The organism is Acetobacteraceae bacterium, from assembly GCA_004843345.1.
Classification (GTDB): domain Bacteria; phylum Pseudomonadota; class Alphaproteobacteria; order Acetobacterales; family Acetobacteraceae.
Genome location: CP039460.1, coordinates 1,385,001 through 1,500,343 on the forward strand (window position 1 = coordinate 1,385,001; position 115,343 = coordinate 1,500,343).

At 43.2% G+C, this 115,343-nt stretch carries 99 protein-coding genes, 2 tRNA genes and 2 rRNA genes (2 of these 103 cut by a window edge); 58 read left to right on the plus strand and 45 right to left on the minus strand.

The annotated features are described in order from the left end of the window. Both FAI40_06825 and rrf read left to right on the plus strand, forming a co-directional pair. Positions 1 to 763: ribosomal RNA gene (locus FAI40_06825) — 23S ribosomal RNA — on the plus strand; it begins 1,966 nt to the left of the window's first position. Positions 764 to 866: 103 nt separating this feature from the next. Beyond that, positions 867 to 981, plus strand: a 5S ribosomal RNA gene (gene rrf, locus FAI40_06830). A 372-nt stretch (positions 982 to 1,353) separates the two neighbouring features. Here rrf and FAI40_06835 read toward each other — a convergent pair. Further along, positions 1,354 to 1,587: a DUF3944 domain-containing protein gene (locus FAI40_06835; GenBank protein ID QCE35068.1), complete on the minus strand. Its 234-nt coding sequence runs from the start codon at positions 1,585 to 1,587 to the stop codon at positions 1,354 to 1,356. Between the two features lie 222 nt (positions 1,588 to 1,809). On the opposite strand from FAI40_06835, the gene FAI40_06840 reads away from it, so the two are divergent. The 10 genes from FAI40_06840 to FAI40_06885 all read left to right on the plus strand — a co-directional run bounded on the left by FAI40_06840 (position 1,810) and on the right by FAI40_06885 (position 8,366). Beyond that, positions 1,810 to 2,112, plus strand: coding sequence for an urease subunit gamma (locus FAI40_06840; protein ID QCE35069.1), 303 nt, complete (start codon positions 1,810 to 1,812; stop codon positions 2,110 to 2,112). A gap of 50 nt (positions 2,113 to 2,162) precedes the next feature. Further along, positions 2,163 to 2,576, plus strand: coding sequence for an urease subunit beta (locus tag FAI40_06845; protein QCE35070.1), 414 nt, complete (start codon positions 2,163 to 2,165; stop codon positions 2,574 to 2,576). A 13-nt stretch (positions 2,577 to 2,589) separates the two neighbouring features. After that, a complete protein-coding gene (locus FAI40_06850) occupies positions 2,590 to 4,305 on the plus strand; it encodes an urease subunit alpha (protein ID QCE35071.1) in 1,716 nt (571 codons plus the stop codon). 18 nt (positions 4,306 to 4,323) lie between these two features. Continuing rightward, the gene (gene ureE, locus FAI40_06855; protein ID QCE35072.1) at positions 4,324 to 4,908 is read left to right on the plus strand and encodes an urease accessory protein UreE; all 585 of its coding nucleotides are present in this window, start codon (positions 4,324 to 4,326) and stop codon (positions 4,906 to 4,908) included. A gap of 14 nt (positions 4,909 to 4,922) precedes the next feature. After that, positions 4,923 to 5,612: an urease accessory protein UreF gene (locus FAI40_06860; GenBank protein ID QCE35073.1), complete on the plus strand. Its 690-nt coding sequence runs from the start codon at positions 4,923 to 4,925 to the stop codon at positions 5,610 to 5,612. A gap of 23 nt (positions 5,613 to 5,635) precedes the next feature. Beyond that, complete coding sequence (gene ureG / locus FAI40_06865) at positions 5,636 to 6,271, plus strand: urease accessory protein UreG (GenBank protein QCE35074.1); 636 nt, start codon at positions 5,636 to 5,638, stop codon at positions 6,269 to 6,271. Then, positions 6,268 to 7,212: an urease accessory protein gene (locus FAI40_06870; protein QCE35075.1), complete on the plus strand. Its 945-nt coding sequence runs from the start codon at positions 6,268 to 6,270 to the stop codon at positions 7,210 to 7,212. The genes ureG and FAI40_06870 overlap by 4 nt, the downstream gene beginning before the upstream one ends. Positions 7,213 to 7,230: 18 nt before the next feature. Further along, positions 7,231 to 7,854, plus strand: coding sequence for an urea transporter (locus FAI40_06875; protein QCE35076.1), 624 nt, complete (start codon positions 7,231 to 7,233; stop codon positions 7,852 to 7,854). Further along, positions 7,845 to 8,192: an urea transporter gene (locus tag FAI40_06880; GenBank protein QCE35077.1), complete on the plus strand. Its 348-nt coding sequence runs from the start codon at positions 7,845 to 7,847 to the stop codon at positions 8,190 to 8,192. The genes FAI40_06875 and FAI40_06880 overlap by 10 nt, the downstream gene beginning before the upstream one ends. 97 nt (positions 8,193 to 8,289) lie before the next feature. Further along, positions 8,290 to 8,366 (plus strand) — tRNA-Met (locus FAI40_06885). Between the two features lie 63 nt (positions 8,367 to 8,429). Here the strand turns inward: FAI40_06885 and FAI40_06890 are convergent. Both FAI40_06890 and FAI40_06895 read right to left on the minus strand, forming a co-directional pair. After that, a complete protein-coding gene (locus tag FAI40_06890) occupies positions 8,430 to 9,077 on the minus strand; it encodes a LysE family translocator (protein QCE35078.1) in 648 nt (215 codons plus the stop codon). 15 nt (positions 9,078 to 9,092) lie between these two features. After that, positions 9,093 to 9,839, minus strand: coding sequence for a hypothetical protein (locus FAI40_06895; protein QCE35079.1), 747 nt, complete (start codon positions 9,837 to 9,839; stop codon positions 9,093 to 9,095). A 296-nt stretch (positions 9,840 to 10,135) separates the two neighbouring features. Here FAI40_06895 and FAI40_06900 point away from each other — a divergent pair, with 296 nt between their 5' ends. The 3 genes from FAI40_06900 (at position 10,136) to FAI40_06910 (ending at position 13,112) form a co-directional block, all read left to right on the plus strand. Beyond that, positions 10,136 to 11,494, plus strand: coding sequence for a carbohydrate porin (locus FAI40_06900; protein ID QCE35080.1), 1,359 nt, complete (start codon positions 10,136 to 10,138; stop codon positions 11,492 to 11,494). A gap of 138 nt (positions 11,495 to 11,632) precedes the next feature. Continuing rightward, positions 11,633 to 12,166: a cytochrome b gene (locus FAI40_06905; GenBank protein ID QCE35081.1), complete on the plus strand. Its 534-nt coding sequence runs from the start codon at positions 11,633 to 11,635 to the stop codon at positions 12,164 to 12,166. Positions 12,167 to 12,629: 463 nt separating this feature from the next. After that, the gene (locus FAI40_06910; protein ID QCE35082.1) at positions 12,630 to 13,112 is read left to right on the plus strand and encodes a hypothetical protein; all 483 of its coding nucleotides are present in this window, start codon (positions 12,630 to 12,632) and stop codon (positions 13,110 to 13,112) included. Here the strand turns inward: FAI40_06910 and bioD are convergent. The 5 genes from bioD to FAI40_06935 are packed head-to-tail and all read right to left on the minus strand — an operon-like array spanning position 13,107 to position 17,572. After that, positions 13,107 to 13,724, minus strand: coding sequence for a dethiobiotin synthase (bioD, locus tag FAI40_06915; GenBank protein ID QCE35083.1), 618 nt, complete (start codon positions 13,722 to 13,724; stop codon positions 13,107 to 13,109). The genes FAI40_06910 and bioD overlap by 6 nt on opposite strands. Then, positions 13,721 to 14,500: a methyltransferase domain-containing protein gene (locus tag FAI40_06920; GenBank protein QCE35084.1), complete on the minus strand. Its 780-nt coding sequence runs from the start codon at positions 14,498 to 14,500 to the stop codon at positions 13,721 to 13,723. The genes bioD and FAI40_06920 overlap by 4 nt, the downstream gene beginning before the upstream one ends. 9 nt (positions 14,501 to 14,509) lie before the next feature. After that, positions 14,510 to 15,157 carry a hypothetical protein gene (locus tag FAI40_06925; protein QCE35085.1) on the minus strand — a complete coding sequence of 216 codons (648 nt, stop codon included), beginning with the start codon at positions 15,155 to 15,157 and terminating at the stop codon, positions 14,510 to 14,512. After that, positions 15,154 to 16,332 (minus strand): 8-amino-7-oxononanoate synthase, encoded by a 1,179-nt coding sequence (locus FAI40_06930; protein QCE35086.1) that lies wholly within the window; start codon positions 16,330 to 16,332, stop codon positions 15,154 to 15,156. The genes FAI40_06925 and FAI40_06930 overlap by 4 nt, the downstream gene beginning before the upstream one ends. Beyond that, entirely contained in the window at positions 16,295 to 17,572 is a 1,278-nt protein-coding gene (locus FAI40_06935) for an adenosylmethionine--8-amino-7-oxononanoate transaminase (GenBank protein ID QCE35087.1), read from the minus strand. Before FAI40_06935 ends, FAI40_06930 begins: the two co-directional genes overlap by 38 nt. Positions 17,573 to 17,725: 153 nt before the next feature. Between FAI40_06935 and FAI40_06940 the strand changes: the two genes are divergently transcribed. The 8 genes from FAI40_06940 to FAI40_06975 all read left to right on the plus strand — a co-directional run bounded on the left by FAI40_06940 (position 17,726) and on the right by FAI40_06975 (position 30,242). Beyond that, complete coding sequence (locus FAI40_06940) at positions 17,726 to 18,070, plus strand: hypothetical protein (GenBank protein ID QCE35088.1); 345 nt, start codon at positions 17,726 to 17,728, stop codon at positions 18,068 to 18,070. A 278-nt stretch (positions 18,071 to 18,348) separates the two neighbouring features. Then, positions 18,349 to 20,637, plus strand: a complete 2,289-nt coding sequence (locus FAI40_06945) for a peptidase domain-containing ABC transporter (GenBank protein QCE35775.1) — start codon at positions 18,349 to 18,351, stop codon at positions 20,635 to 20,637. Beyond that, positions 20,621 to 22,744, plus strand: a complete 2,124-nt coding sequence (locus tag FAI40_06950; GenBank protein QCE35089.1) for an HlyD family type I secretion periplasmic adaptor subunit — start codon at positions 20,621 to 20,623, stop codon at positions 22,742 to 22,744. The genes FAI40_06945 and FAI40_06950 overlap by 17 nt, the downstream gene beginning before the upstream one ends. A gap of 32 nt (positions 22,745 to 22,776) precedes the next feature. Continuing rightward, positions 22,777 to 24,621 (plus strand): sel1 repeat family protein, encoded by a 1,845-nt coding sequence (locus tag FAI40_06955; protein ID QCE35090.1) that lies wholly within the window; start codon positions 22,777 to 22,779, stop codon positions 24,619 to 24,621. Then, positions 24,618 to 27,575: a glycosyltransferase gene (locus FAI40_06960; protein QCE35091.1), complete on the plus strand. Its 2,958-nt coding sequence runs from the start codon at positions 24,618 to 24,620 to the stop codon at positions 27,573 to 27,575. Before FAI40_06955 ends, FAI40_06960 begins: the two co-directional genes overlap by 4 nt. A gap of 101 nt (positions 27,576 to 27,676) precedes the next feature. Beyond that, on the plus strand, positions 27,677 to 28,534 hold the full coding sequence (locus FAI40_06965) for a hypothetical protein (protein ID QCE35092.1): 858 nt from the start codon (positions 27,677 to 27,679) through the stop codon (positions 28,532 to 28,534). Between the two features lie 42 nt (positions 28,535 to 28,576). Further along, positions 28,577 to 29,803, plus strand: coding sequence for a glycosyltransferase (locus FAI40_06970; protein QCE35093.1), 1,227 nt, complete (start codon positions 28,577 to 28,579; stop codon positions 29,801 to 29,803). Position 29,804: 1 nt separating this feature from the next. Then, entirely contained in the window at positions 29,805 to 30,242 is a 438-nt protein-coding gene (locus FAI40_06975) for a hypothetical protein (protein QCE35094.1), read from the plus strand. On the opposite strand, the gene FAI40_06980 is transcribed toward FAI40_06975, so the two are convergent. Both FAI40_06980 and FAI40_06985 read right to left on the minus strand, forming a co-directional pair. Next, positions 30,239 to 31,444 carry a class I SAM-dependent methyltransferase gene (locus FAI40_06980; GenBank protein QCE35095.1) on the minus strand — a complete coding sequence of 402 codons (1,206 nt, stop codon included), beginning with the start codon at positions 31,442 to 31,444 and terminating at the stop codon, positions 30,239 to 30,241. The two genes, FAI40_06975 and FAI40_06980, sit on opposite strands and share 4 nt — an antisense overlap. An 18-nt stretch (positions 31,445 to 31,462) precedes the next feature. After that, on the minus strand, positions 31,463 to 34,036 hold the full coding sequence (locus FAI40_06985) for a glycosyltransferase family 2 protein (protein ID QCE35096.1): 2,574 nt from the start codon (positions 34,034 to 34,036) through the stop codon (positions 31,463 to 31,465). Between the two features lie 231 nt (positions 34,037 to 34,267). Between FAI40_06985 and pstC the strand changes: the two genes are divergently transcribed. The 4 genes from pstC to phoU are packed head-to-tail and all read left to right on the plus strand — an operon-like array spanning position 34,268 to position 37,700. Then, positions 34,268 to 35,212 carry a phosphate ABC transporter permease subunit PstC gene (gene pstC, locus FAI40_06990; GenBank protein ID QCE35097.1) on the plus strand — a complete coding sequence of 315 codons (945 nt, stop codon included), beginning with the start codon at positions 34,268 to 34,270 and terminating at the stop codon, positions 35,210 to 35,212. A 3-nt stretch (positions 35,213 to 35,215) separates the two neighbouring features. Further along, positions 35,216 to 36,103: a phosphate ABC transporter permease PstA gene (pstA, locus tag FAI40_06995; protein QCE35098.1), complete on the plus strand. Its 888-nt coding sequence runs from the start codon at positions 35,216 to 35,218 to the stop codon at positions 36,101 to 36,103. Between the two features lie 3 nt (positions 36,104 to 36,106). After that, positions 36,107 to 36,865 carry a phosphate ABC transporter ATP-binding protein PstB gene (gene pstB, locus FAI40_07000; protein ID QCE35099.1) on the plus strand — a complete coding sequence of 253 codons (759 nt, stop codon included), beginning with the start codon at positions 36,107 to 36,109 and terminating at the stop codon, positions 36,863 to 36,865. A gap of 55 nt (positions 36,866 to 36,920) precedes the next feature. Beyond that, a complete protein-coding gene (gene phoU, locus FAI40_07005) occupies positions 36,921 to 37,700 on the plus strand; it encodes a phosphate signaling complex protein PhoU (protein QCE35100.1) in 780 nt (259 codons plus the stop codon). A gap of 40 nt (positions 37,701 to 37,740) precedes the next feature. On the opposite strand, the gene FAI40_07010 is transcribed toward phoU, so the two are convergent. Together FAI40_07010 and FAI40_07015 are read right to left on the minus strand one after the other, a co-directional pair. Then, on the minus strand, positions 37,741 to 39,129 hold the full coding sequence (locus FAI40_07010) for an amino acid permease (GenBank protein QCE35101.1): 1,389 nt from the start codon (positions 39,127 to 39,129) through the stop codon (positions 37,741 to 37,743). Positions 39,130 to 39,175: 46 nt separating this feature from the next. Next, positions 39,176 to 40,678: an amino acid permease gene (locus FAI40_07015; protein QCE35102.1), complete on the minus strand. Its 1,503-nt coding sequence runs from the start codon at positions 40,676 to 40,678 to the stop codon at positions 39,176 to 39,178. A gap of 521 nt (positions 40,679 to 41,199) precedes the next feature. Here FAI40_07015 and FAI40_07020 point away from each other — a divergent pair. The 4 genes from FAI40_07020 to FAI40_07035 are packed head-to-tail and all read left to right on the plus strand — an operon-like array spanning position 41,200 to position 47,660. Continuing rightward, positions 41,200 to 42,504, plus strand: a complete 1,305-nt coding sequence (locus FAI40_07020) for an efflux RND transporter periplasmic adaptor subunit (GenBank protein QCE35103.1) — start codon at positions 41,200 to 41,202, stop codon at positions 42,502 to 42,504. Further along, positions 42,504 to 45,668, plus strand: a complete 3,165-nt coding sequence (locus FAI40_07025) for an efflux RND transporter permease subunit (protein QCE35104.1) — start codon at positions 42,504 to 42,506, stop codon at positions 45,666 to 45,668. Before FAI40_07020 ends, FAI40_07025 begins: the two co-directional genes overlap by 1 nt. After that, complete coding sequence (locus tag FAI40_07030; GenBank protein ID QCE35105.1) at positions 45,665 to 47,218, plus strand: TolC family protein; 1,554 nt, start codon at positions 45,665 to 45,667, stop codon at positions 47,216 to 47,218. The genes FAI40_07025 and FAI40_07030 overlap by 4 nt, the downstream gene beginning before the upstream one ends. After that, positions 47,202 to 47,660, plus strand: a complete 459-nt coding sequence (locus tag FAI40_07035; GenBank protein QCE35106.1) for a hypothetical protein — start codon at positions 47,202 to 47,204, stop codon at positions 47,658 to 47,660. Before FAI40_07030 ends, FAI40_07035 begins: the two co-directional genes overlap by 17 nt. An 18-nt stretch (positions 47,661 to 47,678) precedes the next feature. Here FAI40_07035 and FAI40_07040 read toward each other — a convergent pair whose 3' ends face one another. Both FAI40_07040 and FAI40_07045 read right to left on the minus strand, forming a co-directional pair. Beyond that, the gene (locus FAI40_07040; GenBank protein ID QCE35107.1) at positions 47,679 to 48,260 is read right to left on the minus strand and encodes a nicotinamide mononucleotide transporter; all 582 of its coding nucleotides are present in this window, start codon (positions 48,258 to 48,260) and stop codon (positions 47,679 to 47,681) included. A 151-nt stretch (positions 48,261 to 48,411) separates the two neighbouring features. Further along, a complete protein-coding gene (locus tag FAI40_07045) occupies positions 48,412 to 48,597 on the minus strand; it encodes a hypothetical protein (protein QCE35108.1) in 186 nt (61 codons plus the stop codon). 248 nt (positions 48,598 to 48,845) lie between these two features. On the opposite strand from FAI40_07045, the gene FAI40_07050 reads away from it, so the two are divergent. From FAI40_07050 to FAI40_07060, 3 genes are read left to right on the plus strand one after another with little or no spacing between them, the layout of a single operon-like run. Further along, the gene (locus FAI40_07050; GenBank protein ID QCE35109.1) at positions 48,846 to 50,480 is read left to right on the plus strand and encodes a hypothetical protein; all 1,635 of its coding nucleotides are present in this window, start codon (positions 48,846 to 48,848) and stop codon (positions 50,478 to 50,480) included. A 20-nt stretch (positions 50,481 to 50,500) separates the two neighbouring features. Next, entirely contained in the window at positions 50,501 to 51,127 is a 627-nt protein-coding gene (locus tag FAI40_07055) for an FMN-binding negative transcriptional regulator (protein QCE35110.1), read from the plus strand. A 39-nt stretch (positions 51,128 to 51,166) separates the two neighbouring features. Then, a complete protein-coding gene (locus FAI40_07060) occupies positions 51,167 to 51,847 on the plus strand; it encodes an HAD family hydrolase (GenBank protein ID QCE35111.1) in 681 nt (226 codons plus the stop codon). On the opposite strand, the gene FAI40_07065 is transcribed toward FAI40_07060, so the two are convergent. From FAI40_07065 to FAI40_07080, 4 genes are read right to left on the minus strand one after another with little or no spacing between them, the layout of a single operon-like run. Next, positions 51,848 to 52,573 carry a hypothetical protein gene (locus tag FAI40_07065; protein ID QCE35112.1) on the minus strand — a complete coding sequence of 242 codons (726 nt, stop codon included), beginning with the start codon at positions 52,571 to 52,573 and terminating at the stop codon, positions 51,848 to 51,850. It abuts the gene before it with no gap. A gap of 23 nt (positions 52,574 to 52,596) precedes the next feature. Then, positions 52,597 to 53,442 carry a glycosyltransferase family 2 protein gene (locus tag FAI40_07070; GenBank protein QCE35113.1) on the minus strand — a complete coding sequence of 282 codons (846 nt, stop codon included), beginning with the start codon at positions 53,440 to 53,442 and terminating at the stop codon, positions 52,597 to 52,599. Beyond that, positions 53,443 to 54,759 carry a tyrosine--tRNA ligase gene (locus FAI40_07075; GenBank protein QCE35114.1) on the minus strand — a complete coding sequence of 439 codons (1,317 nt, stop codon included), beginning with the start codon at positions 54,757 to 54,759 and terminating at the stop codon, positions 53,443 to 53,445. A 25-nt stretch (positions 54,760 to 54,784) separates the two neighbouring features. Then, positions 54,785 to 55,441, minus strand: a complete 657-nt coding sequence (locus FAI40_07080) for an alpha/beta hydrolase (GenBank protein ID QCE35115.1) — start codon at positions 55,439 to 55,441, stop codon at positions 54,785 to 54,787. Between the two features lie 223 nt (positions 55,442 to 55,664). On the opposite strand from FAI40_07080, the gene FAI40_07085 reads away from it, so the two are divergent. The 10 genes from FAI40_07085 to FAI40_07130 all read left to right on the plus strand — a co-directional run bounded on the left by FAI40_07085 (position 55,665) and on the right by FAI40_07130 (position 64,361). Next, a complete protein-coding gene (locus FAI40_07085; protein ID QCE35116.1) occupies positions 55,665 to 56,795 on the plus strand; it encodes an aminotransferase class V-fold PLP-dependent enzyme in 1,131 nt (376 codons plus the stop codon). Beyond that, complete coding sequence (locus FAI40_07090; GenBank protein ID QCE35117.1) at positions 56,796 to 57,932, plus strand: cysteine desulfurase; 1,137 nt, start codon at positions 56,796 to 56,798, stop codon at positions 57,930 to 57,932. Between the two features lie 48 nt (positions 57,933 to 57,980). Then, on the plus strand, positions 57,981 to 58,295 hold the full coding sequence (locus FAI40_07095; protein ID QCE35118.1) for a 2Fe-2S iron-sulfur cluster binding domain-containing protein: 315 nt from the start codon (positions 57,981 to 57,983) through the stop codon (positions 58,293 to 58,295). A 15-nt stretch (positions 58,296 to 58,310) separates the two neighbouring features. Then, entirely contained in the window at positions 58,311 to 59,426 is a 1,116-nt protein-coding gene (gene mnmA, locus FAI40_07100; protein QCE35119.1) for a tRNA 2-thiouridine(34) synthase MnmA, read from the plus strand. A 142-nt stretch (positions 59,427 to 59,568) separates the two neighbouring features. Continuing rightward, positions 59,569 to 60,141, plus strand: a complete 573-nt coding sequence (gene ahpC / locus FAI40_07105) for a peroxiredoxin (GenBank protein ID QCE35120.1) — start codon at positions 59,569 to 59,571, stop codon at positions 60,139 to 60,141. A 138-nt stretch (positions 60,142 to 60,279) separates the two neighbouring features. After that, entirely contained in the window at positions 60,280 to 61,857 is a 1,578-nt protein-coding gene (ahpF, locus tag FAI40_07110; protein ID QCE35121.1) for an alkyl hydroperoxide reductase subunit F, read from the plus strand. An 86-nt stretch (positions 61,858 to 61,943) separates the two neighbouring features. Then, a complete protein-coding gene (locus FAI40_07115) occupies positions 61,944 to 62,129 on the plus strand; it encodes a hypothetical protein (GenBank protein ID QCE35122.1) in 186 nt (61 codons plus the stop codon). A gap of 288 nt (positions 62,130 to 62,417) precedes the next feature. Then, positions 62,418 to 63,149, plus strand: a complete 732-nt coding sequence (locus FAI40_07120) for a hypothetical protein (GenBank protein ID QCE35123.1) — start codon at positions 62,418 to 62,420, stop codon at positions 63,147 to 63,149. A gap of 137 nt (positions 63,150 to 63,286) precedes the next feature. Beyond that, entirely contained in the window at positions 63,287 to 64,036 is a 750-nt protein-coding gene (locus tag FAI40_07125; protein ID QCE35124.1) for a DUF333 domain-containing protein, read from the plus strand. 58 nt (positions 64,037 to 64,094) lie between these two features. Continuing rightward, a complete protein-coding gene (locus FAI40_07130; GenBank protein QCE35125.1) occupies positions 64,095 to 64,361 on the plus strand; it encodes a DUF333 domain-containing protein in 267 nt (88 codons plus the stop codon). Positions 64,362 to 64,388: 27 nt separating this feature from the next. Here the strand turns inward: FAI40_07130 and FAI40_07135 are convergent, their stop codons facing one another. Then, positions 64,389 to 64,598 (minus strand): hypothetical protein, encoded by a 210-nt coding sequence (locus FAI40_07135; GenBank protein QCE35126.1) that lies wholly within the window; start codon positions 64,596 to 64,598, stop codon positions 64,389 to 64,391. Positions 64,599 to 64,808: 210 nt separating this feature from the next. Here FAI40_07135 and FAI40_07140 point away from each other — a divergent pair, with 210 nt between their 5' ends. From FAI40_07140 to FAI40_07150, 3 genes are all read left to right on the plus strand, one after another. After that, positions 64,809 to 66,008, plus strand: coding sequence for an alpha/beta hydrolase (locus FAI40_07140; protein QCE35127.1), 1,200 nt, complete (start codon positions 64,809 to 64,811; stop codon positions 66,006 to 66,008). Between the two features lie 65 nt (positions 66,009 to 66,073). Continuing rightward, a complete protein-coding gene (locus FAI40_07145; protein QCE35128.1) occupies positions 66,074 to 66,700 on the plus strand; it encodes a hypothetical protein in 627 nt (208 codons plus the stop codon). Positions 66,701 to 66,702: 2 nt separating this feature from the next. Continuing rightward, positions 66,703 to 67,974 (plus strand): cystathionine gamma-synthase family protein, encoded by a 1,272-nt coding sequence (locus FAI40_07150; GenBank protein ID QCE35129.1) that lies wholly within the window; start codon positions 66,703 to 66,705, stop codon positions 67,972 to 67,974. A gap of 88 nt (positions 67,975 to 68,062) precedes the next feature. Here the strand turns inward: FAI40_07150 and FAI40_07155 are convergent, their stop codons facing one another. Further along, a complete protein-coding gene (locus FAI40_07155) occupies positions 68,063 to 68,347 on the minus strand; it encodes a hypothetical protein (GenBank protein ID QCE35130.1) in 285 nt (94 codons plus the stop codon). Between the two features lie 140 nt (positions 68,348 to 68,487). Between FAI40_07155 and FAI40_07160 the strand changes: the two genes are divergently transcribed. Continuing rightward, entirely contained in the window at positions 68,488 to 69,234 is a 747-nt protein-coding gene (locus FAI40_07160; protein ID QCE35131.1) for a GNAT family N-acetyltransferase, read from the plus strand. Here FAI40_07160 and FAI40_07165 read toward each other — a convergent pair. The 5 genes from FAI40_07165 to FAI40_07185 all read right to left on the minus strand — a co-directional run bounded on the left by FAI40_07165 (position 69,169) and on the right by FAI40_07185 (position 73,804). Further along, a complete protein-coding gene (locus tag FAI40_07165; protein ID QCE35132.1) occupies positions 69,169 to 70,458 on the minus strand; it encodes a hypothetical protein in 1,290 nt (429 codons plus the stop codon). The two genes, FAI40_07160 and FAI40_07165, sit on opposite strands and share 66 nt — an antisense overlap. 135 nt (positions 70,459 to 70,593) lie before the next feature. Further along, positions 70,594 to 71,886 carry an adenosylhomocysteinase gene (locus tag FAI40_07170; protein ID QCE35133.1) on the minus strand — a complete coding sequence of 431 codons (1,293 nt, stop codon included), beginning with the start codon at positions 71,884 to 71,886 and terminating at the stop codon, positions 70,594 to 70,596. Between the two features lie 59 nt (positions 71,887 to 71,945). After that, the gene (locus FAI40_07175) at positions 71,946 to 72,416 is read right to left on the minus strand and encodes a RidA family protein (protein ID QCE35134.1); all 471 of its coding nucleotides are present in this window, start codon (positions 72,414 to 72,416) and stop codon (positions 71,946 to 71,948) included. 21 nt (positions 72,417 to 72,437) lie between these two features. Continuing rightward, complete coding sequence (locus FAI40_07180) at positions 72,438 to 73,298, minus strand: PhzF family phenazine biosynthesis protein (GenBank protein ID QCE35135.1); 861 nt, start codon at positions 73,296 to 73,298, stop codon at positions 72,438 to 72,440. A 35-nt stretch (positions 73,299 to 73,333) separates the two neighbouring features. Continuing rightward, positions 73,334 to 73,804, minus strand: coding sequence for a nuclear transport factor 2 family protein (locus tag FAI40_07185; GenBank protein ID QCE35136.1), 471 nt, complete (start codon positions 73,802 to 73,804; stop codon positions 73,334 to 73,336). Between the two features lie 235 nt (positions 73,805 to 74,039). Here FAI40_07185 and FAI40_07190 point away from each other — a divergent pair, with 235 nt between their 5' ends. After that, entirely contained in the window at positions 74,040 to 75,164 is a 1,125-nt protein-coding gene (locus FAI40_07190) for an agmatine deiminase family protein (protein ID QCE35137.1), read from the plus strand. 14 nt (positions 75,165 to 75,178) lie between these two features. On the opposite strand, the gene FAI40_07195 is transcribed toward FAI40_07190, so the two are convergent. Together FAI40_07195 and FAI40_07200 are read right to left on the minus strand one after the other, a co-directional pair. Continuing rightward, a complete protein-coding gene (locus tag FAI40_07195; protein QCE35138.1) occupies positions 75,179 to 75,880 on the minus strand; it encodes a pirin family protein in 702 nt (233 codons plus the stop codon). A 95-nt stretch (positions 75,881 to 75,975) separates the two neighbouring features. Continuing rightward, complete coding sequence (locus FAI40_07200) at positions 75,976 to 76,500, minus strand: hypothetical protein (GenBank protein QCE35139.1); 525 nt, start codon at positions 76,498 to 76,500, stop codon at positions 75,976 to 75,978. A gap of 160 nt (positions 76,501 to 76,660) precedes the next feature. On the opposite strand from FAI40_07200, the gene FAI40_07205 reads away from it, so the two are divergent. Further along, positions 76,661 to 77,983 carry a DUF2130 domain-containing protein gene (locus FAI40_07205; protein ID QCE35776.1) on the plus strand — a complete coding sequence of 441 codons (1,323 nt, stop codon included), beginning with the start codon at positions 76,661 to 76,663 and terminating at the stop codon, positions 77,981 to 77,983. 16 nt (positions 77,984 to 77,999) lie between these two features. Here the strand turns inward: FAI40_07205 and FAI40_07210 are convergent, their stop codons facing one another. Then, complete coding sequence (locus FAI40_07210; GenBank protein QCE35140.1) at positions 78,000 to 80,081, minus strand: DUF4357 domain-containing protein; 2,082 nt, start codon at positions 80,079 to 80,081, stop codon at positions 78,000 to 78,002. Between the two features lie 184 nt (positions 80,082 to 80,265). Between FAI40_07210 and FAI40_07215 the strand changes: the two genes are divergently transcribed. Further along, complete coding sequence (locus FAI40_07215) at positions 80,266 to 81,774, plus strand: NAD(P)H-hydrate dehydratase (protein QCE35141.1); 1,509 nt, start codon at positions 80,266 to 80,268, stop codon at positions 81,772 to 81,774. A 2-nt stretch (positions 81,775 to 81,776) separates the two neighbouring features. On the opposite strand, the gene FAI40_07220 is transcribed toward FAI40_07215, so the two are convergent. Continuing rightward, positions 81,777 to 82,892, minus strand: a complete 1,116-nt coding sequence (locus FAI40_07220) for a TIR domain-containing protein (GenBank protein QCE35142.1) — start codon at positions 82,890 to 82,892, stop codon at positions 81,777 to 81,779. A gap of 185 nt (positions 82,893 to 83,077) precedes the next feature. Between FAI40_07220 and FAI40_07225 the strand changes: the two genes are divergently transcribed. The 3 genes from FAI40_07225 (at position 83,078) to FAI40_07235 (ending at position 84,660) form a co-directional block, all read left to right on the plus strand. After that, positions 83,078 to 83,398, plus strand: coding sequence for a hypothetical protein (locus FAI40_07225; protein QCE35143.1), 321 nt, complete (start codon positions 83,078 to 83,080; stop codon positions 83,396 to 83,398). A 332-nt stretch (positions 83,399 to 83,730) separates the two neighbouring features. Beyond that, entirely contained in the window at positions 83,731 to 83,925 is a 195-nt protein-coding gene (locus tag FAI40_07230; GenBank protein ID QCE35777.1) for a superinfection immunity protein, read from the plus strand. A 54-nt stretch (positions 83,926 to 83,979) separates the two neighbouring features. Beyond that, positions 83,980 to 84,660 (plus strand): DNA/RNA non-specific endonuclease, encoded by a 681-nt coding sequence (locus FAI40_07235; GenBank protein QCE35144.1) that lies wholly within the window; start codon positions 83,980 to 83,982, stop codon positions 84,658 to 84,660. A gap of 208 nt (positions 84,661 to 84,868) precedes the next feature. Here FAI40_07235 and FAI40_07240 read toward each other — a convergent pair. Next, a tRNA-Ala gene (locus FAI40_07240) sits at positions 84,869 to 84,944 on the minus strand. 175 nt (positions 84,945 to 85,119) lie between these two features. Here FAI40_07240 and FAI40_07245 point away from each other — a divergent pair. Next, a complete protein-coding gene (locus tag FAI40_07245; protein ID QCE35145.1) occupies positions 85,120 to 85,443 on the plus strand; it encodes a YggT family protein in 324 nt (107 codons plus the stop codon). Between the two features lie 225 nt (positions 85,444 to 85,668). Then, positions 85,669 to 87,051 carry a type I glutamate--ammonia ligase gene (gene glnA, locus FAI40_07250; protein ID QCE35778.1) on the plus strand — a complete coding sequence of 461 codons (1,383 nt, stop codon included), beginning with the start codon at positions 85,669 to 85,671 and terminating at the stop codon, positions 87,049 to 87,051. Between the two features lie 49 nt (positions 87,052 to 87,100). Here the strand turns inward: glnA and FAI40_07255 are convergent, their stop codons facing one another. The 4 genes from FAI40_07255 to FAI40_07270 all read right to left on the minus strand — a co-directional run bounded on the left by FAI40_07255 (position 87,101) and on the right by FAI40_07270 (position 91,025). Further along, positions 87,101 to 88,282: a Na+/H+ antiporter NhaA gene (locus FAI40_07255; protein QCE35146.1), complete on the minus strand. Its 1,182-nt coding sequence runs from the start codon at positions 88,280 to 88,282 to the stop codon at positions 87,101 to 87,103. Continuing rightward, the gene (locus FAI40_07260) at positions 88,233 to 88,895 is read right to left on the minus strand and encodes a histidine phosphatase family protein (protein ID QCE35147.1); all 663 of its coding nucleotides are present in this window, start codon (positions 88,893 to 88,895) and stop codon (positions 88,233 to 88,235) included. The genes FAI40_07255 and FAI40_07260 overlap by 50 nt, the downstream gene beginning before the upstream one ends. A 44-nt stretch (positions 88,896 to 88,939) precedes the next feature. Then, complete coding sequence (locus tag FAI40_07265) at positions 88,940 to 89,896, minus strand: ribose-phosphate pyrophosphokinase (protein QCE35148.1); 957 nt, start codon at positions 89,894 to 89,896, stop codon at positions 88,940 to 88,942. A 139-nt stretch (positions 89,897 to 90,035) separates the two neighbouring features. Then, positions 90,036 to 91,025 (minus strand): hypothetical protein, encoded by a 990-nt coding sequence (locus tag FAI40_07270; protein ID QCE35149.1) that lies wholly within the window; start codon positions 91,023 to 91,025, stop codon positions 90,036 to 90,038. Between the two features lie 37 nt (positions 91,026 to 91,062). Here FAI40_07270 and FAI40_07275 point away from each other — a divergent pair, with 37 nt between their 5' ends. Beyond that, positions 91,063 to 91,368, plus strand: coding sequence for a hypothetical protein (locus FAI40_07275; GenBank protein QCE35150.1), 306 nt, complete (start codon positions 91,063 to 91,065; stop codon positions 91,366 to 91,368). A gap of 202 nt (positions 91,369 to 91,570) precedes the next feature. On the opposite strand, the gene rfbD is transcribed toward FAI40_07275, so the two are convergent. The 4 genes from rfbD to FAI40_07295 all read right to left on the minus strand — a co-directional run bounded on the left by rfbD (position 91,571) and on the right by FAI40_07295 (position 95,492). After that, positions 91,571 to 92,473, minus strand: a complete 903-nt coding sequence (rfbD, locus tag FAI40_07280) for a dTDP-4-dehydrorhamnose reductase (protein ID QCE35151.1) — start codon at positions 92,471 to 92,473, stop codon at positions 91,571 to 91,573. Then, positions 92,473 to 93,081 carry a dTDP-4-dehydrorhamnose 3,5-epimerase gene (gene rfbC / locus FAI40_07285; GenBank protein QCE35152.1) on the minus strand — a complete coding sequence of 203 codons (609 nt, stop codon included), beginning with the start codon at positions 93,079 to 93,081 and terminating at the stop codon, positions 92,473 to 92,475. Before rfbC ends, rfbD begins: the two co-directional genes overlap by 1 nt. A gap of 258 nt (positions 93,082 to 93,339) precedes the next feature. Next, the gene (locus tag FAI40_07290) at positions 93,340 to 93,933 is read right to left on the minus strand and encodes an NAD(P)H-dependent oxidoreductase (GenBank protein ID QCE35153.1); all 594 of its coding nucleotides are present in this window, start codon (positions 93,931 to 93,933) and stop codon (positions 93,340 to 93,342) included. A gap of 56 nt (positions 93,934 to 93,989) precedes the next feature. Beyond that, positions 93,990 to 95,492 (minus strand): hypothetical protein, encoded by a 1,503-nt coding sequence (locus tag FAI40_07295; GenBank protein QCE35154.1) that lies wholly within the window; start codon positions 95,490 to 95,492, stop codon positions 93,990 to 93,992. A gap of 152 nt (positions 95,493 to 95,644) precedes the next feature. Here FAI40_07295 and FAI40_07300 point away from each other — a divergent pair, with 152 nt between their 5' ends. Continuing rightward, positions 95,645 to 96,244, plus strand: coding sequence for a guanylate kinase (locus tag FAI40_07300; GenBank protein ID QCE35779.1), 600 nt, complete (start codon positions 95,645 to 95,647; stop codon positions 96,242 to 96,244). A gap of 34 nt (positions 96,245 to 96,278) precedes the next feature. On the opposite strand, the gene FAI40_07305 is transcribed toward FAI40_07300, so the two are convergent. The 7 genes from FAI40_07305 to FAI40_07335 form a co-directional block, all read right to left on the minus strand. Continuing rightward, on the minus strand, positions 96,279 to 96,755 hold the full coding sequence (locus tag FAI40_07305) for a hypothetical protein (GenBank protein QCE35155.1): 477 nt from the start codon (positions 96,753 to 96,755) through the stop codon (positions 96,279 to 96,281). A 10-nt stretch (positions 96,756 to 96,765) separates the two neighbouring features. Beyond that, positions 96,766 to 110,391, minus strand: a complete 13,626-nt coding sequence (locus FAI40_07310; protein QCE35156.1) for a hypothetical protein — start codon at positions 110,389 to 110,391, stop codon at positions 96,766 to 96,768. A gap of 308 nt (positions 110,392 to 110,699) precedes the next feature. Beyond that, positions 110,700 to 111,632: an electron transfer flavoprotein subunit alpha/FixB family protein gene (locus FAI40_07315; GenBank protein QCE35157.1), complete on the minus strand. Its 933-nt coding sequence runs from the start codon at positions 111,630 to 111,632 to the stop codon at positions 110,700 to 110,702. Beyond that, positions 111,629 to 112,402, minus strand: coding sequence for an electron transfer flavoprotein subunit beta/FixA family protein (locus FAI40_07320; GenBank protein ID QCE35158.1), 774 nt, complete (start codon positions 112,400 to 112,402; stop codon positions 111,629 to 111,631). Before FAI40_07320 ends, FAI40_07315 begins: the two co-directional genes overlap by 4 nt. Positions 112,403 to 112,539: 137 nt before the next feature. Further along, a complete protein-coding gene (locus FAI40_07325) occupies positions 112,540 to 114,162 on the minus strand; it encodes an electron transfer flavoprotein-ubiquinone oxidoreductase (GenBank protein ID QCE35780.1) in 1,623 nt (540 codons plus the stop codon). Positions 114,163 to 114,240: 78 nt separating this feature from the next. Next, positions 114,241 to 114,993 (minus strand): tRNA (guanosine(46)-N7)-methyltransferase TrmB, encoded by a 753-nt coding sequence (gene trmB / locus FAI40_07330; GenBank protein ID QCE35159.1) that lies wholly within the window; start codon positions 114,991 to 114,993, stop codon positions 114,241 to 114,243. A 23-nt stretch (positions 114,994 to 115,016) separates the two neighbouring features. Further along, positions 115,017 to 115,343: the final stretch of a methionine adenosyltransferase gene (locus FAI40_07335; protein ID QCE35160.1), read on the minus strand. 852 nt of this gene lie beyond the right edge of the window; the window shows 327 of its 1,179 coding nt (coding positions 853–1,179); its start codon lies off the right edge, out of view; the stop codon is at positions 115,017 to 115,019.

The window sequence follows — 115,343 nt, forward strand, 5'->3', positions numbered from 1 at the left end:
TTTGTGTAGGATAGGTGGGAGACAATGAACTTAGGGCGCCAGCTTTAAGGGAGTCACTGTTGAAATACCACCCTGAATGTTTCTGTTGTCTAACTGAGCCTGTTTAGCACGGGCCAGGACCCTGCATGGTGGGCAGTTTGACTGGGGCGGTCGCCTCCCAAAATGTAACGGAGGCGCGCGATGGTAGGCTCAGTCCGGTTGGAAATCGGATTTTGAGTGCAATGGCATAAGCCTGCCTGACTGTGAGAGTGACAGCTCGAGCAGAGACGAAAGTCGGCCATAGTGATCCGGTGGTTCCTTGTGGAAGGGCCATCGCTCAACGGATAAAAGGTACTCTAGGGATAACAGGCTGATCTCCCCCAAGAGTTCACATCGACGGGGAGGTTTGGCACCTCGATGTCGGCTCATCACATCCCGGGGCTGAAGCAGGTCCCAAGGGTTCGGCTGTTCGCCGATTAAAGTGGTACGTGAGCTGGGTTTAGAACGTCGTGAGACAGTTCGGTCCCTATCTGCCGTGGGCGTTAAGACTTGAAAGGATTTGTTCCTAGTACGAGAGGACCGGAATGAACGAACCTCTGGTGCACCAGTTGTCACGCCAGTGGCATGGCTGGGTAGCCAAGTTCGGAATGGATAACCGCTGAAAGCATCTAAGCGGGAAACCAGCCTTAAGATAAGGTCTTTTTGGGGCGTTGAAGACCACAACGTTAATAGGTCTGGTGTGAAAGTCCAGCAATGGATGAAGCTTACAGATACTAATCCCCCAGACCTCTCCAGCTTTGTATTCAATACAAACCAAACGCATCTCTTAATAACTTCTTCAATCTTACTTCTCTTCTATAACAATCCCTATCAGATGTGCCTCAGCGGCGGGGGGTTATGGCGAGGGTCCCAAACCCGATCCCATCCCGAACTCGATGGTTAAACCCCTCAGCGCCAATGATACTTCGTCTCAAGACGCGGAAAAGTAGGTCGCCCCCCGCTACTAAGGCACATCTCTTAAAACAAACCCCCCACTCAATTAACGCAAGTGGGGGGTTTGCTTTGCAAAAAAAGAATTAAGGGGGAGCTAGCACAAGTAGACCTTTAGTTCTTGTCTGCTCACTCAAAGAGTTTGGAAGACTATTGGGAAAAGTAACAAGAAAAAGGAAGCTGGGATTTATTCAAGATTGAAAAAACAATCCCGTACCGCAATTAATCCTTCAGATAGAAGAGATTTTGCACAAATGAATGAACTTGTTTAGACTGTTCTCCTCTTTCCTTTTATAATTGACTCTTTATGCGATCTTCTTCTTTTCTGCATAAATTGGCAATTGTATTTCCTCCAAATTTTTGGATTTCAGAGGCAATAACTTTTCAATATTTGTGATGATCGGGAAAATATTCTTTGTATTGCTTAGATTTAGTGAGTTCTTCAGTGAGGCGAGGTAATCCTAATACACCATTTTTATTTATAATGATTTCAACTAAATCATTTAATTTTTCGGACGGAAGTTCTTCGAGAAATTCTAAATCAATATCTCTTCTGTAATTCATAAATATCTCCGTTTTGAGCACATTTTGCTTGCATGAAATGCATGGGAGAATCATACTTGACCTCAAGCGATTTTTGTGCCCAGATTCAAGGGATAAAACGAGTTTTATTTAAAAAAATTTAATTTTTTTTAGAAAAAAAACGCTTAAAAATTCCCTTTTGAAAAGGGGACTTTGCTTTCCAATAAAATTGGGCATAGGCTGGTTCTCAATGCTGGATAAATCCCTATTATTCGTTTAAATAACAGCTCTGGATTTAAGAATTTTGGAATTAAGACGATGCAATTGACCCCTCGGGAAATTGAAAAATTGATGGTTTATACGCTGGCAGATGTTGCTCAAAAGCGTAAAGAAAAGGGGCTCAAGCTTAACCATCCAGAAGCGGTCGCTATTATTACTGCAGCTGCGATGGAAGGGGCACGGGAAGGTAAAACTGTTGAGGAAGTGATGCATGTCGCTCGTAATGTTTTAACCCGAGAAGACGTGATGGATGGAATTCCTGATTTAATCTCTTATGTGCAGGTAGAGGCTATTTTTACTGATGGCAGCCGTCTTGTGACCATTCATGACCCTATTCAATAGAAGTTTTTATTCTGTTTTAAGCTTAATTCATTTTCAGGTTAGGAAAGATAATGGACGAAGAGCAATCTGAAAAAGACGTTCCAATTGGCGGTTTTGTGTTTGCAGAAACACCAATTAGATTTAATGAAAAAAGGCGTCAAACGCTGATTACCGTTCGCAACACAGGCGATCGTCCGATACAGGTAGGTTCGCATTTTCATTTTTTTGAAGTGAATAAAGCGCTTCAGTTTGATCGTTTAGAGGCCTATGGCAAGCGTTTAAATATTACCTCCAGTACAGCTATTCGTTTTGAACCAGGGGATGAGGTAAAGGTTTCTTTAATTCCAATCGGTGGAAGAAAAACGATTTCAGGGTTTAATAATCTTGTAGATGCCTGGACTGGTGAGAATAAAGCGGCTCTGAGAACAGAAGAAGCCATTAAATTGGGCTACAAAAATATGAATGAGCCACGGAAAAAAGCGTAGAAGGAATTAAGACGTGCCGACAATTTCCCGCAAAGAATATGTTGAATTATTTGGGCCGACTGTTGGCGATAAAATACGCCTAGGAGATACTCAGCTTTTTGTCGAGATTGAAAAAGATTTGCGTGGTTATGGGGAAGAGTCTGTTTATGGTGGTGGCAAGTCTCTTCGTGGCGGTATGGGCGCAAATAATCATCTAACCAGTGATAAAGTCTTAGATCTAGTGATTACCAACGTTACGATTTTGGATGCAAAACAGGGTGTGATTAAAGCCGATGTTGGTATTAAAAATGGTTATATTGCTTCGATTGGAAAATGCGGTAATCCCGATACAATGGATGCAACGACTCTTGGAATGATTGTCGGTGTTGCCACAGATGTGATTGCAGGGGAACATCTTATTTTGACCGCTGGTGGCATTGATTCCCATATTCATTTTATTGCGCCACAGCAGATTGAGCACGCACTTTCTAATGGCATTACAACTTTTTTTGGGGGCGGTGTTGGACCGACAGATGGGTCTAACGGCACAACTGTTACCGCAGGCCCTTGGCATATCCATCGAATGTTGCGTGCTTTTGAAGGATTGCCAATTAATGTTGGGTTTTTGGGAAAAGGGCATGCAGCGCATTTTGCACCTTTACGGGAGCAAATTGAGGCAGGGGCAGCAGGTTTGAAAGTCCATGAGGACTGGGGGGCTTCTGCTTCTTCTTTGCGTCATGCTTTACGCGTTGCAGATGAAATGGATGTTCAGGTCGCTGTTCATACGGATAGTTTGAATGAAGGCGGATATGTGGAGAACACGATTGAAGCTTTTGAAGGTCGAACCATTCATACTTTCCATACAGAAGGCGCAGGCGGTGGCCATGCCCCAGATATTATTAAAGTGGCAGGATTGATGAATGTTTTGCCAAGTTCGACAAATCCGACTTTGCCGTTTGGCATAAACAGTCAGGCAGAATTATTCGATATGATTATGGTTTGCCATCATCTTAGTCCAAAAGTGCCTGCAGATGTGGCTTTTTCAGAAAGCCGTGTGCGTCCAGAAACAATGGCTGCCGAAAGTGTGTTGCACGATATGGGTGTGATTTCGATGATTTCGAGTGATTCACAGGCGATGGGACGGGTAGGAGAGAATTGGCTTCGCTTGGTGCAAACGGCGCACGCCATGAAAATGGTGCGTGGTAAATTGCCTGAAGATGCCCCTGGAAATGATAATTTTCGTGTTTTGCGTTATATCGCTAAAATCACGATTAACCCAGCGATTACGCAAGGGATTAGCCATGTTCTTGGCTCTGTTGAGGTTGGGAAAATGGCAGATTTGGTGCTATGGGATCCTCGTTTTTTCGGGGCTAAGCCAAAAATGGTGATTAAAGGCGGTGTGATTAACTGGGCAGTGATGGGGGATCCAAATGCTTCTTTGCCAACGCCAGAGCCGACTTTTTATCGTCCAATGTATGGTGCTATGGGGAAGACAGCACTGGATACTTGTGTAACTTTTGTATCTGAAGCGGCTCAACAAAATGATATTAAAGAAAAGCTTGGTTTAGAGCGTCAGGTCATGGCAGTGCATAATTGCCGTGCCATTTTAAAGGAAGATATGGTGTTAAACGCTGAAACACCTGAAATTGATGTTGATCCTGAAACGTTTGCGGTCACGGTAGATGGCGAACATACAACCATGGAACCTGTTCACACTGTGGCATTGAATCAGCGTTACTTTTTTGGTTAAGCGTTTTGATTTTTAGCCATGATTGTCATTACAAAAATTCTCGGAAATCTTAACGATGAGAAAGATTGGCGCTCCCAATTAGAAGGCGCAGAGATTGATCTTTTTGAGTTAACAGAATGGGAAACGCAAAAAAGTCGTTTTCGTAAGACGACTTCTAAAGGGCAGGATTTAGGTATTTTTCTTGATCGAAATCAATTGCTTAAAGAAGGGGATATTCTGCTTTGGGATGAGACGCAGAAACGGGCTCTTATCGTTAAAGTGCATTTGCGAGAAGTTCTAGTGCTTCAAGCTGGCATTTTTTTAGACGAAACATCGGAATCTCTTTTAAAAATCAGTTTTGAACTGGGGAATTTGTTCGGTAATTTACACTGGAAATCTTTGGTGAAGGGGGCGCAAATTTTTATTCCCTTAAGCGTTAGCAGGCGGATCATGGAAAATATTGTGAAGACGCATGTGCCAGATTTGCCTTATCAATTTTTGACAGGAGAGCAGGTCGTAAGCAAGCTGAGTGCTGCGGAAGTCCGCTTATTATTTGGCGGAGCAGATACTCCAAATGTGCATGTCAGCCTTAATCCTGATTTCCAAATTCAGCGATGCCAGTGAGCGGTTTCAGTAAAATGTCTGAATTAGGATTAATTCAACTTTTTCAGTTTTCAGATTCTGTTTTGCCTGTTGGGGGTTTTGCATTTTCCAATGGTTTAGAAAGTGCCGTTCAGACTGGGATTGTGCATAATGCTGATACCCTGAAGGCCTTTACACGGGATGCGCTTTATCAGGCCGCAACGGGCGACGCAAGAGCCATTGTTGCAACATGCCAAGCTTTGCAGACAGAGGATTATTCTTCGCTTGTGATTGAAAATGATAGAGCGCTTTATCATCAGAGATTGAATGAAGAAGGCCGTTTAATGCTTGTTCGAATGGGCAAGAAATTGGCAGAAATGTCTTTTGCGGTGACAGAAAAACCGCTTATTGGGTGGTGGCTGGAAAAAATTAAATCTGGAGAGGCTATCGGTACGTATCCTATTACGCAGTCTATCGTCATGAGCTCTCTGGGGGCTGCTCCCCGTGAGGTGCTTGTCGCGCATTTTTATGGGGTTGCTATGACGATTTTGAGCGCTGCGCTGCGTCTTATGCGGATTACCCATATTGAAATTCAAAAAATTTTATTTCAATTAAATCAGGAAATTCTGTCTTTTTGTGAAGAGGCTGAAAAAGGAGGGGTGGAACAAATGGCCTCCTATGCGCCTGTAAAGGAGATTTTAGCTTCTTTGCATGTAAAAGCCTTCACACGTTTATTTAGTAACTAAGGAATCAAAGAGGGAAGCCCAAGATGAAAAAAATAACCCGTATCGGGATTGGAGGACCTGTTGGTTCTGGTAAGACGGCGATTATTGAGGTGATTACACCTCGGTTAATAGCGTTAGGGGTTAAGCCTTTGATTATTACGAATGATATTGTGACGGTTGAGGATGCTAAGCAGGTAAAGCGGACGTTAAGGGGCATTCTTGATGAGGAAAAAATTCTTGGCGTGGAAACAGGCGCTTGTCCTCATACGGCGGTGCGTGAAGACCCAAGTATGAATTTGGCCGCTGTGGAGGAGATGGAAACACGTTTTCCAGAAAGTGATATTGTGATGATTGAAAGTGGCGGAGATAATTTAACACTCACTTTTAGCCCAGCTTTGGCGGATTTCAGCCTTTATGTGATTGATGTGGCAGAGGGGGAGAAAATACCCCGCAAAAATGGTCCAGGACTAGTGCAGGCTGATATTTTAGTTATCAATAAAATAGATTTAGCGCCTTACGTTGGGGCCAGCCTTGAAGTGATGGAGCAGGATACTAAAAAAGTTCGAGGAGAACGTCCTTATATTCTAACAAATTGTAAGACAGGAGAAGGAATTGATGCGCTTGTTTCTATGATTATGCGAGATTTTCTTTTTACCCATCCTGCTTCGGCGATAGCATGAAAGAGATTGAAGATAGTTTTGAGCAGCTTTGCAGATTAGGGACGGAAGCGCCTGAATTAGCTTCTTATCAAGATGAACCGCCGCAAATGCCGACAGGGACTGTCGGTAAAAAGGGATATTTGCGTTTGGGGTTTGCGGTTAGTGGCGGTCGAAGTGTTTTGCGTGATATGGATCGGCGCGTGCCTTTTCTTGTTCAAAGGGCTCTTTATTGGGATGAAGCTCTGCCGCAAATGCCCTGTATTTTTGTGATTTCAACCGCAGGATGTATTTTGCAGGGCGATAGGCTGGTGATGGAGATTCATGTTGCTAAAGAGGCTCGTGGGCATGTGACAACACAATCCGCCACTAAAATTCACAGCATGCGCCATAATTATGCGGCTCAATTACAGAAAATTGTATTGGAAGAGGGGAGCTATTTGGAAATGATGCCAGATTCTACGATTCCCCATTCAGACTCTCGTTTTATCAATGAAACACAGATTACCCTGCATTCGACGGCAACCTTGCTTTATTCAGAGATTCTCATGTCAGGGCGTAAATATCATCCAGAGGATTCTGGTTTTCGTTTTGAGGTTTATACCTCACAAGTAAAGGCAAAAACCCCAGAAGGGAGGATTTTGTTTTCAGAGCGCTACGTCTTAGAGCCCAAGAAATATTCTTTAAAAACAGTTGGTATTATGGGGATTTTTGACGTTTTCGGAAATGTCGTTTTATTAACCCCTCTTAAATTTCATCAGGCAATTATGGATCGCCTTCAACCGCTTTATGATGAGAAAAAAGGCATTGCATACGGGGTAAGTCGATTGCCAAATGAGTCGGGTTTAATTTTTAAAGCTTTAGGAAAAGAAGCGCATCAAGTTAAAGAAGCTATTCAGAATTTTTGGCGCATTGCACGAGAGGAAATTCTAGGAGTGAGCTTAACAAAACCGCTTTGGCGTTAGGAGAAGAAAGGCGTTGGTATGAAAATACGGTTCGGCCTTTTATGGCATTTTTACTGTAAAAATTACCGTGTTGTGTACGCTTTAGATATTCTCTTGAAGGGGTATTCTCAGGTTATGTTTCAAAGCAATTCCTTGACGGGATTGTTCTTTTTTATAGGAATTTTTTGGAGTGGCTGTGTTTCTGGAGTGCCTCAAATTGCGCTAGGTAGTTTGCTGGGCACTTTTATTGCAACATTATGCGCTTACTGTTTTACGCAGGATAAATTAGGTTTAAGGCTGGGGCTGTATGGCTATAATGGCTGTTTGGTCGGGATTGCGCTGCCTACTTTTTTAGTGATCTCTCCGATGCTGTGGGCTTGGATTATTTTTGGAAGCGCACTATCCACTTTTTTGATTTTTATGATGCGGAGTCTGGGCATAAAACAAGTGGCTATTTTAACAGCGCCCTTTGTCTTTAGCAGTTGGATAGGCATTGTATTTAGCCATTTTTTAGGACATTGCTCCTATTTATCTGCACCAACATCATCAGCAGATCATAATGTCTTTTTATATTCTTCAGAGGCTATTTTTCAAAGTATTTCTGAAGTATTTCTGAAGTGTTTCTCTGTCATAATAGGGTTAGCGGTGCGCTTATGCTTTTAGGATTGGCTGTAGCCTCTCTTAGAAGCAGTTTTATTGCTTTTTCATCAGCCTCTCTCGCTATTTTGATCGCCTATTGGCAGGGAGATAATCCGCACGAAATTGCAGAAGGCTTATATGCTTTCAGTGCAGTTTTAACAGGATTGGCACTGGGAGAAATTCTTTATCCAGTGGGCTGGCGTCATTTTCTTTATCCTTTTTTGGGTGTTGTTTTGACTGTTTTATGCCAGAAACTTTTCAATCAGTGGTTGGGAAGAGTAGATTTACCAGCACTCACTTTCCCCTTTGTCTGTGTTTGCTGGTTCTTTTTGATAATCTTGCCTAAAGGGGAAGTTTTTTAGGGGAAACTGGAAAAATATAAAAATCTCTCTTTTTCCGCTAGACTTTTCTCAAAGAGGTCTTTATACAATGGATACACGCTATTTATTAGCTTTCTGTCGCGGGATGGAGCAGCCAGGTAGCTCGTCAGGCTCATAACCTGAAGGTCGCAAGTTCGAATCTTGCTCCCGCATCCAAAAATAAACCCCTGCTATTTTGGCAGGGGTTTTTTGTTGAAAAATTAATAGCAAGCCCTTCTTTTAGAGAAGGCCTTTTAGTGGTGCATAGAGCAATAATCCGCCGAGGATAATAAAGAGTGTTCCCGCGATAATATCAATAATATTGCGTTTATCATTGAACCATTGCGCCATAAAAGGGGCACTTAGGCAATAAGCAAGCGTTCCCATCCACCCAACTTGTATAACAAACATAATGCCTGTTGCTGCGAGCCCCATCCAAAGTGGGGCATGTGCCGGGAAAAGGGTTGCGAAGAGCGAAGTCGTAAAAACCAGAACGTCAGGATTGGAGATGCAGCAGAAAAAGCCCTTTAAAAAGGAGTGCCGGAATGTTTCTGGACCTGCTGTTTCATTTTGTTCTGTGGGGGCGTGCAATTCGGAGTTGCGTTTGCGGATAAGATCAATCCCAACCCAAACAAGAAAAAGGCCACCTGCAATTTTAGCAAAAGTTTCAAGGCTAGGTTGCCATTCAAAGAGTGCATGAAGGCCTAAAAATCCTCCTAATCCCCAGAGAATAGCGGCAATCCCAATTCCCAGTGTCGTAAAAAGTCCAGCAGAACGTCCATGCAGAGCAGCAGTGCGTGTCACAAGGACAAAATTAAGACCTGGAACAAGAACTGTTATGAGCCAAGCAATCGTAAACGGCCATAGAGGGGCAAGGGAATGTAGCATATAGGAGTGTCTGCTTTAGGCGTTAGGTTCGGAATTTAGAGAAATAAAAGCGTTTCGTTTCAGTTTACTACTAATATCAAATGGCAGAAGAACTTGCTTTTCAGCGGTTTGTGTTGACGAGAAAAATTTGATTTCAAGCTGTTCTGTTGAAAATTCGATGAGAATGGCACTGATATTTGCCTGGGCAAATTTCTCTAAAAGCTTCCCAAGGGAAGACGAAAATTTCTTTGGGTATTCTTGATTATAAATTGGTTGGAAATATCCGATTAAGGCGGCTTCTAACATATCATTTTTACGTCGGAGAGGTACTTGAAGACGTTGGATTTTTTCAATTTTTTTGCGGATTAAAGGGTCCTTTTCTAAATCCTCATCTGCAATACCTTCTGCGGGCAATAGATAGGGCTCGTGCGAGAAGGGAAGCATTAGAATAGAGAAAATACCCTGAGGCCAGTTTTCTTTCGCTCTTTCAATAATTTCAATGAGTTGAGGATCACTTAAGAGACGTTTGAAAATGTCGCCTTCTCCATTTGCACCAAAACATTCGCAGATATAGAGAATCTCTTCTTGATTGGGATCAGTTTCGGACGATTTACAAAGCGCAAAGAGATGCGCTTCCTTTAAGGTTGTTTTTTCTATGTCGCTTAGAACTTCATTTTTCTGTGCTACCAGCTTGAGCTCTTCCAATGGTAACAGAAGAGGATTTTCTGCAATATATTGGGCGCAGAAAGTGATGGGGTTCTGTGTAGAAGAGAGGTTATTCATTCGAAAGCTTCACAGTGTTATGCCAAAGGGTAATTTCTTGAATTTAGATTTAGTCTATTTTTTGTTTTTCGTCTTGAGAAAAATCTTGTTTTGCTAATTGAAAGGGTATAATGCCATCTCAGCGATAGAAATTGTTTTTTAGTCCTTTGGTGTATTGGAAGCCCAGAGTGAAGACTTTTTTTGTTTTTTCAAGGCTAAAGTTTCTTTGGCGTAGATTCCCTTTGATTGGGAAACTCGTTGCATGCTTGTTTTTCCAAATTAGTCTTTTCTTTCCACATTCTTCGTGTGCTCAGACGATGGATGTAAATATTGGTAACTTCCCATCTATTCGTGTTTCAGAACCCGCTGCTCCAAAGAATAAAGTTGGTGCGATTTCGACCCCCTCTTTTGTTGTGCCACAGGCGCTTTTCCCTGGTGGCTTTGGGGCGACTTCATGGCTGCGTAAATATGGTGTTAATTTCCTTGTGCAAAACACCAATGAATTTGCCGGAGCTATTACAGATCCGACACCAGGCTTTGCACAATATAAAAAAGGCGGAAGTGACGCAGGGCAGCTTTCTGAATCTTTAGATATTGACTGGGCAAAACTTGCCGGTATTCCAGGTTTTGCAACTCATGTTGTGACTGTGGGGCGTTACGGAACGACAGCAAACCGAATGTTTGGGGATTGGCTAAACCATTCCTCGGAAGATTATGGCGGCGGCGGTAACGTTGCTATTCACTTGGTATATGCCTATGGCGAAGAAACACTTTACCATCAAAGGATAGCTATTGCAGGGGGGCTTATGGGAGAAATGGGAAGCTTCCAGAGTAGCCCCCTTTTTTGTAACTTTATGAACAACAGTATGTGTGGCCGTCCGAAGGCGGCAACCGATAGTCCGTACTCAAGCGGTTACCCTGCATCTGTCTGGGCAGCACGTATTCGTGTCCGTCCAACACAGCACACTTATATGCAGGTAGGCGCCTTTGCTGCGGAAGAAGGTATTTACGGAAATGCGCAGCATAGGACAGGTTTTAAATTTAATGGCGCAACTGTAAAAGGTTGGCGGCTTCCCTTAGAAGGTGGATGGGAGCCTGTCTTTAGAGGAAAATTGGAGGGGCATTATAAAATAGGTGGTGTTTGGCAACATGCGCCAACAGCAGATAATTTTTATAATTCACAAGGGCAGTCTTATGCCTTGACAGGAACAAAGCCAGGAAATGTTGAGGATAGTTATGGTGTTTGGTTTATGGCAGATCAGAAGGTCTGGACACATTACCACGAAAAGCGGCGAGGTATGACTTTTCTGGCAGGTTTCTTATGGAATGATAGGAGAACGTCTGTAAGAAACTGGGAGGTTTACGGTGCCTTTATTGATCGTGGTATTTTTAAATCGCGTCCGTATGATTCTTTAAATTTTGCTTTTACTCATGAAGGGATTTCTCCAGGTGTTACAGCGACGGACGGGATTTTGCTCAATAAAGGTGAAGGGTTGCCCAATCATGCAACAGGAAGACAGTTTGGAACGTCTATTTTAGAATGCGATTATTCTATTTCCTTTGGGCACGGGCTGATTATTGAACCTGTTTTTGAATATTACTTTAATCCAAACGGACAACATAACTTGAGAAATGCGGCTATGTTGGGATTTAAATCCACATGGGAAATTTTTTAATCTCATTGCGTCTCTTGATTCAGCGCTAAATTTTACTACTTGAGGCAGATAAGTTTGAAGCGCTCTGATGGATATTTGGAGGAATGTGCCGTAGGGTATGCTTTAAAGCCCGAAAAAGACCTCAATTAAGCTAAGAAAATGAATAATACTCTTCCAAATTTAAAATTTTCGCCATCGCTTCGTGTGATTCATTCGTTAATGGCGCTTTGCATTTTATTTGAATTGATCACAGGGCTGATTATGGCACTGGATTTAACCCCTTATTTTTCTCAAATTCTTGCATTTCATAGACCTGTGGGGATTTTATTGTTTGGCCTAATTTTTCTTCGTATTATTGTGCGTTTTGCAACGAAAAATCCGCTTTTGCCTGTGGAAACGCCTGTAGATCAGAAAATAGCAGCTTATTCCATGCAAATTGCGCTTTATTTTTTAATGCTTGGAATGCCTTTGTCTGGCTGGCTGATGACTTCTGCTGGCGGTTATCCGGTTAGGATTTGGGGTGATTTTATTCTACCGGGTCTAGTGGCAAAGAATGCCTCTCTTCATACGGTTTTTGCAGGTTGGCATCTTTGGCTAGCGGTTGCCTTGGCCGTTTTAATTGTGTTGCATATCATGGCGGCTTTTTACCATAAACATATTTTGAGAGATGATATTTATCAAAGGATGTTCTGAAGTATTTTTATTTAGATAAAAGCGGTGTTTTGCACCGCTTTTTTATACTTTAATTTTTGGCTTTGGCGATAATAAAAAAAATGCCGAAAATGACTAAAACAACAGGAATGAGCAAAAGAACAAGAACTGTTTTCGCCGCAAAAGCAGCGCCGCCAATAGCTGTCAGGATTAAAAATAGAATAAAAAGCGTCCAGAGATTCATGAGAAAGTTTTCCTTTTGTGAGTAGTGTAAAGGATTGAGACCTCTTTGATTTTATACTGGATTATTTCGGTGGGCGAGAGAGCAAATAAGCGTTCTGAAAATAAAATTTTATTAAAAATAAATTGTTTTAAAAAGTTGTTTATAAAAAGTTTTGAGTGCTTTTCCTCGCTTTAAAAGAACGTTAGGGTGCTAAAACATCAAAAGAACTCTGAATAGCGTGATTTTGAATCATATTTCTCTTATTTTGGATAAGGTTTGTACATGGCTGGCGCATTTTTAGGGCTTCTTTTTCATCCTGTTTTTTTGTGTTTTATGGGCATTCTTTTTTTGATAGCGGCTTATACCTCAGAGTTTTTAGGAATGGCTCGGGGGCGAAAAATTTTAACCATTCATTTAAATCTTGCAGGTTTTGGCTGGCTTTCTTCCTCCTTTATAGGCGGTTTTTTTTGGTTTATCTCTGATACAACGGGAGAGCTGGTCCTTCATTACTTTCAGCAAGTGCAGACAATGTTACCGCTTTTTGCCGATAGTTCTCTCGATCTTGCCCGTATGAATGCCTTGCTTCCTTATCTCACAGCTGGGATTAAGGATGGTATTTCGCAAAGCCTTGTTCTTTTGGGTGCTGTGCTTTCAGGGATTCCGCTTGTTTTAGCACTCGTTTGCACAATTTCAGCAACCGTATTCGGTATAGCGATTTTTATAGCAACGTTAATTTCTAAAATCCGAAACAAACCTGCTCTATAATAATTTTTCAGGCGGAAGAAAGTTTTTCAAAACAGATTTATTCCCTTGTTTGTCTTCTCCCCAAAGGATGAGTTTGTGGAGGGGGATATTGTACGCTTCGAGGAGCGCAAGGCTCGAGAAAATATGATTGAGAGCGCCGAGTTTATTTTTGGCGACTAAAATCACAGGCAAATTCGTGGCTTTGATGAAATCAATGATAAAAAGGTCTTGCCAGAGGGGCACCATAAGGCCTCCCGCCCCTTCGATAATTAAGGTTCGGTTTTGATTATAAAAAGGCAGCGTGATTTCTTTTGGATCAATGGTTCGATTCTCAGCCTCTGCTGCACTAAAAGGGCAGATCGGTTCTTGAAATTCATAGGCGCAGGGCAAAATATCTGTTTTTGGACAGCCACTTTCCTTTAAAACAGTGGCACTGTCCCCCGAATCAGATTTAAGACCTGTTTGGAATGGTTTCCAATAAACAGCATGTAAATCTCGAACGTATTTTGCACTTTGAAAGGTTTTGCCAACATCAGTGTCCGTGCCTGTAATGAAAAACCCTTTTTTGGGTTGAACTTGTTGGAATAGGTTCGGGAAAGGATTTAAGGATTTAGGCGAAGAAAGTTTTCTCATTTATACATTTCACCAAGGGCAATTTGATAAGTCACTTTGTGGTAATGTGCATTAAAAAAGGCGATGACATTCCGAAGATTTTGTTTGTTATTTTGATGCAAAGAGAGATTTTTTGGCGTTGCGCCGATTTCCTTTAACCCTTTTAGAAAAGAAAGTGCGTTTTTAACTTTTTCTTCAATTTCGTAGGATTTCCATTTACAGGTCTCGTACTCGGCCTCCAGCATCTTGCAAGACGGGTATTGAGGAATAGCACAAGGATATGCGCTAGCGTCGCAAGAATCCCGCCATTCTTTCAAAGAGTCTTGTGAAAGGGTTGTGAGAAAGGCAGAGCCATTTTTTGAAAGATTTTTATGAAGCGTTTTTAAAACGGATTGGCGGTCTTTCACCCATTGGAAAGCAAGATTGGAAATAATGAGATCAAATTCTCCAGAAAGAGGCTGTTTGTCAGGAAGGTTTTGAGAAAGCTCTTCCATATTTAGGGGAAGAAATGACAAATTTTGCTTTAAGTGTCTTGTTTTTTTTTCAGCTCGTTTGAGCATTTCTTTGGAAAGATCTGTGCAAAGATATTCCGCTTTTGGAAAAAAGGGCGCAATTTTAAGGGTAAGTGTGCCTGTTCCTGCACCGAGTTCTAAAATACGATGGACGTTCTTAGGATTGATACGTGAGAGAACCGTTTGTGCAAGAATATCCGCAGCAATAGGTTGAACAACGGCATAAGCGTCATAATTCTCGGCTTTTGAAAAGCTCTCTTTAATATGGCTGGTCCAAGATTTCATAACAAACTTTTAACTTTTTAGAGATTTTTTAATCCATGTAGCACAAAATGTTGGATGCGTCAGAGGCGCTAAATGCCCTGAATCAATTTGTGTCTGGGTATCTGTCCAGAGATGTTTTGCAGGAGAGAGAGGATCTGTTTTACCTGAAAGCATTCCCAAAATTTTTCCTTCGACTCTAAAGGCATTAAAAAGAGGTCTCATGTCTTTTAAGACTAAAATGTTCAAGGCTTTTTTTAGATGATCCAGATTGAGAGGATTGTCTGGAGAAATTTGTTTCTCGTTTCCACAATTTTGATAAAATTGATTTAAAACATGAGAAGGGTTTTTCGCAAGATTACGTTGCATTCTCTCTAAAAGCCGAGAAGGAACGCCGTCTGGAAAGTCTCTTTGCTGCGCAAAACAGGGGAAACTGTTGATCCCTAACAGGCCTATACAGTTAGGGTGGTTAGACGTTTTCTCAAGGAGTTGCATAAATCCTAAAGAATGGCCAATACCGATGAATTTTTTGGGAGGGAGATGAATTTTTCTCTGCCCGAAATAACCGGCTTCTCCGAGGATAATCTGATATTTTTCAGAGGGCAGATATTGGATTGTTTCGTTCCAGAAATCGGCTGAAAATCCCCAGCCATGAAGAAAATAAAGTGAGATTTTACTCATGGTGTCCCTAAAACCTTTATGACGTTTTCAATATCTTGTTCTTCTAGTGCAGTGTTCATGGTAAAGCGCAAGCGTGCTGTGTGTGGAGGCACTGTCGGCGGACGGATAGCGCCGCAACGAAAACCAGCTTTGTTGAGTTTATCTCGTAGGCGCAGGGCTTTCTCTGGGTCTTTAATAAGAACGGGTATAATTTGGCTTTCACTTGTTAAGTAATTCCAGCCTTTTTCTGCGAGCTGATTGCGAAATTTTTGCGCCAAAAAAAGAAGATGTTTTCTTTCTTTGGCTAAGTTCGGGAGAAGAGCTGTTGCCGCTTGTAAAGAACCCAAAATGGCCGGTGGTAAAGAAGTTGAATAGATAAAGCCAGAAGCCATATTGATCAGAAATTTTCGCATTTTTTGAGAGGAGCAGAGGAATGCGCCTGCGCTTCCCATCGCTTTGCTTCCCGTGCTGAGAATGAGTTCGACTTCTTCCGGATTTGCAAGGCCAGCCCCGTTTGCGCCGAACAATCCTGTTGCATGGGCTTCATCAATGTAAAGAATTGCCTGATAATGTGTTTTAAGCTCAAAGAGCGCTTTTAAATTGGCTCTGTCGCCATCCATTGAAAAAATACTTTCTGTCAGGATGAATTTTAGGCCTTTGGTTTCTTTTTCACGCTCGAGAAGAGATTGAAGATGATCTGTATCATTATGGCGAAAACGCAGGATTTTAGCTTTTGCATGACCAGCTTGGCTCGCATTTGCGCCTTGAATCATGCTGGCATGGCATAATTTATCCATAAAAAAGAGCGCTGGGGCAGAAAAAATTTGCCGTGAAAGCTCATTTAGAGCTGGAAGAATAGAGGCATTGGCTTGCCAGCCGCTGTTGAAGAGAAGAGCGCTCTCAGTTTTTTTGAAGGCAGCAAAGGCTTTTTCAACTTCACTATATCCTAAAAAACTGCCTGAGATGAGGCGAGAGCCTGTTGCACCAACACCTAATTTTTGCGTCCATTCTATGGAAGACTGTTTGAGGAAAGGATGTTTTGAAAGATTTAAATAATCATTCGAGGCTAGGTCAATGTAACCCGTTTCAAGCGGTTCTGGAATTTTTCGGAAAAGGCCAGTTTCTTGGCGTTTGGTTAAAGCCGCTTCAAGGGCTTGATTAAGAAAATTCATGTCGGATAATTTCACCGATGGCATTGGTAAGTTTTTGGAGCTCTTCCGAAGTAACGGTAAAGGAAGGCGTGAGATAGAGAATATTGCGGAAAGGTCTGATCCAAACGCCTTGTTTCATGAAGGCTTTGTTCAAAGCGGGGGGATTGTTGATTTTATCCATCTCGACAACGCCGAGCGCTCCCATGACACGGACATCTTTGACATGCGGCAGATGTCTAAAGGCCTCGAGAGATTTTTTTAATTGGATTTCAATTTGTTTAACCTGCTTTAAGCGATCTTCTTTTTCAAAAAGATCGAGTGAAGCATTGGCGGCTGCGCAGGCAATAGGATTTCCCATAAAGGTTGGGCCGTGCATGAAGGCTTTTTCTGGATCATCTGAAAGAAAAGATTGAAAAATTGTGTCGCTGGCAAGGGTTGCGCCAAGCCCCAGTGTGCCACCTGTAAGCGCTTTGGAAAGGCCAACAATATCAGGGCAAATCTCTGGGATGTTGGAAATAAACATTTCTCCCAAGCGTCCAAAGCCCGTAAAAACCTCATCATAAATGAGCAAAATGCCATATTGATCGCAGAGTTTTTTGAGGAATTTTAATGTTTCAACCGTATGAAAGAGCATTCCGCCAGCCCCTTGGACTAGAGGTTCAATAATGATAGCTGCAATTTCATGCCCTTTGGCGTCTAAGAGACTTTTAAGTTTTTCTTTTTTACCGTCATCCTTGGGGGTTTCGGCAAGATATTGTGGGTTTAAAATCTCTTTAAAATGATGGTGCATCCCTTCTTCGGGATCGCAAATATTCATCATTCCCCATGTATCGCCATGATAGCCCCCTTGAAAAGAAAGAAGCTTATGACGTTGGGGTTCACCTTTATTTAGAAAATATTGGAAAGCCATTTTAACGGCAACTTCCATGGCCGTAGAGCCTGAATCGCTGAAGAAGACTCTGTTTAGGTTTTCAGGAAAGAGGGCGCTTAGCCTTTGAGCCAGTTTTTCTGCTTGAGGATGAATGAGTCCGCCAAACATGAGATGGGGCATAGCAAGCGTTTGCTGAATAATTGCTTGTTGGATATGGGGGTGATTATAGCCATGACACGCCGTCCACCAAGAGGCAATTCCATCTGTGAGCTGATCTCCATTTTCAAGGAAAATTGTCCTGCCCTCTGTGGCAACGGCTTTTGCTGGAAGGGGGGCTGTTTCCATTTGACTATAAGGAAGCCAAAGATGTTTTAGCTGTTTTGCCTTGGCATTTTCCGCAGAATTTTGTGTCATGAAGACTTTCTTAAAGGTTCGTAAATAATGATTTTAAGTCATTATAAAGTGAAAAAGAGCAAAAAGGCGATATTTTTCTATTCTTCCGTCTGTATGTTATGGCATTTATAAGAGGAAGATTTTTCGTGAAATGGCTAGGAGTGCTTCGGTAAAGTGAATAAAAAAATAGGGCAGATGAATGGCGCTGTTTTTATGGTCTTGGCAGGTTTTGTTCTGGCACTAGGCGGTTGTTTCGCAGGCGCACATAAGAAAGATGCAGCCGCCTCCGTTTCAAAAGAGAAGGTTGTGCATATCATTTCTGTGGAGCCTTTCCCCGTGCGTGATGGCGCAAATGCCTCAAGTGTCAATATCGCTTACCAGGATACCGATACGATGGCCTATGAGTTTTTTAAGGAAGATAAGCGTCCTTGCGAATTTCGAGCGGGTGAGGCAAATTTAATTATTGAAAAAGGGGAGCGGACGCTTATTATGCCCAATGCAACCTGTCAAATGAATTAGAGATTTTTTTCTTAAAAAAGGTTAAAGAAAGAAGAAATCTCAAAAATTGACATTGATAGGGTTCGCTTGCGCCGTATAATGCCTGAAAATTTTAATGCTAAAATGCCGATAAGCTCTTTGAGGAAGGAAATCTGGTGACGTCGATACCGCCCGAAGATTCCAATCATTCATCAGACCGTTCCGAAAGTTCATCTCAAGGAGCATCACAGGAAAATCAAACTAATCAAGCTTCTTCTGATCAGAAAGAGGGAGAGGCTTTTGATCCAGCAAAGACGCGCATGCAGGCAGTCATTCAGGCTGCACGTTTCCATGGTGTGATTTTAGACCCTTCTACGTGTCCAAAGTCAGAAGACGGTACGCCTGTTTCACCAGCGGCTCTTGCGCGTTGGGCAAATGAGAGCGGATGTCTTTCGAAGGCGATGCCTTTGAATTTCCAATATCTTGTGAATATGGGCGGTAAAATTCCTCCGCTTGTTTTAATGTTCCGAGATGGATCGGCGGCTTTAATGGTCGGGGCAAGTGCCGAGAAAAAAGTTTTACTTTTGCAAGATCCTTGGGAAGACCCGCGTACAGAACCTGTTCCAATTGATGAATTGCGTTTGATGCGCCTTTGGCGGGGAGAAACACTTTTAATCAAACGTCGCGCTGATGAGACAGAAGCAGAGGCTACGTTCGATTTTAATTGGTTTGCCGGCTTGGTGCTTCATCAGAAAAAAGGCTTAAGAGATGTCCTCATTTGCTCTTTGCTGATGAGTATTTTGCAGCTTTTTCCAGGGCTGATTGTGATGCAGGTTGCAGATCGTGTGGTGAATTACCACTCGATGTCCACCTTGGTTTCTTTGAGCTGCTTTGTTTTTATTTTATCGGTTTACGAAGTCGTTTTGACGCATTCCCGGCAAGAATTGGTTCTTGGGATTACGACACGATTGGATGCGCGTATTTCTCTCTACGCCTATGATCGTTTGCTCTCACTGCCGCTTGAGTTTTATGAAAGAGAGCAAACGGGGGAAATTATTGCACGTTTTACGCAAATTTTTACCGTGCGAAATTTCATGACAGGGCCTTTATTAAACACATTTTTGGACTTGTTTGTCTTGATCGTGATTTTGCCCGTTTTGTTTTATCTCAGTCCAGTAATGGCATGGCTGACGCTCGTTGCTTCGGGCATTATTGGGATCATTGCGATGCTTATGCTTCCGTTTGCCGCTCGTGTTGAATCGAGTGCGATTAGAGCTGAGATGGGGCGTAATGCTGTTTTGTATGAAACAGTCGCTGGGATTCGAACGGTTAAAACGATGGCCCTAGAGTCTACCAGAAAAATTCTTTGGGATGAAAAAAGCTCTGTTGTTGTGAGATGGCGTCTTGCAGGTGGAAGGATGGCAAACTGGATTTCAACAGCTGTTCAGCCTTTTAATTTGTTTATCAATAGAGGGATTATTCTTGTCGGTGCCTATATTATTTTAACTTCTGATAGTAGTGGGATGCAGACGGGGACGCTGATGGCTTTTATGATGCTCGGCGGACGTGTTGCTGCACCATTGGTTAATTTGGCACGATTGACGGAAAATTTTAATGAGGTGCGCGTCGCCTTGGCAGAAGCAGGAGCGGTACTCAATCAGCCAACAGAGTTGAAGGAGCTGACAACAGGTTTAATGCCACAGATCAAAGGAGAAATTCATTTTGCCGATGTGAATTTCTCTTACCCTGGCTCTACTAGGAAGGCTTTGAATAATATTAATTTTCATATTCCTGCCGGCACAATGCTTGGTCTGGTTGGGAAATCAGGTTCAGGAAAATCTACGATTACGAGGCTTTTGCAAGGGGTCAGTCGAGATTATACAGGTTTTTTACGCTTAGATGGGATGGATTTGCGCGAAATTAATTTGAGTCATTTGCGTCGTTCTGAAGGCTCTGTCCTTCAAGATAATTTTTTGTTTCGTGGCACCATTGCTGACAATATTATTGCAGGCCGTCCGGGTCTTACCATGGAAGATGTGATGAAGGCTTGCCGAATGGCAGAAGCGGAAGAATTTATTGAAAAGCTTCCTGCTGGCTATGAAACCTTTATTGAAGAAGGCTGTACAAATATTTCTGGTGGGCAGCGTCAGCGTTTGGCGATTGCGCGTGCGCTTGCGAATGATCCAAAATTGATGATTTTGGATGAGGCGACGAGCGCATTGGATCCAGAATCGGAAGCGATTGTGAATGCGAATTTAGAGCGGATTGGTAAGGGGCGTACCATGGTGATTGTCTCACACCGTCTTTCCTCTTTAGTACGGTGCGATAAAATTGCTGTGTTGGAGCAAGGTAAGCTTGTGGATATAGCCTCCCATGCGGAGCTTGTTGAGCGGTGTGAAATTTATCAATCTCTTTGGAATCAGCAGAATGAACATATGTTGAAACAGCTGGAAGAAGCTGCCAAAGCCAGCGTTCGAACACCAGATGAAAAAGAGTGGATAACAGAAGAAATTGAAGATTTGGAAGAGGAGCTAGATGGGGGAAAGCCTCAGCATCCTGAACAAAATGAAACGTCTAAAGTAGAGGGTAAAGATGGCAAAACGTCCTGAATCCCATTGGGAAAAAAGTCGTCTTGAGCGTCTGACGGAACGGGTTTTAAAGCCGTTTTCCCCTTTAGTTAAACTCGTGATTGGCACGTCTGCGGAAGAAATTGAGCAGATCAAAGAAAAAAGAGCGGCACGCAAAGCTGAAAAGCAGGAGCTTCACGCCGCTAAGATTGAAAAAAAATCCCAGAAAAAAGTTGAGAAACAAGAGGCTAAAGCTCAGAAAAAGGCTGAAAAAGAAGAAGTTAAGGCTCAAAAAAAAGAAGTAAAAATACAGAAAAAAGCTGAAAAATTAGATAAAAAGCCAAAGATAGAAGAAGTTTTTACAGCCGTACCCTCTGAAGTCGAAAGCACTGTTGAACCTCTTGCTGCTGAAGCAGAGGCTTTTGTCCAGAAGAAGGCGGAGCCAGCGAGTGTCACGGATCTTCCAGAATTTTTTGGTCCACATTTGTCCGAAGAAGAAGCTTTTGAACAGCGTGAGCTTCATCGCATAGATGAAGCACTAGAGGCTAAAATCCATGTCAAAGGTAAAGGAAAAACTTTTTTAGAAAAAGTCGTTGCCGTTGTGATGTGGCCTGTCTTTTTTGTTCGGAAACTGGGGCGTTTCTCGCCGTTTCCTGAACAATGGCGAAAAAGAATGAAAGCGGAGGGATTCTTTTTAGGGACTTCACTTTATTTTTCGGATATTAAAGAAAACCGTCGCAAGAAAAAAGAGAAGAAGAAAAATAGCCCCTCGAACAAAGATCCTTTGAGTGCAGGAGATGAGCCTTTAGAGCTTTTATCTTTTCGCTCTCCGACAGTTGCTATTGTCAATACGCCTTTGCCTCCTTTGGCGCGTTATATTACATGGGTTATGCTTGGGCTTATTGCGAGTATGCTCCTTGCAATGACACTTTTGCCAATTAATAAAGTTGTTTCGATTAAGGGGCGTTTGATCAGTAAGCGGCCCATGATGGTTATTCAGGCCAGTGATGATGGTATCGTTCTTGATATCAAGGCAAAGGTTGGCGACCTTATTAAAAAGGGTCAAGAAATCGGCGTGATGGATCCGCGTCTTTCTGAGGCAGATTTACATGCGCTAGAGCATGAATTAAGGATTTATCAGGCACAAGTGGAGCGTTTGAAAGCTGAAGTCGCAGACCGTCCATATGTACCGGATGAAACCTCGCCAGAATCTTTGGAAGAGGCAAAAAATTATTTGCATCGGCAGAAAGATATGCATGCGCAGCTTGAAGTGTTGGACGACCAGATAGAGTCCAGCCAAAGCAGTTTACAGGGTGCAGAAGCTTCTGCAGCTATGTATGGAAGTAAATTGAGAATTGCTTTAGAGCTTTTGCGTATTCGTCAAGCAGAACAGCATCATGAGGTGGGAACCCGACTGGGAACTTTGCAGGCGCAAGATACAGTAATGGATACAGAGCGACAGCTCATTGATGCGCAGAAAAGTGCCAATAGTGCAAAGGCTGAATTGAAGGCGGCGCAAGCTAAGCGGGAGAGTTATCTGCAGAGCTGGAAAGCAGATGCTTATGATTTGCTGGCGCAAACAGAAATTAAATTGGGGACGTCAAAGGTTGGCTATGAAAAAGCCAATGTGAAGCAAGAGCTTGTGCATTTAAGAGCACCAGAGGATGGAATTGTTATTTCTCAAGGACGGATTTCAAGAGGGGCTGTCTTGACAGCAGGAACCCCTTTTATGACCTTGGTTCCAGTAAAAGGCGGTGTTGAGGTTGAGGGCTCTCTAAGTCCTGAGGATTCTGGTTATCTCAAGACAGGTTCACATGCCATTATTAAATTTCTAACCTTTCCTTACGAAACCTATGGTGGTGCTGAAGGAACAGTCGCAACAATTAGTGCAGATTCTTTTATTCCTGATCAGGCAGTTTCAGAAAATGTTCAAGAGGCTGTAATGCCTCCTGGTGGAAAAGCAGGCGTGTTTTTCCGTGTGAAAATTGGTATTGACCGCTATAATTTGCATGGAACGCCAAGTTTCTTCCATCCTGCCGCAGGACAGGCCGTAACAGCAGAAGTGGACGTTGGAAAGCGGACGATGATGCAGTATCTCTTTGGCAAAGTTAAAGCGAATTTGTCTGAGGGAATGAGAGAGCCTAATTAATGATTAATTTAGAGAAGGATTGATTAAGAACGATGTCTTCTTCGTCGCCATCAGAGTATAAGCCGCCTAAGCGGAAGCGTGCAGACAGAAAAAATTTTGCACGTGCTGAAAAACTATTGACTGAAGGAGATTTAACGCAGGCTTTTTCCCTTTTTTCTGCTTTGGCGATGAAAGGGGATGCAGAGGCAGAATGGCAGGTTGGAAAATCATATCTGTCTGGAAAGGCTGTCCCGTATTCTCTTGGGGATGCGCTTTACTGGGTAAGGCTTTCGGCAGAGCAAGGTTTTCCGCCAGCTTGCTTAACTTTTGCGTATCTTTATCTTGAGGGCTTTCCACCTTCATTGCTGGAACATAAACAGCAGCATTTTTCCCATCTTAGTGAAGAAAGTTCTCCAAATTATGAAAAGGCTCGTTTTTGGGGGCAAAAAGCGGCTGAAGCAGGAGAACATAATGCACAAGCTTTTTTAGGCTCTCTTCTTTTACGGGAAAAAAATCATAAGAAAAATGATGCGCAAGAGGCACATTCAGAAGCTGTTGGATGGTTAGAGCGCTCTATTGAGGGCGGATCTGCTCTTGGTAATTTGGAGCATGGCCGTCAACTTCTTTCAGAAGGGGGATATTTAGAAACAGCAGAAGTTTCACTTGCTAAAAAGCCGATAACGGAGAAATTTCGCCAGGGCGTTGCCTATTTGGAAACAGCTTTGGAGAAAGGGGTTGCTTCTGCAGCGCTTTTATTAGGCTGGATGCGTCTTTTTGGTCCGGAAGCCTTTCAAGATTTGAAAAAAGGGGTGGTGCTTTTAGAGCGTGCTGCACAGGAAGGTTTCTCTCAGGCGCATTATCATTTAGGGATTTTTTATACGCATAACCATGCTGATTTCCCTCAAGATTTTTTAAAGGCTGAAAGCTATCTTAAACAGGCCTTGAAAGGAGAGGTCGCACTCGCTGGGTATGCTTTGGGCAGACTCTATGAGGTAGAATTGCCTCAAGAGAATCAAGACAAAGCAATTGCCATGCGGTTTTACCATGAGGCGGCTTTATTAAAGCATCTCCCTTCGATTCATCGGCTTTCAGAAATGTTTGTGGTTGGGATTCCAGAGAAAAAGATTAAGCCAGATTTGCGAAAAAGCGCTTTTTGGCTTTCACGTGCCTCCGCTCTTGGAAGCTTGCAGGCACAGGGAGAATTTGGAAATTTGCTTTTGGGAGGTGTTTCTGTCCCTGAAGCTGAGGGAGAAGCTTGGCGTACAGCTTTGGCGGAAGAGGCTGCAAAAGGTGGAGAAGAATCTGCTTATAATTTAGCGTTGGCTTATCTTGATGGTATTGGTGGTAAAAAAGACCCGACGCTTGCACGGCATTATTTTGGTCAAGTCTCAGACGCTTTTCCTGAAGCTGCTTATCAATATGCTAAAATGTTGTTTGAGGGACAAGGGGGAGAAAGAGACCTTCAAAAAGCACGAATTTTCTTTGAAAAAGCTGCTCAAGCAGGTCAAGTAGAGGGCACTTTGGCACTTGCGCAAATGCTTCTTGTTGTTCCAGAGATAAAAGATCATCCGAGGGCTTTACGTCTTTATCATCAAGCGGCAGAGGCGGGAAGTATTGATGCGATGTTCTCTTTGGGAGCCATGTATGGGGGAGGACATGAGGTGCCAATGGATCGTTTTAAAGCGAGATATTGGTTTCTTGAAGGGGCGGAGAGGGGAAACCCTTTAGCGCAATATATGGCTGGACGTTATTATCTGCGAGGTCTTGGGGGAGAAAGAGATCTCGAAAAAGCTTCTTTATGGCTTAAAAAAGCACTTCAAAATGGCGTTCAAGAAGCGCAGGAGCTTTTTCAGGCTGTGGAAAGGGAGCGTGCCATTTTAAGTGCAAAAAACACATGAAAACAGATTTTTTATTTAAACCTCAGGAATCTAATGGGGCGTTTTATGGTTGGAATATAGACGCCCTGCATCAGGAAGCGTTTGCAAAAGCAGAATTTGAGCGAGCACAAACTTTTTATCAGAAAGGGATCGCTTTCTCTGAAGAGGGAGATATTTTTAAAAGCTGGCTTTATTTAGGGCGCGCAGCACGTTTAATGCCTTTAGAACCACACTTTGCTTTTGCGTATGCTTTGAGCTGCCTTTCTGTTAATGCGCCAGCTTTAGCGCTTCCGAGAATGAAAGCACTCAAGAATAAATATGATTATCGTGGTGCTGCCTTAGGGGTTGTATCAGCACTGTTTCAACTGAAACAGTTTGAAAAGTCTGCGATCGAACTTGAAAATGTGCTGGCGCATTTTTCTGTCGGTAAAGATATTTTGGGATTAGGACGTTCTATTGCGGAACGGCTAGGTTATCAAGGAATTGCTGGTTTTTCCTTGACGGGTGAGGTTATTCTTCTCGGGAAAGGAGTCGTTTCTCTTTATTTGGATGGACGCCTTGTAAAGAAACTTTTTCTGACAGGAAAAGAAGAAAAGATTCAATTGCCTGAAAAATGGAGGCAGGCAGAGTCTTTGCGTTTTCGTGGTGAAATTGAAGGGAAAGGTTTTTTAGGAAGTCAGATTGATTTGAGAGCAATGCGTCGCTCTAAATCATTGGTTTGGCAAGAAAAAGATCGAATTTGTGCGTGGTTATATTACCCTGCAGATCTTTCTTTTGTCGCAACGCCTGTCTCTTTACAGGGTGCAAAAAAGCTGCCTATGGAAGAAGCCTCTTCTGTTCTTCCTCTTTTTTATCAGGGGTTGGGATATGTTCGCGTTTATGCCACGTCTATCGATGAAGATAGTCCTGTTGCCGAAATTGAAGACGCTTTTGGCAAGGCCTTATGGGGGAGTCCTCTTCCGATCTTAAAGAGGAAAGGACATGTTCCAGCGCTTGTGCATGCAAGGTCTGGACGGCCAGGCAGAGAACGTGATTTTGTGATTATTATGCCTGTCCATGGCGGTGCTGCTCTGGTGAAACGTGCTTTGCAGTCTCTTTTGAAGACTAAGGATTTGAATTTGCCTGAGGGGGGTGCTTCTGAGATTATTATTGTTAATGACGCAAGCGCAGAGAAATCTTTAAATAATTATCTTCAAAAGCAATCCAAAGCACAAGTGATTACGCTGATCGAAAATGAAAAGCAGCAAGGATTTGCAAAAAGTGTGAATCTCGCTTTAAAGAAGGCAGATGGGCGAGATGTTATTGTGTTTAACAGTGATGTCGTAGCCTTTGAAGATTGGGCTGCTCGCTTATTGAATCTTTTGAGAAAAGAAAAAGCAGGAACGGCAACCCCTTTTGGAAATTCGGCAGGTCAACTTTCGTTTCCTTTAAAGCAAGATCAACCTGTTTCATTGGCACAAGCGCATTTACTGGATCGCTTATTTGCGCAAGCAGGGGAAAATCAGAAACCGATTGAATTATTGACTGGAAATGGCTTTTGTATGGCTATCTCCGCAGAATGCCTCGCAAAAACAGGTGGTATTAGAGAAGATTTGTTTGCGCAGGCTTATGGAGAAGAGGTCGATTTTTGCTTACGGGCAAGCAAGCATGGATTTAAGCATTATGCTGTGCCTAATCTTTATCTTTTTCATGAAGGATCAGGGAGTATTGGTAATGCGGGAAAAGCTTTATTTTTAAAAAATCAGCAGATTTTAGAGGAGCTTTATCCAGGCTTTTCTTTAAAAGTGTGGGATTTTGAACAAAAAAGTTTTCTGACACATTATCGGCGTATTATCTCAGAGCGTTTTCTTCAAAAAACTTTGAAAAATCAGAAACTTGTGTTGCTTATCAGTCATGCGATTGGTGGAGGGGTCACACGCTATATTTCCCAACGGATTAAATTTTTAAAAAAAGAAAAGAAAGTTCCCCTTTTACTTATTCCAACTGTCAAAGGATGTCGGTTAGGATTTGTCTCAGAGAAAGGAACGTTACAGGCAGATGAGGCAATGCTTTCTTTCTCTTTGCCTGAAGAAAAACTGATCTTTTTATCCTTTTTACGCCGACTCGCTATTGAAGAAATTGAGTATCACAATTTTGTTGGGCACAGCGTGTTTATACGAGAGCTTGCCGATCAACTTGAAATTGCCCCAGAGATTTTTATCCATGATCATGCCGCTTTCTGTCCGCATATTACCTTGATTTCAGATGAGGGTTATTATTGTGGAGAGCCTGATGAAAAAGCATGTCAGGCGTGTGCAATTAAGGTTGCAAGGAAACATCTTGCCACAGGGCAAAAAGAACCCGATGTGAGTGTCTCGGCATTACTGGAAAGAAGTCGGTTAGAGATACGCAAGGCAAAGAACATTTATTTGCCCTCTCAAGATGCTGCGCAACGCTTTAAGCGCCATTTTCCTGAAGCACAAGTGAATATTTTAAGACCCGAAGATGATTATCAGCTTTTTTTAGAAGGACTGTCTAGGAAAAAACAAAAACGTGCCTTTTCTGCAGTTAAAAGGATTGCGGTTGTTGGTGCTTTAAGTGAGTGGAAAGGCGCATTTCTGTTAGAGGAGCTTGCTTTGGCAGTGGCAAAGAGTTCTTTGCCTTTAAAATTTTGTCTTATTGGCCATGCTGTTAATGAAGAGAATCTTGAAAAAGCAGGGGTTGAAATTACAGGATATTTTGAAGATACAGAGCTTGCTTACTTGCTTGAAGTCGGGGATTTCGATGCTGTATTATTACCTTCTATCGGTGCGGAGACATGGGGATACGCTTTTAGTTCTGTTTTAAAAGCGGGTCTTTTTACATTTTGTTTTGATATTGGCAGCGTTGCCGAGAGAATTCGCTCTTTAGGGGATCAGGCTGGATTTATTCTGCCTCTTGGGTTTCCTGTGGAACGGTTGGGATATTTTTTAATAGAGCGCTTACAGCATTTGTGATTTCTTGATAAGTGTTTCACTCAATAGTGTATTTTTGATTTTGTAAAATGATTGTAAGTTGACGTTTAGAATAATTATAACATTTGAGTAGGATATTTCTTTTGCCAGATTTAGCTTCTGCGATGCTCATTGGTGAGTTGAGGGTGCGTGCCCATGTAATGACACTCGGTACAGGTCTTTATTGTCTTTTTTTAGCAAAAGATCAGGATTTTGTTTTTTCGAAAGATTTTCCTGCCGTGAAGGTGGCTCGTGCGCCGGGAGCAAAAGCGCAAGATGGCAATGTTACCCTCGTGTCTTTTGATAATGAGGGCTGGCTTAATGAAGAAACGCCTGCTCTTCTCATTAGGGTCAAAAAAGGCCCTGCTCAGATTTTGGTCTCTTTTTATGATGAGGCTCATTCGCAAGCTCCCTTGCCTCGCTTACAGCTTTTACCTGTAGGCGGTAATGCAGATGAAGCAGAAATAAATCCACAGAAACCTATTTTAACAGAAAAAGATTTTAAAGAGGGGAGTCTTCTCGCACATATTCAGGAAAGAGGAGACGTCATTCAGGATCTTTCTGATTGGATCGGTGACCCTGATAGTGAAAAATGGATTGAGGGCTTTAAAATTAACGTTCCGCCCTCTCTTAAACCAGAGGATTTAGAGTATCAGGCAGTTCTTGGTAAGGGATGGCTTTCTCCTTGGGTTGAGGGGGGAGAGTTTTGTGGATCAAGGGGGATGTCCTTGCCTCTACTTGGATTAAAGGTACGCTTGAAAGAGGAGGCTTCTAAAAAATGGGATATTCACGTCGAGGCTGCTTTTACAGATGGTTTTTCAATGGACAATCTGACAGATAGTACGCTGGCTCTAGAATCTCCAGAGCATAGTCCATTGGAGGCTTTTAGGATTTCTTTTGTTGAGAAAGGACAAAAAAAGCCTGCGAAAAAAGCGACTTCCCGTAAAAAGAAGAAGGAATAGTGTTCTTGAAAATGACCTTTTTTGTTTGGAAGCAATAAAGAGATGAAATATCTTTTTGTTCACCAAAGCTTTCCTGGGCAATATTTACATTATATTAAATGGTTGCGTCGTCAGGGGCATGAGGTCGTTTTTATTACATCGGCACAACCTCGAAACACACTTTTACCAGACGTTAGGCGTATCCAATATATTCAGCCTAAGCCTTTAAAAGGGGTTTATTCTGGTGTTGATGATTTTAATCAGGCTGTTCTTCGGGCAGAGGCCGTTGCGCAAGCCGCCTCTTCTCTCAAAAAACTTGGTTATGTCCCTGATATTATTATAGGGCATCATGGCTGGGGGGAATTATTGAATATCAGGGATATTTTCCCTGATTCCCCTGTTTTAGGTTATTTTGAGTTTTATTATTCCCCAGATGGATTGGATGTTGGATTTGATACAGAATTTTTAAATCCTTCAGGCACTGCAGCGGCGCAAGTGCGTTTAAAAAATGCTGTGAATTTACAGGCTTTAGCCCTTGAACAACATGGGCAAACGCCAACCTTATTTCAATGTAATACCTATCCATCTCTTTTTAGAAAAAATATTTCGGTGGTTGCCGAAGGGGTGAATTTAGAAAGATGTAAGCCAAGTGCGGAAAAAATGGCTGAAAGCTGGTCATTTGAGCAAGTGCATATTAAAAAAGATGTACCGCTTGTGACTTATGTTTCTCGTAATTTAGAGCCTTACCGTGGTTTTCATAGCTTTATGCGTGCGTTACCGACCATTTTGCGCCAAAATCCGGAATGTGAAGTTGTCATTGTTGGCGGAAATAGCGTGAGTTATGGGGCTTTGCCACTAGAAGGGGGGACTTGGAAAAAGCGTCTTTTAAGAGAAGTCGGTGGCCTTTTGGATAATAAACGTATTCATTTCATTGAGTATCTTCCATACGATTTTTTTGTTTCACTTTTACAAAGATCTTGGGTGCATGTTTATTTAACGTATCCTTTTGTTCTTTCTTGGTCTTTGCGGGAAGCTATGGCCGCAGGATGTTCCATTGTGGCGAGTGATACAGCGCCTGTGAGAGAGTTTTTGACAGAGACCGTGAATGGCAGATTAGTGTCGTTTTTAAAACCATTGGAAATAGCGGAAAAAGTGGTTGAGCTTTTAGAGGATCGGGAGCAGGCATTTCGTCTCGGTCGAGCTGCACGTAGAGAAGCAGAGATTTCAATGGATCTCAATTTATGTTTGACACACTATCAAGAACTCGTTGACCGTATTGCAAGGAAATAAGATGTCAGAATCTAAGGAAGATTTTTCATTTTTTATTGAAAAAAGTGTGTTACCTGAAAATCTTGCTTTGCATGTTCAAAATTGGGTTGTGCAGCGTGAAGCTGGAAAAAAACCGTCTTTTCTTAAGCAAGATGAAATTAACCATCTCGCTTTTTTGGCGGTTACTTGTTTAAGGCAAAAAGCTTTAGGGTTGCAGAAGGTAAATTCATGGTCTCCTCTGCTACCTGTTCTTGAAAATTGGGTAATTCAACGAGGAGCAGGTGAGACGCCAACGAAATTAACAGAATGGGACTGCCAAGATTTTGTGAGGCTCGTTCTTAAGGCGCTCACATCTCCTATTTATGTTTCTGCTAAAGAGGAAGAGCCTTCTTTACCAGAGAAGGCAGAAGCAGAAGACCCTTTGCATTTGCTGCGCCAGCATCTTCTGCTTGGACTTTAATCCTGCATATAATCACGGGTAATTGGCAGGGTATTTAGGTCGCGTGTAATCTGAATTTGAAAATTCATATGATCTTGCACACGGAAAGCGAGTTCGGAAGCTGTGAGATAAAATCGGAACATTCGAATAAATTTCTCATCAAACATTTCCTGGATTTCATCACGATGCGCTTCGAAACGCTGACGCCAAAAACGAAGCGTTTTTGCGTAATGGAGACGAAGAATTTCGCAATCTGTGACCCAGAGATCAGATTTCTCAACCGCTTTAAAAATCTCGCTTAACGCAGGGCTGTATCCCCCGGGGAAAATATATTTTGTAATCCATGGATTGGTTGAGCCTGGCCCGTCTTTCCTGCCAATCGAATGGATGACGGCAACTCCTCTTGGTTTTAAGAGTTTTTTGACGCCAAGAAAAAACTCTTCATATTGTGATTGTCCGACATGTTCGAGCATGCCAACAGAAACAATGCGGTCAAATCTCTGATTAAGTGTACGGTAATCGCAGAGCTTAATGTCAATTTGTTCTGATAAACCAGCTTTTTGGACACGTTTTTGGGCAATAATGAATTGTTCTTTTGAGAGCGTAATTCCCGTCACCTTTGCACCATATTCTTTGGCGAGTGTTATCGCTAATCCGCCCCATCCACAGCCAATATCAAGAACATGCAGGCCTTTTTCGGTTAAATAGAGTTTTTTGGCTAAATGCTTTTTCTTCTTGATTTGAGCTTCTTCAAGCGTTTCATTGCCGTTTTTAAAATAAGCGCAGGAATATTGCATGTCCTTATCTAAAAACAGCCGGTATAGTTTGGCGTTGATGTCGTAATGATGGGCAATATTTTGTTTGGATTTTTGAAGATTATTCAAAAAAGCAACGGGTTTGAAATGATGAAGGGTTTGCCCGATAGAGCGTAAAAAACGGTCGCTAAAAAGACGTCCTTTCTCAATATTATAGAGAAACAGACCGAGGAGAGATTCCAGATCCTCATTTTCAGGGATAAGTTCCCCAGACATGTATTTTTCGCCAAAGGAAAGGGCTGGGTTGAAGATGAGAGCCCGTTCTGCAGAAGGTGTCAGAAGCCGAAGCCCAGCATGAATACCCGGATATTTCCCTTGATAATGTTTTTTGACACCGTCGCTATAGGTCAGATCTAAACTGCCATAGTGCACAATATGTTTTAAAAGCTGATGGAGAATAATATTCATAATGAGAGACTTTGCATTTTACAGATTGTCGGAGGAAGAAAGGGGGGAGGCAAGCTGGTGAAAAGTTTCTCCTTCTAAAAGAAAATTTTGAGGATAGAAAGGGTCTTTTTGAAAGAAAGGAACGTCTTGCCAACGTGCTAAAAGATTTTGAGTTTCCTCAAAGAGACGTCTTTCATTATGCGCGATTTCATCGCTGCCACGGCTTAGGCTCTCATGGTGTATGGCGACAGTATCTCCGCAGTAGTAAATTTTATACCCTTTTTGGCGAAGCCTCAAACAGAAATCAACATCGTTATAGGCAATAGGAAAGTCTTTTTCATTAAACTCTCCAATCTCTAGAAAAAGGGCTTTAGACGTGAGCAAGGCCGCCCCTGTAACGGCAGAGACCTCTTGATTTAAACGTGCGCGCCCCATATAGCCAAGATCGTTTTCATCCCGTCCACGATGCATGTGAATGGCAATTGCTTTGGGTGAGACAGCAACGCCACCATGCTGCAATGCTTTTGAGGGGTAGAGTAGGCGGGCACCGACAGCGCCTGCTTTTGGCAGGTTAAGCATTTCACCCATCATGCGCAGGAGAAAATCTTTTTGCATGACTTCGACATCGTTATTGAGAAATAGGAGATATTCTCCCGATGCCTTTTCCGCAGCGAGGTTGTTTAAGCGTGCAAAATTAAAATCTTCCTCAATGCGTAAAACAGATACTTTTTTATGTTTAGAAATCTCCTTCAGAAATTGCTTTGTTTCGTCTTCAATGGACCAGTTATCGACGAGTAAAATTGAAAAATTTGTGTATGTTTGTGTTTTTAAAAAAGAATCGACACAGGTCTTTGTCATGAGACTTTGGTCTCTGAAAGGAATAATGACGGTTACAGAAGGCCGTTTTTGAGGCAAAACCCATTCTGTTTGATAGAGGGTTATATTGGCAATTGGCTTCACTTTTGCTTTATATTTTTGACGGATTAAATGATGCTGAACAGCTTTAGCGCCACTATTTTTTGCATAGGTCTTATTTTCTGAAGAGAGTGCTGTCGATTTAGGGGTCTGTCGCCAATGATAGAGAATTTCAGGCACATGGTGAAAACCATTTGGAGAAATTTCATAGGCTCTTAGAAGCAAATCATGGTCTTGTGCACCATCATATTCTTTCTTTAAAGCGCCAACTTGCTCTAAGAGGGAACGCCTATACATTGATAGGTGGCAAATATAATTGCAGCCTAAAAGATAACGGTAATTAAAATCAGGTTTAAGATGGGGAGCGTTAAAAATGCCTTCGGGGCTAAGTTTGTCTTCATCTGAATAGAGAATGTCAGCTTTCGTTTCTAAAGCGGCTCGTACCATGATTTCTAGGGCATTTGGATCAAATAAATCATCGTGGTCGAGGAAAAGAATATATTCACCTTTTGCCTGTTTTAAGGCTCTATTTGTGGCCTTAGAGATGCCTTGCTGCTTCGCAAGAGAGAGGAGAGAAATTCTTGAATCATTTTGTGAAGCTTTTTGAGCAATTGTTTCAATTTTTTTCTTTTGAGGGCCATCAAGAACAAGCAGAAGATTCCAGTTTGCATAAGTTTGCTGCTCGATAGATTGGATAGCTTCTGAAAAATGTTGAGGTTCAGGGTGGAAAACAGGGCAGATAATCGAAAGCAACGGCGTCTCCTGGAGAGGGTTAAGTTGCCGCTGGCGCTTTGTCTTTGCCGTAAGGGTTTTTCGATAGGATTCGTACCAGCGGTTATAATCATCAATAGAGAATTTATAGCTCTGCGGCATGAGAGAAAGGGCTTCTCGTCTTAGGTGTGTGAGCTGATTCTGAAGGGCATCAATCATATTGTTGAGATGGGCAATCCGTGCTCCCATACTGTCTTCAAGATATTTTGTGCGGATGGGACTGCCAGAGATTTCTATATTTTCTGGAACGATTGTCACCTTAAATTCGTGATAGGCGCCGTCACGAAGTGTATGAGGCAAAGAATAGCTAAAGCCACAAGCAGAAGCGGGTTTTATTTTAGAAAAATTATCTTTTTCTAAGCTATGGGCGACATCTGCTCGTTGTTGATTGGCTTTTAAGCGTGTTAGGGGGCGTCCATCAACGGTGAGATCAAGGGTAACTTCACCTTTCCAAGGAGAGTTGAGTCCTTTGCGCTGGGCAATCCATCCTTTTAATTGCCCATCTTGAAGCCCTTCAAAGTAAGAACGGGTTTCGATTTCTTCACGGCCTTCAAAAATCCACTCTTCCGAGAGATCATCATTAGAGGGTTGATTATTAAGAAAATGTGCAGGAAAGGGGAGAATAGACCGGTCAGGAAAGCGGAGCGAAATCGCTCTTTTCTGGCCATCGTAAAAGGCGTCGGGAATTTTCCATTCAAAACCGATATAGGGGCTTGGTAGATGATAGTGAGCGGCTTCTTCTGGGCGCAAAAGATTACAGGGAATACGTTCAATTTCTTGCCCATCGACTAACACATGAAGCCAAATATCTTGTCGTGTTCGTTCTCTCAAAGCCTGATTCGAAAGAGCCCATCCCTTGAGGAAACCGTGAGAGAGGTAAGTAATTTGTCCAGAAAACAAAGTTGAAAAAGTTGAAGGTGAGCGCACAATATCCCCCTGAAAAGAATGTCTCTTTTATACAATATAATAGGCGCATTTAAACATAGAGATTTGCATTCTTGAGAAAGGAGAGGTAAAGGGAAGGGGAAGGAAGCGTCTTGAAAATAAAACAGGTCGCTTTTTTTGACATTATTCTCTCTTGATTGAGCTTATGAGGCAGACGTTGAAACACGCAGCCCCTTTTGAGGAAATTTTCTTTTTTAGAGTGTTTCTTCTGGGATGAGTAAAAAAATATCCCACCAGAAAAAGCGAAAATATTTAGATAGTTTTTTTCATCTTCTTTTCGTCTCTTCTGCAATGATCACTTTGCTTGCTTTAGGCGCATTGGTCTTTCTTATCGGAAACGGTGGGCGGCAGGCTTTTGCTGATTTCGGCTCTGGGTTTCTATTTCATAATGTTTGGAATCCTGTCACACAGCAATATGGTGCTCTTGCGCCTTTGCTCGGGAGTGTCGTTAGCAGTTTTATTGCGATTTGTTTGGCACTGCCACTTTCTTTCGGGGCTTCTTTTTGGATTGTTTCAATTTTACCTAAAAAATGGTCGCGTCCTGTTGCGGCGATGATTCAGATTTTGGCGGGAGTACCTTCAATTATTTTTGGGATGTGGGGCTTTTTTACCATTGTGCCTTTTATGGCCTACATCCAGCCTTATATTACCTATTTTATTCAAAAAATTCCCATTCTCTCTTCTGTTCTTTATCCGCTTTTTGCGGGTGCTCCCTTTGGAACAGGGCTGATGACGGCAGGGATCGTTCTAGCAATCATGATTGCGCCCTTTATGACCGCTGTGATGGTGGATTTAATGCGTGCCGTTCCGCCAATGTTGAAGGAAAGTGCCTATGGTCTAGGCGCAGGGCGTTGGGAAGTTATGATTAAGGTGGTTGTTCCCTGGGCAAGAAACGGCATGATTAGTGCAACAATGCTAGGGATTGGGCGTGCGCTGGGCGAAACGATGGCGGTTACATTTGTCATTGGAGATGTGGTTTCTATGGGCTGGTCTTTATTTGCCCCTCGAAGCACAGTTGCGTCTTTGATTGCGTTGCAGTTTCCAGAAAGCCCCTCAGGATCGGTTCGTCTTTCAGCGTTAATGGCTCTAGGATTTATTTTGTTGGCATTGTCTGCTGTAACCCTACTATTTTCCCGTTTTTGTCATAGGAAAAAATAAGAAATGGGTCATAAAAACGTTGCAAAATTATCGCCCAGTTGGGAAGGCGGAAGGCGGGCTTCCCACCGTCGTTGGAAAGACCGTTTGGCAACAGTTTTCGCTTACACAATGGGACTTTTGCTACTTGCTTGTGTCCTTTCTATTTTTTGGAGTTTGTTTTCGGAAGGGTTGCCTGGTTTAAAATGGGTTACCTTTACACATGCTCAGGGCGCACCGGGCAGTGATGGCGGTCTTGGGAATGCTGTTATTGGCAGTATTATTCAAACGGGGCTCGCGATGTTAATGGCAGGGCCTTTAGGACTGTTTTGCGGGATTTATCTTGCTGCTTATGGGGGGGCTCAGAATCATTTTGCAACTTCGGTTCGTTTTGTCTCTGATATGCTGATGTCTGTGCCTTCCATTTTGGCTGGATTATTTATTTATCAACTTTTGGTTGCGCCTTTTGCACATTTTTCTGCTTTTGCAGGAGCTGTTGCTTTGGCCATTTTAAGCATTCCGCTGGTGATACGGTCCACAGAGGATATGCTTGCGTTAGTGCCTGCTGGGATGCGTGAGGCAGCTTATGCGCTGGGGGCGCCAAGGTGGAAAGTCATTTGGGGCATTTGGGTCAGAGCTGCCTTAGGCGGTATTTTGACAGGCATGCTTTTGGCCTTGGCAAGAATGGGGGGCGAAACAGCACCTTTACTCTTTACCTCAATGGGAAATCCAAACTGGTCTCTGGATCTTAATAAGCCAATGGCAAGCTTGCCTGTGGCGATCTATCAATATGCTGGCTCTTCTTATACAGATTGGGTGGCTTTGGCATGGACAGGAGCGCTTTTAGTGACCTTAGGGGTTTTAGGGATTAATTTAATGGTTCGGGGGCTTTTTGGGCTTCAAGGAAGGAAATAGCGGATGTCGGAACCAGCTGTAAAAGTCAAAGATCTTAATTTTTATTATGGTGAAAATCAGGCGCTACATGGAATTTCCATGGCGTTTCCGAAAAGGTCTGTTACGGCACTGATTGGTCCGAGTGGATGCGGAAAATCCACTTTTTTAAGAACGTTTAACCGTATTTATGATCTATATCCGGAGCAGAGAGCAACGGGTGAGATTATTTTTGATGGCCGCAATATCCTAGACCGTGATATGGATGTCGATGTTCTAAGGAGCCGCATTGGGATGGTGTTTCAAAAACCAACGCCATTTCCAATGTCCATTTTTGATAATGTCGCCTTTGGTGTGCGTTTGCATGAAAAGCTTTCAAAATCAGCGTTAGAGGCACGGGTGAAGGATGCACTTGAACGCGTGGCGCTTTGGTCGGAGGTTCAGGATCGACTGACAGCCCCTGCGACAGGCATGTCAGGCGGACAGCAACAGCGCTTATGTATTGCACGCTCTATTGCAACACGTTCTGAGGTTTTATTGCTAGACGAGCCAACATCGGCACTTGATCCCATTTCAACGGCCCGTATCGAGGAGCTGATTGATGAATTGAAAAGTGATTTTACGATTGCGATTGTGACGCACAATATGCAGCAGGCGGCCCGTTGTGCAGATCGTGTGGCTTTTTTCTATATGGGGCGCTTAATAGAGGTAGATCGGGCAGATAAAATTTTTACAAACCCTTCCCAACAGCAAACGCAAGATTATATTACAGGACGCTTTGGTTAAAGGCTATTTTGCTTTAGACTTCTTGAAGTATTCAAGGAAATAGGAGGAAAAGAAAATGAATAATGGTGGACGTGCACATATCGTCAAAAGTTATCAGCAAGAATTAGATTACCTCCGCACCTTGATGGCAGATATGGGCAAACAGGTCGATCAGCAGTTTGATCTTGCAATGCGGGCTATTTTAGATGGCGATAACGAGGCAGCGAATGAGGCCACCGCAATGGATCGCGATGTCGATGAAATGGAGCGTGAGGTCGAAAGCCTCGCTATTCGTTTGTTGGCTTTACGAAGTCCTTTTGGTGCTGATTTGCGTGAAACGATTGCGGCTTTAAAAATTACGGACGGTTTAGAGAGAATGGGGGATTACGCAGCTTCCATTGCACGCCGTTCGAGATCTGTTGGAGAAACAAAAGGAAAAATTTCTCTGTCAGGTTTGCGTTCTATGGGGAGTTTGGTTCAAGAAAATCTTCGGATGATGATTCATGCAATGAAAACACAAGACACTAATGAGGCGCTTGCATTATGGCATGCGGATGATGCTGTAGATGAATCTTATACGACTTTTTTCCGTGAGCTCGTGACGTATATGATCGAAGAACCTCGGAATATTCGTCCGTGCACAGAATTGCTTTTTATTGCGAAAAATCTAGAGCGTATTGGTGATCATGCCAGCAATATTGCGGAGCGTATTTTTTATGCGGCAACGGGTACAAGTCTTTTACATCAAAGACGTCCAAAAGCGGCTTGGAATCATAAGCAAAAATCTTCTGAAGAACTGGAAACAGAACATCATGAAGAGAACGAGAATGGTAACGAAGATGATCAGAAAGTTTAATACCGTTTAGGTTTTCTTGCAGAAACTTTTAGAAACCGCTTCATGACGATGAGGCGGTTTTTTCTTTATGTTTGACAATCACACGCCAGCTGAGCCAGAGGGCTATTCCTAAGAAAGGAAGCGCTGAGAGGGTCATCGTTCCATTGGGATAGTCAAAACCAATGCTGATGAGGATAAGGCCTAGGAAGCCGAGTGTTAGCCAGTTCGTTACAGGAGAACCCGGCATAGGATAATCTGTTTTTGATATCTTGCCAGAAACAATCGAGCGGTGAAGGCTAATATTGCAAAGTAGAATGGTTGCCCAAGCGCCAATTACACCAATGGCAGCAACACCGAGAGCTAATTCAAACACATAATTTGGAATGAGATAGTTTAAAATAACGCCAATTAAATAGACAAAGAGGGTGACAGCAATGGCGATAAAGGGAATGCGGGATTTTGGACTGAGCTGAAGAAAAGATTTTGGCGCAGCGCCTGTTTCCGCTAAGGCTCGCAGAACACGGCTTGTGGAGTAAAGGCATGAATTCAAGCTCGAAAAAGCGGCCATTAAGACAACGATATTCATGATATCGGCAATCATTGGAACCCCGAGCGTTTTGAAGAACGTTACAAAGGGGCTCTCTGAAGCCATATATTGATTGAATGGAAGCAAGAGGGCTAATAGCGCAATCGAACCGACATAAAAGAATAAAATGCGCCAAATAACGCCATTGATGGCTTTTGGCACAACGTCACGGGGGTTTGCACATTCACTGGCCGCAATCCCGATAAATTCGCTGGAGGCATAAGCAAAAATAACTCCTTGTAAGAGAAAAAGAGGAGCCCCCCAGCCTCTAGGGAAGAAACCGCCATTGGCGGTAATCATAGGTAATCCAACAGATTGGTGGGAATAGAAAAAAGCATGCGCTAGGACAATGCCGCCAATCGCCAGAAAGAGGGAAAGGCTGCCAACCTTAATCAGGGCAAGCCAGAACTCGACCTCACCGAAATACTTAACGCCGATAAGATTTAAACCACCGACAAGGCAGAGAGCGCAAAGCGCAATGACCCATTGAGGAACATCTTGAAAAAGCGGCCAATAATGCAGAAAAACGGCAACGGCGGTGATATCCACAATACCTGTTAAAAGGAGGTTTAACGCATAAAACCAGCCCATCGCATAAGCAGCGCCAGATCCTAAAAACTCTTGCGCATAAGAGACAAAGCTGCCACTGGCAGGCCGGTACACCACAAGTTCTCCGAGTGCCCGAAGAATCATAAAGACGCAAAGGCCACAAAGCGCATAGGCAAAAACGAGAGAGGGACCCGCCATTTGTAAGCGCAATCCCGCGCCTAAGAAAAGCCCTGTTCCAATGGTTCCACCCAGGGCAATCATACGAATATGGCGCTCAGAAAGGTCTTTCCTATAGCCTTTTTTTGTTGCAGTCATATGATTTCTTTCTACCTTTTTAATCGTCTTTTTAAGGATTAGAGAGCTAATCCAAATTTCTCTTTTTTCTACTTTTTTGTGCAAATTGCCAACCGATAAATAAAAGGAAAGCAAAAACGGGCAAACATGCCATGCTGAAGGTGCCAGATGGATAGTTGAATGCCATCATGATCAGGATACTTGCAAGAAACGCTAACGCAATCCAGCCGCTATAAGGTGCAAACGGCATAGGAAAACCCGTTGGTTCAATACGCCCTTCTTTAATTTCTTGAAAGAGGCGGAGTTGGCAAAGCAAAATTGTTGCCCAAACGCCTAAAAAACCAATTGAGGCGACCCCAAGAGCTAACTCAAATACTTCTGATGGGATCCAAAAATTTAAGCCAACGCCAATAATATAGACACAAATTGTCGCTAAAATACCAACGTAAGGAACTTTTTGTTTGCTAAGTCGGCTGAGGATTTTGGGAGCAGACCCCGAGAGGGAAAGAGCACGCAGCACGCGTCCTGTTGAATATAGACCGGAGTTGAGAGAGGAGAGCGCTGCTGTGATGACAACCAGATTCATAATCGAAGCTGTCCCCTCAATCCCTAAAGCAGAGAAAAAGGTGACGAAAGGACTTTCTCCTGCTTTGTAAGCACTCCAAGGGAGAAGCAGAGAAAGAAGGGCAATAGAGCCAACATAGAAAATAGTAATGCGCCAAATGATGCTATTTACGGCCTTTGGGACGACCCTTCGAGGATCTTCACATTCTCCAGCAGTGACCCCAATCAATTCTGTTGCCGCATAGGCAAAAATAACACCTTGAACGAGTAAAATGGCAGGAAGGAAACCATGCGGGGCTAGACCGCCATTTTGAGAAATCATCTCTAAGCCGGGAACTATATTTTCTGTATGGCCTGTAATTTGCGGATGAAGATGTATTCCAAAACAGAGAACGCCAATGCCAACGACAAGGAATATGACAATGGAAACTACTTTAAGAAGGGAAAGCCAAAATTCCATTTCACCAAAATAGCGGACACCAACAAGATTGGATGCCATGACAATACAGAGTGCTGCGAGAGCAATTGTCCATTGTGGAATAAATTGAAAACTTGCCCAGTAATGAACAAACAGTGCAACGGCGCTAATATCTGCGATACCCGTCAGAGCCCAGTTCAAACAGAAGAACCAACCCGCTGTATAGGCCGCACCTTCCCCTAAAAATTCTCTTGCATAGGTGACGAAACTTCCAGAACTTGGGCGATACATTACCAATTGGCCAACGGCGCGTAGAATCATAAAGGAGCAGAGACCGCAAAGCGCATAAATCAGAACGAGAGAGGGGCCAACCTGATTCAATCGAATGCCCGCACCCATAAAAAGACCCGTTCCGATCGCCCCACCAATCGCCATCATATTCATGTGGCGTTCGGAAAGGGATTTGTTATAGCCTTCATCGTGCAAAGGAAGATTTTCAGGAGAAGTTGGGTCAGCAGAGACTGTTTTGTCCACGAGCTTTTTTTGAGCTTTTAAATTCTTTTTCTTTTTATCGGCACTATCGGTCATTAAGCTGAAAATACTTTCCTTTCAGGTTGAGAGAATATTGCCGATGCCGGAGAAAAATGCAGGTTAGTTCGTAATATTTATAGAAAATTTAATAAAGCATACGGTCAAGATAAATTCAATTTTGGGGATTTTAGCTTATTTTAAAATGGAAATATAGATTAAGCCTGTCTCTTTTGCTTCGTACGCTTCTTCCTAAGAAGGAAAATGTACAGGCCTGCTTTAGTAAATCTTTCATTTATTTTTATATTTATGCTCCGATATTATTGATTGAAATCAAGAAAATAGAATTAAAGAAAGTCTAGATTTTTAGACTTTAATAAATATCACGTTCCTTTTTTAAATTTACATAATTGAGAAAGTTTGCTGGACGTATCAACCCCTTTTTTACGTTTTGTACTCCCTCCTTTCTTCACGAAATACACCTCGTCTAAAAGAAACCGTTTGGTTCCCATCTTACTTTTGCTTTATAAAGAGAGAACTCACACATTTTTAGAATTTTTTAAAGGCAGCGATAGTTAGAGATGGCGTTTTTAAAGATGTTTTTACCGGGTCAGCAGAAGGGTAAAAAATTTAGAATTTTCGCTTTAGCAGCCTTGCTTATAGGCGTTGTCTTTTTCTATTATTGTTTCCCCTCTCTTAAGCATATTTTTCAACCAGTACAACAGATTACTTTGCCACCTCAGGCTGTTAATGTCCTTGAGCTACATTATCAAAATGCAGCGCTGGAAACGGTATTGCCTGGACGTATTAATGCGATTGAGCAGGCGCATATTCGTCCTCAAGTCAGTGGTGTGATTGTTTCAAGAGATTTTCATCAGGGTGCTGATGTTGAAAAAGGACAGATCCTTTATAGAATTTATCCTGCGCCTTATCAGGCGGCCGTTGATCAAGCTCGAGGAGCTTGGATGCAGGCAAAAGCAAATCATTTGAGAGCTGAGGTCCAGTTAAAACGCTATGGACCACTCCATCAAGCGCATGCTGTGAGTGATCAGGCTTACGATAATGCGGTCGCAGATGAAGAGCAGACTCGTGGAACGCTTTTGCAGACAGAGGGGGCTGTTCACGCTGCAGAGGTGAATCTTGACTACTCAACAGTGCGTTCGCCGATTTCTGGCCGTATTGGTCGTATGATTTATACGCCGGGGACGTTGGTAACAGCGAATCAGGCTGATGATATTGCGATTGTTACGCGCTTAGATCCAATTTATGTTGATGTGAATTTGGCGGCTGAAGAGTTGTTGCGTTTCCGGAGGGAAATTTCTGAGGGACGTATTAAAGCCGCTGGAGAAAATGCTGCTTCTGTGCGTTTGGAGCTTTCAGATAGTTCGGATTATACTTACGAAGGGCGCTTAGAACTTTCTGAAGTGACAGTTGATACTTCAACAGGAACTTTGGTGATGCGTGCCGTTTTTCCAAATCCAGATCATCTGCTTTTGCCAGGAATGTTTGCGCAGGCGCATATCCGGGAAGGGGCGGATCCCCATGCTTTGCTTGTGCCAGAAAATGCGGTTCAGCGTTTCCCAAATGGATCTCCGTATGTGATGCTCGCCACAAAAGACAATCATGTAAAAATTCAGCCGGTTACATTAGGGTTGGCAGTCGGGAGTTCTTTTGTTGCTAAATCTGGCTTGGCAGATGGTGATCGTTTAATTGTCTCTGGGCTGGTTAAAGTCCATCCTGGCGATCCAATTACCCCTATTTTACCAGAAGATTCCAAAAAAGATGATGTCGCAGAGGCAGATTCTGAGAAATCTTCTGTCGAAGCCACTAAAAAAGTAGAAAGTAAACCACAAGAAAAAGAGGCGAAGAAAGAGGTCAAGAGTTAATGGCTTCAATTTCTCGTTTTTTCATTGACAGGCCTATTCTTGCTTGGGTAATCGGTATCGTTGTGATGCTGATTGGTGCAGTCTCTTTGTATAGAATGCCGATTTCGCAATATCCGAATATTGCAGCGCCTTCTGTGAATATTACAGTGACCGATCCGGGCGCTTCTGCTGAAACGGTGAATAATACAGGTGTTCAGCCAATCCTTCAGCAAATGTTTGGGCTGGATCATTTAGAGTACATCACCTCGACCTCTTATGGTAATGGAACCATGATGATTGATCTGACCTTTGCGCAGGGAACAGATCCTGATATTGCGCAGGTTCAGACGCAGAACAGGTTGCAGGTGGTTCAACCGCAATTGCCTCAGGAAATTGTTTCTCAAGGAATTAGTGTTTTGAAAGAACAGGCTAGTTTCATGATGGTTATTTCTTTCGTTTGTAAAGATGGGAGTATGACGAATGCAGATATTGCGGATTATGTTTCTTCAAATATTCAAGACCCTATTTCGCGTGTTGATGGGGTTGGAGACCATACGGTTTTTGGTTCTGAATATGCGATGCGTATCTGGATTGATCCAGATAAGCTCTATAACTATGAATTGAATATTTCGGATGTTGAAAATGCTTTAAAACAGCAGAATATTCAGTTGCCTGCGGGGGAACTGGGGGGGCTCCCCGCGACAAAAGATGTGAAGCTGGATGCAACAATCATTGGGCCGCGCCGTTTGACGAGTGTTGAAGAATTTAAAAAAATTATGATTAAGACCAATGTGGGGAACAGCCGCGTCACACTTGGCGATATTGCAAAAGTTGAGCTGGGGCCACAGAGTTTTAATATTTCCGCTTCTGAAAATAACTATCCAGCATCTGGTTTAGGGCTTAAGCTTGCACCTGGGGCTAATCAGCTTGAAACAGAAAATGCTGTTTTGGAAAAACTCCATGAGCTTGCTGAGTTTTTTCCACCAGGGCTTACCTATAATATTCCAATGGATACGAAGCCTTTCATTGTGCATTCTATTGAAGAAGTCGTTGAAACACTGATTATCGCTATTATTTTGGTGGTTCTTGTGATGATGATTTTTTTGCAGAACATACGGGCAACAATCATTCCAACCCTAGCTATCCCAGTGGTGTTATTAGGGACTTTTGGCGTTCTTTCTACATTGGGCTATACGATGAATACTTTGACAATGCTTGCGCTCGTTCTGGCCGTGGGACTGTTGGTGGACGATGCGATTGTCGTGGTGGAAAACGTTGAGCGCGTTATGTCAGAAGAACATTTGTTGCCAAGAGAAGCGACCCGAGAATCCATGGTAGAAATTAGTGGTGCCCTGTTTGGGATTGTGATGGTTTTGACGGCTGTTTTCCTACCGATGGCATTTTTTGGTGGATCAGTCGGGATTATTTATCGTCAGTTTTCTATTACCATCGTTGTGGCAATGTGGCTTTCATTGGGGGTTGCAATTATTTTAACGCCTGCGATGTGTGCGACACTTTTGAAACCGCATGCGCATGGAAGAGTTGAAGGGAGGGGATTATTTGGAAAGATTTTTGGCATTGTAGGTCGTGCAGGAGATGCTTTTAACCGCTTTTTTGACAATTTAACAGAAGTCTATATTTCAGGTGTTAAAACAGTCCTCCATCATTGGAAAGCATCTTTTTTAGGGTTTCTTGTCTTAGCTATTGCCGCCATTTTCCTTTTTTGTAAGCTTCCAACGGGCTTCCTTCCAGATGAAGATCAAGGGCAAGTTTTTGGGATGATTCAGCTTCGTGCGAATGGGACACAAAACAAAGTGGCAGAGGTTACAAGGGATGTCACGGATTGGATTTTAAAAACCTATCCTAAGGATATTAAAGCTATTTTTGCTATGAATGGTTATAGTTTTGCAGGACAAGGCCAAAATAACGGTGCTTTTTTTATCAATTTAGAAGGCTGGGAAGATAGGATCGGAGCAGAACATTCCGCTCAGGCCATTGGGACAGCTATTATGGAGCATTTCTGGGATGATCCAAGAGCGCGTGTTTTTGCTTTTAGTCCGCCTCCTGTGAAAGAGCTTGGAAATGCAACAGGCTTTGACCTTGATTTAGTCAATGAGGGCGGTTTGAGTCGAGAGGAGTTTTTGAGCCGACGTGACAGTGTCCTTCTTCGGGCTTCCAAAGATCCTCTTTTGACGGCGGTACGCCCTAATGGCATGGAGGATGCTGCGCAATATGTGCTAGATGTTGATCGCGGCAAGGCAAATGCAATGGGTGTTTCCAATGAGGATATCAATGATACAATTTCTGGTGCTTTAGGGTCTATTTATGTGAATCAGTTCATGCGTAATAACCGTGTGAAGCAGGTTTATATTCAGGCAGAGCCGTCTGCTCGTATGAGTGAAAAGGATTTAAAGCGCTGGTATATCCGTAATAACGTTGGAACGATGGTGCCAATCAATGCTTTTATTTCTGGGCATTGGATTACAGGGGCACAGAAACTTGAAAACTATAATGGACGTCCTTCGTTTGAAATTAACGGTGAAGCAGCGCCTGGTGTCAGTTCAGGGCAAGCTATGGATGAGATGGTTAAGCTGGTGAAAGAAACACCAGGAGGTGGGCTTGGCTATGCTTGGGTTAATCTTTCTTATGAGCAGGTTTCCGCAGGGGGCTCTACGATGCCCCTTTATGCTTTAGCTTTTATTATCATTTTTCTCTGTCTTGCTGGACTTTATGAGAGTTGGACTGTACCGACAGCTGTTATTCTGGTGCTGCCATTGGGGGTTTTGGGAGCGGTTCTTTTCACACTCGGACGTGGATATGCTAATGATATTTATTTCCAAATTGGGGTTTTGACCACGGTCGCCCTTTCGATTAAGAATGCTATTTTGATTATCGAATTTGCATATGAATATTACAATCAGGGTGCGTCTCTTGCAGAATCCGCTTTAAAAGCCTCTCAGTTGCGTTTACGTCCGATTTTAATGACTTCAATTGCCTTTTTATGTGGTGTGATCCCGTTGGCTATTGCAACAGGGGCAGGATCGGCAGCACGTCGGGTGATTGGTACTTGCGTTGTGGGAGGGATGTTTTCTGCTACAATCTTTGCAGTTTATTTTGTACCGTTGTTCTTTGTTGAGGTTTTACGCTTCTTTAAGGTGAAACCAATTCCTGAGAAGAAATTATGAAGCGGTTTAGACTCATTCTTGCAGGTTTTTTGGGATTGTTTTTTGCCGGGTGCAATTTCGCCCCAATTACGAAGCGTCCGCATATCAATACGCCACGGACTTATCCAGATGATGCTGGTGGCAAAACAGATGATAAATTGGCTTCTGAAAATATTTTGGATTTGGGATGGGAGGATTTCTTCACTGATCCCCGTCTTAAGATGTTGATTCAAAATGCACTTGAATATAACCGTGATTTAGCTGGACAATTCGAAGAGATATTGCAGGCAAGAGGTCAATATATGGCGCAGAGAGGAATGCTCTTACCTCAGATTGGTATTACAGAGAATGCCGAGTTTATGGATCCATCTGATGCTGCTGGGTATTCTTTTGCGCCAGGAAGTGGCCGTGCTAATCCTTTCTTCCAATATTATAGTGAGGGCATTGGTTTTGCATCTTATGAGATTGATTTCTGGGGAAGAATTGCCAACCTTTCTAAGGCACAGAAGGAGCTGGCGCTTCAAAACAGTGAGAATTTACGTAGCCTTTGGCTGACAATTCTTTCTGAAGTGGCCGGAACGTATATCCGTTGGTTAGAAGATAGAGATTTGCTGATTCTTGCGTGTGAAACATATTTGTCTCAGAAACATACGCTTGATTTAATTCAAATGACCTTCAATATGGGACAAGCAGACGGTTTGACGGTGGCGGATGCAAAAACGCAGGTCGAACAGTCGGCAACACAGGTGGAACAAGCCTCTCGTCTCATGGCGCAAGATGAACATATGCTGACAGAGCTTGTTGGGGGTAAAATGCCTGAATTTTTACCGCCTCCAAAGCCACTTGGAGAGCAAACGGTTTTAAGGGATTTGCCAGCAGGGCTTCCATCACAACTTTTGAATCAGCGGCCAGATATTCGCTCAGCAGAACATAAATTACGTCAGACAAATGCGGAAATCGGATCGGCCAGAGCAGCATTTTTCCCGAAATTTACTTTAAGTGCAACAGAGGGGAACAATGCTCTTCAATTTAACCATCTTTTCAGTAAGTTCGCAGAAACCTTTACGATTAATCCGCAAATGACCATTCCTGTTTTGACATGGGGGGTAAATACAGGGAATTTGAAGTCTGCGGAATCTCAAGCAAAGCAGGCAGCTGCCTTTTATCAAAAAACAGCTTTGGAAGCGATTCACGAGGTTTCAGATGCGCTCACGGCCAGAGATACCTACGCTAAGCAAGAAAAACATACGCAGCTTCTTGTGGATTCAACAGGGCGAAGCTACTCGCTTGCATGGATGAAATATCAGGAAGGAATTGAGAACTATCAGATCGTTCTTGAACAGCAGCGTAGTTTTTACAGTGCGCAACAAAACTTAATTCAAGTTGAGGCTGCGCGCTTCCAGAATCTTGTGACGGTTTACCGTGTTCTTGGGGGCGGTTGGCGTAAAAATGGTACGCTGGATGCGCCTGTAGAGAAAAAAGATGCGACGAGAGCTGAATTCCCAAGGCAGAAGCGCCCAACATGGCTCAGAGGTTGGTGGGAAGGAAATGGTTATGGAAAAGGATTTTAAATCAGGAGAGGTGGAAATGATGTTAAAGAAAATTCAAAAATATGCCAGTTTTTTTCTCATTGTCGTTCCAATCGCTTTCACAGCTGGAAATGCCTATGCCCAAATGGGCGGCATGGGAGGAGGAGGCATGGGGGGAGGCCAGACACCTCAGCCAATGCCAAATGGCGTTCCTGATATTCCGCCTGCACCAAGTTTGCAGGAGCAGTTTGAAAATTCTGTCGTGACGAAAAGTGACTATGATTTGCGTTTGTTCCGTTATATTCCGAGAGGGGCGATTTTGGTTCGTCAGCCAGAACATCGGAGGGTTCTTTTTCAAGATAAGGATCATCACTCTTTAGGCTATGCGCAACAAAAAGGCGCTGCCATTTTCTATTATGATGGACAAGGAAAGATCACGAATGTGCAGCGTCTCAGTCCAGAGGAAATGGAAGAAATTTTTTAATTTAATGAATAGGGTTTTTTAAACCCTATTTTTTTTGCGTAGATTATTCCAGTGAATGAGGCCGACAATAGAAAGTAGTGCAAGATATGCGTAGAGAAGCGCACTCAGGGGCAGATGGCAAAAGAAAAGAAAGCTTGCATAAGCGCTATCGGCAAAGAGCCATAAAATCCAATGGCAGAAGAAGGCGCGTGACATCCAATATTGCGCCAGCATTGCATAAATACTGAGTAAGCCATCGATATAAGGATGAGGGTCGTCTGTGAAATGCGCTAAGATTTCAGCCCAAAAGAAGCTCCCAACAGCAGCGAAGAGGAGATCTCTCAAAACGATTTTAAAAGAGGGAATGACTGGGCAGAAATTTACTGCTTTTTCAACATTTTTTGACCAGTTTATAAGTCCATAAAAACTCAGACTTGCAAAACCCATTTGTAAAAGAAGGGTCGCATAGAGTTTATTATAAGCAAAGAGAAGAATATAAAGCAGGCCACTGACAAGCAAAAACGCCCATCCAGAACGGCGGGGAAACATAATAAGCGTTGCGCCTATTGCGGCTGTAAGGGCAGCAATAATCTCAACGATTTGTAGAAAAGTCAGATCCATAAAATTCCAAAAAGACGTTTTGCAAAGATTTTTGTAACGGTGTTTTAGCGCATCGCCTTTCTTGTTGAAATAAGAAAGACCCCCACAATATTTGATTTTGAATCAAAGGCGCAGAGGTCTGTCATGTTAAAGATTGTAATTGGAAGATCGATTATTTTCGAGCGTTTTGAATAATCTCAATTAAATCGCCGAGTGGTTCTTCTGTGACTTCGACATGAATCCAGTTTTTATCTTTGTTGAGAACTTTATGAAGAACGTCTTTGACGCCTTCAACGACCTCTTTCTTTTGTTGAGAGGAGGCTGATCCGTTAGCAAGTCTTACATTTACGACAGGCATTGTGTTTCTCCATTTAAAAGACTTTCAAAACAATCATAAGATTGCATCCATGATTATAAGCTTCTTCCAAAAAGATGCCTATCTTTTAGAAAATTTTTTAAAGCAAAAAAATAATCTTTATAAGATGTCTTCAATCCCGAATATTCTAGTCTTGATTACTTTCTTTTTCTTTAATTTTACCTATAATTCTCCCACGGGAGAAATTTAAGGATTTTGGTTTCGGCTGGCTGAATGGGGATAGCGTAAAGATGGGTCTGAGAAGCTTTTGGCGCTCAATTAAAAATAAGCTAATGCAGCCACCTCCAATTCCAGGCAATCCGCCGTCGGATTTTCAATTTATTTCTGGTACGGGATCTGCTTGGCGTGGGCAGGCGCTTTTGCGAGGGGAAATTTATTTTGATGGCACGTTTTTTCCGCTTTTAAGGCCAGAACAGCTTGATAGATTGCCTAACGGCTATCGAAAATTACCTTTTTCGGTTCGGGCGCATTTTCAGTCCTTTCGTTGGCTTGCAGATTTGCGCGCTGAGGGGAGTCCTGCTGCGCGCTTATTGGGGCGTGCTTATATGGTCGCATGGGGCTGGCGTCCGCCACAGGATTTTATTGACGATGCGCCTGTTTTGATCGGCTCACGTCTTTTAATTTGGGTACTGCATTACGATTATTTTATGGGAACAGCGCCAAAAGCGGCTTCTAAATCTGTTCTGGACCGTTTAGGGCAGGAGGGGCGTTTACTTTCTGCGCTTTTGCCAGGAGAATATCGTGGCAGTTATAATCTTGTTTCTTGTGCAGGCTTGCTTGCAGCCTATTTGGTTTTCCCAAGTCAAGACGGTTTCCTGAGCAGATATAACCGTTTTTCTCCAGATGCGCTTGAAGACGCGCTTTTACCAGGCGGAACGGTTGTTGAACGTAATCCCAGCGCACAGTTGGACTTTGTTTACTTATTATATCGGCTCTGGCAAATTCATTTGCAGTTAGATATTGAATTTCCACTGCAATTTAGAATGGCTGTTTCAAAATGTGTTACCTCACTTGCGGTACAGATTCATGGTGATGGAGCCTTAGGCATCTTTAATGGATCGTCCGAAGAAAATGCAGATTCCATTCAGTATCTTTTGCATAGTTTAAAAATTCCGGTCACGTTTGCCGCTTCCACAGTGTATGACGCTTTTGTTCGCATACAGTGTAAAAAAGGGCTTGTACTCATTGATGCTGGCCGGCCATTGGAAACGTTGCCTTATAGCAAAACCCATGCAGGTATTTTATCTTTTGAGTTTTCGTACGGGAAATACCGCATTTTTTCAAATATGGGTGCAGGTCTGCTTCCTGAACGTCAGAAAATTTTTCGTAACGGCGCTACCCACAATCTTTTAATTCCAGATGAAAAATCCTGTCTTTGGTTTAAAAAAGACGATAGAGAGCGGGAGTTCATCTATTCGCCACGTTATGTCCAACGTCATACTTATACAAAGGATAATGGGGAGCTGGTTATTCTTTCTCATGATTTCTACCGGATTAGTCTGGGAGGAACGTGGGAACGTCAAATTTTACTTTCAAAGGACGGCGAAATGCTGAAAGGCGAAGAATTTTGGGATGGTCGTCACTTGCCACCGATGATGATGCGTTTTCACCTTCATCCGGATGTTGATGCAGGGTTGGAAGATGATGAAATTATTATTCGAACGGCTGGTATGACGTGGCGTTTTGCTTGCGAAGGGGGAGACCTATCCCTTGAAGATGATTTATATCTAGGTAAAATTCGTCCGAGGTCGACAAAACAAATTGTGGTTCACCCAGCTTCCTACAATCAGCCAGAACAGCGGGCTTTTGGTGCTAAAAAAGGCAGGACAATTTTTCGCTGGTATCTTGAGCGTGTGCCAGCTTAATTCTTAAAGAGAGGAATTTTATGGCTTATTCTCCCATTTTTGATGAAGAGGCTTTGAGTCGTTTCCAATCTCTCATTTTAGAAAATCCACTTGGGAATTTTATTACCCAGACAGAAGGCGGGCTTCTTGCAAGTTCGCTGCCTTTTTACTTCATGTCGGAAGAGGGTAAATTTGGAACGCTTTATGCCCATTTAGGCCATTATAATCCGCAGACGAAATTAGAAGCGCAAAAAGAAAGTCTTGTGATTTTTAATGGGGTAGATGCGTATATTACGCCAAGCTGGATGCCTGGAAAGAAGATAGAACATAAAGCCGTTCCAACATGGGATTATATAAACGCCCAAGTCTATGGGAAAGCTGAGTTTTTAAAAGACCCTGAAACGCTTTTAGAAATTGTCTCAAAAATCACAGATAAGGCAGAGGCAAAAAGGCCTGATCCTTGGAAAGTATCAGATGCGCCAGAAGATTACGTAAGACTTAAGCTTAAAGGGATTGTTGGATTAAAACTCACAATCACAAAGATTCGCCTTATCTGCAAAATGGAAGACAACACAAAACCAGAAACAAAATCCGCTATTATTGAAGGCCTCCGAAGCAATTCAGATGAAAAATCTAATCGTGTTGCGGATGAGATTGAGAGAATATAAAGCTTAATTTTTTGAGAGGTTTGAAAGTGGGAGAGAAGAATGGTCAAGCTTTTGCATTTCGATTTTGATGGGACGATTGGGGATACAGTGCAATGTGTTGTTGCCAGTACGCAAGCTGCGTTTAGAGCTTTGGGGCGGACTGTGCCAACAGCGGAAAAGATTACTTCCCTAATGGGGATTCCGTTGGAAAGAGCCTGTCTTGAGATGGTTGGACATGCTTTGTCCACGGAAGAAATTTCCGAAATTCTGACAACGTATCGTTCTTTATATCCAAAATATTCTTTAGAAAATATTAGGGCTTTTCCAGGAATTAAAGAGGCTTTGATGCAGGCCAAAGAGGCTGGAAATTATCTCACAATTATTACGAGTAAACAGACGCCGGCAGCTTTAGGGAATTTAAAGACTTTAGGGCTTTTGGAGCTGTTTGATGTGATTGTTGGGGCAGATTTTACAAAGGAACATAAACCGAATGCGGCACCTGTTCGGAAGGCAGAAGCGCTGCTTTTAGAAAAATATGGGGATATTCAAGAAAGGCATCCTACGATTTTTAAAGAGGCAATAGTTTTTGGAGATTCAACGTTCGATATTGATATGGCGCATAACGCAGGGCTTAAAGCTTGTGCTGTGACATGGGGCGCACATGGGATAGAAAAGCTGGAAGCTTCGCATCCTGATTTTATTATTCATAAGGTAGAAGATTTAAAAAAATTCTGGTCTTGATTACCGCTTTGTAAAATTGCTGCCGAGCCAATGCCCCATGAGCGTGGTGAATTGATCAATATTGTTCTCAATCACGCTGGTATGTTTTTTCATTTCTTGAAAGAGGTTGTGAATGGTGCAGTTTTTTCGTGTTGGATGGAGTTTTTCGGGGAGAAAGGCTTCTCCGAATTCGTTGATGAGATAATCCATGCTTTGGCAAATTTCATGAGAGATTTCGAGATAAGTTGTCTCTTGATAGGAAAAGAGCCCCTCAATAATTTTTGCAGAGGTTTTGAATTTTGATTTTTGTGTCATGAGATTAATCAGAAACTTGCTATCAGGCCGTTCTGAATTTTTAATCATACGGTAGGTCTCAAAACATTCCATGACAAAAAGAGATGTTGAATCCAAATAATTTCGGAAATGTGGCGTTGCCATATTGATTTGAGAGACATTCTTTTGGTCTTCGGCAATCGCCTGCATGGTTGCCTGTACTTCAAGAATAGCATTTTGTGTTTCTAATTGCTGTCTTGTGGCTTTTCCTGTGCCAATTCCGAGCAAAACGGTGGCAGAGCAACTGATAAAAGAGGCCGCAAGGACAAGAAGAACTGTTTCTCCTTGTGGAAATTTTCCTTTTTCGAGCCAATCATGCGTAAAATAGGCACAACAAAAGAGCGCTAGAAAAATCAGGAGGGTGGCTAAAATTTGCTTCCAATAAAGTTGGAATTTACTGAATTTTTTTATCATTTAAGATTTACAGAAAAAGTGTTTTAGTGCCATTTCCAGCCATGCTTTTGAAAAAAAAGGAAGGCCGATTTTATAAAAAACAGAATATGTCTCAATCCTTTTCGTGACGTATTACCACCAAAATGGCGAATAAGCATATTTGGAAGAATAGCTGTGTCTGTTATTTTTAGCGCTCTGAACGAAAAATCAAAATCCTCAAAATAAAGAAAAAAGCGAGAATCAAAGCCTTGGAGCTGTTTAAAAATGGAACGCCGCATGAGAAGAAAAGAACCTGAAAGACAAGGGATATTTTTCAAGATTTCTTTTTTTTCGTTTTTGTAAGGGATTTCATAGCAGGCAAGGTGTTGCTTAAAAACAGATTTTAGCCAGTTTGGCGCAAAACCTCTTAGGGCAAGCGATAAGAGGTCGGGATAATTACGTCCTAAATGTGTTTGCTGATCTTGTTGTGTCAAAATTGCTGGGGCGCAAAGGCCCATATTCGGATATTTTTGAAATGCTTTAAGGCCATTTTTGAGAGCGTTTTGTTCAATCAAAACATCGGGATTTAAAATAAGATGAAACGTTCCAAGATTTTTATGGCGAAGGACAAGGTTATGGGCTTTTCCAAAACCAAGATTGCCTAGTCCTGTTATGATTTCGGTTGGAATGCCATGCCAACGATATTTTTTTCTGCGGTAGGGGCGATGTGAGGCATTATCAAGAATGAGCAGAAAAAGACGTTCAGCTGGAATAAATGAGACGGCCTGTCTTAATGTTTGCAAAGTTTGGCGAAGCTGTTTTTTTGGGGATTTATAAAGAACAAGAGAAATAGAAAGAAGGCAGGAAGCCTCCTTTCCTATTTTCTGTATTTTGGCTGTTTCCGAGTGCAATTAAAATTCGAGTTGAATTTTAAGATGTTTTTTCTTTCCAACAGAAAGCGCAACACCTGTTTTTAATTCTTCCCAAGCGATGGCTTGGTTTTCATCTGAAACTTTCTCACCATCAATGCGGACACCTCCATTGCGGATGAGGCGTCTTGCCTCCCCACGGGAAGAAGCCATTTCGACAAGATGGAGCAGAGCGGTTAAGGGAAGACCATCTTTAAATTCTTCTCGTAATGTTTTGGGACAAGGGAGTTTTTTTTCTGGAAAAGCGGCCGTTGGATTTAATTTTTTCTCAGAAAAAATCTTCCGTGCCTGCTCTCTGGCGGCCTTTGCTTTTTCACGTCCATGAGCGATAGAGGTGGCTTCTGTTGCTAGAATTTCTTTGGCTTGGTTAATGTCTCCCTTAGCGATTTCTTCACATTTTTTAAGGGGGAGATCGGTAAAGAGTTTCAGGAAGCGCTCGACATCTGGATCTTCAACATTTCGCCAGAATTGCCAGTAATCAAAAACAGGAAGTTTCTCTTCCCGAACCCAAATGGCCGTGCCTTCGGCAGATTTCCCCATTTTTGCACCAGAGGCGGTTGTGAGCAGAGGGGTGGTCAGGCCGAAAACTTTTCCAGCGCCAGTCCTGCGGGCAAGCTCAATACCTGCGGTGATATTGCCCCATTGATCAGAACCGCCAATTTGAAGCACAACTTGGTGTTTACGTTTGAGTTCTCTGAAATCATAAGCTTGTAGAATAGAATAATTAAATTCTAAAAAAGTCAGCCCCTGCTCACGGTCTAAACGCTGTTTGACGCTTTCCGCAGAAAGCATACGGCTCATTGAAAAATGAGGGCCGACATCTTCTAAGACTTCTAGCCAAGATAAGTTTGCTAGCCAATCCGCATTGTTCAGGAGGAGGGTCGGACGTTGGTTTTCTTTTTGCTGCTCTTCAAAATGGAGAAACTGGCTAAGAGAGCTGCGCACGCCTGCAATATTTTTTGCAAGTGTTTTTGAATTTTGAAGTTTTCTGGCTTCCTCACGGAAAGAAGGATCTCCGATGCGTCCTGTTCCGCCACCAGCAAGCGCAACGGGCTGATGCCCATGTTTTTGCAAGAGACGCAGCACCATAATGGAGAGCGCATTGCCAACATGTAAAGAATCTGCTGTGGGATCAAAGCCAGCATAGGCTGCGATCGACCCTTCTGCCATTTGGGTGTCAAGCGTTTCTAAATCGGTGCAATCAAAAACCATGCCACGTTCATATGCTTCTTTAAGAAAAGAAGATTTAAAAGGATAGTCTTTGCCTAAAGTTGGTTTCTGTTGCTTGCTGTCAGTCATAAAACTTTGAAAGGGTTAGAGGGAATTAAAGAAAATTTTGCTTTTCTTTCCGAGAACGGACGACATGATCTTCAACCGCTTCTGTAATTTGAGAAACGTAAGAAGCAAAAAGATGATCTGCGCCTGCAAAAATACGGTAATCAACTTGCACATTCTTTTGGGTGTTAAGTTTATCAACCACTTTGCGGATGCCAGGCTCTGGCGCAAGTGTATCTCTGCCGCCAGCAATCATTAGGCCACTGCAAGGGCATGGCGCAAGGAAGCTGAAATCGTAGTCGTTCGCAGGCGGTGCAATGCTGATCCAGCCATCAATTCCAGGACGGCGCATGAGGAGTTGCATCGCAACAAAGGCTCCAAAGGAATAACCCGCAACCCATGTTTCAACAGAATCAGGATTCATGGATTGAATCCAGTCTAATGCGGAGGCAGCATCTGAAATCTCGCCAATGCCGCCATTATATCTGCCTTGTGATTTTCCAACGCCTCTTGAATTATAACGTAAAACAGAAAATCCCATTTCTATAAATGTTTTAGCAAGTGTAATGGCGATGCGGTTGCGCATATTGCCCCCCATATGGGGATGAGGGTGCATAATGACGGCGAGAGGTGCCCCTGGGATATTTGACTGATGGTAATAACCTTCCAGTCTTCCAGTTGGGCCATTAAAGATAACTTCAGGCATGAGCGTTTTAGATCCGTAGGGTTTTCTCAGTATTGCTGGTTTTTGGAAAATTAGGAACTAAAGGAGAGAATTTATATCTTCCCTTTAATTTTAAAACCGATAGATATATTTAGTAAGGGTGCTATTATAACGTATTTATCAATTTTTTCTAGATTTTTATTCATGCGTCTTTCCGCCTGATCGCACTGAACATGTTGCAAAATAAAGGTTTTCCCAAGGTTTTATGATCTATTTAGATGCGAATGCGAGCGAAGTGCCACGTCCCCATGCGGTTGAGTTGGCCTATAAACTGGCGTTAGGAGCAGGAAATCCAGCTTCAGTGCATCAGGCGGGGAAGGAAGCAAAGCGTCATCTTGAAAAGGCACGGGAAGAAATTGCCAGCTTTTTTGCCGTTGGTTCCAAGGAATGTATTTTTACATCAGGCGCAAGTGAGGCAAATGCCCTTATTTTAAAAAGCTTAGAAAAGACGCAGTCAGGGGTAGAACGGCCTTGTTTCGTTGGCGCAACGGAGCATCCTTCCTTATTAGCGAATTTGCCAGAATGGGCAAAAATTATTCCTGTTGATCAATCAGGGCAACATGATTTGCAGTGGCTTGAGGGCGAGCTTTCAGCATTAAAGCCAGAGCAGTCACCGTTGATTGCTGTGATGGTTGCGAATAATGAAACGGGCATTTATTCCGACGTTACGGCTTTCATCGCATTAGCAAAATTGTTCAATGCTTTTTTGCATTTAGATGGTGTGCAGGCTTTTGGGCGAGGCTGGGCACTGCCAAAAGATTTGCCTCCTAAAATAAGCTTTTCGCTTTCAGGCCATAAAATGGGGGGATTGCCTGGCGCCGGAGCCCTGATTGTCTCGGAAGAGCATGTTATTTCCCCTATGATTATTGGGGGAGGACAAGAAGGAGGGAAGCGTGGCGGGACGCCCGCATTACCAGCGATTGCGGCAATGGCAGAAGCGCTCAAAGAAGCACAGACTCAGAATTGGCAGGATATTGAGGGCTTGCGGAATGAATTGGAAGAGGCGGTTCAGGCGATGGGCGGAGAAGTTATTGGTAAGGATGTTGCCCGCTTGCCGAATGTCAGCTCTTTACGCCTTAACGGGATTTCTTCTCAGGCTCAGCTGATGGCCATGGATATGTCAGGGATTTGTGTGTCGGCCGGTTCGGCCTGCGCTTCAGGAAAAATGAGCGCCTCGTCTGTTTTGAAAGCTATGGGGCTAGCGGAGAGGGCTGGACAAGTAATGCGTGTCAGTTTGCCTTGGAATGTGACGCAAAGAGAGATTGAGTTTTTTTTGAATGCTTACCGCCCTCTGGCAAGACGTGCAAAAACAAAATTACAAGCGGAAGGCAGATAAATGGAAATGATTTACCTTGATTATGCAGCGGCAACGCCTTGCGATCCAGATGTCGTTCAAAAAATGCTTCCGTTTTTTTCGGCGCATTATGGAAATGCTGGTAGTCATCATGCTTTGGGGACCTTCGCCCTTGAGGCAGTCGAAAAAGCAAGAAAACAAGTGGCAATGCTTTTGAAGGCGGATGTGCGCGAGATTATTTTTACTTCAGGCGCAACAGAGTCGATTAATCTGGCTTTGAGAGGGACAGCAAGGCAGTTTTTATCCTCTCAGGGGAAATGCCGTCTTGTTAGTTTTTCAACGGAACATAAGGCGGTTTTAGAAACGCTTGAAGCTCTTAAGAAAGAAGGGGTTGAGATTGAGATTCTCCCTGTTGATGAACAGGGAAAGCTAGATAAAGAACAGCTTCGTGCAGCTTTGAAGACGCCGACAACTTTAGTCAGTGTGATGGCGGCCAATAATGAAACAGGCGTTCTGGCGGATTTAGAGGAAATCTCTCAAATTGTCCGTGGGCAGGGGGCTTTGCTGCATGTTGATTTGGCACAAATAGCTGGAAAATTGCCTCTTGATGCGGCTCTTTTTGACCTCGCATCTATTTCTGCGCATAAACTATATGGGCCAAAAGGATGCGGGGCGCTTTATGTTCGCCGCCGTCCTCGTGTCAGATTGCGGCCAATCGTGACAGGAGGAGGGCAAGAGCGTTTATTGCGTTCAGGGACTTTGCCTGTTCCTTTACTGGTTGGTTTTGGCGAGGCCTGTGAAAAAGCGCAAAAAATTATGGCAGAGGAAGGGAAAAAAGTTTCTGAATTGAGAAAACTTCTTGAAGAGGGGTTGCGGGCTTTGTTTCCAGAGGGGCAGATTAACGGCGGAAAAGTTGCCAGATTGCCTGGAACATTGAATTTTTGTTTTCCAAAACCTTATGAAGCAGAAAAAATAATGAAGGCTTTGCCAGGGCTCGCAATGTCGAAAGGTTCGGCCTGTACTGCTGGTTCTGGAGCGGGTTCTTATGTTTTGAGAGCGATGGGATTGGAGGAGGCAAGGACACAAAGAAGCTTGCGTCTTTCGCTTGGGCGTTTTACTTCCCAAGAAGAGATTCAAAAAGTTTTAGAAAAATTTTCGGAATTATCCTGCCAGTTTTAAATAGGCAGAGGGGATTTTGTTATTTTATAGAAAAGGAAGGAAATAAGGATGCCACATATGGTTTTTGTTGAGCCTGATGGGACAAGACGTGAAGTTAATGCCCCTGTTGGCCAATCTGTTTTGGAAATTGCGCATGCAAACGATATTGACTTGGAAGGGGCATGTGAAGGCTCTTTGGCTTGCGCAACCTGCCATGTGATTGTGGATCCTGAATGGGCTTCTAAATTGCCGGAAACAACGGAAGAGGAAGAAGATATGCTTGATCTTGCTTTTGGTGTGCAAAAAACATCTCGCCTAGGCTGCCAGATTTTAATGACGGAAGCTTTAGATGGCTTAACCGTTCTTGTGCCAAAGCAGGATTAAAAGGAAAGCGTTACTTTGCGAATTTTGGTGGCCATGTCAGGCGGGGTTGATAGCGCCGTAACAGCGGCGTTATTGCGAGAGCAAGGGCATGAAGTTGTTGGCGCAACGCTGGATTTAAATCCTTCGGGAGCAGCGGCAAAAGGATGTTGTGGCGGAAGCGATGCTCAGGATGCGGCAAAAGTTGCAGAAAGAATGGGATTTCCGCATTACATTATTGATGCAACGCAACGTTTTAAAGAAAGTGTTGTGGATGTTTTTGCGGCACAATATGCCAAGGGAGAGACGCCCGTTCCATGTGTGAACTGTAATCAGGGTGTGAAATTTACAGACCTCTTAACGACTGCAAAAGACCTTGGGTGTGAAGGGATGGCGACTGGACACTATGTCCGTAAGGAAGTCTTGTTAGACGGACGTTCTGCGCTTTATCGCCCTGTGTGTTCAGAGCGTGACCAGTCTTGGTTTTTGTTTGCAACGACCTACGAACAGCTGGAATTCCTGCATTTTCCCTTGGGTAATTTTTTTTCCAAAGAAGAGGTTCGGGCTGAGGCTCAGCGTTTAGGTTTAAAAACGGTGGCCTCAAAGGCAGATAGTCAAGATATTTGCTTTGTTAATCAGGGCTCTTATGCGGATTTGGTTGAAAAAATAGCACCGACAACGAAAGGTCATGGGGAGATAATTGATCTTTCGGGGAATATTGTCGGCGAGCATGAGGGTATTGTCCGCTATACGATTGGGCAAAGCAAAGGCTTGGGAAATCTGCATACTTCTCTAGGAGAGCGCCAGATGGTCGTGAGAATTGAGGCGGATAAACGTCGTTTGGTGATAGCGCCTCGCCGTCTTTTAGAAGATAAATGTGCAAAGAACTCCCCTTGGCGACGAATTTATTTAAAAGAGACAAATTGGCTTATTGAGCCCCCTTTAGAGGTGGATTTAGAGTGCGCTTTTCAGCTTCGGGCAAGAGAGAGGCCCCGTAAAGGGCAGGTGAGAGCCCTTAAAGATGGCCGAGCAGAGGTTTTCTTAGAAGAGGCTGCTTTACCAGCGCCTGGGCAGGCTTGCGTTTTTTATGACGGAGATCGCATTTTGGGAGGCGGTTTTATAGAAGCTCCTGCCACTTTTTTAGAAAAAGCATAAAAAAGTATATGCGCCCCCTTGAGGTCTGTTCCAGAGTTCTTATCTAGGGACTAAGAAGATCCCGTTTTTCTTTTAAAACCTTTTCCAGACTGGGAGAACGGGGCAATGGTTTGGAAAATTTGAATATGATAAGGATATAAATATGGTTAAAGTTGGTGATGAAATCCTAGATTTTGAAACAACAGACGTTTTTACACCAGCCAATGGAGAATTTTCTAAATTTAGCCCAGAGGATCTTAAAGGCAAATGGTCTATTCTGTTCTTCTACCCAGCAGACTTCACATTCGTTTGCCCAACAGAGCTCGAAGATCTGGCTGGCAAATATGAAGATTTCAAGAAATTGGGCGTTGAAGTTTACTCTGTCTCTACAGATAAGCATTTCACTCATAAAGCATGGCATGACACTTCCGATGCTATTGGTAAAGTGAAATTCCCGATGGTTGCAGATCCAAGCGGTGAGATTTCTGATGCTTTCGATGTGTTGCGTGATGATTTCTTTGCAGCGGACCGTGCAACATTCTTGATTGATCCAGAAGGCAAAATTCAATATATCGAAATTACTTCTGAGGGCGTTGGCCGTGAGGCGGACACATTGCTTGATAAAGTTAAAGCAGCGCAGTTTGTTAAGAAAAACCCAGGTCAGGTTTGCCCAGCAAAATGGCGTGAAGGATCAAAAACCTTGAAGCCAGGTATTGATCTCGTTGGCAAGATTTAAGTCGAAATAACGAGTGGGGGAAGAGCTTTCTCTTCCCCTTTCTTGCTCATAGGGAAGATGATCGCTGGGTTTAATTCCCAGCTTTTTTTATATCTTTCTTCCTATAAAAAGAGCCCTCGGAGGAATAAGGAAAAATAGATGTCAAAAGAACTTTTAGGTCCTGATATTGTTGATCAGCTAAAAGCCTACATGGAATATATTGTTAATCCTGTTGAAATTTCAGCAAAGCTGGATCAATGGGAGACTTCTTCCAATTTACGTCAGCTTTTTAAAATTTTGACAGAAATTTCAGATAAAGTAACTTGGAATGAAAATGCAACAGAAGGCCGTTCACCTTCCTTTTCTATCGCTCGTGCTGGAGAAGCGCCCCGCATTACTTTTGCTGGGCTGCCAATGGGCCATGAGTTCACGTCTTTCATTTTAGCCCTTTTACAGACGAGCGGTCATCCGCCACGTATTAAGGACGAAGAGGCAGAGCGCATCCGATCTCTTTTGAAAGAGAGCAAAGAGACCTATAAATTTGAGGTTTGGTTTTCCCAATCTTGTCAAAACTGCCCAGATGTTGTTCAGGCATTGAATATTTTGGCTGTTTTAAATCCTAAGATTTCAGTGGTCGCCGTTGATGGCGCTGATTTCTCTGACGAAGCGACAGAGCGTGATATTCTTGCAGTCCCTCAAGTTTATCTCAATGGTGAGAATTTCTCTTCTGGGCGTTTAACACTGGAAAAAATTCTGGATCGTCTGGATCAATCTGGCGGAGAGGCAAAGGCGAAGAAAATTTCAGAAGAAAAACCTTTTGATGTCTTAGTCGTTGGGGGAGGACCTGCTGGAGCGGTCGCTTCTATTTATGCCGCGCGTAAAGGATTAAGAACAGGGCTTGTCGCAGAAAGGTGTGGCGGTCAGGTTATGGATGCAGGTGAAATTGAGAATTTTCCGTCTGTGATGCTGATTGAAGGGCCGGAACTTGCCAAAAATTTAGAGGCGCAGGTGGCGCATGCTGGCGTGTCTATTTTGGATGGCCAAATTGTTCGTTCTTTATTGCCAGCAAAAGCACAAGGGGAGTTTCATCAACTCAAGCTTGAGAATGAGGCTAGCTTGCAGTCCCGTACGATTATTGCGGCAACGGGTGCAAAATGGAAAACACTTAACGTCCCGGGAGAAGAAGAATATCGCACGAAAGGGGTGGCTTATTGCCCACATTGTGATGGTCCCTTCTTTAAAGGGGAAGCTGTTTCAGTCATTGGCGGCGGCAATAGCGGTGTTGAAGCGGCGATTGATCTTGCTGGTATTTGTAAGCATGTCACACTTCTGCAGCGTGGAGATTATTTGATTGCGGATGAGATCTTGCAAAAGAAACTTCGTTCCCTTGAGAATGTCACTATTTTATTGAATGCGGAAACAGAAGAAGTTCTGGGTGATGGAAATAAAGTGACAGGTTTGCGGTATAAAAACCGAAAAACGGAAGAGACGCAAACACTTGATCTGAAAGCTGTCTTTGTTCAGATTGGTCTGCTGCCGAATACAGGTTGGGTTAAGGATGCCCTTAAATTGACACAATTTGGTGAAATTGAAGTTGATACAAAATGCAGAACCTCTGTGCCTGGTATTTTTGCCGCAGGGGATGTGACGAATGTTCCTTATAAGCAAATTATTATTGCCGCAGGCGAAGGGGCAAAGGCTTCTTTGAGTGCATTTGGTTACTTAATTGAAGAATAAAGCTGTTTTTATTCTGGAATAAGTTTGTTTCTTTCTGCCACTCTACGCATTTTGTTGAGTGGCAGAGGAGAGAGGAAGGAAAATAAATGGGCTTATTAAAGTTGGTTAATGAGGAAGTTTCAAGCGAGCATAAGCTGGATCGGCTTGCTATTTTTCACCATATCGCACTGTTAGCTTTATTGGCAGGCATACTAGGCTTCACCGCTTTTCTTCACAAAAAACTTGAAAAACGTTTGCGGATTTTGGAAGAGAAAAATCCATCTGAGATTTAGGCTTTTCTAAAGATTTTTTTAAAGAGAGAGATTCCTAAAGAAAATTTCTTTAGGAATCTTTTTTGTTTTTTCATCTTATTTTTGTTTATAATAAGAGAAAATATTATTTAATTCTGAGAGGCGGCTCATTAGGAAGCCACACCTGAATTTTTCAAAACATTGTCATGATTGCTTTTAGAGATGCAAAAAGCCCAGCTTTTTCCAGTATGGAAAGAAGCTATGGTGTTTATTGTTTTGCGCCATCTGAGGGAAGATCCATGAAAGCGATTTGAAATTAAGGGGGAATTTATGTCAGCAAGAATGTTACATCGTGATTTTTTGGAGCCTGGAGAACGTAAGGCGTTATATTTACTCCAGCAAAAAAATCTGCCTTTGGAAAGAATGGCGCATCAAGACGCACGTCGGCTTTTATCAACTATTTTACAGGGATTTTTAGAAGAAGGTGAAAAAGCACGTTTATTTCGGCGTTATCTAGCAGGCGCTTTTATTTTTGAGTTTATTCGTAAAAATGGCCGTTATTATAACCGCAAAAACTTTGAAAAATGCTGGAAATTTTTAATTGTTGATAAAACAGATGACCATTCCGCACTTGATCCTATTTTTGGTTTAGAAGGCGAGAAAGAGGAAGACGCTATTTTACAAACAGCAGCCCGTTACTGGTATCATTTTCGCTGGCATGCTTGGCAGCCACAAGGAATGGTTGCCCGAACGGTTATGCAGCGTGAGAAGCGTGAAAAATCACAAATTGTAGATTTTCCCAAAGAGATCCAGTTAGCACTCATGCAGACAGGTCGAAAATTTAAAGAAGGGGAAGTTGTCCGATTAAAGGATGAGGAGGGGAATATCGTTGAGGTGATTCCAGTTCCTGTTTCAGAAAATGTTTCTAAAAAAGTAGAAGTTGCTTCTTTGCCGGCTGCCGAAGGTGTGAATAAAAATTTACTTTCTCCGCCTGAGAAAAAAGAGTTTTTGCATATAAAAGTTAAAGAAAAAGTCAAAATGTTTAAAAAAGATGAAGAATAGAGAATCTGTACAAGCTTCATTCTTTGCAAGATTTTTGAATGTCAGATAGGGTATGAAGAAGTTTTAAAGTTGGGATATGGGGCATTGGGCTTTCCCTTTCTCTTTAGGCTATTCCGGTAAGAATTGATGGAGATTCTATGAAAAAATTACTCGCAACAACGGCACTTTTGACAGGGCTTTTTGGACTTGTCGGCGTAAATTCCACCTTTGCCAGTGCTTCTACAACAGATACAGCCCCAGTAGCTCAGGATAAAATTAATCTTGAACAGGCGCAGGCCAAAACAGACGCAGATAAGGCGCTTGGAGATGCACAAGCTCAAGTCAATGAGGATCAGGCAAAGGTCGCTTCTGATGCTGATTCTTTGAAAGCTGAGGAGCAAAAAGATTTAACCGATGCAAAGGCAAGTGGTGAAAACCTTGGTGCTTTGGAAGCACAGGAAGCAAAGCAGGTCGGTGCTGTTGATAGTAAGAAAAAGAAGTCCGTTTCTTTGATGGATCAGGAATTGGCCAAGCAGGCAACGGCTGAGGCTCAGAAAAATGCGCAGGCTGCTGCCGATAAAGGTGAAGATGCTTCTAAAAAAGCGCAAGACCTTGGCGGTAAAGCTGATCCTGCTGCTCTTTATTGCTCAAAAGTTGGTGGGCATGCCCATAATGGCAAAGGGATCACAGGGAAAGAAACCGAATATTGCTATTTGCCAAATAACACCCGTGTAAAAGCTGAGGATGCTTATCAGAAAGCTTTAAAGGGTAAAGGCAGCATTGCGCCAGCAAAATTAAAAAAACACATGACAAAAGATCAGAAGCATAATTTGACCGCTGAAAATCAAGTTTTAAAACAAGAAGCGGATGAAAAAACAAGTTATGCAGAGCGTCAAGTTTCAAACTGACGTTGAAATAAATGATGCCCTTTCTTTTTGGGAAGGGCATTTTTTTTAGAGGGTAAGCATGCAAAAAACGGCTCGTTTTAAAATATCCTTGGCGCTTCTGGCTTGTGGGATTTTGGTTGCTTGCGCAAGCTCTCAAGAAGAGAAAAAAGGAAAGCAGATTGGTATGCCTAATCCAGCCTCTGCTTATTGTATTTCTCAAAAAGGAAAACTTGTTTTGCGTCAAGATGCGCAGGGGAACGAAGTCGGGTATTGCACGCTAAAAAATGGGCAAGTTGTTGAGGAATGGGATTTTTTTAGGCAGTCACAAAAAGAACTTGCCCATTAGATTAAAATCCCATTCGCTCTTTAATCTTTATTGTGCGTCTTGGGCTGCTTCTTCGTTACAGCAAGGACAGTGGCAATCTTTTTTACAATGGTGATGTTTCTTGCCACAATCTTTGCAGCAATCTTTGTGCGCACAGCAGGGTGTCTGAGACATTGTTGTCGCCGCAAAAGTCGTTCCAAAAGTAAAAGGTGCTACTAAAAAGGCGGCCATAGCCGTTTTTAAAATAATTTTTTTCATCCTCAAATCCTTTCTTAAAAAGAGGTTAAGATGACTATAAAGGTTCAAGTAACTATAGGGTCAAGCAGCGCTATAAATTTTTCTTTTGGCCTAAGATGAAAACGCTTGTTCTTAAAATTAAAAACATGATTTAGTGGAAAAAAGGCATTTTTGTTTTAAAATAAAATACGACTTTCAAGCATATAATTATTTTTCTAGGAGTATTCATAAGTGCGTTTCCCTTTAAATTTCTCTTCCTCTAAATCTCCAGAAAAGGGTGAAGGTACGTTTCATAAGCTTCTTTCTGATACGTCTAAAGAGGACAAGAATTTCCTAAAGAAAATTCATTCTAAATCTCTTTTAGTGGGAGCAGGGACAGGATTGGGGCTTTTCCGCTATACGCAGGAAGCGGCGATTAAAGCGGGTGTAAGTACACAAGCTTGGATTTGGCTTAAGCTTGTTGATTTTTTCTCGCCTATTGTCAAACGTAATATTTGGACCGTTGTTCGGGGGAGCAAGCATTTGCAAGGGGGCGGTTTTTGGCATTGGCACAGGCCAAAAGTCAATTTTCACCAAGTTATTTTTAACAATACAAAGATTTTTATTACGACGCCAAAAGAGGGGGCAGAAACGCCTATCCATATTCTTTACCTTCACGGCGGTGATTTTGTGATGGATGTCATGCCATATTATGGCTGGATGCTTTCAGATTTGGCTGAAAAGATGAGCTGTACTGTGCATATGCCTTTTTTACCGTTAGCGCCAAAACATACTTGGCGTGAAACGATGGATTTGATCATTAAAGGGTATGAGCATTTGGTAGAACAGCACGGTGCAGAAAATGTCGTCGTGATGGGAGATTCTGCTGGAGGCTGGCTTTCTGTGACCTTGGCGCGGGAAATTGCACGTCTAAAACTTGAAAAACCAAGATGTCTTGTTCTCTATTCGCCATTTTTGGATCTTTCTTGCACAGGGGAAGGACAAGATCAGTTAGCAAAAGTTGATCCGATTTTGGATATTCCTTTCTTGCGTAAAGGAGGGCAAATGTGGATTGGTGATTTGAATCCTAAAGATCCTGAAATTAATCCCATTATGGCAAAGGATTTGGATGGGTTGCCGCCAACAATTATCTTTTCAGGTACGCGCGATATTTTGAACTCGGATGCAAGACGTTTAAAAGAGAAAGAACCTTGGATGGTTTTGGAGCAATATTACGGTATGCCACATATTTTTGTTGTTGGTAAATATATTCCAGAAGCCCATCAAGCGCTGAAGCAGACAGCGGATTTTATCCGTAATCCACATCGTGCGTCAACAAAAGAAGAAATGGAAACACTTCGTGAAAATAGCAGGGGAGAAAGCTGGCGCTTAAAAATCGCAGAGGCTGACCCAACAAAAAATGAATATAAGATGTTGTCAGCAAAGGCATGATTGTTATTTTTTGTTAAGATTAGATTTAGTCTTGCCAAAATATAAGCAATTTTTTGGAGGATATTTTGAAATTTGAGAAAGAGTTACAACCGTTAGAAGAAAGACTTTTACAGAAAGATGTCTCTCATCCTCCCTGTTTAAAGGCTTCTTCTCATTCTTCTTGTCGTTTTTTTCCATTTTTTTGGGGGATGACTGTCGGCTGGATTCTTTCTCTTTGTTTGTTCAAATTTTTTTCAAAGAAATTGGAAGAATCAGGACTGACTTTTTTTGAATGGGTGATGCAGCAGGTTTTTCGCACAGAAAAGCAGAAAAAAAGAGAAGTTGATATGTCCTCTTTTTCTGATTCTGAAGAGGTACTTCAAGAGCCTGTTGCAATTACGACGTTAGAAATTCAGTCTGAAGAAATTATAAAAGAGAATCTCGCACCTCTCTCTTCCTCTTCTGAGGGGACTGCGTTAAGGAAAGTTTCCAATCCTGAAACAAAAAGAAAGAAGATAGCCGCCAGGAAGGCTAAATCTTCTTCTAAGGCAGCAGCTGCAGCACAAAAAGCCGAAAAAATTTCGGAAGAGGCAGAGGTTACTGCACCTAAACTTGAGAAAAAAACAGGGAAAAAAGTCGTCAAATCTGCTAAAAAGAAGAGGACGGCTTCTAAAGCAAAGAAAACGACTAAAAAATCTGAGGATAAATCTTAATTATGACAGATAAAATTAAAAAACATGCTGGAGGAAATTATCATCCAGACACAGAGATGATGAATTTTGCCTATGATCCAGCACGGGTTCAGGCAGCGATTAAGCCACCTATTTTTTTGACTTCAACTTTTCTCTTTCCAACAGCAGAAGCAGGAAAAGATTTCTTTGACTATATGTCAGGTCGTAAAAAATTGCCTGAAGGTGAGGAAGCAGGGTATATTTATTCCCGCTTTGATAACCCTAACAGCCATATTACAGCCGCCCGTTTAGCCACTTATGAAGGGGCAGAAGCAGGTGTGCTTTTCTCATCGGGTATGGGGGCGATTTTTACATCTCTTCTCGCTTTCGTTCAGCCTGGAGAAGTTATTCTTCATTCACAGCCTCTTTATGGCGGAACAGAAACTCTTATCTTGAAAACAATGGCTGGCCTTGGGATGAAGTCCGTCGGCTTTTCAGATGGGATTCATGAAGAGGCCCTTCTAAAATCTGCTGAAACAGCGATGCAGAAGGGAAATGTTGGGGTGATTTATGTTGAATCTCCAGCAAATCCAACCAATGTAATGATGGATTTGGGACTTCTTCGTAAGATTGCAGACAAAATTGCTGAGAAGCAAGATAAACGCCCTTTGATCATTGTTGATAATACAATGCTCGGCCCTGTCTTTCAAAAGCCTTTGCAGCACGGTGCTGATCTGTCCGTTTATTCTTTGACAAAATATGTCGGTGGTCATTCTGATTTGATTGCGGGTGGCGCTGTCGGATCTAAAGAGCTGATTAAAAAGGTAATGGGTTTGCGCAATGCAATTGGCACAAATCTTGATCCGCATACAAGCTGGATGATTATGCGTTCTTTAGAGACGCTAGGCTTGAGAATGGAGAAAGCAGCTTATAATGCAGAGAAAGTTGTTGAACTCCTTTCAAAACAGCCACAAGTCAAAGCTATTCACTTTCCAGGAGCTTTTCCAAAAGGTTCTAAGGAAGAGGCTGTTTACAAAAAACAATGCACAGGCGCAGGTTCTACCTTTGCCTTCGATATTGAGGGTGGGGAAGCCGAGGCTTTTGCTTTCCTTAACCGTTTGAGACTCTTTAAAGTGGCTGTTTCTTTAGGGGGAACGGAATCTCTCATTTGCCATCCTGCTTCAACGACACATTCCGGTGTTGCTAAAGAGGTTCGGGATCGTATTGGTGTGAAAGAGTCAACCATTCGTGTTTCTGTTGGGATTGAAGACGCCGCTGATTTGGTTGCCGATTTTGAACAGGCATTCAAAGCGTAATCTTTTCTTTACAGAGAGTTTATGATTTCATAAAAAAGCCCAATTTGCTCTATGCAGACTGGGCTTTTTATATGAGAAAGAGATTTAATCAATCCACTTTTCGGAAAAAAATGATAGTTGTTTCGCCTTCTTCTGTTTTTCCAAAACCTTTGACATTTAGGCCTGTGCATTCATCGCCTAGAAATTGGGGAAGTTCATTTCCATGAATGAGGGGGCAGTTTGGAATGGTAGGATGAGCTTCATCTGCCGGAAATGTTTTTGCAATTTTTTCATATGCAATTTCTGTTGGCTCATCTGATTCTAAAGCTTGTTTTAAGAGTGCTTTGACTTCATTTTTCTGAGCTTCCGAATATTCATAATTTTCTTTTGACATATGGCTTTCCTTTTTCATGTAGGCGAAAGTTAGCCTCATGATAGCATAAATTCTCTCTTTTAGGGCGAGATTTCTCGAATTTTAGAGAGGCTCTGTGTATTCTGTATTTTTATGGGATAAAATTTTGGATAGGAAAGATCATGTTGATTGCAGACAAAAATAATTCTGTTGAATGGAATGACGTCCGCCGTCCTGAAAAAGAAGTTCTAGAGGGGCGCTATGTTTCTTTAGAACCTCTTGCACTTTCCCATGCTGGGGATCTTTATGAGGTGTTCTCTCAACGCAAAAAAGAAGAAAGATATTTATATCTTCCAGCGTTTCCACCAGCTTCAGAAGAAGATGTAAGAGGTTTTATTCAAGAGTTTTTAGCCAATGATGCGTTCCTTTTTTTTGCAGTAGTGAATAAAGCGACAAAAAAAGCTGAGGGACATTTCGCTTTGATGCGCATAGATGAAAAAAACGGTGTTGCAGAAATCGGCTGGGTGCTTTGGGGGGCTTCTTTGGCGCGGACACGTCGTGCGACAGAGGCTGTCTTTTTGGCAGCTGATTATATTTTTTCTTTAGGCTATCGGCGTTTAGAATGGAAGTGCGATAATTTAAACGAAGCATCGAAGCGAGCAGCTCAGCGTTTTGGTTTCCAGTTTGAAGGTATTTTCCGTCAACATTTGGTCGTAAAAGGAAAAAATAGGGACACAGCCTGGTTTTCAATTTTAGATAAAGATTGGCCAGCTTTAAGAGAAGAATATGAACGCTGGCTTTCTCCTAGAAACTTTGATTTAGAGGGAGCCGCAGAAAAGCCGTTTAATGTTTTAATGGCGTATCTATGCGGTTTTTCTTATCTCATTTTCTGCCAGCGTAAGGCCAGCTTTTTTTGCGAGCGTTTCTAAGGCCTCTATATAAAAAAGGGGTACTTTATTAAGATTTGGAATGTTTTTCTGGAAGGACAAGAAAAGGGTGGAGATGGCTTCCTGTTCTGTTTTTCTTTTGGGAGCATAGGTGCTGAGCATCGTATAGATCGGTAGATTTGAGTTAAAACGGAGGCCTAAGTTAAGGAGAGGGAATTTTCCCCATTGTATCGGGGAGGTTAAGCGTAAGCTGCTGCAAGATGAAAAGAAATATTCAGGAGACGGGGCTTGCACAAAGGCGGAGTCTGCATTCTTTGCATAGCGTTCAAAAAGTTGTTTTCGAATATTTGCTTGTTTAAAAACATCTATGGATTTTGAAATTTCTGTAAGAGAAGTTTCTTCCGATACTGAAAGATTTTTTAGATAAAAACGATTGCCCGGATTTTTATCCTTAGCTTGACGAATATTGATAGGGACAAGGATAGAAAGTCCTGCATCTTGCGGCAAAGGTAGTGCCTGATAGGTTTTTCGCCACTGCCAAATTGCTTTCCCCATGAGATATAAATAGACATCATTCCCTGAGACTGAGAAACGTTTCCCAATCTGAGGTAGAATTGAAGCAGGGAATTGTAGTGTTTTATTTTCAATATGTGTTTTAGAAGGCGTCTCCTGCCAAAAATTTACATTCTTTTTAGCCTCTGGAGGGAGTTTTAAAAGTTCAGGAGCTGTTTCAGAAATTGATTGAGACGCTCCAGAAATATCGCACGCGACGGGAGAAGAAGCGCTTTTAAATGAAAAAAGCGTTTGAATCATTGTTATAAGCGCACCGCCGTCCATTACTTCGTGACGGACACAGAATACAATAGTGAATTTATTCTCTGCATATCCTTTAAAGAGAAAGACACGCCATGGGGTCGTAAAAGGAAGTTTTTGGTTCAGAAGGAAATGAATTTCATTCTCTAACGTTGTTTCTGAGAGTGTTTTCTCTGTGATGAGTTGATCCAATTGAGGAAGATAAGATTCCCATTGAAAATGAGGGGATTCGCCTTTTAGAAAATGTGTGAGAACGGGAAGCTGTTGGAGATTATTTTGAAAAAGAGTTCTTAGGGCTTTAATGGTCGGGGGATTTTGATTGTTTAAAGCAAATTCCAAAGAGCAGACAATCGTTGTCGTAAATTCTGGCGGGAGAGGTATTTCCTCGTTAGAAAAACGGAAAACTGTTTCTGAAATTCCAGGAGGCAACAAATGAGAACCAGATTGAGGCATAAAATCTCTGTAAGACTTATTGATTAGCGCTTTTAATGAGCTGTACTCAGTAAAATAAAAAGATTTAAGAGTGTTTAGAATAGAAAAGGCACTCTCTAGAGAGTGCCTTTTCTTTATTTATTAAGCAAGAAAAGCTTAATAACGGTATGTGTCTGGTTTAAATGGACCATCAACAGGGACACCAATATATTCAGCCTGATGTGGTTTCATTTTAGAAAGTTTTGCGCCAACTTTTTCAAGGTGAAGGGCAGCCACTTTTTCATCTAGTTTTTTAGGTAAAACATAGACTTTGTTTTCATACTGACCTTCTTTGGCATTCCAAAGTTCAATCTGGGCCAAGGTCTGATTTGTGAAAGAAGAGGACATCACATAGGAAGGGTGACCCGTTGCGTTGCCGAGATTGACGAGGCGTCCTTCGGAAAGCAGAATAATACGGCGGTTTGGCGCAAGTTCAATTTCATCAACTTGAGGTTTGATGTTGTTCCATGTGAATTCACGTAAATGGTTGACTTGAATTTCGCTATCGAAATGACCAATGTTACAGACAATCGCACGATCTTTCATTTCCTTGATATGTTCAAGGGTAATGATGTCTTCATTTCCTGTGCAGGTTACGAAAATATCGCCACGGGGAGCTGCATCTTCCATTGTGACAACTTCATAACCTTCCATGGCGGCTTGAAGCGCACAAATTGGATCGACTTCGGTTACCAGCACACGGCAGCCTGCATTGCGCAAACTTGCGGCAGAACCTTTGCCGACATCGCCATAGCCAGCGACAACAGCAACTTTACCAGCCATCATAACGTCTGTACCGCGGCGGATTGCGTCAACAAGACTTTCACGGCAGCCATAAAGATTATCAAATTTGGATTTTGTTACACTATCATTGACGTTAATAGCAGGAACTTTAAGTTCGCCATTTTTTTCCATTTTCCAGAGACGGTGAATGCCCGTTGTGGTCTCTTCGGAAAGGCCACGTACATTTTTAAGAAGTTCTGGATATTTGTCATGCATCATGACAGTGAGGTCACCGCCATCGTCCAAAATCATGTTAGGTGTCCAGCCATCTGGACCATGAATTGTCTGCTCAATGCACCAGTTAAAGTCTTCCTCGGAAAGACCTTTCCAAGCAAATACAGGAATGCCAGCTGCAGCGATAGCCGCAGCCGCCTGATCCTGTGTTGAAAAAACGTTGCAGCTTGACCAGCGGACTTCTGCACCGAGAGCAATCAGGGTCTCAATGAGAACGGCTGTTTGAATGGTCATGTGAAGGCAGCCAGCAATACGTGCTCCTTTAAGAGGTTGGGAAGCACCATACTCTTTGCGAAGTGCCATAAGACCTGGCATTTCGCCTTCGGCGATAGAAATTTCTTTGCGTCCCCAATCAGCGAGGGAAAGGTCGCGGACTTTAAAATCCTGTGTCATGTAGTCGTTTCTTCCTATTAAAAATGGTGGCTTTAATTATAGAGATTATTTCTAAGTTTTTATAGACGTACCCTGATAATGGCTGAAATTTCGACAGGCGTATTAAGCGGAAGGCTAGAAACCCCTACGGCAAAACGGGAGTGACGCCCTTTTTCACCAAAAATATCAACAGCAAGATCAGACGCACCATTGATAATTTGAGCATGGTCGTAAAATGCAGATTCAGCTGCAACAAAGCCCTGAATTTGAACGATTTCTTCTAAAGCAGAAAGGTCGCCTTTCACCGATTCTTTAAATTGCGCTAAAATATTAATAAAGCAAAGTTCGGCTGCTTTTTTTGCATTTTCAAGAGAGACTTCTTTTCCGACCTTTCCCGTGAAAGGCAATTTCCTATCTTGGAGGGGAAGCTGACCTGAAATAAAAATTAGGTCACCAGCTTGCTTAAAGGGAAGGTAGTTTGCAACGGATTTTGCAGGTGTCGGAAGTGTTATGTTTAAAGCTGCTAGTTTTTCTTCAGGATTGGACATGATTTACTCCGAGTAACATGAGGGTTAGTCTAAATTAAGTTGGCCTGTAACACAGATTTTGGAATAGCCACCGACAAAAATTTCTTTTTTAGAATTGAGACGGATGAAAACTTCCCCATTTCTTTGGATCGCTTTTCCTTGTTTTGCGGTGTAACTTTCGTCAGGATGAAGTTGACCTTTTTCTAAGCGAAAGGCCGCAACTGCACCATTTCCACTACCACAAATAGGGTCTTCGCGGACGCCAACAGGAATAGCAAAAGAACGCATTTCAATGGTGCGATGATCTGGATATTTTGCAAATAGGCTTATGCCGATTGCGTTAAACGTCTTACAAAGCTCAAGGCATGTTTGCGTGTCATATTGAATTTCCAAAAGCGCTTCTGGTGTTTGAATTTCGCCAACAATCCAAACTGGACCAACATTTACAGCGCTGGCTTCTTTATTTTTTATATTTGTACCAAGGCAGGTTTGAAGCTTGTCGATTTCTTCATTATTCAGTTTTTCAAAATGGGTTGCGGGAAGTTTCAAAAAAAGCTTTTCAGGATCTTTAAGATCGCAACGAATCGAAATTAAGCCAGCGATGCATTCTTGAAAAATTTTAGCTTTTTCTCCAAATTCTCGGCGTGTTTTTCGAATAGCATAGGCGCTTCCGATGGTTGGATGTCCGGCAAAAGGAAGTTCTTTTTCGGGGGTAAAGATGCGCAACTGATAATCTGCTTTTGGATTTTTGGGAGGCAAGACAAAAGTTGTCTCAGAAAGATTCGTCCACCGAGCAATATTTTGCATTTCCTCAGAGGTTAAGTTGTCTGCCTCTAGAACAACAGCAACTGGATTTCCTTCAAAAGAAGATTGTGTAAAAACGTCAATGACTTGATATTTTATCATATTGCGTACCCTTCTTTATGAGACCGTTTGCTATTTTATAATCCTAGAGCAGAAAGGGAAGGAAAGTCATCGGGGCGCTTTTTATCTTCCCAAAGAAGCTTGCGCTCATTTTTATTAATTTTGACATCATTGATAGAGGCATGACGTTCGGACATTTGGCCATTGCTCGCAAAAAGCCAGTTTTCGTTTCCATAAGATCGCCAATATTGTCCTGCTTTATCTCGCCATTCATATGCAAACCGGACAGCAATCTTATTGCTATTAAAGGCCCATAAGGATTTTATGAGCTTATAGTCTTGTTCTTTTTGCCATTTTTCTGTGAGAAAAGCGATAATTTCTGCCCTGCCAGAAAGAAAGGAATCACGGTTACGCCATTGACTGTTTTCGGTGTAGGCAAGAGCTACTTTTTCGGGATTTCGACTGTTCCAAGCATTTTCGGCCATTCGAACTTTTTGAAGCGCGTTTTCTTTCGTAAAAGGCGGCAGGGGAGGAAAATTCTGTTTCATCTATTTTTCTTCATAAGCATAAAAAGGATTTCTTAATGTGAAATCTTTATTTATGAGGCTCTTTGAAGTCTTTTGCAAAAGAACAGATAATTTTCTGCTAAATAGAAAGCAATAAGGCAAGCTTTTCTCTATTGTTTCAATTGAGGAAATTTTTAGATGATTACTTTGTGACTGAAATAGAGATGAATATTCCAGTATCATGGCAATTTATGTGACCCTAAGGAGCAAGAGAAAGATGAAACGCCGTCATTTTTGCAAAGGTTTGGGGGCAGCAGGCTTAGGGATGATGTTGCCACGTCAAATGAAAGCGCAGGAATTTGTGCCTTATTATATGCCAGCAGAAAGTGCACGCCATTCTTTGACTTGGATGGCTTATTATGCTTCGCCAGCAATTTGGGGCGATGAGTTAGCACCTTATGTTAAAAATGAACTAGAGGAAATTGCTTGCACGATTGCAGAATTTGAGCAGGTTAATTTGTTAGTGCGTCCAGAAGATTATGCAGAGGCCTGTGGTGTTTTTAAAGATGAGCTTGATATTTTCCTCGTTCAAGCGGACTTAAATGATTGCTGGCTTCGGGATTCAGGGCCGACTTTTGTTTTGCCAGAAAAGATAAAAGAGGGCTCAAAGCTAGGCGTTATTGATTTTAATTTTAACGGCTGGGGCGATAAGCAATTCCATAAGGAAGACAGTAAGATTGCTAATTTTATTGGGAATAAGATTAGGGCGGAAATTTTAGAGACACAGCTGACACTTGAGGGGGGGGCTCTAGAGGTCGATGGCGAGGGAACGCTTATTTTGACAGAAAGCTGTGTTCTTAATGATAATCGAAATCCTGATCGATCAAAAGAATCCGTTGAGGCAGATTTGAAAGCCTTGTTAGGTGTTGAAAAGATTATTTGGCTGAAAGGCGAAAAAGATATCGACATTACAGATTCTCATACAGATTTCTATACACGTTTTATTAAGCCTGGCCAGATTTTTGTTTCCCTTGAAACGGATGATTATTCACCAGATTATCGTTTAACCCGGGAAAATTTAGAGATTTTGGAAAAGGCAACAGATGCCAAAGGGCGTAAACTTTTGGTAACCACAATGGATACGCCATCAGACCCCAAGCAGAGATTTCAAACAGAGGATTTTGCGGCGAGTTACCTTAATCATTATTTGGTCAATGGGGGGGTGATTATGCCTTTTTATGGCGATAAGGAATCTGACAAAGAGGCAAAAATTCGTCTGATGCAGGCTTTTCCAGACCGTAAAGTTGTTGGTATTGAAATTGATGCGATCGCCGCAGGTGGAGGTGGCATTCATTGCGTGACACAGCAACAGCCGATGCTTTATGATAAATCAAAAAGCTAAATCTTACTTTTTCATTAGGGCGCTGTATCGACGAGAAGGACTTCGCTTTCTTCTAAAGCTTTAAGAGAGAGTATCTTCTCGTCTTCAATAGCTGCGCCATCGCCCTTTTTGAGTAGAAATCCATTTAGGTCGATTTTCCCTGCGGAAACAACGAGGTAGCCAAGGCGATCGTTTTCAAAATGATATTCCTCTTTTTGCCCTTGGTGAAATGCCATACCGAGGACTTTTGCATCGCTATTTATTTTCAAAGCCGTTTTATCGCTTTCAAGGTTTGAGGCGAGAACATCGAATTTTCCTTCTCGCCGGGCTTTGGGAAATTCTTTTTGATTCCAAGAGGGGGGGAGGGATTTTCGATTTGTTTCTATCCAAATTTGAAAGATGCGGGTTTCTTCATTTTCAAGATTATATTCACTATGGCGAATGCCAGATCCTGCTGTCATGACCTGAACATTTCCAGCTATTGTCTTCCCTTTATGCCCTTGACTGTCTTGATGGGAGATAGCGCCTTGCCGAACAAAGGTGATAATTTCCATATCTTGGTGAGCATGTGGAGGAAATCCAGCCTTTGATGCGATGATGTCATCATTCCAGACTCTTAATTTTCCCCATCCCATACGGGCAGGATTAAAATAATTAGCAAAAGAAAAATGGTAGCGTGTTTGCAGCCAGCCATAATCTTCCTGTCCTAAATGCATGTAGGGACGAAGTTCAATCATATTGTGCCTCATAATCCCAAGAGGGATTGGTTTGAATATATTTCAGAGTGAGAGTTATGGCTGAGCCGTCTCCTATTCAAGAGATAAGGTCTTTTTTATGGCGTGTGTACTTCTTTGAGGCATTGTTGGAATAAGGGCAGAATACGGTGACTTCCTGAAAGGGAGAGGTTAAAAGAAATGCCTTTTTGTGACTGAAAATGTATTTTTTCATTTTTTATAAGCTGCCGTATCAAAGTCTCTTTTTCTTTTGGTGAGAGCGTTGTGCTCAAAGTCAAAGAATCAACAGGATAAAATGTTTTTTCAAGTTTAAAGGGAAGTGCCGTCAATAGAATTTTTGACGTGTCTTTCGAGGATAAGCGCCAAGATTTATTTGTGAGCGTTAGGGAAAATTCATTTTCAATTCCCCTAAGGGTTACGGCATAAGGTACAGAATCTGCAAGTGCGAGACAGACAAAAGTCTGATTGCCACTTGCATTCATTTTTGGAAGATAGCTCCAATTTCCTGCTTTTTCTGAAACATAGACAGTATGAGGCTGGACGTTGGGCAGATTGCTCGCATGAACATTTTTTCCAAACAGGAAAAGAGGTAAAAGCAGACAGAGAGAGAAAAGAAATTTCATCTCTCAAAAATATCATTTCACAAAGCAGAGCGCACCTCTTTTTCTCTTGAGATTTTCTTGTATGAGAGGGAAGATTGAATGGATGGGCGAAGTTGTATTGATGGCGTATAAATAAAAAGAGCGCTGAATTTTCAGAAGTCAAAGAATGAGAAATAAGATGATGAATGAAATTAAATGTCCTTATTGCGGTAAAGAAGTCCCTGTTGAAGCCACGGCCTATGCTGCGATTGTAAAACAGGTTCATGATCAAGAATTTTATGAGGCATTAACGGAACGACTTAAACTCATTGAAGAGGCGAAGGAAAAAGATTTAGAGCTAGTCGAAGAGAGAGTTGCCCGTGATTATGATAAAAAATCAGCTGAGGCGCAGGATCGCATTAAAGATTTAGAAAGAAAGCTTCAAACTTTTGAAGAAAAGCAGAAACAGTTTGAAGCGGATAAAAAACAGGTTGCTGAATTAGCAGAGAGTAGGGCAAAAGACGAATCTCGTACACTTGTCTTTGAAGCTGAGAAGAAAATACAGGCTTTAGAAGGAAAGTTGAGGGAGAAAGAAACAGAAACAAAATTAGCTGTGACCGAAGCTGTTTCTCAAGCTGAAAAAGAACGTGATAAGCTCAAAAACGATTTGGATCGTTCAAAGCTGGAGAGAGAAAGTGCAGAAAATTCTCTTAAAGAAAGCTATGAAGTTAAGCTTAGGGATCGAGAAAGTGAGATTCAGCGATTGCAGGATATGAAGGCACGTCTTTCTACAAAAATGGTTGGAGAAACTTTAGAACAGCATTGTGAGATTGAATTCAATAAAAACAGGGCTTTAGGCTTTCAAACTGCTTATTTTGAAAAAGATAATGATGCGAGGACGGGCTCTAAAGGCGATTATATTTTTAAAGAATCTGATTTAGAGGGAAATGAAATCGTTTCCATCATGTTTGAAATGAAAAATGAAAATAGCGAAACGGCAACGAAAAAGAAAAATGAAGATTTCTTTAAGGAGCTGGATAAAGACCGTAGAGAGAAGAAATGTGAGTATGCAGTTCTCGTTTCTATGCTGGAGGCTGATAATGATTACTACAATACGGGCATTGTCGATGTGTCGCACCGTTATGAAAAAATGTATGTTATTCGGCCACAATTTTTTATGCAGCTGATTGGATTGCTGCGAAATTCTGGGCAAAAATCTTTGGAATATAAGGCAGAATTGGCGCAGGTGAAGGCGCAAAATCTAGATGTGACAAATTTTGAAAATAAGCTTGTGGATTTTCAAAATGCTTTTGGTAAAAATTATGAAACAGCGAGTAAACATTTTCAAAAAGCGATTGAGGAAATTGATAAATCAATCAGCCATTTGGAAAAAACCAGAAAAGCGCTTGTAACAACAGACAATCAGCTCCGCCTTGCAAATGATAAAGCCCAAAGCGTTTCGATTAAAAAACTTACTCGAGGTAACCCAACGATGAGTGAAAAATTCAAAAAATTAGAGGAATAGATCTGGAAAGGAGAGCTTAAAGCTCTCCTTCTCTTCTTCTATTTCCAAAACTGAATCCTTGTCTGTCCAGCCAGTCTTCAGGGCCTTGTCTGGAAGTGCCAAAAAGACATTTAGAAGCGGCGCTGATAGAGGTAAATTTGACATTTCTTAAGAAGATGAGCTTATTTCCCTCTATTTTTAGAGCATTATCATGCAGAAGGTCTGATCTGGCGCTTCTTTCTTTTTGAAAATAGTCTTCCTGTGTCATTTCTGATCGCCCAATAGACCCTGCTGAGACAATCCATCCATTGCCTTGAGTAGCAGGTGTCCCTTTGGCACAAATACCCTCGGCTTTACAGGTAAAAATCTCGGCATCTTCTTCGCTGTATAATCCGCTATAAAAAGGCCAGATTTTTTTTGCTATATTAAAGAATGCGATCCCTCTCTCTTTAATAGAAGTATAGTTCCACTGATTCGTTTTAAGGATTTCGCTGTTAATTTTAAACGGCGTTTTTTGTAAGCAACGTTTAAGATCGTCAAAATAGGTGAAAGCACCTTTCCTGGGTAAGTAATCCTCTTCACGGATTAGTGCGAGATTTCCGAAAGTAAGGGCGTGTTCTTTGCAATCATTTATTTCTTGTGAAGAAAAGCCTCTCGTCCAGCTTTCAGAAGGGTTTTCTGGAAAAATAGGCAGAAGTCGGCTATTTTTAAGAGAGAATTTTCCAGAGGATTCTTTTTCAATTTCTGAAAGAATGAAGAAGCTTAAACCTCCGCCTGCCTTTTTATTTAAATCCGTAAGAGGAGTATCAAGGAAGGAACGTTTGAATTCTCTATCTGAAGGCCAGCGACCAGAACCGCTGATGCTGGATAAAAATTCTGTAATAAATGTGGAGATATTTGAAAAGTTGCGACCTGTTTCCCTTAATTTAATACAAAGGTCAGAAAACACTTTGTCTTCGGCATTCGCCGTAAAACAGCAAACATCACGTCTTAGAAAGTAACTTTCCATAATTTTAAGTGATGCAAGGACGTCTTCTTCTAATTCTGGTTCTTTTAAAAATTCTTCTATAAGAATTAGAATGACAGAAGAGGCGCTCGCACAGCCGATATGCCGTAGTCTATCAAAGGATTTTTGAATTTTAGGAGGAATAATTTCTTCATCTGTTTTTTGAGAAAAAGCTTTAAAATAAGGAGCGATCTTTGCGAGTGTCCTTAGGGTAGAAAGAAGCTCTTCTTTTCGATTTAGTTCATCGAAAAGTTTTTTGCCTTTTTCGTAAATGGCTTTTTTAGTAATTTTTGAGCCATGTGAAATCATCCAACGGCGAAAAAATTCCTGTTCAATTTTTTTGTCTTGCTCTGTTTGAAAGAGCTTATCCATTTTCTCCCAACTTTCCGCTGAGTTTTTTTCTTGAAGATGGACATCTCCAAAGAGCATCATGGAATGATTGCGTAAAAGATCTGTTTGATTAAGAGGAAGACCTTTACCATTTAAGCTTTCGAAAACGCCGTAGGCATCATCATCTTTTTCTAGAGAAATCCAGACAACTTTTAGACGCTGAACACCTTTTTCAAAGATTTTATTAAGCCATTCTTCTAAAGAAAGATCGTTTTCTGCAGGCTGTTTAAGTTTAGAAGCAAAAAAAGTAACAGCTTTTTCCATTAAGTGATCTTGTTCAGAAAATCCTTCACCTAATAGCAAGTTGATGTAAGTGGAAAGATCTGCTTTTTGAGGCAGAATTTTAAGTTTTTTGTTGTCTTTTTTGTACTGATTGATGAGATAGCGATTTTGAATTTCTTCAGCTCTGGATTTGCAGCCTAGGTTTCGGAATTTATTGCGAAGCGCAACAAGAAAAAGTGAAACCGTTGTGAGGCGCTGTTGGCCATCGACTAGGAGAAGCTCTTGCACATGGTTTTCATTGCCAGGTTTAGGAGAAGTTACGATGGATCCCGTAAAATGCGTTGCGCTGTTTTCATCATTTTCAGCTAATTCACTGATGTCCTGATAAAGTGTTTCCCAGTTGGATTTTTGCCAAGAGTAGGAGCGCTGGAAAAGAGGAAGGATGAATTGAAGGTCACCTTTTTCTAGGCCAGAAAGAATACGTTCGTCTTTAACTTGCATGTTTTTAAGCTTTACAATGGCTACATTAAGTTCAGAAGATCACATTCGAGATCCGGAGACAAGAGGCGGATATTTTTAAATTTTTGAGAAATATTATCTCTTTTCTCTGGTTTAAAACGTCCTTGAGGAAGAGTATGAGGCAGAGGAATATTCTTTTTGATTCCCCGTCAAGAATGAGAAAGGGATGATGATGCGCCAAGAGAGTTTAGAAAAAACAGTTCTTTCGCCTTTTGCCTTATTGACCGCAGAAGATACGGCCAAGATGGATCAAGCCGCAGGAGATCATCTTGATTCATTGATGGAAAATGCAGGCCGTGCCTGTGCCGATGTTTTTTGTGAACATGTTTCTTCTGAAAATTCTGTTTTAATTGCCGTTGGGGCTGGAAATAATGGCGGTGACGGATATGTCATGGCCCATTATTTGAAAGAGCGTGGGTATCAAGTAGCGGTGGCAGCATGGCAGCCCCCTAAAACAGAATTAGCGCAAAAAGCTTCTAAACGCTGGGCTTTTGAAGGAAAAATGGTTGATTTTTCTGTCGCAGAAGCTGGCAAATATGCGTGGGTTATAGACGGTATTTTTGGTGCAGGATTTTCTTCAGAAAGATTACTGCCTTTAGAGATTTCGACTTTTTTTAAGGCGGCAAAAAATTTGCTGGCCATAGATGTCCCCAGTGGGGTTGCATCGAATGATGGGAAGTTATGTGGTGATGTTGCTGATTATGATTTAACAGTTACTTTTACCCGTAAACGCCCTGCGCATCTTTTATCTCCAGCAAGTAGAAAATGTGGCTTTGTTGAGGTTCGTGAGATTGGCATACCTTTAGAGGCGCTTAGCGCTGTTGATGTAAAAATTTTTTATAATCAGCCCGGCCTTTGGCATCTTCCGCTTCAAGCTGTCGGGAATGGCTATAATAAATATAGCCGTGGGGTTGTCAGTATCGTGAGTGGTGCGTTAATGCCCGGCGCAGCCTGTCTCTCTGCGGAAGGCGCTCGGCGGAGCGGAGCAGGTATTGTTAGGGTTGCCTCTCCTAAAGAAGCGCTTCTTCCTCTTTTTTTAAGAACGCCGGGTTTGATCGTGGATTTAGAACCCCTTGAAGTTCTGCTTCAAAATCCAAAAAGTAACGTTTGGGTTTGTGGGCCAGGCTTAACAAAGGAGGAGGCTTCTGAGGCTTTTCAGTATTTTTCTAGTGCGGATGTGCATCTTATTGCGGATGCAGGATTGCTTGGAATGGCCTCTGGAAATCCTTCTTGTTTAAAAGGGGTGAGTTTATTAACGCCGCATGAAGGGGAATTTAGCCGTTTATTTGGAACTGAAGGGACGTTCAACCTGAGGGAAAATGAAGGAAGCCGAATGGTTGCGGCGCTTGCAGGCGCTCGTTTGTTGAATGCGGTGCTTTTACTTAAAGGGGAGGAGACTATTATTGCCTCTCCAGATGGGCGTGTTGCGATTAACACCCATGCAACACCTGCTTTGGCAACAGCTGGATCGGGCGATGTGCTTTCTGGTGTTGCGGGAACGTGCCTAGCCTCTGGCTTGGAGGTTTGGGAGGCTGCTTGCGCCGCTGCTTGGCTTCATGGCGAGGCTGGCAGAAGGGCGGCAAAAAAGGAAGGTGGCTGGCCAATTGCAGAAGATGTTGCAAGAGAGCTGGGGCATGCAAGACAAGCCGCAGAGGAAGCGCACAGAAGCAGATAGGCTTATTTTATTTCAAGCTGCTCTTCAAAAAATTCCCAAAAGATATTGGCCATTTCCTCTGGCGTGAAACCATTTTTAGAAGGGCGTTCTGCGATAGAAAGCTTTGTCCGAATGTTTGAACGCTGTTTTTTAGAGCGCCCCCAGCCAAGGGAAGAAGGGCCTTCAATGACTTCCAAAATACAGGAAGGTTTGTTCGAAATTTCCATGCGCCCATTGCCTGTTAGGAGAAACTCTCCCATTGAAATGGCAAAATTACCATCTTTAAGAGTCCCTTCATGATAGCAAAGCAGGGAAGGAGGAAGACCGCTTCCCATTTTAATGGCAACAGGATCGCTTCGGCTGGCAACGGTCAGGGAGGCTTCTGCGAGACTCTTGTCTTGGTCAGAGATTTTAGCGGTGAAATGCGTTTCCGAGTGAATACTTAATTCTGTTTTAAGTGCGGGATTTTCTTCTTGATATTTCAGGAGTCTTTTCTGAAAGATCCAGCAAATTGTCTGCAAACTCTGACGCACGAATTCTTGCCGATCTTTTTCTGAATTTTTTAAAGGCGTGACACTGATCGCTTCATTGGCGGGCAAAGGAACCGGTTTTGCTTTTAAAATATCCTGAGAGGTTTTGATAATTGGCGTAGGAATAGCTTTATAGTCTGGATTTTTAGAGAGGCATTCTGCTTTTTGAAGATATAAGGAAAGACGGTTTAGAATTTGATCCCAGGGCTCTTTCGGATTTTTTTTCCAGCCTTCGGCATAGGTCACAATACGTTTATCTTTTGGAAGGGTAAGACGCTGAATCGTACCAGAGATAGAGGTCCAATGGCATTCTTTCCAAGCAATCGGGAGAAGGCTTAATTTGCCAGCAAGATGAAGTTGCAAGGCGATATAAAGCTCATCTCGGCAAGCGCCATTATAAACATAATCTTGCGTAAAAAGTGCGATGAAAATATCGGCATTTTCAATTTGCTTTTTTTTCTCGGCAGAGACGGTTAACGCTCTTTTTTCGTCTGTATCTTGCAGGATTTCTAAGCGACCAGATTGTGTAAAGGCTTCACATTGTTTTTCAACTTCTCGTGCGCCAGCTTTGTCTTTAACTGCATAGGACAAGAAAGCTCGTACCGTCATTTTCGATGCCTTTCTTTGAGTGTTTAGTCTCTTTATCTTTGAATTTCTTGTGAGAAGTATAGCGTAAAACCGCTTGAAAAGAGAGTCTCTGCCATCGGAGGAATTTCATTTTGTACTAAAATAGTCTATTTATGCGTTTGTTTAAGAGTATTTGAAATACAACTTATTGAAGAAGGTAATTATAGATGACGGAAACGAAACAGCTAACCGCAGAAGAAGATATTATTTTTACCATTCAGCACGGCTGTAGCGTCCTCGGGGGCAATAAGCTTGATATGGAGCGTCATAAGGATCATGCACTGACCATGATCGCTGAAGCGGCAAGACGTCTGCCCGAAAAAGATGAGGGAACAGATGCTCAAATTGTAGAGCAGGTCATGAATGAGCTTGTGATGGATTCAGGATCGCCAGAACGCAGAGTTGCCAGCCATCAGAGCTATGCAAAACTCTTTGCACGCAAATTTGCCCTTCTTATCAGAGAAGAACTGACAAAAGCGCAAGCTTAATGGCCGAGCTTTTCGGCAATTCGCATTATAGACAGCTTCTTTATTTAATTGTGTGGATAAGAGCTCATAAGAAAGCTCAGATTTTCTATGAAAAAATAAGAAAAATAAAAAGAGATTTCTAAGTATGGTTTCTTAAAAAAGCATAGCGTAGAGTTAGGGTCTCGTTTAGTCTTACAAAAAGCTCTTCGTTCTGAAAACGTTTAAGAATCAGCGGATTCTTTAGCAGAAATTTTAGCGATAGCTTTGTGGATTATTTTTAGAATAACTGAAAATTTAAACGTTGAGGAAAGGGTTACTTTGTGGAAGGCATCTTACATTTTTTGGCGAAGAGTTTGGGTGTTTCCGTTAAAGCAGTGGTCAAAATAATAGCGATCATTCTTGCAATTTGTACGTTAGGGTATTTACTGCCTTGGGCAATTGCTGTGTGCCGAGGAACAAATAATACGGTTTCTATCTTTTTCGTGAATTTGTTTTTTGGTTGGACGCTCATTATTTGGATTGTTTGTCTTATAATGGCGTTGAAATAAAGAATTTAATGGGCTGGGCTTTCTAGCAAGGCTTGATAGTATCAAAGGTCATTTATGAAGCGTTTTCTCTTGTTTCTCGCTTTCTATCCATCATTTGCGCTTGCTGATAGCAACTGCCCAGCACTCTTTTTGCATGGTGTAGAGCCACTAACAGGAAAGCGAATTGCGACCCTGTGTAAAGAAGGTTATGCAGTCGGTTTCTCGAAGCAAATGAAGGAGCCACTTTGGAGCTCTGAGCATCTTACAAGAACGAGCGTTCTTAATGCTCAAGCTTTCCGTGCTCCTCAAGTTTTCCATAGAGATACTAAAATAGCTTCAGGATATCAGGCGACGCTTGCAGATTATAGGAAATCTGGCTGGCGAAAAGGCTGTCTAGCCCCTTCAGGAGATATGCCCAACAAGAGTGCTAGAAGGGAAAGTTTTGCGTTTACGAATGTTATACCTCAAAACGAACTGATGAGCTCTCGTATTTGGAGTAAAATAGAGTTTCGCACGAGGTTAGAAGCGAGAACAAATGGTGACGTGTACGCTGTTACAGGCCCTGCTTTTCTAGAACATAAAGGCACGGTTGGACGTAATCAGATCAAAATACCAAGTCATATTTGGAAAGCCGTTTATGATGTAAATCAAGGGAATGGATGGTCTGTTCTTTGTGAGAATAATTCAGCCCCTAAGTGTAAGAAGATGCCTATTTTCGAGCTTGAGAAAAAGATTGGCATAACGGTTTTCGGGTAGAGATATTCTATTTATCTTTTTGTGTTTAAGATAATATTCTCAAAAGCTTTAGAAAAAAGCTCTTACTAAAAAAGAGATCATTCAGTAACCTAGGAAACACGAATCAAGATACAAACTTAAAGCTGCTAAATTAAGCAGGAATTTACTGAGCAGGAAGCTTGGAAGTTTTCATAAAATCTCCCAGAATTTAGCAGAATATACTGCATTCTGGTGGAGCTTAGGGGAGTCGAACCCCTGGCCTTGTCATTGCGAACGACACGCTCTACCAACTGAGCTAAAGCCCCACGAAAGCCGAAACTTTACGCAAACCATCAAATACTCTTTTTTCAGGTAAGGTCAAGAGGGATTTTGCTTAGAAAAGAGGATTGAAGGCGTGTTATCTTCTCATTTTTTGCAAAATACGTTAGATCTTAGGGGTAATTTGGATTGTAAAAGCTCGACAAAGAGCTGAATTGGAAAATGAACGTGCAGTATTTAGTGACTGTTTTTAATCTACTTTTTTTCTTAATGGACGCATATATATACGTCATTATTGCTTACTGTATTGTTGGGACAGTGCTGACCTTCGGTCTCATCAATCCAGATAATCGTTTTATGGTTTCAGTCTATCAGGTGCTGGTGAATCTTGTTGAACCAGCGCTTGCACCTTTTCGTGCGATTATACCGCAGATTGGTATGATTGACCTTTCGCCATTAGCACTTTTGCTGACGCTTCAGTTCCTTTTGCCCTATATTTTAAGGAGCATTTTGCACGGCCTTATTGGACTTTACGGCGTTTATTAAGGATTGCTGTAAGTTCCTTTTCTCTCAAGGGAATAAAAGGATAGCAAACAAAGGAAAAAAGCGACAGACTGGAAAATCAAAAAAATGTGAGATACAAAGAAAAGTCTTCTCGAAGACTTTAATTTACACTTCATTTTCTTAAGGTCTTAACCCATGCCATCTTCTAAAAAATCGTTAATGCCAGCTAAAAAGCATTCAAAGGCATCTATAAATAAAGTCCTCAAGATGATTGAGGAGCAAAATATTGATTTCGCAGATCTCCGATTCACAAGTCCAGATGGCAAATGGAATCATGTGGCGCAAGCCGTCGAGACTTTAACAGTCGAAAGTTTTGAAGAGGGCTTTCTCTTTGATGCGTCTTCGATTCCAGGGTGGCAGGCGATTGACCAAGCGGACATGGCGTTAATTCCAGATCCAGAGACAGCTGTTTTAGATCCATTTTCAGCCCGTCCGCAACTTATTCTCCTTTGTGATGTTGTGAATCCTGTCAATGGTGCGCTATATCCGCGCGATCCTCGTGCAACAGCCCGCCGTGCAGAGGCTTATTTAAAAAGCACTGGCATTGGCGATGAGGCTTTCTTTGGGCCAGAAGGGGAGTTTTTTATTTTTGATAATGCCCGTTTTGGCGTTGGAGGCCATTACAGCACTTATAATTTGGAAAGCACCGAGGGCGCTGAAGCCGGCTTAAAAAATTATGCCGAAGGTAATTTTGGGCATCGTCCTGGCCATAATGGCGGCTATATGAAGAGCAATCCTGTGGATAGCGAACAGGACCTTCGTGCAGAGATGCTTTCGCTTATGGCAGAGATGGGCTTAAATCCAGAACGTCACCATCATGAAGTCGCACGTTCTCAGCATGAACTCGGTATTCGTTTTGCTTCCTTGATTAAGGCGGCGGATAACATGCAGATTTATAAATATTGCGTTATCAATGCCGCGGCTTCTTACGGTAAAACAGTTACCTTCATGCCAAAACCAATTTTGGGTGAAAATGGTTCAGGAATGCATGTTCATCAGTCTATTTGGAAAGAAGGCAAGCCTGTTTTTGCAGGTAAGGAATATGTTGGGCTTTCTGAAACGGCGCTCTATTACATTGGCGGTATTTTGCATCATGCAAAAGCATTAAATGCTTTAACCAATCCTTCGACAAACTCCTATAAGCGTTTACTCCCAGGTTTTGAAGCCCCTGTTCTTTTGGCTTATTCTGCTGCGAACCGCTCTGCCTCTTGCCGTATTCCTCTGGTTAATAATCCAAAAGGAAAGCGTGTTGAGGTACGTTTCCCAGATGCGACATCTAATCCATATCTTGCATTTTCTGCGATGCTCATGGCAGGTCTTGATGGGATTAAAAGAAAAATTCATCCAGGTGAAGCCATGTCAGGAAATCTTTATGAGCTTCCTGAAAAAGAGCGGAATAAAATTCCAACAGTGTGCCATTCTTTGCGTTCAGCCTTGCAGGCTTTGAAAGAAGACCATGAGTTCTTACTAGAAGGGGGCGTCTTCACAAAAGAGCAAATTCAGGCGCATATTGATTTGAAAATGAAAGATGTATTGCGTTTGGAAAAAAGCCCACATCCTGTGGAATTTGAGATGTACTATTCTCTCTAAGACTCCTTAGAAAGCTAGAAATAAAAACCTCCCATCATTGGGAGGTTTTTTATTGGGTTTTTGCGTCAGAGGATTTTAAGAATAAATAGGCAAAAACAGCCGAGAGGGTAGAAGCAAGGGCAACGCCTGCTTCAGCCTGCATTTGCCATTCGATTTCAGGATAAGCAAGGCGTGAAAGCAGGAGGGAAATCGTAAAACCAATGCCACAGCTGAGAAAAGCCCCAATGAGCCAATGTCTTTCATTTGAATGCCAAGGTGCTGGTAGACCAAGTTTTTCGCAACAGACGACAACTGCTGCAATACCAAGGGGCTTTCCAAGCAAAAGTCCAAGAAATGGGCCTAGAAACGAACCACTTTGCAAATAATCCAAGCTGCATTTCGTTAGATCAATCCCTGTATTGCAGAAAGCAAAAAGAGGTAGAATAAGCCAGGCAATAGGGAGGTCTAAGAGGGCAAATAAACGCTCACCGCTTTTGAGAGGGAGGCATAGCCCCCAAGCTAACCCTGCTAATTCAGGCGCAACCCCAGCATGACAGAGAAAAATCCATAAGAGCAAGGTAAGTGGTAGGGAGAAAAGAAGGATTAAAGAAGATTTGAGGTTTGATTTCCCTAAGAAAAACAGGAGGACTAGCGGGAATAGAGCATCTACCAGCCAAGTAAGGTTGGGCGGATGTCCATAGAAAAGGGCGAGGACAAAAATTGCCCCTAGGTCATCAAAAATTGCGAGGGCACTGACAAAGCTTCGAATTCCTGTCGGCAGCGCTTTTGCCATAGCTAGGAGCGGTACGGTTAAGGCCGCATCGGTTGCCGTTGGAATCGCCCATCCGCCTAAACCAGCACTTTGTGGCGCTGTCAGACTGGCAATAACGGCAATGAAAGCTGGCAGCACCATACCGCCAATAGCGCCAAAAAGTGGGAAAAGGGCAGATTTGAAATTGCGGAGAGGGCCTATTTCACAATCGGCACGGAGTTCAATTCCTAAAATAGCAAAAAAAAATCCGAGAAAGCCTTCATTCACCCAATCTAGGCCAGAGAGAGGGAAAAAGGCACAAAAATCTGTTTCAAGGAAGAGGTGATAAGATTCTTTGAGAGGCGATGAGGCGACAAAGATTCCCAAAACAGCACTAAAAACGAGCACTAAGCCTCTTATTTGTGCTGAAAATAAAAAATTTTTCAAAAAATTATGCCAGAATTGTGACTGTATGCAGGTTAAAATTCCAGCTTTGCCCAGAAATGTCTGGCGGAAAGAGGGCTACGGGCGTCGCATTTGGAAGCGAATATTCTGGTGGAAGTGATAAAGCGCCCCGAACAGCCCGAAAAACAGCACCATGGGCAACAAACATAATCTTTTTTTGTGAAAAATTTTGAAAGGTTTTATTCATACCTTTTAAAATACGTTTTTGTAATGTTTGGAAGCTTTCAGCCCCTTTAGGCGGTGGAGCCCCATGCATCCATTCTTTGTACCAAGGATCGGTTGGATCTGGCAGTGTTCCTTCCTTGATGCCGAAATTAACTTCTATCAAAAGATTTTCAACATGAAGCGGTAAGGTGATGCCTGTTTCTGCTTTAATCGTTTTTTGAACAATTTCAGCCGTCTCTTTCGCACGCCATAAAGGAGAGGAAACAAGAATATCAAAAGGTTGTTTTGTTTTCTGAAAAAGAGGGACTAAAAGCTGTGCCGCAGCCTTGGCTTGTTCCCGTCCATGATCATTGAGAGGAATGTCACTTAAACCCTGAAAACGTCTCACCACATTCCAATTTGTTTCTCCATGCCGTAGAAACCAAAAATCTTTTTCCACGAGTTTTTCAGTCGATGGCTCTGTATTTTGTTTTTCTAAAGACATTGGAGAAAACAAACTTTCATCAAAGGTATCTGTTACGAAGACTTCTATTCAAAGAGAATGGAGATCGAACTCTCCTCAGCAATCGCATTGATTGCACGACTAATAAGTCTAGCTGTCGAGATATAGCGGATGTTAGGTGCTTCCGCAGATTGTTCTGTTTCTGGAATTGTATCTGTCAAGGTAAGCATACGAAGGTCACTTTCAGAAACACGCTCGACTGCTTTCCCCGTGAGGACGCCATGTGTGATATAAGCTTCAACGCCTGCTGCGCCATGTTTTATAAGCGCTGCGGCAGCATTGCAAAGAGATCCTCCGCTATCAATAATATCATCTACGAGAATACAATATTTATCTTTGACATTTCCAATCACATTCATGACCTCAGAAACGCCTGCACGCTCCCGTCTTTTATCAATGATGGCGAGGTCAGCATTTAAACGGCGTGCTAACTGACGGGCACGCACCACGCCACCAACATCTGGAGAAACGATAACAACTTCGGTTTCTTCTGAGAAATCTTCCATTGTTTTTGGCAGGCGTTCTTTAATGTCCTGCACAAAAAGAGGAGCGGCATAGAGATTGTCTGTTGGAATGTCGAAGAAGCCTTGAATTTGCATTGCATGGAGATCCATTGTCAAAACACGGTTTGCGCCAGCTTCTGTTAGGAGATTTGCCACAAGTTTTGCACTGATAGGTGTTCTTGGACCTGATTTGCGTTCTTGTCGCGCATAGCCGAAATAAGGAATAACGGCAGTGATACGTTTTGCAGAACCACGACGCAATGCATCAAGAACGATAAGCAGTTCCATTAGATGGTCGTTGGTTGGCGCACAAGTGCTTTGGATAACAAAGACATCTTCCCCACGAACATTTTCAAGAAGTTCTGCAAAAATTTCTCCATCTGCAAAACGGCGGATAGAACTTTTGCAAAGGGGTATTCTTGTCTCTTTAGAAATAGCTTCTGCGAGGGGTAAATTACTATTACAGGCGACAATCTTCATTATATCATCTCATTCCGAGTTAAATGGATCTCTCATAGAAACTTTTAGCAGAGAGATGGAAAATATAAAATATTTTCCTCCCTTAAAAGCGTGCCTTGATAGAGTAAAACCCATAAAATTTACTTTTTATACACGTGTTTTAGTAATTTTTCTCTACAGGTGTGTTCATCGGGTCAGGCTTGGAAGAAGGCTCACTTAAAATTTTACTTTCTGGCGCTAGCAGTGATTTTTGGTTCTTGCCTGTATAGTTTGCAATGATTTGTGAAACAGCTCCACCAGCTTCAGTTGCAGCAGCAACGGCTGTATCTCCCCAATGATCATCTAATGAATGTGCTGGAATTGTGTGAATTTGGGTTGCAGCACCAACTTCTTTTTTGTCTAGAGTTGATTGGACATGCCAAATCAGTTCAATTTGCTGTTGGGAATTCCCTTGTGGATCTGGAGGCGCATTTGAGAGATTAACTTCAGTATGGACGATGAAGTCCGCTCCAGTGCCATTTTTAAGCAAGGTGCCGCCATTTTTAGGATAGGCTGCGTAGAATGATCTTGCGAGGAGGAGATTTCCATCTCCTGGTGCGCCTTCCACACCGTTAAAGAAAATTCGGGAAGGGGCTTGTATATTGGCGGTATCGTGCAACATGCGATCGGATCGAATTTCAGTGAGGGCATTGGCGATCATTGGCGCCATCTGAAGCGCCATTGTATTAAGCAATTCTCGATCAGCATTTTTCCAAAATTTCTCATCAATGGGATCAGTGTCCCCTTGAGATTGAATGAGATTATTTGTTCCCATAATCGCATAATGGATGACGATAGAGCCATTTTCCGAGCGTGATTCTAAGTCAACCCACCAGTCCCCCTTGGCGGGAGTTCGGCTAACAGCAGGAACATTTTGAGCAACGAGAGCGCTGGTCAGGCTGCGTGTGAGTCGGTCAGCGGCAAGATGGTTACTTATTCTAGCTGTTTCAGGAACGGGAACGGCTAAAAGCGGTGTTGGCAAATTGCTCTGTGTTAAAATTTGTGTTGAAAGATTAGGATTAGCAAAAGGGTGATGGATACTGCACGCAGAGAGGCAAAATGCGCAAAAAAGTGCCTTTGTCCCAACGAGAAAAGTAGAGATTGGTCTCAATGCGAAAACTTTCAAAATTTCACCAAGGATAAATTATTTGTTATTTATAACAGAAAATGTCCTTATCCATCAGGAAAAATTCCTGTTTTGTCTATGTTTATGGAGTGATCCTGTGGAAGAGATTGAAAAAGTACCTCCTGTAAAATATTCTCAAGAAGTTACTCAAAGAAAGAGCGGATTCTTCCGACGTTTTTGTGTCTTATTCAAAAAAATGATCTTCTATCCTTTTCAGAAAATTGAAGAATTTTCTTTCTTAAAGGCTGTTTTTATCGGTATTTTTTTAGGTGTCTTTGCGTTTGGAAGCATGTTGCTCATAGCGGCTCTCTGGCTCGTGCGCTATTGAGGCATTTGCCAGAGAGGAAGCTTAGATGGTTTCTACCGCACCTTGAGAAAGTGCAACGAGAATGATGAAAATAAACATGGCAATTTGCATGTAGATCATTCCTTTAAGGCTCACAACAGGGACACTTTCGGGGCTTGTATAATGTGATACCCGAAAATATTTAAACATATTTGCGAGTTTTGCTTTAAAGAAATTCATTGCCTCATTCCGCTTTTAAGAGTTCTTCAGCAATGCGTTTACTGCTTTCTTGCCAAGAAGGAAGAGATAAATCAAAAACAGATTCTAATTTTTGCGGACTTAGGCGAGAATCGGCAGGGCGTTTTGCTGGCGTTGGATACTCACTTGTTGAAACAGGCAAAAGCTCTGGTACGGAAAGACCAAGTTCTTTGCGCCGTTCTAAAAGAAATTGTGTAAAACCATACCACGTTGTTTCCCCCCGTCCAGTAGCATGAAAAATGCCACCAAAGGCTGGTTGCCATCCCTGTTTTTGAATTTTTTGCAAAATAGACAAAATTGCTTGTGCTAGGGCAGGTGCAGACGTTGGGTTGCCTTTTTGATCATCGACGACTTTAAGGAGAGGACGTGCTACGGCAGCATTTAAAATTGTTTTGACGAAATTTTTTCCAAAACTTGAGTAAACCCAAGAGGTTCTTAAAATAATAGATTTTTTATATTTAAGCGCTTCTTGCTCTCCAGCCTCTTTGCTTTTGCCATAAACGCCAAGAGGGGCAACGGGATCTGTTTCTAAGTAAGGTTGGCCTTTTGAGCCATCAAAAACATAATCTGTTGAAATATGAACAAAAGGAAGATCTTTTTCTTGGCAGGCTTTGGTTAAAAAGGCCACGGCTTTTTGGTTGATTGCAAAAGCCTCTTCCTGTTGGCTTTCTGCATTATCCACTTGTGTAAAAGCGGCAGCATTCACAATAGCCCAAGGGTTAATTTTTTCAAGAAGATCTGAAATATCCGCTTGTGCCGCTGTTGCAAGATTTAACTCTGCATGGCCGACAGCTTTCAAAGGAATTTTTTGCTCTGTTGCAAGGTGGCGCAAAGATGTTGCGACTTGTCCATCATGCCCAAGAACAAGAATAGGGGCGTTTTGATTCATTAGGATAGAGGCTTTTCTTCTGTAAATTGAATTGCAAGATCAGGGAAATCTTTGTAAGGGAACCAGTTGTTGATTTCTTTAAACCCTGCTGCTTTCTCGTCTTTTTCTGAAAGGACAGGCGTTTCTGAGAGATCATGCCATTTTAGAGAAATGTCTGTGTCATTCCACAAAACAGAAGCATCTGAAGCATGATGATAGGGAGCAGTGCATTTGTAGAGAACAAGGCAATTTTGCTCTAGCGTTTGGAATCCATGCAAAAAGCCTGGTGGTACCCAAAGTTGTTCTCCTTTTTCTGCGCTTAAAACAGCTGAAACCCATTTCCCATAGGTTGGAGAGCCTGTTCTGGCATCAATCGCCACATCTAGGATACGCCCATGACCACAACGGACAAGCTTTCCTTGCGCAAAAGGCGGTTTTTGGCAATGAAGACCACGGATTGTATTTGTTGGGAGAGAGATGCTTTGATTATCTTGGACAAAATCAACTGTTAGGCCTGCTTTGTGCATGGCTGCTTGATTATAAATCTCGCTGAAAGCACCGCGAGGATCTTTAAAAATGCGTGGAATAAAAAGGGCAGGGCCTTTGATGGAAAAAGGATGGATTTGCATAGTTCAATCTTGGATAGGTTGTAAAAAGAGGAGTCTAAGAAATAGACTCTTCCTTAGCAGAGGGTTAACCTCTAAAGTTAATTTTTCCGACAGTGGCTTCTTTCTCTTTGCGGCGGCGTTTGCGGCAGGTGCGTCTTTGTTGATCCCTTGCAGCTTTAATTTTTTTACGTTTGATTTGCTCAGGTTTACAGACACGTGCGGCCTTTTCTTTTTCCTCTTGAATAGCTCTAATTGCCATTTTGAATTTCCTTTCGGGTTCTAAAGAGAAAGTGCAATTTTTTCGAGATGCCTTCGGTATTGTACCACGTCTCTTTCAATCTGCGGATCCTTGATGACATCGTTAAATATATAGGTAGGGAGGGGCTTCATTCCAAGGAATTGGTTCGCTTTGTGAAGTGGAAAATAAACAGCATCGATGCCTTTCCCTTCAAAAAATTGATCTTTTTCGGTAAACGCTTCTTTGGGGGCATTCCATGTGACTGCAAGCATATAATGCTTGTTTGGAAGAAGTCCGCCAGAGCCATATTTTCGGGTTGGATCTTTACGAGTTCGTCCGTCATTTTGGTAAAGTTTTTCGTGTCCCGCGGTAAAGACTTCGTCAATATATTTTTTTGTTTCCCATGGCACACCCATCCACCAAGCAGGTGTTTGCCAAAGAATGAGATCTGCCTGTAAAAATTTTTCGACTTCCTCATCACAATCGTAACCGTTTGCAATATTTGTCGTTAGGATTTCCCAACCTGTTAGTTGTTTGAAATAATCTGCTGCAACATTAGCAAGGTAGGTGTTTAATTTTCCGTGGGAGTGTGCGTAGCTTTTCCCGCCATTGATGATAAATGCTTTTTTCGTCATTGCTGAATTCCTTCGAAACAAAATTTGTGTAGATGGGAAAAGGGTAGAGTCTTAATTTACCAAAGCTCTCGCAGCGTTGTTAAATTATTTTCTGAATGAGCTTTTCGATGCTTGAGGCGGCGTTGCTTCATTTCTTTTTTGTCTTCGTCCGTAATTTTGATTGTGTTTAAATCATATTGTGTGCGAGAGCAGCCAACATACATTAAACGCCGCCGGCCACTCCCTTGCTCTGCAATATTGAACGTATCAATATAAACACAAGGGATCGTTCTGCCTTGCGCGCTGTGAATGGTTTGCGCATAGGGCGATTTTAAATTACCTAAATCTTTCAGTCGATCAACTTCGGCACGTGCAAGTTCGTAATCATCCATCCGTTTTTCTGTAAAAAGTTTGCGGCATTCTTTGTAGAGCTTGTCTAGAAGGTCTACAAACTGCGTTTGATCATCGGGGGAGACACATTCGATTTCGCCTTCTATACCAAGATCGATATTTTTTACAGAAAGTCGGTAAACAGGACAGATAAAATCTCGTGCGAGTTCCTTAGTTTCTTTACCGATAATTTTTTTAATCTGTAAGATATTGCCACGATGGCCGAGATCTTTGCCTTTGAATACCCATGGGCGACCTAAACGGACATATTCTCCAATCGCAAAAATTTCATTACTATAAAGCGTTTCATGGGCTAATTTTTTGACATGTTCAACGGCTAGATTGGTGTAGGCGAGATAGGCAATATTCCAAGGTTCTTGGGATTTTTTAAGCTGTTTTAGAAAATCTTCAATCATGTCACTGCGTGATTCGAAAACATGGATAGAAGCCGTGTTACCAAAAGCATCTTTTTCGGATTGGCTCTGTTCGGGATAGATAAGTTTTTTTCGAAGTTTCTGACAAAGTTCAAGAACCGGGCCACCACTACGCATTTGTGTCGTGAGACGTGTTCCTTGCATCTCTTCTAAAAGATTTTCTCCCGATTTGCTCATAACAGGTTTGAGTTGGTTAAGATCGCCAAGATAGAAAATTGGAATTTCCTTGGAGGCTTTCGAAATTTCACTTAGCTCATGGTTACCAATCATGGAAGATTCATCGACAAAAATAGTGCAATATCCATCCGCATTCCGAAATTCACCACGTGAAAAGTGATCTTGTCCTGTGATTTTATCTGTCTGTGGCGAAGATCCCAGAAAGGCGGCGACTGTTGATAGATCTATACGGGCGTTATTCCCTTCAATTAAGCGGCGGGGTAAGCGAGAGGTGAATTGAAGTTTTGCAATATGGGTCGGGCATAAAATAAGAATTTTGCCTTTGCTGCGTTTCTGGCGTTTTTTACGTAGCAATTCTAACATTGTAACATAGGCAGTGTAGCTTTTGCCGGTTCCTGCTGCACCGGAGAGATAATATTGCCCTTTTTTCATTTTCAGCATGTCATTCACAGCCTTTCTTTGCTGTGAATTGAGTGAATTTAAATTGTTTTCCTGTTCGGTGGCAGCTTGCTGCTTTTTCGTTTTGGAAGACGTGGACTTTTTAGCAAGAATGGATTTTGTCATGCAGAAAAATTTCATTTTTTAGTGGAAAAGGACGAGAATGTATCTTTTAAATGATTTGTGAGATTGACCTTTTCTTCTGAAAGTTAGAGAAGTTTGCATAGTCTATTTTAATTGATTTTTTTAAATAAAAATAGGAAAGCCAGATGCAGGAAAAAGATTTTACAAAAATGAAGCGCAGAGGGGTGTGCCTTATTATTGCAGCGCCTTCAGGAACTGGAAAATCGACATTATGCAAATCTCTTCTTTCCAATCATGCTGAGCTGCAGCTTTCCATTTCAGCAACAACACGACAGCCACGTCCAGGAGAAGTTGATGGAAGAGATTACTATTTTTATACGAAGGAAGATTTTAAAAATTTAATTCAAAATGAGGGGCTTATTGAGTGGGCGCAGGTATATGAAAATTATTACGGAAGTCCGCGCGCGCCTATTGAAAAAGCTTTAAGCGAAGGCAGGGATATTTTGATGGATCTCGATTGGCAGGGTTTTCGTCAGATGAAGGCTTTGTTTCCAAAGGATGTTGTCGGCCTTTTTCTATTGCCACCTTCCTTGAAGGCGCTTGAGGAGCGTTTAAGAAACCGTTCCTCGGACAGCGATGACGTAATTCAATCCCGTATGAAAAAAGCAGAATCTGAAATTTCCCATTGGAATGAGTTTGATTTTTTAATTGTAAATGATGATCTTCAGGTTGCAGAAAAAGCAGTTGAAACGGTTCTGAAATCTAGCCGATATGCCATCAATCGTTTTCAGGAGGAAATATCTTGCTAGACTAAAGGAGGGATAAACCCTCCTTTAAATAAAGTCACTTTGGATATTCGTCACTGAAAACAGTTCCAAGATGTGAGAGTTTCCAAGGCTCTGCCGCATGAACTCTCTCACAGTCCGTTACAATATCGTTATGGAAAAAGCAGTAATAACGGCTATTTTCTTTCCATTTGCCTTCAGGTCTCTGCTCTTTGACTTTTATAAAGACAGTATAGCCAGCTTCTTTTACAGGGTGGCTAAAGAATTTATCTGAATTAACGATATAACGGTGAGGTGGAGCAAACTCGTATTTAACATCACGGGGAAATGGCTTTACAATGCCCTTTGGGATTTCCATTTTGTTGCCGTAAGGAAGGGGAAGCTGATTCACCAATTCTTTCTCGACATTATCCTGCCATAGACCCTCTGTTGGTTTGTTCCCACAGACTGAAAGGTCGACAGGACGCATCTGACAGGCAGAAAGCACTCCCAAACACATAGCTGCTTTTAAAAAGTGAGTAATCTTAAAACGCATCTTCCCCTCTTTAGAAAGCAATTTTAGCAGAAAGCTGACCACCAGACATTGTCTGAGAATGTCCGCCGTAGAGACCAACATAGTTAGCACCAAAGCTGAAATAGTCGGTTGGATGAACATCAAACCCAAGCTCTGTAAGTGCTTGATCTTGTACCAAAGGCACACCAACAACAGAAGGATCTGTGCCTGTATAGGTGCCAAGGGATTCAAAGCCAACATGCGTATAGGATTGGTTTGCACCAAAGGTACGGCGGTAACCGAATTTACCATGAGGTGAAATAACCCAAGTGCCAATGTTGAAGTTTGTTGCAACCTTTGCACCCATAAAGCCGTAGCCTACGTTTGTATTGGTCGCAGAACCGTGAAGCCCTAAGATACCACCATTTTCATGGTAAGAGCCTTGCTCATAGTTGAGGTAGGTGATAGAGCCCGTTGGCGCAATCTCAAGAGGTGTTCCCCAGAGATTAAAGACATGTTTATAGGCGACTTCCGCACTGACATGGGCTGTTCCACCAAGTTCATGCGCATGAAGGGTTTCGTTATATTGTGCAGCAGCACCCTGCATATTCACAGAACGATGCCAACTCATAATATTCCAAGTATACCCAAACTGCCCATGGAAGGTGAAGAAATTCTGGTTATCAAAGCGTACTTGCTTACCAAAATACATACCGATATTTGCGTTATTACTTTCGCCAGAAGAACCAAGGCCTTTGGCAGATTCCATGACAGATCCATAACCCATCATCATACCGACATGCCAGCGGTCTTCTGCATATCCGTCAGAACCGATTTCTCCATCCACACCCCAAATGAAGCCAGCATCTCTTTCAGAAGCTCTATTGGCATGATTCCAGCCAGAATGGCCGTCTTGTCCGCCAATACCACCGTACATATTGCCCCAGACATTGACTTTTTTGCCTGAAACACCGCAGACATTGCTGGTTGTGGCTTTCCCATTCGCAACTTGTCGGAAGGTATCTTCCAAACAGTCTAAACGGTTATTAACAGAATCACGCACCCAGAAGTTGTTGTTGATGTTACCAGTCCGCATATCGGAGCTGATTTCACCATCTAATTGTGTGAGGTTATTTAAACGCTGTTGGTTATCAGAACCTGCAAGAATATTTGCAAGAGGAGACAGAACACTGTCTCCACCGACTTGACCAGACAGTCTATTACCCATTGCCGTCTGGTTACGGTCACCACCTGCTGAGAGGCCACCTTTGGCCGTTGTATATTTTAGGCCAATATCCACATCATCTGCGGTATAGAGAGGTGTTCCTGTTGTTGAAAGAGCTGCATAGCCATCTGCAGCCATGCTTCCAATCTTTCCATCCTGTTCATAGTGAGAGAACGTTCCATGAACGCCTCCATCTGCATGGACAACGTTATAAGCCTGGCCAATATTAAGTTGTGCGCCCTCTGCAACATTTGCATAAAGGGTAGAACCATTTTGGATCGTGAAAGAGCCTTTGCCCGTTAATCCAGAATCTGTTGGGTAAACACCTAAGTTCGTTGCAAATGTAGAACCTGTTTGCATGACGGTGTTGCCATTAACATGCATTCTTCCATATTCAACAGCAGGATTACTGGAGATGCCAGCACGCAAAGTCGTGCCATTCGCCATGTTTAAATCCCCACCAATCGTACCGACGCCCTCTAAAACGCCGTTATTGATATTTGTGGTGCCATGATAATCATTTTGTGTGTTGTTAATTTGAAGTGTTCCAGAACCTTCTTTATCAAAGCCACCATTACCAGATATTTTTCCATCCATTTGAACAAGATTTTGATTGGTATTGATGTTGTTTTGACCGCTTAGGCTGGTATCAACATTGTCAGATAAATTTCCTGTTGCATTGAGTGTACTATCTGAAAGCGACATGCTGGCAGAGCCATTTCCATGCTCAATAAATCCCTGTGCATTCAAAGTAGCATCATTGGAAAGGTTCAGCTGTCCAGTACTTCCAGTATCTTTACCAAGAACGAGATCATTATTAGCCCAGGTTAGGGAGCTGCCCTTGCCAGCAATATTAACGATGCCTGTTCCGTTGCCGCTACCAATGGTTAAGCCATTGGCGCTAGAGTCACTGACCTGAACAGAACCGCCTTTTGTAATATTAACAGTACCCATTCCCTGATTCGCGCCGACACTTAGGCTTCCTGTTGAAAGTTCACTTCCGGAGCCGCTGACGTTAAGAGTACCTTTGCTTCCTTGACCGCCTGTACCGACTTTGGTTGCGCCATCAACGGTGACATTGCTTGCATTTGTTAGATTGACCGTACCTGTTCCTGAAGGAGCAGGCTTACCATCATCACCTAACCCAGCATCGCCGATAGCGAGGCCACCTGTACCGACGGACATCTTAGAGTTATCGACATTCATGGTACCTTTACCGCCATCGCCGACGATAACGTTTGTTGCTTTACCCTTGCTGTTATTTTGGAGGGTTAGTGTACCGTTTGAACCGTAATTATTAGCGACATCGACCAAGCCATTGACATTGAGGTTTGAGCTGTCGAAGTTTGCCGATCCTGTGCCATGGTCGCCGACGACCATTCCGCCGTCTTTGCCGTCGCCTGCATTTAAGGTAGCGCCATTGGTAAAGGAGGCGTTGCCGACAGCATTCTTGTCGCCATTGCCGTTGCCATCATCGGAACCGCCGATAGAGATGTTGCTTGCGTTAGAAACGCCGCCACTCTGTGTGAGGGTATTGTTTGTTCCACGGATACCGACATCGACGCCGTGACCATTGTCATTATAGGTTGTGTTTGTCAGCGAAACGTTAGAGGAGGTGTTATTGCCAGCCCCGATCTGCAAACCGCCTGTAATGGTGGAGTCTTTTGCGTTGAGGGAGGCTGCGCCACCTGCTGAAGAGGTTAGATTGTCACCGACTTGGATTTGTCCGTTAGAGACATCAAGTGAGCCTTTGTCCATGTTGACAGAGGCGGCATCTTGACCACTCGTTGTGCCAATTTGGAGGGTTGGGTAGTTGACATCATTGCCAGTAGATTGCTGAGCGTCAATCTTAAGCGAACCGCCATCGGTGATGTTAACAGCACTGCCAGCGGCAACTTTAACATAGCCATTGGTTGGTGTTGCTGCGCCTGCACTGTCGCCAACGGTTGCAGAAGAGTTTGCCCCGTCAATATTAAGCGTGCCTGTGCCCTGGTCGGCACTTCCGACATCAATGGTATCGGTTGAAAGCGTGCTTCCGCTCTCGACATTCATGGTACCTTTACCGCCATCGCCGACGATAACGTTTGTTGCTTTACCCTTGCTGTTATTTTGGAGGGTTAGTGTACCGTTTGAACCGTAATTATTAGCGACATCGACCAAGCCATTGACATTGAGGTTTGAGCTGTCGAAGTTTGCCGATCCTGTGCCATGGTCGCCGACGACCATTCCGCCGTCTTTGCCGTCGCCTGCATTTAAGGTAGCGCCATTGGTAAAGGAGGCGTTGCCGACAGCATTCTTGTCGCCATTGCCGTTGCCATCATCGGAACCGCCGATAGAGATGTTGCTTGCGTTAGAAACGCCGCCACTCTGTGTGAGGGTATTGTTTGTTCCACGGATACCGACATCGACGCCGTGACCATTGTCATTATAGGTTGTGTTTGTCAGCGAAACGTTAGAGGAGGTGTTATTGCCAGCCCCGATCTGCAAACCGCCTGTAATGGTGGAGTCTTTTGCGTTGAGGGAGGCTGCGCCACCTGCTGAAGAGGTTAGATTGTCACCGACTTGGATTTGTCCGTTAGAGACATCAAGTGAGCCTTTGTCCATGTTGACAGAGGCGGCATCTTGACCACTCGTTGTGCCAATTTGGAGGGTTGGGTAGTTGACATCATTGCCAGTAGATTGCTGAGCGTCAATCTTAAGCGAACCGCCATCGGTGATGTTAACAGCACTGCCAGCGGCAACTTTAACATAGCCATTGGTTGGTGTTGCTGCGCCTGCACTGTCGCCAACGGTTGCAGAAGAGTTTGCCCCGTCAATATTAAGCGTGCCTGTGCCCTGGTCGGCACTTCCGACATCAATGGTATCGGTTGAAAGCGTGCTTCCGCTCTCGACATTCATGGTACCTTTACCGCCATCGCCGACGATAACGTTTGTTGCTTTACCCTTGCTGTTATTTTGGAGGGTTAGTGTACCGTTTGAACCGTAATTATTAGCGACATCGACCAAGCCATTGACATTGAGGTTTGAGCTGTCGAAGTTTGCCGATCCTGTGCCATGGTCGCCGACGACCATTCCGCCGTCTTTGCCGTCGCCTGCATTTAAGGTAGCGCCATTGGTAAAGGAGGCGTTGCCGACAGCATTCTTGTCGCCATTGCCGTTGCCATCATCGGAACCGCCGATAGAGATGTTGCTTGCGTTAGAAACGCCGCCACTCTGTGTGAGGGTATTGTTTGTTCCACGGATACCGACATCGACGCCGTGACCATTGTCATTATAGGTTGTGTTTGTCAGCGAAACGTTAGAGGAGGTGTTATTGCCAGCCCCGATCTGCAAACCGCCTGTAATGGTGGAGTCTTTTGCGTTGAGGGAGGCTGCGCCACCTGCTGAAGAGGTTAGATTGTCACCGACTTGGATTTGTCCGTTAGAGACATCAAGTGAGCCTTTGTCCATGTTGACAGAGGCGGCATCTTGACCACTCGTTGTGCCAATTTGGAGGGTTGGGTAGTTGACATCATTGCCAGTAGATTGCTGAGCGTCAATCTTAAGCGAACCGCCATCGGTGATGTTAACAGCACTGCCAGCGGCAACTTTAACATAGCCATTGGTTGGTGTTGCTGCGCCTGCACTGTCGCCAACGGTTGCAGAAGAGTTTGCCCCGTCAATATTAAGCGTGCCTGTGCCCTGGTCGGCACTTCCGACATCAATGGTATCGGTTGAAAGCGTGCTTCCGCTCTCGACATTCATGGTACCTTTACCGCCATCGCCGACGATAACGTTTGTTGCTTTACCCTTGCTGTTATTTTGGAGGGTTAGTGTACCGTTTGAACCGTAATTATTAGCGACATCGACCAAGCCATTGACATTGAGGTTTGAGCTGTCGAAGTTTGCCGATCCTGTGCCATGGTCGCCGACGACCATTCCGCCGTCTTTGCCGTCGCCTGCATTTAAGGTAGCGCCATTGGTAAAGGAGGCGTTGCCGACAGCATTCTTGTCGCCATTGCCGTTGCCATCATCGGAACCGCCGATAGAGATGTTGCTTGCGTTAGAAACGCCGCCACTCTGTGTGAGGGTATTGTTTGTTCCACGGATACCGACATCGACGCCGTGACCATTGTCATTATAGGTTGTGTTTGTCAGCGAAACGTTAGAGGAGGTGTTATTGCCAGCCCCGATCTGCAAACCGCCTGTAATGGTGGAGTCTTTTGCGTTGAGGGAGGCTGCGCCACCTGCTGAAGAGGTTAGATTGTCACCGACTTGGATTTGTCCGTTAGAGACATCAAGTGAGCCTTTGTCCATGTTGACAGAGGCGGCATCTTGACCACTCGTTGTGCCAATTTGGAGGGTTGGGTAGTTGACATCATTGCCAGTAGATTGCTGAGCGTCAATCTTAAGCGAACCGCCATCGGTGATGTTAACAGCACTGCCAGCGGCAACTTTAACATAGCCATTGGTTGGTGTTGCTGCGCCTGCACTGTCGCCAACGGTTGCAGAAGAGTTTGCCCCGTCAATATTAAGCGTGCCTGTGCCCTGGTCGGCACTTCCGACATCAATGGTATCGGTTGAAAGCGTGCTTCCGCTCTCGACATTCATGGTACCTTTACCGCCATCGCCGACGATAACGTTTGTTGCTTTACCCTTGCTGTTATTTTGGAGGGTTAGTGTACCGTTTGAACCGTAATTATTAGCGACATCGACCAAGCCATTGACATTGAGGTTTGAGCTGTCGAAGTTTGCCGATCCTGTGCCATGGTCGCCGACGACCATTCCGCCGTCTTTGCCGTCGCCTGCATTTAAGGTAGCGCCATTGGTAAAGGAGGCGTTGCCGACAGCATTCTTGTCGCCATTGCCGTTGCCATCATCGGAACCGCCGATAGAGATGTTGCTTGCGTTAGAAACGCCGCCACTCTGTGTGAGGGTATTGTTTGTTCCACGGATACCGACATCGACGCCGTGACCATTGTCATTATAGGTTGTGTTTGTCAGCGAAACGTTAGAGGAGGTGTTATTGCCAGCCCCGATCTGCAAACCGCCTGTAATGGTGGAGTCTTTTGCGTTGAGGGAGGCTGCGCCACCTGCTGAAGAGGTTAGATTGTCACCGACTTGGATTTGTCCGTTAGAGACATCAAGTGAGCCTTTGTCCATGTTGACAGAGGCGGCATCTTGACCACTCGTTGTGCCAATTTGGAGGGTTGGGTAGTTGACATCATTGCCAGTAGATTGCTGAGCGTCAATCTTAAGCGAACCGCCATCGGTGATGTTAACAGCACTGCCAGCGGCAACTTTAACATAGCCATTGGTTGGTGTTGCTGCGCCTGCACTGTCGCCAACGGTTGCAGAAGAGTTTGCCCCGTCAATATTAAGCGTGCCTGTGCCCTGGTCGGCACTTCCGACATCAATGGTATCGGTTGAAAGCGTGCTTCCGCTCTCGACATTCATGGTACCTTTACCGCCATCGCCGACGATAACGTTTGTTGCTTTACCCTTGCTGTTATTTTGGAGGGTTAGTGTACCGTTTGAACCGTAATTATTAGCGACATCGACCAAGCCATTGACATTGAGGTTTGAGCTGTCGAAGTTTGCCGATCCTGTGCCATGGTCGCCGACGACCATTCCGCCGTCTTTGCCGTCGCCTGCATTTAAGGTAGCGCCATTGGTAAAGGAGGCGTTGCCGACAGCATTCTTGTCGCCATTGCCGTTGCCATCATCGGAACCGCCGATAGAGATGTTGCTTGCGTTAGAAACGCCGCCACTCTGTGTGAGGGTATTGTTTGTTCCACGGATACCGACATCGACGCCGTGACCATTGTCATTATAGGTTGTGTTTGTCAGCGAAACGTTAGAGGAGGTGTTATTGCCAGCCCCGATCTGCAAACCGCCTGTAATGGTGGAGTCTTTTGCGTTGAGGGAGGCTGCGCCACCTGCTGAAGAGGTTAGATTGTCACCGACTTGGATTTGTCCGTTAGAGACATCAAGTGAGCCTTTGTCCATGTTGACAGAGGCGGCATCTTGACCACTCGTTGTGCCAATTTGGAGGGTTGGGTAGTTGACATCATTGCCAGTAGATTGCTGAGCGTCAATCTTAAGCGAACCGCCATCGGTGATGTTAACAGCACTGCCAGCGGCAACTTTAACATAGCCATTGGTTGGTGTTGCTGCGCCTGCACTGTCGCCAACGGTTGCAGAAGAGTTTGCCCCGTCAATATTAAGCGTGCCTGTGCCCTGGTCGGCACTTCCGACATCAATGGTATCGGTTGAAAGCGTGCTTCCGCTCTCGACATTCATGGTACCTTTACCGCCATCGCCGACGATAACGTTTGTTGCTTTACCCTTGCTGTTATTTTGGAGGGTTAGTGTACCGTTTGAACCGTAATTATTAGCGACATCGACCAAGCCATTGACATTGAGGTTTGAGCTGTCGAAGTTTGCCGATCCTGTGCCATGGTCGCCGACGACCATTCCGCCGTCTTTGCCGTCGCCTGCATTTAAGGTAGCGCCATTGGTAAAGGAGGCGTTGCCGACAGCATTCTTGTCGCCATTGCCGTTGCCATCATCGGAACCGCCGATAGAGATGTTGCTTGCGTTAGAAACGCCGCCACTCTGTGTGAGGGTATTGTTTGTTCCACGGATACCGACATCGACGCCGTGACCATTGTCATTATAGGTTGTGTTTGTCAGCGAAACGTTAGAGGAGGTGTTATTGCCAGCCCCGATCTGCAAACCGCCTGTAATGGTGGAGTCTTTTGCGTTGAGGGAGGCTGCGCCACCTGCTGAAGAGGTTAGATTGTCACCGACTTGGATTTGTCCGTTAGAGACATCAAGTGAGCCTTTGTCCATGTTGACAGAGGCGGCATCTTGACCACTCGTTGTGCCAATTTGGAGGGTTGGGTAGTTGACATCATTGCCAGTAGATTGCTGAGCGTCAATCTTAAGCGAACCGCCATCGGTGATGTTAACAGCACTGCCAGCGGCAACTTTAACATAGCCATTGGTTGGTGTTGCTGCGCCTGCACTGTCGCCAACGGTTGCAGAAGAGTTTGCCCCGTCAATATTAAGCGTGCCTGTGCCCTGGTCGGCACTTCCGACATCAATGGTATCGGTTGAAAGCGTGCTTCCGCTCTCGACATTCATGGTACCTTTACCGCCATCGCCGACGATAACGTTTGTTGCTTTACCCTTGCTGTTATTTTGGAGGGTTAGTGTACCGTTTGAACCGTAATTATTAGCGACATCGACCAAGCCATTGACATTGAGGTTTGAGCTGTCGAAGTTTGCCGATCCTGTGCCATGGTCGCCGACGACCATTCCGCCGTCTTTGCCGTCGCCTGCATTTAAGGTAGCGCCATTGGTAAAGGAGGCGTTGCCGACAGCATTCTTGTCGCCATTGCCGTTGCCATCATCGGAACCGCCGATAGAGATGTTGCTTGCGTTAGAAACGCCGCCACTCTGTGTGAGGGTATTGTTTGTTCCACGGATACCGACATCGACGCCGTGACCATTGTCATTATAGGTTGTGTTTGTCAGCGAAACGTTAGAGGAGGTGTTATTGCCAGCCCCGATCTGCAAACCGCCTGTAATGGTGGAGTCTTTTGCGTTGAGGGAGGCTGCGCCACCTGCTGAAGAGGTTAGATTGTCACCGACTTGGATTTGTCCGTTAGAGACATCAAGTGAGCCTTTGTCCATGTTGACAGAGGCGGCATCTTGACCACTCGTTGTGCCAATTTGGAGGGTTGGGTAGTTGACATCATTGCCAGTAGATTGCTGAGCGTCAATCTTAAGCGAACCGCCATCGGTGATGTTAACAGCACTGCCAGCGGCAACTTTAACATAGCCATTGGTTGGTGTTGCTGCGCCTGCACTGTCGCCAACGGTTGCAGAAGAGTTTGCCCCGTCAATATTAAGCGTGCCTGTGCCCTGGTCGGCACTTCCGACATCAATGGTATCGGTTGAAAGCGTGCTTCCGCTCTCGACATTCATGGTACCTTTACCGCCATCGCCGACGATAACGTTTGTTGCTTTACCCTTGCTGTTATTTTGGAGGGTTAGTGTACCGTTTGAACCGTAATTATTAGCGACATCGACCAAGCCATTGACATTGAGGTTTGAGCTGTCGAAGTTTGCCGATCCTGTGCCATGGTCGCCGACGACCATTCCGCCGTCTTTGCCGTCGCCTGCATTTAAGGTAGCGCCATTGGTAAAGGAGGCGTTGCCGACAGCATTCTTGTCGCCATTGCCGTTGCCATCATCGGAACCGCCGATAGAGATGTTGCTTGCGTTAGAAACGCCGCCACTCTGTGTGAGGGTATTGTTTGTTCCACGGATACCGACATCGACGCCGTGACCATTGTCATTATAGGTTGTGTTTGTCAGCGAAACGTTAGAGGAGGTGTTATTGCCAGCCCCGATCTGCAAACCGCCTGTAATGGTGGAGTCTTTTGCGTTGAGGGAGGCTGCGCCACCTGCTGAAGAGGTTAGATTGTCACCGACTTGGATTTGTCCGTTAGAGACATCAAGTGAGCCTTTGTCCATGTTGACAGAGGCGGCATCTTGACCACTCGTTGTGCCAATTTGGAGGGTTGGGTAGTTGACATCATTGCCAGTAGATTGCTGAGCGTCAATCTTAAGCGAACCGCCATCGGTGATGTTAACAGCACTGCCAGCGGCAACTTTAACATAGCCATTGGTTGGTGTTGCTGCGCCTGCACTGTCGCCAACGGTTGCAGAAGAGTTTGCCCCGTCAATATTAAGCGTGCCTGTGCCCTGGTCGGCACTTCCGACATCAATGGTATCGGTTGAAAGCGTGCTTCCGCTCTCGACATTCATGGTACCTTTACCGCCATCGCCGACGATAACGTTTGTTGCTTTACCCTTGCTGTTATTTTGGAGGGTTAGTGTACCGTTTGAACCGTAATTATTAGCGACATCGACCAAGCCATTGACATTGAGGTTTGAGCTGTCGAAGTTTGCCGATCCTGTGCCATGGTCGCCGACGACCATTCCGCCGTCTTTGCCGTCGCCTGCATTTAAGGTAGCGCCATTGGTAAAGGAGGCGTTGCCGACAGCATTCTTGTCGCCATTGCCGTTGCCATCATCGGAACCGCCGATAGAGATGTTGCTTGCGTTAGAAACGCCGCCACTCTGTGTGAGGGTATTGTTTGTTCCACGGATACCGACATCGACGCCGTGACCATTGTCATTATAGGTTGTGTTTGTCAGCGAAACGTTAGAGGAGGTGTTATTGCCAGCCCCGATCTGCAAACCGCCTGTAATGGTGGAGTCTTTTGCGTTGAGGGAGGCTGCGCCACCTGCTGAAGAGGTTAGATTGTCACCGACTTGGATTTGTCCGTTAGAGACATCAAGTGAGCCTTTGTCCATGTTGACAGAGGCGGCATCTTGACCACTCGTTGTGCCAATTTGGAGGGTTGGGTAGTTGACATCATTGCCAGTAGATTGCTGAGCGTCAATCTTAAGCGAACCGCCATCGGTGATGTTAACAGCACTGCCAGCGGCAACTTTAACATAGCCATTGGTTGGTGTTGCTGCGCCTGCACTGTCGCCAACGGTTGCAGAAGAGTTTGCCCCGTCAATATTAAGCGTGCCTGTGCCCTGGTCGGCACTTCCGACATCAATGGTATCGGTTGAAAGCGTGCTTCCGCTCTCGACATTCATGGTACCTTTACCGCCATCGCCGACGATAACGTTTGTTGCTTTACCCTTGCTGTTATTTTGGAGGGTTAGTGTACCGTTTGAACCGTAATTATTAGCGACATCGACCAAGCCATTGACATTGAGGTTTGAGCTGTCGAAGTTTGCCGATCCTGTGCCATGGTCGCCGACGACCATTCCGCCGTCTTTGCCGTCGCCTGCATTTAAGGTAGCGCCATTGGTAAAGGAGGCGTTGCCGACAGCATTCTTGTCGCCATTGCCGTTGCCATCATCGGAACCGCCGATAGAGATGTTGCTTGCGTTAGAAACGCCGCCACTCTGTGTGAGGGTATTGTTTGTTCCACGGATACCGACATCGACGCCGTGACCATTGTCATTATAGGTTGTGTTTGTCAGCGAAACGTTAGAGGAGGTGTTATTGCCAGCCCCGATCTGCAAACCGCCTGTAATGGTGGAGTCTTTTGCGTTGAGGGAGGCTGCGCCACCTGCTGAAGAGGTTAGATTGTCACCGACTTGGATTTGTCCGTTAGAGACATCAAGTGAGCCTTTGTCCATGTTGACAGAGGCGGCATCTTGACCACTCGTTGTGCCAATTTGGAGGGTTGGGTAGTTGACATCATTGCCAGTAGATTGCTGAGCGTCAATCTTAAGCGAACCGCCATCGGTGATGTTAACAGCACTGCCAGCGGCAACTTTAACATAGCCATTGGTTGGTGTTGCTGCGCCTGCACTGTCGCCAACGGTTGCAGAAGAGTTTGCCCCGTCAATATTAAGCGTGCCTGTGCCCTGGTCGGCACTTCCGACATCAATGGTATCGGTTGAAAGCGTGCTTCCGCTCTCGACATTCATGGTACCTTTACCGCCATCGCCGACGATAACGTTTGTTGCTTTACCCTTGCTGTTATTTTGGAGGGTTAGTGTACCGTTTGAACCGTAATTATTAGCGACATCGACCAAGCCATTGACATTGAGGTTTGAGCTGTCGAAGTTTGCCGATCCTGTGCCATGGTCGCCGACGACCATTCCGCCGTCTTTGCCGTCGCCTGCATTTAAGGTAGCGCCATTGGTAAAGGAGGCGTTGCCGACAGCATTCTTGTCGCCATTGCCGTTGCCATCATCGGAACCGCCGATAGAGATGTTGCTTGCGTTAGAAACGCCGCCACTCTGTGTGAGGGTATTGTTTGTTCCACGGATACCGACATCGACGCCGTGACCATTGTCATTATAGGTTGTGTTTGTCAGCGAAACGTTAGAGGAGGTGTTATTGCCAGCCCCGATCTGCAAACCGCCTGTAATGGTGGAGTCTTTTGCGTTGAGGGAGGCTGCGCCACCTGCTGAAGAGGTTAGATTGTCACCGACTTGGATTTGTCCGTTAGAGACATCAAGTGAGCCTTTGTCCATGTTGACAGAGGCGGCATCTTGACCACTCGTTGTGCCAATTTGGAGGGTTGGGTAGTTGACATCATTGCCAGTAGATTGCTGAGCGTCAATCTTAAGCGAACCGCCATCGGTGATGTTAACAGCACTGCCAGCGGCAACTTTAACATAGCCATTGGTTGGTGTTGCTGCGCCTGCACTGTCGCCAACGGTTGCAGAAGAGTTTGCCCCGTCAATATTAAGCGTGCCTGTGCCCTGGTCGGCACTTCCGACATCAATGGTATCGGTTGAAAGCGTGCTTCCGCTCTCGACATTCATGGTACCTTTACCGCCATCGCCGACGATAACGTTTGTTGCTTTACCCTTGCTGTTATTTTGGAGGGTTAGTGTACCGTTTGAACCGTAATTATTAGCGACATCGACCAAGCCATTGACATTGAGGTTTGAGCTGTCGAAGTTTGCCGATCCTGTGCCATGGTCGCCGACGACCATTCCGCCGTCTTTGCCGTCGCCTGCATTTAAGGTAGCGCCATTGGTAAAGGAGGCGTTGCCGACAGCATTCTTGTCGCCATTGCCGTTGCCATCATCGGAACCGCCGATAGAGATGTTGCTTGCGTTAGAAACGCCGCCACTCTGTGTGAGGGTATTGTTTGTTCCACGGATACCGACATCGACGCCGTGACCATTGTCATTATAGGTTGTGTTTGTCAGCGAAACGTTAGAGGAGGTGTTATTGCCAGCCCCGATCTGCAAACCGCCTGTAATGGTGGAGTCTTTTGCGTTGAGGGAGGCTGCGCCACCTGCTGAAGAGGTTAGATTGTCACCGACTTGGATTTGTCCGTTAGAGACATCAAGTGAGCCTTTGTCCATGTTGACAGAGGCGGCATCTTGACCACTCGTTGTGCCAATTTGGAGGGTTGGGTAGTTGACATCATTGCCAGTAGATTGCTGAGCGTCAATCTTAAGCGAACCGCCATCGGTGATGTTAACAGCACTGCCAGCGGCAACTTTAACATAGCCATTGGTTGGTGTTGCTGCGCCTGCACTGTCGCCAACGGTTGCAGAAGAGTTTGCCCCGTCAATATTAAGCGTGCCTGTGCCTTGGTCGCTGCCAACGGAGATTGTGTCACTTTGATGGTCTTTACCATCATTTATGTTGGTAACGGTTGGGGTTGGTTGTGACGTTGTGTCGAGTTGAAGCCTGTTGGTATTTGCTCGCTGGGAGCGCAGTGAAGAGCTCCCTTTGCGTGTTTGCACATTCTTGTCATTTGTTTGTGGCGTATCTGCCGCAAACGCTTCTTTTGGTAGGAAGGACGCAGTTCCAAAGCTTAGTGCTAAGCATGTAGAGCTTAGAAAAAATTTTACGCTAAAAAGATTCTTTTTAGGATAAAAAATAGAGTGCGTTTTGTTCATACTTACCTAAGCAAAATTAAAGCTAAAACTTATAAAAACACGATGTTTAACCCTGAAAACAAACATAACGAGATACAGGGGCTTTCAGCTCAAAATGAGAAAAAGATATTTTGATCAAAATATAGCTTATTGAACCTACTTTTTATCAATTAAGTCGAGACAGGTTCTAAGTCAATTTTTCAGAATGTTTCGGTAATATTGAGCATATTTTGTGCCAAAAAGGATACATTTTTAAGCGCTATTTATAAAGATCCCCCTCATTAAAAGATCTAGGGAGGGGGCATGATGGATCGTTTTTTAAGAAAGTTTTAGGACAGTTTTTCCAACTCAGCAGTGAGTTCAGGTAAGACTTCAAAGAGATCGGCTTCAAGGCCATAATCTGCATTGTTGAAAATAGAGGCTTGTGGATCAAGATTTATTGCAAAAATGACTTTACTGTCCTTAATTCCAGCTAAGTGTTGGGGGGCGCCAGAAAGGCCAATAGCAATATAAATGTCAGGGGCAACAATTTTCCCTGTTTGGCCCACCTGTGATTCATTTGGTGCAAAGTCCGAATCAACGGCTGCTCTTGAGGCGCCGATACCTGCCTCTAGGATTTTTGCGAGAGGCTCTAGGAGGGTTGCAAACGATTCTGCGCTTTTGAAGCCTTTTCCGCCTGAAACAATGATTTTTGCCGTTTCAAGGTCAACTTTATCTGAAGGCGTATTTTCATTTGCAATGAAAGTGACAGGGTAGGGTGAAAGGTTTTCCTCAGAGATCATGACGCATTCTGGTGTTTCTGCATTTTTATGACTATTGTCAGGTTCAAAAGAGGCTGAACGGATGAGGAGAATTTTCTTTTCATCTTTAGTTTGCACTTTTGCCAATGCTGTTCCAGCATAGACAGGGCGAACGAAAGTATTTTCTGAAAGAATATCTGTAATTTCAGTAATTGGTTGAATGTCTAAGAGACCAGCTAGTCGTGGGAGGATATTCTTACCTTCAGAAGTGCCTGCGGCAAAAAAATGCGTATAGTCCGAAGACAGATTCTTTAGAATCTCTGCAATTTGGCCCTCTAAGAGATGATTCGGGGCAAGATATGCTTTTGAAATGCCTTTAAGGTCAGAAATAAGTGTTTTACTATCCTCCCCGAGAAAAAAAGCATCAATAATACCGCCAAGTTTTTTAGCTGCGGCAAGGGCAGAGAGGGAAGAGGAAAGAATTTTCTGGTTTTCGGTTTGGATTAAAACAAGAGATCTCATTGGAATTTAAGCTCCATTTCACGAATTTTTTCAGCTAATTCTTTTACATTTTTAAGCATGACGACATCGGGACGTTTTGGCAGGTCTTCTATTCCGATAATTTCGAGTCTGGGGCTGAGGTCTTCTTGTGAGAGTTCTAATTCTTCTGCTGTAATAGCTTCGATAGGTTTCTTTCGCGCTTTCATAATATTTGGCAAAGAGGCGTAGCGTGGTTCGTTAAGACGCAAATCTGCTGTGATGACAGCAGGGAGTGTCAGAGACACTTTTTCGATTCCATTATCGCCTTCTTTTGAAATTTCCGCCTTGTCTCCATCGATGGTGATTTCGCTGGCAAAGCAGGCTTGTGGCCAGTTCAATTTTGTCGCGAGAATCTGCCCTGTGGCGTTAAAATCATCATCAATGGCCTGTTTCCCCATTAAGATAAGGGAAATGTCCTCTCTTTGCGCAATTTTCTGCAAAATTTTTGCAATCGCCAAAGGTTCTAAATTTTTAAGCCCATCTTGTTCTGTCTTAAAGTGAATGGCACGGTCTGCGCCCATTGCGAGACCTGTTCTTAAAACGTCTTGCGCTTTTTGAGGGCCAATGGAGACAACAATGATTTCAGAGGCTTTTTGTTTTTCTTTAAGGCGAAGAGCTTCTTCAAGTGCAATTTCGTCAAAAGGATTGGGAGAATGCTTTAAATTATCCGTTTCCATTCTGCTGTGATCGGCTGAAATGAGAGGTTTAATATTGGGATCAACCACCCTTTTAAAAGGGACAAGGATTTTCATGAACTAATCCATAATAGATGTAAAAAATAAAAAGATTGCGGAATTATAGCTTTTTAAAAGCGCATTTTGTAGGGGGAATAAAATCCCTCCACATTGAAATGTTAAAAATACGTTGTAAAGAGCAAAGAATTGTCAGTTTACATGCCATTTCCATAATTTGGGCCAGAGCCACCTTCTGGCGGAATCCATTCCAACTCTTGCCGGACATCCTTAATCACACAGGTTTTGCAGTGTAGGCAGTTTTGCGGTGAGATTTGAAGAATATGGTAGCCAGGTTTATCTGGATTAGGCTCTGCTCCATAAACGCCAGCTGGACAGAAGCGTGTTTCAGGCCCTTTAAACTGATCCCAGTTTCTTTCTTCCCATGTTTGTGTAGATCCTATCAGAAGATGATTGGGCTGATTGTCATCATGGGAGATATTTGCCAAATAAACAGAAGAGGGGCGATCAAAAGTGAGTTTGTTGTCAGGCCGTGGATAGATAATTTCGGGCATTTCATCTGCATTGTGAAAAGAATCACTATCCTCTTCACGATGGTGCAACGTCCATGGTAACTGCCCTCGAAAAAGCGTTTCATCAAGGAAAACATAAGGGGAGGCTAAAAAAGTGCCTAATTTGGCGAAAGCTGGCCGGATATTGCGTGCTTGGTATAATTCTTTTGCAAGCCAAGAGTTTTTAAATTTTTCTTCAAATGTCGTTGCTTGGTCTGCATTGTTTTTGAGAGCTTCAAGAATTGCTTCTGCACCAAGCATACCGGATTTCATGGCTGTATGGATGCCTTTTAGGCGTGGCACGTTAAGAAAACCAGCGCAATCACCAACAAGAATTCCGCCTGGAAAGGAGAGTTTGGGAAGAGATTGCCATCCACCTTCTGTTAAAGCTCTGGCGCCGTAAGCAATTCTGCGTCCTCCTTTGAAATGTTCAGAAAATGCGGGATGCGTTTTGAGACGCTGCATTTCTTCAAAGGGAGAAAGCCACGGATTTTTGTAATCAAGTGCAATGACAAAACCATAAGAGACGAGATTTTTGCCAAAATGGTAGAGGAAGCCTCCACCATAGGTTTTTCCATCTAAAGGCCATCCAAAACTATGTTGAATGAAGCCTGGTCGATGATTTTCAGCTGGAATTTCCCAGACTTCTTTTATGCCTAAGCCATAAGTTTCCGGATCACTGTCACGGCAAAGGTTAAAGTGCCGTTTTGCATGTGTTGTTAAGGAGCCACGAGCACCTTCAGCCAGAATTGTTTGTTTGGCGCGCAAGAGCATTCCAGGCATAAAATCGGACTTGGGTGCATCGTGGCGATCCCGTCCCATATCACCAGTAATGATTCCGACGAGTTTTTGATTCTCAAAAGCTAATTTTGCGCCTGCAAAACCAGGATAGATTTCGACACCAAGCTCTTCAGCAATTTCAGCAAGTTTTTTACAGAATTCGCTTAATGAAAGGGCATAGTTGCCATGGTTATTTTTGCTCGGAAGTAAGAAAGGGACAAAGGGAATTGCGATCTTTTGTTTTTCTGTTAAGAAAAATAGTTTTTCCTCAGAAACAGGTGTCGTTAGACCAAGATCTTCGAAAGAATATTCAGGTAAAAGTTCCTTAATCGCTTTGGGATCAATTAAAGCGCCAGAAACAATATGTCCTCCAATTTCAGCGCTTTTTTCAATAAGACAGACAGAAAGAGAGGAATCCGCTTTTTTTAAGGCAATGGCTGCGGAGAGACCGGCAGGGCCAGCGCCAGCAATAAGGACATCAAAAGTCATTTCCTCCCGTTCAATTTCTTCAGCAGGTGCTTCTCCAAATCTTTCTGTCATTATTCTTACCTCATTTAGGGGTTAAATTTATTTGATCTCAGAGAGACCTTTATTTTTAAATTCCCAGTAAAGACATTCTCTACCTTCTCTAAAGGCTTTGGCCTCATAGCGTGTCGGAGACCAGCCTTCCGGACGTGTGGTTGCTGGTTCAAAAATCTGGAAGAGATTTTGATGAGTCATGACTTCTTTGATCCATTCCTGATAGACTGGATGATCCGTTGCAACACGCCATTTTCCAGCAGGCTTAAGTACTCTAGCGAGTCTTTTGAGGTTATCAGGGTGGACAAAACGACGTTTAGAATGGCGTTTTTTAGGCCAAGGGTCTGGAAAAAAGAGACAAACGCCGTCTAAAGAGGCTGTTGGCAGTGCATCAAGTAATACTCTCGCATCTTTTGCCCAAAGACGAACATTTGGAAAATTTCCGGTTTCTTTTTCGGTTTCAATGAGCCGTCCAAGAAGAGAACAAATGCCATTTTCAAAAAATTCAGAAGCAATATAGCGTTTTTCGCCACGCTCCATTTCTTTTGAAATATGTTCTCCGCTGCCAAAACCAATTTCAAGCCATAAAGGCATTTCGGAAGTGGATTTTGGAAAATCTATGGTTGGATTTTCAGGATGTATAAGACTAAAGCGTGGAAGTTCTTTTTCTAAAAGCTCTGCTTGTCGTTGGCGTAACGGTTTGCCTAAACGCCGTCCATAAAGGCGTGTTGGCTGTGCTTTAAGTTCTGAAAGATCTCCTCCGCTGGAAGCGGAGGAGGAGACGTTTGCATTATCGTTCATGACGGGAATATAATGTTAAGCGATTAGCGGTTTAGTGCAGCTTTTAAGGCTGGAACTAAATCGGTGCGCTCCCATGTAAAGGTATCAAGATTGAGGTCGGGTTCACGTCCAAAATGCCCATAAGCAGAGGTCGGTACATAAATTGGACGGTTCAGGCGAAGATGCTCTCTAATCCCTTTTGGGGAAAGATTCATGACTTGATTGAGAACGTTTGCAAGTTTGTCCTCATCCACATCTTTTCCTGTACCATCGAGATCAACATAAATCGAAAGCGGGCGAGCAACACCAATGGCATAGCTGAGCTGAATGGTGCAGCGATCTGCGAGACCTGCAGAGACAACATTCTTCGC

Excerpts from the sequence above, each read along its gene's own strand:
- FAI40_06835 (QCE35068.1), bottom strand. The coding sequence starts at position 1,587 with ATGATTCTCCCATGCATTTCATGCAAGCAAAATGTGCTCAAAACGGAG.
- FAI40_06840 (QCE35069.1), top strand. The coding sequence starts at position 1,810 with ATGCAATTGACCCCTCGGGAAATTGAAAAATTGATGGTTTATACGCTG.
- FAI40_06845 (QCE35070.1), top strand. The coding sequence starts at position 2,163 with ATGGACGAAGAGCAATCTGAAAAAGACGTTCCAATTGGCGGTTTTGTG.
- ureE (QCE35072.1), top strand. The coding sequence starts at position 4,324 with ATGATTGTCATTACAAAAATTCTCGGAAATCTTAACGATGAGAAAGAT.
- FAI40_06860 (QCE35073.1), top strand. The coding sequence starts at position 4,923 with ATGTCTGAATTAGGATTAATTCAACTTTTTCAGTTTTCAGATTCTGTT.
- ureG (QCE35074.1), top strand. The coding sequence starts at position 5,636 with ATGAAAAAAATAACCCGTATCGGGATTGGAGGACCTGTTGGTTCTGGT.
- FAI40_06870 (QCE35075.1), top strand. The coding sequence starts at position 6,268 with ATGAAAGAGATTGAAGATAGTTTTGAGCAGCTTTGCAGATTAGGGACG.
- FAI40_06875 (QCE35076.1), top strand. The coding sequence starts at position 7,231 with ATGAAAATACGGTTCGGCCTTTTATGGCATTTTTACTGTAAAAATTAC.
- FAI40_06880 (QCE35077.1), top strand. The coding sequence starts at position 7,845 with ATGCTTTTAGGATTGGCTGTAGCCTCTCTTAGAAGCAGTTTTATTGCT.
- FAI40_06890 (QCE35078.1), bottom strand. The coding sequence starts at position 9,077 with ATGCTACATTCCCTTGCCCCTCTATGGCCGTTTACGATTGCTTGGCTC.
- FAI40_06895 (QCE35079.1), bottom strand. The coding sequence starts at position 9,839 with ATGAATAACCTCTCTTCTACACAGAACCCCATCACTTTCTGCGCCCAA.
- FAI40_06900 (QCE35080.1), top strand. The coding sequence starts at position 10,136 with ATGGATGTAAATATTGGTAACTTCCCATCTATTCGTGTTTCAGAACCC.
- FAI40_06905 (QCE35081.1), top strand. The coding sequence starts at position 11,633 with ATGAATAATACTCTTCCAAATTTAAAATTTTCGCCATCGCTTCGTGTG.
- FAI40_06910 (QCE35082.1), top strand. The coding sequence starts at position 12,630 with ATGGCTGGCGCATTTTTAGGGCTTCTTTTTCATCCTGTTTTTTTGTGT.
- bioD (QCE35083.1), bottom strand. The coding sequence starts at position 13,724 with ATGAGAAAACTTTCTTCGCCTAAATCCTTAAATCCTTTCCCGAACCTA.
- FAI40_06920 (QCE35084.1), bottom strand. The coding sequence starts at position 14,500 with ATGAAATCTTGGACCAGCCATATTAAAGAGAGCTTTTCAAAAGCCGAG.
- FAI40_06925 (QCE35085.1), bottom strand. The coding sequence starts at position 15,157 with ATGAGTAAAATCTCACTTTATTTTCTTCATGGCTGGGGATTTTCAGCC.
- FAI40_06930 (QCE35086.1), bottom strand. The coding sequence starts at position 16,332 with ATGCCATCGGTGAAATTATCCGACATGAATTTTCTTAATCAAGCCCTT.
- FAI40_06935 (QCE35087.1), bottom strand. The coding sequence starts at position 17,572 with ATGACACAAAATTCTGCGGAAAATGCCAAGGCAAAACAGCTAAAACAT.
- FAI40_06945 (QCE35775.1), top strand. The coding sequence starts at position 18,349 with ATGCAGGCAGTCATTCAGGCTGCACGTTTCCATGGTGTGATTTTAGAC.
- FAI40_06950 (QCE35089.1), top strand. The coding sequence starts at position 20,621 with ATGGCAAAACGTCCTGAATCCCATTGGGAAAAAAGTCGTCTTGAGCGT.
- FAI40_06955 (QCE35090.1), top strand. The coding sequence starts at position 22,777 with ATGTCTTCTTCGTCGCCATCAGAGTATAAGCCGCCTAAGCGGAAGCGT.
- FAI40_06960 (QCE35091.1), top strand. The coding sequence starts at position 24,618 with ATGAAAACAGATTTTTTATTTAAACCTCAGGAATCTAATGGGGCGTTT.
- FAI40_06970 (QCE35093.1), top strand. The coding sequence starts at position 28,577 with ATGAAATATCTTTTTGTTCACCAAAGCTTTCCTGGGCAATATTTACAT.
- FAI40_06975 (QCE35094.1), top strand. The coding sequence starts at position 29,805 with ATGTCAGAATCTAAGGAAGATTTTTCATTTTTTATTGAAAAAAGTGTG.
- FAI40_06980 (QCE35095.1), bottom strand. The coding sequence starts at position 31,444 with ATGAATATTATTCTCCATCAGCTTTTAAAACATATTGTGCACTATGGC.
- pstC (QCE35097.1), top strand. The coding sequence starts at position 34,268 with ATGAGTAAAAAAATATCCCACCAGAAAAAGCGAAAATATTTAGATAGT.
- pstA (QCE35098.1), top strand. The coding sequence starts at position 35,216 with ATGGGTCATAAAAACGTTGCAAAATTATCGCCCAGTTGGGAAGGCGGA.
- pstB (QCE35099.1), top strand. The coding sequence starts at position 36,107 with ATGTCGGAACCAGCTGTAAAAGTCAAAGATCTTAATTTTTATTATGGT.
- phoU (QCE35100.1), top strand. The coding sequence starts at position 36,921 with ATGAATAATGGTGGACGTGCACATATCGTCAAAAGTTATCAGCAAGAA.
- FAI40_07010 (QCE35101.1), bottom strand. The coding sequence starts at position 39,129 with ATGACTGCAACAAAAAAAGGCTATAGGAAAGACCTTTCTGAGCGCCAT.
- FAI40_07015 (QCE35102.1), bottom strand. The coding sequence starts at position 40,678 with ATGACCGATAGTGCCGATAAAAAGAAAAAGAATTTAAAAGCTCAAAAA.
- FAI40_07020 (QCE35103.1), top strand. The coding sequence starts at position 41,200 with ATGGCGTTTTTAAAGATGTTTTTACCGGGTCAGCAGAAGGGTAAAAAA.
- FAI40_07025 (QCE35104.1), top strand. The coding sequence starts at position 42,504 with ATGGCTTCAATTTCTCGTTTTTTCATTGACAGGCCTATTCTTGCTTGG.
- FAI40_07030 (QCE35105.1), top strand. The coding sequence starts at position 45,665 with ATGAAGCGGTTTAGACTCATTCTTGCAGGTTTTTTGGGATTGTTTTTT.
- FAI40_07035 (QCE35106.1), top strand. The coding sequence starts at position 47,202 with ATGGAAAAGGATTTTAAATCAGGAGAGGTGGAAATGATGTTAAAGAAA.
- FAI40_07040 (QCE35107.1), bottom strand. The coding sequence starts at position 48,260 with ATGGATCTGACTTTTCTACAAATCGTTGAGATTATTGCTGCCCTTACA.
- FAI40_07045 (QCE35108.1), bottom strand. The coding sequence starts at position 48,597 with ATGCCTGTCGTAAATGTAAGACTTGCTAACGGATCAGCCTCCTCTCAA.
- FAI40_07050 (QCE35109.1), top strand. The coding sequence starts at position 48,846 with ATGGGTCTGAGAAGCTTTTGGCGCTCAATTAAAAATAAGCTAATGCAG.
- FAI40_07055 (QCE35110.1), top strand. The coding sequence starts at position 50,501 with ATGGCTTATTCTCCCATTTTTGATGAAGAGGCTTTGAGTCGTTTCCAA.
- FAI40_07060 (QCE35111.1), top strand. The coding sequence starts at position 51,167 with ATGGTCAAGCTTTTGCATTTCGATTTTGATGGGACGATTGGGGATACA.
- FAI40_07065 (QCE35112.1), bottom strand. The coding sequence starts at position 52,573 with ATGATAAAAAAATTCAGTAAATTCCAACTTTATTGGAAGCAAATTTTA.
- FAI40_07075 (QCE35114.1), bottom strand. The coding sequence starts at position 54,759 with ATGACTGACAGCAAGCAACAGAAACCAACTTTAGGCAAAGACTATCCT.
- FAI40_07080 (QCE35115.1), bottom strand. The coding sequence starts at position 55,441 with ATGCCTGAAGTTATCTTTAATGGCCCAACTGGAAGACTGGAAGGTTAT.
- FAI40_07085 (QCE35116.1), top strand. The coding sequence starts at position 55,665 with ATGATCTATTTAGATGCGAATGCGAGCGAAGTGCCACGTCCCCATGCG.
- FAI40_07090 (QCE35117.1), top strand. The coding sequence starts at position 56,796 with ATGGAAATGATTTACCTTGATTATGCAGCGGCAACGCCTTGCGATCCA.
- FAI40_07095 (QCE35118.1), top strand. The coding sequence starts at position 57,981 with ATGCCACATATGGTTTTTGTTGAGCCTGATGGGACAAGACGTGAAGTT.
- ahpC (QCE35120.1), top strand. The coding sequence starts at position 59,569 with ATGGTTAAAGTTGGTGATGAAATCCTAGATTTTGAAACAACAGACGTT.
- ahpF (QCE35121.1), top strand. The coding sequence starts at position 60,280 with ATGTCAAAAGAACTTTTAGGTCCTGATATTGTTGATCAGCTAAAAGCC.
- FAI40_07115 (QCE35122.1), top strand. The coding sequence starts at position 61,944 with ATGGGCTTATTAAAGTTGGTTAATGAGGAAGTTTCAAGCGAGCATAAG.
- FAI40_07120 (QCE35123.1), top strand. The coding sequence starts at position 62,418 with ATGTCAGCAAGAATGTTACATCGTGATTTTTTGGAGCCTGGAGAACGT.
- FAI40_07125 (QCE35124.1), top strand. The coding sequence starts at position 63,287 with ATGAAAAAATTACTCGCAACAACGGCACTTTTGACAGGGCTTTTTGGA.
- FAI40_07130 (QCE35125.1), top strand. The coding sequence starts at position 64,095 with ATGCAAAAAACGGCTCGTTTTAAAATATCCTTGGCGCTTCTGGCTTGT.
- FAI40_07135 (QCE35126.1), bottom strand. The coding sequence starts at position 64,598 with ATGAAAAAAATTATTTTAAAAACGGCTATGGCCGCCTTTTTAGTAGCA.
- FAI40_07150 (QCE35129.1), top strand. The coding sequence starts at position 66,703 with ATGACAGATAAAATTAAAAAACATGCTGGAGGAAATTATCATCCAGAC.
- FAI40_07155 (QCE35130.1), bottom strand. The coding sequence starts at position 68,347 with ATGTCAAAAGAAAATTATGAATATTCGGAAGCTCAGAAAAATGAAGTC.
- FAI40_07160 (QCE35131.1), top strand. The coding sequence starts at position 68,488 with ATGTTGATTGCAGACAAAAATAATTCTGTTGAATGGAATGACGTCCGC.
- FAI40_07165 (QCE35132.1), bottom strand. The coding sequence starts at position 70,458 with ATGCCTCAATCTGGTTCTCATTTGTTGCCTCCTGGAATTTCAGAAACA.
- FAI40_07170 (QCE35133.1), bottom strand. The coding sequence starts at position 71,886 with ATGACACAGGATTTTAAAGTCCGCGACCTTTCCCTCGCTGATTGGGGA.
- FAI40_07180 (QCE35135.1), bottom strand. The coding sequence starts at position 73,298 with ATGATAAAATATCAAGTCATTGACGTTTTTACACAATCTTCTTTTGAA.
- FAI40_07185 (QCE35136.1), bottom strand. The coding sequence starts at position 73,804 with ATGAAACAGAATTTTCCTCCCCTGCCGCCTTTTACGAAAGAAAACGCG.
- FAI40_07190 (QCE35137.1), top strand. The coding sequence starts at position 74,040 with ATGAAACGCCGTCATTTTTGCAAAGGTTTGGGGGCAGCAGGCTTAGGG.
- FAI40_07195 (QCE35138.1), bottom strand. The coding sequence starts at position 75,880 with ATGATTGAACTTCGTCCCTACATGCATTTAGGACAGGAAGATTATGGC.
- FAI40_07200 (QCE35139.1), bottom strand. The coding sequence starts at position 76,500 with ATGAAATTTCTTTTCTCTCTCTGTCTGCTTTTACCTCTTTTCCTGTTT.
- FAI40_07205 (QCE35776.1), top strand. The coding sequence starts at position 76,661 with ATGAATGAAATTAAATGTCCTTATTGCGGTAAAGAAGTCCCTGTTGAA.
- FAI40_07210 (QCE35140.1), bottom strand. The coding sequence starts at position 80,081 with ATGCAAGTTAAAGACGAACGTATTCTTTCTGGCCTAGAAAAAGGTGAC.
- FAI40_07215 (QCE35141.1), top strand. The coding sequence starts at position 80,266 with ATGATGATGCGCCAAGAGAGTTTAGAAAAAACAGTTCTTTCGCCTTTT.
- FAI40_07220 (QCE35142.1), bottom strand. The coding sequence starts at position 82,892 with ATGACGGTACGAGCTTTCTTGTCCTATGCAGTTAAAGACAAAGCTGGC.
- FAI40_07225 (QCE35143.1), top strand. The coding sequence starts at position 83,078 with ATGACGGAAACGAAACAGCTAACCGCAGAAGAAGATATTATTTTTACC.
- FAI40_07235 (QCE35144.1), top strand. The coding sequence starts at position 83,980 with ATGAAGCGTTTTCTCTTGTTTCTCGCTTTCTATCCATCATTTGCGCTT.
- FAI40_07245 (QCE35145.1), top strand. The coding sequence starts at position 85,120 with ATGAACGTGCAGTATTTAGTGACTGTTTTTAATCTACTTTTTTTCTTA.
- glnA (QCE35778.1), top strand. The coding sequence starts at position 85,669 with ATGATTGAGGAGCAAAATATTGATTTCGCAGATCTCCGATTCACAAGT.
- FAI40_07260 (QCE35147.1), bottom strand. The coding sequence starts at position 88,895 with ATGTCTTTAGAAAAACAAAATACAGAGCCATCGACTGAAAAACTCGTG.
- FAI40_07265 (QCE35148.1), bottom strand. The coding sequence starts at position 89,896 with ATGAAGATTGTCGCCTGTAATAGTAATTTACCCCTCGCAGAAGCTATT.
- rfbD (QCE35151.1), bottom strand. The coding sequence starts at position 92,473 with ATGAATCAAAACGCCCCTATTCTTGTTCTTGGGCATGATGGACAAGTC.
- rfbC (QCE35152.1), bottom strand. The coding sequence starts at position 93,081 with ATGCAAATCCATCCTTTTTCCATCAAAGGCCCTGCCCTTTTTATTCCA.
- FAI40_07290 (QCE35153.1), bottom strand. The coding sequence starts at position 93,933 with ATGACGAAAAAAGCATTTATCATCAATGGCGGGAAAAGCTACGCACAC.
- FAI40_07295 (QCE35154.1), bottom strand. The coding sequence starts at position 95,492 with ATGAAATTTTTCTGCATGACAAAATCCATTCTTGCTAAAAAGTCCACG.
- FAI40_07300 (QCE35779.1), top strand. The coding sequence starts at position 95,645 with ATGAAGCGCAGAGGGGTGTGCCTTATTATTGCAGCGCCTTCAGGAACT.
- FAI40_07305 (QCE35155.1), bottom strand. The coding sequence starts at position 96,755 with ATGCGTTTTAAGATTACTCACTTTTTAAAAGCAGCTATGTGTTTGGGA.
- FAI40_07310 (QCE35156.1), bottom strand. The coding sequence starts at position 110,391 with ATGAACAAAACGCACTCTATTTTTTATCCTAAAAAGAATCTTTTTAGC.
- FAI40_07315 (QCE35157.1), bottom strand. The coding sequence starts at position 111,632 with ATGAGATCTCTTGTTTTAATCCAAACCGAAAACCAGAAAATTCTTTCC.
- FAI40_07320 (QCE35158.1), bottom strand. The coding sequence starts at position 112,402 with ATGAAAATCCTTGTCCCTTTTAAAAGGGTGGTTGATCCCAATATTAAA.
- FAI40_07325 (QCE35780.1), bottom strand. The coding sequence starts at position 114,162 with ATGACTTTTGATGTCCTTATTGCTGGCGCTGGCCCTGCCGGTCTCTCC.
- trmB (QCE35159.1), bottom strand. The coding sequence starts at position 114,993 with ATGAACGATAATGCAAACGTCTCCTCCTCCGCTTCCAGCGGAGGAGAT.